Origin of the sequence: Sulfuriflexus mobilis (assembly GCF_003967195.1) — a bacterium.
Lineage (GTDB): Bacteria > Pseudomonadota > Gammaproteobacteria > AKS1 > AKS1 > Sulfuriflexus > Sulfuriflexus mobilis.
The window spans coordinates 1,020,962-1,136,304 of the sequence record NZ_AP018725.1; the positions used below are offsets into that span (position 1 = coordinate 1,020,962).

General features: G+C 52.5%; 108 protein-coding genes, 5 tRNA genes, 1 other RNA gene and 1 pseudogene (1 of these 115 cut by a window edge). 59 read left to right on the forward strand and 56 right to left on the reverse strand.

Annotated features, from left to right (window positions below):
• On the reverse strand, positions 1-173 hold the 5' portion of the coding sequence (locus EL386_RS05240) for a SoxXA-binding protein (RefSeq protein WP_126454120.1). The gene continues 139 nt to the left of window position 1, outside the view; the window shows 173 of its 312 coding nt (coding positions 1-173); its start codon is at positions 171-173; its stop codon lies beyond the left edge, outside the window.
• A gap of 203 nt (positions 174-376) precedes the next feature.
• Here EL386_RS05240 and guaB point away from each other — a divergent pair, with 203 nt between their 5' ends.
• The 4 genes from guaB to EL386_RS05260 are packed head-to-tail and all read left to right on the forward strand — an operon-like array spanning position 377 to position 4,936.
• Positions 377-1,837 carry an IMP dehydrogenase gene (gene guaB, locus EL386_RS05245; protein ID WP_126454122.1) on the forward strand — a complete coding sequence of 487 codons (1,461 nt, stop codon included), beginning with the start codon at positions 377-379 and terminating at the stop codon, positions 1,835-1,837.
• Between the two features lie 59 nt (positions 1,838-1,896).
• On the forward strand, positions 1,897-3,474 hold the full coding sequence (guaA, locus tag EL386_RS05250; RefSeq protein WP_126454124.1) for a glutamine-hydrolyzing GMP synthase: 1,578 nt from the start codon (positions 1,897-1,899) through the stop codon (positions 3,472-3,474).
• A gap of 15 nt (positions 3,475-3,489) precedes the next feature.
• Complete coding sequence (gene tadA, locus EL386_RS05255; RefSeq protein WP_126454126.1) at positions 3,490-3,963, forward strand: tRNA adenosine(34) deaminase TadA; 474 nt, start codon at positions 3,490-3,492, stop codon at positions 3,961-3,963.
• 43 nt (positions 3,964-4,006) lie between these two features.
• Entirely contained in the window at positions 4,007-4,936 is a 930-nt protein-coding gene (locus EL386_RS05260) for an MBL fold metallo-hydrolase (RefSeq protein WP_172597625.1), read from the forward strand.
• Here EL386_RS05260 and mltF read toward each other — a convergent pair.
• Positions 4,933-6,348: a membrane-bound lytic murein transglycosylase MltF gene (gene mltF, locus EL386_RS05265; protein WP_126454130.1), complete on the reverse strand. Its 1,416-nt coding sequence runs from the start codon at positions 6,346-6,348 to the stop codon at positions 4,933-4,935. The two genes, EL386_RS05260 and mltF, sit on opposite strands and share 4 nt — an antisense overlap.
• Positions 6,349-6,573: 225 nt before the next feature.
• On the opposite strand from mltF, the gene EL386_RS05270 reads away from it, so the two are divergent.
• The 3 genes from EL386_RS05270 (at position 6,574) to EL386_RS05280 (ending at position 7,866) form a co-directional block, all read left to right on the forward strand.
• A tRNA-Ser gene (locus tag EL386_RS05270) sits at positions 6,574-6,664 on the forward strand.
• 430 nt (positions 6,665-7,094) lie between these two features.
• Complete coding sequence (locus EL386_RS05275) at positions 7,095-7,409, forward strand: cupin domain-containing protein (protein ID WP_126454132.1); 315 nt, start codon at positions 7,095-7,097, stop codon at positions 7,407-7,409.
• A gap of 100 nt (positions 7,410-7,509) precedes the next feature.
• A complete protein-coding gene (locus tag EL386_RS05280) occupies positions 7,510-7,866 on the forward strand; it encodes a DUF1622 domain-containing protein (RefSeq protein WP_126454134.1) in 357 nt (118 codons plus the stop codon).
• A 47-nt stretch (positions 7,867-7,913) separates the two neighbouring features.
• Here the strand turns inward: EL386_RS05280 and EL386_RS05285 are convergent, their stop codons facing one another.
• The 3 genes and pseudogenes from EL386_RS05285 to motA form a co-directional block, all read right to left on the reverse strand.
• Complete coding sequence (locus tag EL386_RS05285) at positions 7,914-8,855, reverse strand: LysR substrate-binding domain-containing protein (protein WP_126454136.1); 942 nt, start codon at positions 8,853-8,855, stop codon at positions 7,914-7,916.
• Positions 8,856-9,247: 392 nt separating this feature from the next.
• Positions 9,248-10,249: pseudogene (gene motB, locus EL386_RS05290) on the reverse strand (flagellar motor protein MotB); the annotation flags it as partial.
• Positions 10,250-10,264: 15 nt separating this feature from the next.
• Positions 10,265-11,125, reverse strand: coding sequence for a flagellar motor stator protein MotA (gene motA, locus EL386_RS05295; protein ID WP_126454140.1), 861 nt, complete (start codon positions 11,123-11,125; stop codon positions 10,265-10,267).
• 191 nt (positions 11,126-11,316) lie between these two features.
• Here motA and EL386_RS05300 point away from each other — a divergent pair, with 191 nt between their 5' ends.
• Positions 11,317-12,777, forward strand: a complete 1,461-nt coding sequence (locus EL386_RS05300) for an HDOD domain-containing protein (RefSeq protein WP_126454142.1) — start codon at positions 11,317-11,319, stop codon at positions 12,775-12,777.
• Positions 12,778-12,887: 110 nt separating this feature from the next.
• A tRNA-Ser gene (locus EL386_RS05305) sits at positions 12,888-12,978 on the forward strand.
• 388 nt (positions 12,979-13,366) lie between these two features.
• Here the strand turns inward: EL386_RS05305 and EL386_RS05310 are convergent.
• The 3 genes from EL386_RS05310 to EL386_RS05320 are packed head-to-tail and all read right to left on the reverse strand — an operon-like array spanning position 13,367 to position 18,188.
• Positions 13,367-15,979: a PAS domain-containing protein gene (locus EL386_RS05310; protein WP_126454144.1), complete on the reverse strand. Its 2,613-nt coding sequence runs from the start codon at positions 15,977-15,979 to the stop codon at positions 13,367-13,369.
• Positions 15,976-16,971 (reverse strand): phosphate/phosphite/phosphonate ABC transporter substrate-binding protein, encoded by a 996-nt coding sequence (phnD, locus tag EL386_RS05315; RefSeq protein WP_126454146.1) that lies wholly within the window; start codon positions 16,969-16,971, stop codon positions 15,976-15,978. Before phnD ends, EL386_RS05310 begins: the two co-directional genes overlap by 4 nt.
• Before the next feature lie 29 nt (positions 16,972-17,000).
• Positions 17,001-18,188 (reverse strand): GGDEF/EAL domain-containing response regulator, encoded by a 1,188-nt coding sequence (locus EL386_RS05320; protein WP_126454148.1) that lies wholly within the window; start codon positions 18,186-18,188, stop codon positions 17,001-17,003.
• Between the two features lie 336 nt (positions 18,189-18,524).
• Between EL386_RS05320 and ffs the strand changes: the two genes are divergently transcribed.
• From ffs to recR, 4 genes are all read left to right on the forward strand, one after another.
• Positions 18,525-18,621: signal recognition particle sRNA small type (ffs, locus tag EL386_RS05325), an RNA gene on the forward strand.
• A 152-nt stretch (positions 18,622-18,773) separates the two neighbouring features.
• Complete coding sequence (gene dnaX, locus EL386_RS05330; protein ID WP_126454150.1) at positions 18,774-20,423, forward strand: DNA polymerase III subunit gamma/tau; 1,650 nt, start codon at positions 18,774-18,776, stop codon at positions 20,421-20,423.
• Positions 20,424-20,456: 33 nt separating this feature from the next.
• Positions 20,457-20,780 (forward strand): YbaB/EbfC family nucleoid-associated protein, encoded by a 324-nt coding sequence (locus tag EL386_RS05335; RefSeq protein ID WP_126454152.1) that lies wholly within the window; start codon positions 20,457-20,459, stop codon positions 20,778-20,780.
• 12 nt (positions 20,781-20,792) lie between these two features.
• Positions 20,793-21,389 carry a recombination mediator RecR gene (gene recR / locus EL386_RS05340; RefSeq protein ID WP_126454154.1) on the forward strand — a complete coding sequence of 199 codons (597 nt, stop codon included), beginning with the start codon at positions 20,793-20,795 and terminating at the stop codon, positions 21,387-21,389.
• A gap of 305 nt (positions 21,390-21,694) precedes the next feature.
• Here the strand turns inward: recR and rsgA are convergent, their stop codons facing one another.
• Genes rsgA through EL386_RS05355 form a run of 3 tightly spaced genes read right to left on the reverse strand, consistent with a single transcriptional unit; the run spans position 21,695 to position 24,257 of the window.
• Positions 21,695-22,657 (reverse strand): small ribosomal subunit biogenesis GTPase RsgA, encoded by a 963-nt coding sequence (gene rsgA / locus EL386_RS05345; protein WP_126454157.1) that lies wholly within the window; start codon positions 22,655-22,657, stop codon positions 21,695-21,697.
• 17 nt (positions 22,658-22,674) lie between these two features.
• Entirely contained in the window at positions 22,675-23,004 is a 330-nt protein-coding gene (locus EL386_RS05350) for a 4a-hydroxytetrahydrobiopterin dehydratase (RefSeq protein ID WP_126454159.1), read from the reverse strand.
• On the reverse strand, positions 23,004-24,257 hold the full coding sequence (locus tag EL386_RS05355) for a M48 family metallopeptidase (RefSeq protein WP_126454161.1): 1,254 nt from the start codon (positions 24,255-24,257) through the stop codon (positions 23,004-23,006). Before EL386_RS05355 ends, EL386_RS05350 begins: the two co-directional genes overlap by 1 nt.
• A 90-nt stretch (positions 24,258-24,347) precedes the next feature.
• On the opposite strand from EL386_RS05355, the gene orn reads away from it, so the two are divergent.
• Complete coding sequence (gene orn, locus EL386_RS05360) at positions 24,348-24,893, forward strand: oligoribonuclease (RefSeq protein ID WP_126454163.1); 546 nt, start codon at positions 24,348-24,350, stop codon at positions 24,891-24,893.
• 1 nt (position 24,894) lies between these two features.
• Here the strand turns inward: orn and EL386_RS05365 are convergent, their stop codons facing one another.
• A complete protein-coding gene (locus EL386_RS05365; RefSeq protein ID WP_126454165.1) occupies positions 24,895-25,224 on the reverse strand; it encodes a hypothetical protein in 330 nt (109 codons plus the stop codon).
• Positions 25,225-25,227: 3 nt separating this feature from the next.
• A complete protein-coding gene (locus EL386_RS05370; RefSeq protein WP_126454167.1) occupies positions 25,228-25,644 on the reverse strand; it encodes a flagellar basal body-associated FliL family protein in 417 nt (138 codons plus the stop codon).
• Between the two features lie 541 nt (positions 25,645-26,185).
• Between EL386_RS05370 and EL386_RS05375 the strand changes: the two genes are divergently transcribed.
• The 5 genes from EL386_RS05375 to EL386_RS05395 all read left to right on the forward strand — a co-directional run bounded on the left by EL386_RS05375 (position 26,186) and on the right by EL386_RS05395 (position 31,764).
• Positions 26,186-27,355: a PAS domain-containing sensor histidine kinase gene (locus tag EL386_RS05375; RefSeq protein ID WP_126454169.1), complete on the forward strand. Its 1,170-nt coding sequence runs from the start codon at positions 26,186-26,188 to the stop codon at positions 27,353-27,355.
• Between the two features lie 38 nt (positions 27,356-27,393).
• Complete coding sequence (locus EL386_RS05380; RefSeq protein ID WP_172597626.1) at positions 27,394-28,446, forward strand: hybrid sensor histidine kinase/response regulator; 1,053 nt, start codon at positions 27,394-27,396, stop codon at positions 28,444-28,446.
• Positions 28,447-28,542: 96 nt separating this feature from the next.
• Entirely contained in the window at positions 28,543-29,754 is a 1,212-nt protein-coding gene (locus EL386_RS05385; RefSeq protein WP_126454174.1) for a methyl-accepting chemotaxis protein, read from the forward strand.
• 20 nt (positions 29,755-29,774) lie between these two features.
• Positions 29,775-30,080 (forward strand): STAS domain-containing protein, encoded by a 306-nt coding sequence (locus tag EL386_RS05390; RefSeq protein ID WP_126454176.1) that lies wholly within the window; start codon positions 29,775-29,777, stop codon positions 30,078-30,080.
• 10 nt (positions 30,081-30,090) lie between these two features.
• Positions 30,091-31,764 (forward strand): response regulator, encoded by a 1,674-nt coding sequence (locus EL386_RS05395; protein ID WP_126454178.1) that lies wholly within the window; start codon positions 30,091-30,093, stop codon positions 31,762-31,764.
• A gap of 234 nt (positions 31,765-31,998) precedes the next feature.
• Here the strand turns inward: EL386_RS05395 and EL386_RS05400 are convergent, their stop codons facing one another.
• On the reverse strand, positions 31,999-32,268 hold the full coding sequence (locus EL386_RS05400; RefSeq protein ID WP_126454180.1) for a response regulator: 270 nt from the start codon (positions 32,266-32,268) through the stop codon (positions 31,999-32,001).
• A 433-nt stretch (positions 32,269-32,701) separates the two neighbouring features.
• Here EL386_RS05400 and EL386_RS05405 point away from each other — a divergent pair, with 433 nt between their 5' ends.
• Positions 32,702-33,244, forward strand: coding sequence for a PilZ domain-containing protein (locus EL386_RS05405; RefSeq protein ID WP_126454182.1), 543 nt, complete (start codon positions 32,702-32,704; stop codon positions 33,242-33,244).
• On the opposite strand, the gene EL386_RS05410 is transcribed toward EL386_RS05405, so the two are convergent.
• Genes EL386_RS05410 through EL386_RS05435 form a run of 6 tightly spaced genes read right to left on the reverse strand, consistent with a single transcriptional unit; the run spans position 33,234 to position 39,892 of the window.
• Positions 33,234-34,676, reverse strand: a complete 1,443-nt coding sequence (locus tag EL386_RS05410; RefSeq protein WP_126454184.1) for a BatD family protein — start codon at positions 34,674-34,676, stop codon at positions 33,234-33,236. The genes EL386_RS05405 and EL386_RS05410 overlap by 11 nt on opposite strands.
• The gene (locus EL386_RS05415) at positions 34,670-36,481 is read right to left on the reverse strand and encodes a VWA domain-containing protein (protein WP_126454186.1); all 1,812 of its coding nucleotides are present in this window, start codon (positions 36,479-36,481) and stop codon (positions 34,670-34,672) included. Before EL386_RS05415 ends, EL386_RS05410 begins: the two co-directional genes overlap by 7 nt.
• On the reverse strand, positions 36,478-37,509 hold the full coding sequence (locus EL386_RS05420) for a vWA domain-containing protein (RefSeq protein WP_172597627.1): 1,032 nt from the start codon (positions 37,507-37,509) through the stop codon (positions 36,478-36,480). Before EL386_RS05420 ends, EL386_RS05415 begins: the two co-directional genes overlap by 4 nt.
• A complete protein-coding gene (locus tag EL386_RS05425; protein ID WP_126454191.1) occupies positions 37,506-37,946 on the reverse strand; it encodes a DUF4381 family protein in 441 nt (146 codons plus the stop codon). Before EL386_RS05425 ends, EL386_RS05420 begins: the two co-directional genes overlap by 4 nt.
• Positions 37,947-37,950: 4 nt before the next feature.
• Positions 37,951-38,928 carry a DUF58 domain-containing protein gene (locus EL386_RS05430; protein ID WP_126454193.1) on the reverse strand — a complete coding sequence of 326 codons (978 nt, stop codon included), beginning with the start codon at positions 38,926-38,928 and terminating at the stop codon, positions 37,951-37,953.
• A gap of 1 nt (position 38,929) precedes the next feature.
• Positions 38,930-39,892: an AAA family ATPase gene (locus EL386_RS05435; RefSeq protein WP_126454195.1), complete on the reverse strand. Its 963-nt coding sequence runs from the start codon at positions 39,890-39,892 to the stop codon at positions 38,930-38,932.
• A gap of 535 nt (positions 39,893-40,427) precedes the next feature.
• Here EL386_RS05435 and EL386_RS05440 point away from each other — a divergent pair.
• The 6 genes from EL386_RS05440 to EL386_RS05465 all read left to right on the forward strand — a co-directional run bounded on the left by EL386_RS05440 (position 40,428) and on the right by EL386_RS05465 (position 45,996).
• Positions 40,428-40,691 carry a hypothetical protein gene (locus EL386_RS05440; protein ID WP_126454196.1) on the forward strand — a complete coding sequence of 88 codons (264 nt, stop codon included), beginning with the start codon at positions 40,428-40,430 and terminating at the stop codon, positions 40,689-40,691.
• A gap of 118 nt (positions 40,692-40,809) precedes the next feature.
• Entirely contained in the window at positions 40,810-42,225 is a 1,416-nt protein-coding gene (gltX, locus tag EL386_RS05445; RefSeq protein WP_126454198.1) for a glutamate--tRNA ligase, read from the forward strand.
• A gap of 10 nt (positions 42,226-42,235) precedes the next feature.
• Positions 42,236-43,924, forward strand: coding sequence for a glutamine--tRNA ligase/YqeY domain fusion protein (locus EL386_RS05450; RefSeq protein WP_126454200.1), 1,689 nt, complete (start codon positions 42,236-42,238; stop codon positions 43,922-43,924).
• Positions 43,925-44,049: 125 nt separating this feature from the next.
• Positions 44,050-44,125: transfer RNA gene (locus EL386_RS05455), tRNA-Ala, on the forward strand.
• Positions 44,126-44,155: 30 nt separating this feature from the next.
• Positions 44,156-44,231, forward strand: a tRNA-Glu gene (locus tag EL386_RS05460).
• Positions 44,232-44,739: 508 nt separating this feature from the next.
• Entirely contained in the window at positions 44,740-45,996 is a 1,257-nt protein-coding gene (locus EL386_RS05465; protein ID WP_126454202.1) for a methyl-accepting chemotaxis protein, read from the forward strand.
• Between the two features lie 51 nt (positions 45,997-46,047).
• On the opposite strand, the gene EL386_RS15870 is transcribed toward EL386_RS05465, so the two are convergent.
• Together EL386_RS15870 and EL386_RS05470 are read right to left on the reverse strand one after the other, a co-directional pair.
• Complete coding sequence (locus EL386_RS15870) at positions 46,048-46,173, reverse strand: hypothetical protein (protein WP_269471117.1); 126 nt, start codon at positions 46,171-46,173, stop codon at positions 46,048-46,050.
• A gap of 17 nt (positions 46,174-46,190) precedes the next feature.
• Positions 46,191-46,679 (reverse strand): C40 family peptidase, encoded by a 489-nt coding sequence (locus EL386_RS05470; RefSeq protein WP_126454204.1) that lies wholly within the window; start codon positions 46,677-46,679, stop codon positions 46,191-46,193.
• 198 nt (positions 46,680-46,877) lie between these two features.
• Between EL386_RS05470 and mrcB the strand changes: the two genes are divergently transcribed.
• The 6 genes from mrcB to EL386_RS05500 all read left to right on the forward strand — a co-directional run bounded on the left by mrcB (position 46,878) and on the right by EL386_RS05500 (position 53,633).
• On the forward strand, positions 46,878-49,145 hold the full coding sequence (mrcB, locus tag EL386_RS05475) for a penicillin-binding protein 1B (RefSeq protein ID WP_126454206.1): 2,268 nt from the start codon (positions 46,878-46,880) through the stop codon (positions 49,143-49,145).
• A 5-nt stretch (positions 49,146-49,150) separates the two neighbouring features.
• Positions 49,151-49,675, forward strand: coding sequence for a tetratricopeptide repeat protein (locus EL386_RS05480; protein WP_126454208.1), 525 nt, complete (start codon positions 49,151-49,153; stop codon positions 49,673-49,675).
• Between the two features lie 102 nt (positions 49,676-49,777).
• Positions 49,778-50,314, forward strand: coding sequence for a hypothetical protein (locus EL386_RS05485; protein ID WP_126454210.1), 537 nt, complete (start codon positions 49,778-49,780; stop codon positions 50,312-50,314).
• Positions 50,315-50,335: 21 nt separating this feature from the next.
• Complete coding sequence (locus EL386_RS05490) at positions 50,336-52,285, forward strand: DNA repair helicase YoaA (RefSeq protein ID WP_126454212.1); 1,950 nt, start codon at positions 50,336-50,338, stop codon at positions 52,283-52,285.
• 9 nt (positions 52,286-52,294) lie between these two features.
• On the forward strand, positions 52,295-52,981 hold the full coding sequence (gene tsaB, locus EL386_RS05495) for a tRNA (adenosine(37)-N6)-threonylcarbamoyltransferase complex dimerization subunit type 1 TsaB (protein ID WP_126454214.1): 687 nt from the start codon (positions 52,295-52,297) through the stop codon (positions 52,979-52,981).
• A gap of 172 nt (positions 52,982-53,153) precedes the next feature.
• Positions 53,154-53,633, forward strand: a complete 480-nt coding sequence (locus tag EL386_RS05500) for a DUF302 domain-containing protein (protein ID WP_172597628.1) — start codon at positions 53,154-53,156, stop codon at positions 53,631-53,633.
• 42 nt (positions 53,634-53,675) lie between these two features.
• Here the strand turns inward: EL386_RS05500 and EL386_RS05505 are convergent, their stop codons facing one another.
• Complete coding sequence (locus EL386_RS05505) at positions 53,676-54,371, reverse strand: phosphatase PAP2 family protein (protein WP_126454218.1); 696 nt, start codon at positions 54,369-54,371, stop codon at positions 53,676-53,678.
• A gap of 434 nt (positions 54,372-54,805) precedes the next feature.
• Here EL386_RS05505 and EL386_RS05510 point away from each other — a divergent pair, with 434 nt between their 5' ends.
• The 5 genes from EL386_RS05510 (at position 54,806) to EL386_RS05530 (ending at position 57,422) form a co-directional block, all read left to right on the forward strand.
• Entirely contained in the window at positions 54,806-55,255 is a 450-nt protein-coding gene (locus EL386_RS05510; RefSeq protein ID WP_126454220.1) for a hypothetical protein, read from the forward strand.
• A 126-nt stretch (positions 55,256-55,381) separates the two neighbouring features.
• On the forward strand, positions 55,382-55,783 hold the full coding sequence (locus EL386_RS05515) for a VOC family protein (RefSeq protein WP_126454222.1): 402 nt from the start codon (positions 55,382-55,384) through the stop codon (positions 55,781-55,783).
• Positions 55,784-55,824: 41 nt separating this feature from the next.
• On the forward strand, positions 55,825-56,232 hold the full coding sequence (locus tag EL386_RS05520; protein ID WP_126454224.1) for a DCC1-like thiol-disulfide oxidoreductase family protein: 408 nt from the start codon (positions 55,825-55,827) through the stop codon (positions 56,230-56,232).
• A 69-nt stretch (positions 56,233-56,301) separates the two neighbouring features.
• Complete coding sequence (locus EL386_RS05525; RefSeq protein WP_197722154.1) at positions 56,302-56,742, forward strand: hypothetical protein; 441 nt, start codon at positions 56,302-56,304, stop codon at positions 56,740-56,742.
• A complete protein-coding gene (locus EL386_RS05530; RefSeq protein ID WP_126454228.1) occupies positions 56,739-57,422 on the forward strand; it encodes an HTTM domain-containing protein in 684 nt (227 codons plus the stop codon). Before EL386_RS05525 ends, EL386_RS05530 begins: the two co-directional genes overlap by 4 nt.
• Positions 57,423-57,616: 194 nt before the next feature.
• Here EL386_RS05530 and EL386_RS05535 read toward each other — a convergent pair whose 3' ends face one another.
• From EL386_RS05535 to EL386_RS05545, 3 genes are all read right to left on the reverse strand, one after another.
• Positions 57,617-59,341, reverse strand: coding sequence for a bifunctional protein-serine/threonine kinase/phosphatase (locus EL386_RS05535; protein ID WP_126454229.1), 1,725 nt, complete (start codon positions 59,339-59,341; stop codon positions 57,617-57,619).
• 113 nt (positions 59,342-59,454) lie between these two features.
• The gene (gene cynS / locus EL386_RS05540; protein ID WP_126454231.1) at positions 59,455-59,898 is read right to left on the reverse strand and encodes a cyanase; all 444 of its coding nucleotides are present in this window, start codon (positions 59,896-59,898) and stop codon (positions 59,455-59,457) included.
• Positions 59,899-59,989: 91 nt separating this feature from the next.
• Positions 59,990-60,799 carry a formate/nitrite transporter family protein gene (locus EL386_RS05545; protein WP_126454233.1) on the reverse strand — a complete coding sequence of 270 codons (810 nt, stop codon included), beginning with the start codon at positions 60,797-60,799 and terminating at the stop codon, positions 59,990-59,992.
• A 363-nt stretch (positions 60,800-61,162) separates the two neighbouring features.
• Here EL386_RS05545 and EL386_RS05550 point away from each other — a divergent pair, with 363 nt between their 5' ends.
• The gene (locus EL386_RS05550) at positions 61,163-62,392 is read left to right on the forward strand and encodes a hypothetical protein (protein WP_126454235.1); all 1,230 of its coding nucleotides are present in this window, start codon (positions 61,163-61,165) and stop codon (positions 62,390-62,392) included.
• Positions 62,393-62,525: 133 nt separating this feature from the next.
• On the opposite strand, the gene dapE is transcribed toward EL386_RS05550, so the two are convergent.
• From dapE to dapC, 4 genes are all read right to left on the reverse strand, one after another.
• Positions 62,526-63,659 carry a succinyl-diaminopimelate desuccinylase gene (gene dapE, locus EL386_RS05555; RefSeq protein ID WP_126454237.1) on the reverse strand — a complete coding sequence of 378 codons (1,134 nt, stop codon included), beginning with the start codon at positions 63,657-63,659 and terminating at the stop codon, positions 62,526-62,528.
• Entirely contained in the window at positions 63,659-64,003 is a 345-nt protein-coding gene (locus tag EL386_RS05560) for an ArsC family reductase (protein ID WP_126454239.1), read from the reverse strand. The genes dapE and EL386_RS05560 overlap by 1 nt, the downstream gene beginning before the upstream one ends.
• The gene (gene dapD / locus EL386_RS05565) at positions 64,003-64,824 is read right to left on the reverse strand and encodes a 2,3,4,5-tetrahydropyridine-2,6-dicarboxylate N-succinyltransferase (RefSeq protein WP_126454241.1); all 822 of its coding nucleotides are present in this window, start codon (positions 64,822-64,824) and stop codon (positions 64,003-64,005) included. Before dapD ends, EL386_RS05560 begins: the two co-directional genes overlap by 1 nt.
• A 143-nt stretch (positions 64,825-64,967) precedes the next feature.
• On the reverse strand, positions 64,968-66,194 hold the full coding sequence (gene dapC / locus EL386_RS05570) for a succinyldiaminopimelate transaminase (RefSeq protein WP_126454243.1): 1,227 nt from the start codon (positions 66,192-66,194) through the stop codon (positions 64,968-64,970).
• 97 nt (positions 66,195-66,291) lie between these two features.
• Here dapC and EL386_RS05575 point away from each other — a divergent pair, with 97 nt between their 5' ends.
• The 3 genes from EL386_RS05575 (at position 66,292) to EL386_RS05585 (ending at position 69,796) form a co-directional block, all read left to right on the forward strand.
• The gene (locus tag EL386_RS05575) at positions 66,292-67,176 is read left to right on the forward strand and encodes a DMT family transporter (RefSeq protein ID WP_172597629.1); all 885 of its coding nucleotides are present in this window, start codon (positions 66,292-66,294) and stop codon (positions 67,174-67,176) included.
• Positions 67,177-67,195: 19 nt separating this feature from the next.
• Positions 67,196-67,570, forward strand: a complete 375-nt coding sequence (locus EL386_RS05580; protein ID WP_126454246.1) for a VOC family protein — start codon at positions 67,196-67,198, stop codon at positions 67,568-67,570.
• A 120-nt stretch (positions 67,571-67,690) separates the two neighbouring features.
• A complete protein-coding gene (locus EL386_RS05585; protein ID WP_126454248.1) occupies positions 67,691-69,796 on the forward strand; it encodes an EAL domain-containing protein in 2,106 nt (701 codons plus the stop codon).
• 23 nt (positions 69,797-69,819) lie between these two features.
• On the opposite strand, the gene EL386_RS05590 is transcribed toward EL386_RS05585, so the two are convergent.
• The 13 genes from EL386_RS05590 to EL386_RS05650 form a co-directional block, all read right to left on the reverse strand.
• Positions 69,820-69,896 (reverse strand) — tRNA-Arg (locus EL386_RS05590).
• Between the two features lie 66 nt (positions 69,897-69,962).
• Positions 69,963-70,808: an ATP-binding protein gene (locus EL386_RS05595; RefSeq protein WP_172597630.1), complete on the reverse strand. Its 846-nt coding sequence runs from the start codon at positions 70,806-70,808 to the stop codon at positions 69,963-69,965.
• A gap of 136 nt (positions 70,809-70,944) precedes the next feature.
• A complete protein-coding gene (locus tag EL386_RS05600) occupies positions 70,945-71,250 on the reverse strand; it encodes an STAS domain-containing protein (RefSeq protein WP_126454252.1) in 306 nt (101 codons plus the stop codon).
• A 34-nt stretch (positions 71,251-71,284) separates the two neighbouring features.
• Positions 71,285-72,487: a methyl-accepting chemotaxis protein gene (locus EL386_RS05605; RefSeq protein WP_126454254.1), complete on the reverse strand. Its 1,203-nt coding sequence runs from the start codon at positions 72,485-72,487 to the stop codon at positions 71,285-71,287.
• A 99-nt stretch (positions 72,488-72,586) separates the two neighbouring features.
• Complete coding sequence (locus EL386_RS05610; RefSeq protein ID WP_126454256.1) at positions 72,587-73,663, reverse strand: protein-glutamate methylesterase/protein-glutamine glutaminase; 1,077 nt, start codon at positions 73,661-73,663, stop codon at positions 72,587-72,589.
• Positions 73,664-73,693: 30 nt separating this feature from the next.
• Complete coding sequence (cheD, locus tag EL386_RS05615; protein ID WP_126454258.1) at positions 73,694-74,347, reverse strand: chemoreceptor glutamine deamidase CheD; 654 nt, start codon at positions 74,345-74,347, stop codon at positions 73,694-73,696.
• Position 74,348: 1 nt separating this feature from the next.
• A complete protein-coding gene (locus tag EL386_RS05620; protein ID WP_126454260.1) occupies positions 74,349-75,203 on the reverse strand; it encodes a CheR family methyltransferase in 855 nt (284 codons plus the stop codon).
• A gap of 14 nt (positions 75,204-75,217) precedes the next feature.
• The gene (locus EL386_RS05625; RefSeq protein WP_269471118.1) at positions 75,218-78,145 is read right to left on the reverse strand and encodes a methyl-accepting chemotaxis protein; all 2,928 of its coding nucleotides are present in this window, start codon (positions 78,143-78,145) and stop codon (positions 75,218-75,220) included.
• A 194-nt stretch (positions 78,146-78,339) separates the two neighbouring features.
• A complete protein-coding gene (locus EL386_RS05630; protein WP_126454262.1) occupies positions 78,340-79,098 on the reverse strand; it encodes a ParA family protein in 759 nt (252 codons plus the stop codon).
• Positions 79,099-79,119: 21 nt separating this feature from the next.
• Positions 79,120-79,623 (reverse strand): chemotaxis protein CheW, encoded by a 504-nt coding sequence (locus EL386_RS05635; RefSeq protein WP_126457239.1) that lies wholly within the window; start codon positions 79,621-79,623, stop codon positions 79,120-79,122.
• A gap of 30 nt (positions 79,624-79,653) precedes the next feature.
• Positions 79,654-81,735, reverse strand: a complete 2,082-nt coding sequence (locus EL386_RS05640) for a chemotaxis protein CheA (protein ID WP_126454264.1) — start codon at positions 81,733-81,735, stop codon at positions 79,654-79,656.
• Positions 81,736-81,741: 6 nt separating this feature from the next.
• Complete coding sequence (locus EL386_RS05645) at positions 81,742-82,104, reverse strand: response regulator (RefSeq protein ID WP_126454266.1); 363 nt, start codon at positions 82,102-82,104, stop codon at positions 81,742-81,744.
• 64 nt (positions 82,105-82,168) lie between these two features.
• On the reverse strand, positions 82,169-82,468 hold the full coding sequence (locus tag EL386_RS05650; RefSeq protein WP_126454268.1) for an STAS domain-containing protein: 300 nt from the start codon (positions 82,466-82,468) through the stop codon (positions 82,169-82,171).
• Between the two features lie 404 nt (positions 82,469-82,872).
• On the opposite strand from EL386_RS05650, the gene arsS reads away from it, so the two are divergent.
• Positions 82,873-83,838: an arsenosugar biosynthesis radical SAM (seleno)protein ArsS gene (gene arsS, locus EL386_RS05655; RefSeq protein WP_126454270.1), complete on the forward strand. Its 966-nt coding sequence runs from the start codon at positions 82,873-82,875 to the stop codon at positions 83,836-83,838.
• A gap of 24 nt (positions 83,839-83,862) precedes the next feature.
• Entirely contained in the window at positions 83,863-85,179 is a 1,317-nt protein-coding gene (locus EL386_RS15900; protein WP_338057556.1) for a TIGR04283 family arsenosugar biosynthesis glycosyltransferase, read from the forward strand.
• Here the strand turns inward: EL386_RS15900 and EL386_RS05665 are convergent.
• From EL386_RS05665 to ppsA, 6 genes are all read right to left on the reverse strand, one after another.
• Positions 85,152-85,973 (reverse strand): sulfurtransferase, encoded by an 822-nt coding sequence (locus EL386_RS05665; RefSeq protein WP_126454272.1) that lies wholly within the window; start codon positions 85,971-85,973, stop codon positions 85,152-85,154. The genes EL386_RS15900 and EL386_RS05665 overlap by 28 nt on opposite strands.
• A gap of 25 nt (positions 85,974-85,998) precedes the next feature.
• On the reverse strand, positions 85,999-87,213 hold the full coding sequence (gene glcF, locus EL386_RS05670) for a glycolate oxidase subunit GlcF (RefSeq protein ID WP_126454274.1): 1,215 nt from the start codon (positions 87,211-87,213) through the stop codon (positions 85,999-86,001).
• A 1-nt stretch (position 87,214) separates the two neighbouring features.
• Positions 87,215-88,276 (reverse strand): glycolate oxidase subunit GlcE, encoded by a 1,062-nt coding sequence (glcE, locus tag EL386_RS05675; protein ID WP_126454276.1) that lies wholly within the window; start codon positions 88,274-88,276, stop codon positions 87,215-87,217.
• Between the two features lie 108 nt (positions 88,277-88,384).
• The gene (locus EL386_RS05680; protein ID WP_126454278.1) at positions 88,385-89,035 is read right to left on the reverse strand and encodes a hypothetical protein; all 651 of its coding nucleotides are present in this window, start codon (positions 89,033-89,035) and stop codon (positions 88,385-88,387) included.
• Positions 89,035-90,522, reverse strand: a complete 1,488-nt coding sequence (locus EL386_RS05685; protein ID WP_126454280.1) for an FAD-linked oxidase C-terminal domain-containing protein — start codon at positions 90,520-90,522, stop codon at positions 89,035-89,037. The genes EL386_RS05680 and EL386_RS05685 overlap by 1 nt, the downstream gene beginning before the upstream one ends.
• Before the next feature lie 42 nt (positions 90,523-90,564).
• On the reverse strand, positions 90,565-92,943 hold the full coding sequence (gene ppsA, locus EL386_RS05690) for a phosphoenolpyruvate synthase (RefSeq protein WP_126454282.1): 2,379 nt from the start codon (positions 92,941-92,943) through the stop codon (positions 90,565-90,567).
• Between the two features lie 91 nt (positions 92,944-93,034).
• Here ppsA and EL386_RS05695 point away from each other — a divergent pair, with 91 nt between their 5' ends.
• Positions 93,035-94,219, forward strand: a complete 1,185-nt coding sequence (locus tag EL386_RS05695; protein WP_126454284.1) for a pyridoxal-phosphate-dependent aminotransferase family protein — start codon at positions 93,035-93,037, stop codon at positions 94,217-94,219.
• A gap of 195 nt (positions 94,220-94,414) precedes the next feature.
• On the opposite strand, the gene EL386_RS05700 is transcribed toward EL386_RS05695, so the two are convergent.
• Together EL386_RS05700 and EL386_RS15595 are read right to left on the reverse strand one after the other, a co-directional pair.
• Positions 94,415-95,647 carry an HDOD domain-containing protein gene (locus tag EL386_RS05700; protein ID WP_126454286.1) on the reverse strand — a complete coding sequence of 411 codons (1,233 nt, stop codon included), beginning with the start codon at positions 95,645-95,647 and terminating at the stop codon, positions 94,415-94,417.
• 215 nt (positions 95,648-95,862) lie between these two features.
• Positions 95,863-96,024 carry a hypothetical protein gene (locus EL386_RS15595; protein WP_172597633.1) on the reverse strand — a complete coding sequence of 54 codons (162 nt, stop codon included), beginning with the start codon at positions 96,022-96,024 and terminating at the stop codon, positions 95,863-95,865.
• Between the two features lie 54 nt (positions 96,025-96,078).
• Between EL386_RS15595 and htpG the strand changes: the two genes are divergently transcribed.
• The 5 genes from htpG to EL386_RS05725 all read left to right on the forward strand — a co-directional run bounded on the left by htpG (position 96,079) and on the right by EL386_RS05725 (position 101,661).
• Positions 96,079-97,968, forward strand: coding sequence for a molecular chaperone HtpG (gene htpG, locus EL386_RS05705; RefSeq protein ID WP_126454288.1), 1,890 nt, complete (start codon positions 96,079-96,081; stop codon positions 97,966-97,968).
• Positions 97,969-98,049: 81 nt separating this feature from the next.
• The gene (locus tag EL386_RS05710; protein ID WP_126454290.1) at positions 98,050-98,556 is read left to right on the forward strand and encodes a hypothetical protein; all 507 of its coding nucleotides are present in this window, start codon (positions 98,050-98,052) and stop codon (positions 98,554-98,556) included.
• Between the two features lie 162 nt (positions 98,557-98,718).
• A complete protein-coding gene (locus EL386_RS05715; RefSeq protein WP_126454292.1) occupies positions 98,719-99,114 on the forward strand; it encodes an RNA-binding S4 domain-containing protein in 396 nt (131 codons plus the stop codon).
• A 102-nt stretch (positions 99,115-99,216) separates the two neighbouring features.
• Entirely contained in the window at positions 99,217-100,266 is a 1,050-nt protein-coding gene (locus EL386_RS05720) for an AAA family ATPase (protein WP_126454294.1), read from the forward strand.
• A 102-nt stretch (positions 100,267-100,368) separates the two neighbouring features.
• Positions 100,369-101,661, forward strand: coding sequence for a vWA domain-containing protein (locus tag EL386_RS05725; RefSeq protein WP_126454297.1), 1,293 nt, complete (start codon positions 100,369-100,371; stop codon positions 101,659-101,661).
• On the opposite strand, the gene EL386_RS05730 is transcribed toward EL386_RS05725, so the two are convergent.
• Complete coding sequence (locus EL386_RS05730) at positions 101,654-102,283, reverse strand: class II aldolase/adducin family protein (RefSeq protein WP_126454299.1); 630 nt, start codon at positions 102,281-102,283, stop codon at positions 101,654-101,656. The two genes, EL386_RS05725 and EL386_RS05730, sit on opposite strands and share 8 nt — an antisense overlap.
• Positions 102,284-102,369: 86 nt before the next feature.
• Between EL386_RS05730 and EL386_RS05735 the strand changes: the two genes are divergently transcribed.
• Entirely contained in the window at positions 102,370-103,485 is a 1,116-nt protein-coding gene (locus EL386_RS05735; RefSeq protein WP_126454301.1) for a sulfur reduction protein DsrS, read from the forward strand.
• Between the two features lie 286 nt (positions 103,486-103,771).
• A complete protein-coding gene (locus tag EL386_RS05740) occupies positions 103,772-105,199 on the forward strand; it encodes an HDOD domain-containing protein (RefSeq protein WP_126454303.1) in 1,428 nt (475 codons plus the stop codon).
• Positions 105,200-105,217: 18 nt separating this feature from the next.
• On the opposite strand, the gene EL386_RS05745 is transcribed toward EL386_RS05740, so the two are convergent.
• A complete protein-coding gene (locus tag EL386_RS05745; protein ID WP_126454305.1) occupies positions 105,218-105,934 on the reverse strand; it encodes a hypothetical protein in 717 nt (238 codons plus the stop codon).
• On the reverse strand, positions 105,931-106,476 hold the full coding sequence (locus EL386_RS05750) for an RNA polymerase sigma factor (protein WP_126454307.1): 546 nt from the start codon (positions 106,474-106,476) through the stop codon (positions 105,931-105,933). Before EL386_RS05750 ends, EL386_RS05745 begins: the two co-directional genes overlap by 4 nt.
• Positions 106,477-106,631: 155 nt before the next feature.
• On the opposite strand from EL386_RS05750, the gene EL386_RS05755 reads away from it, so the two are divergent.
• The 4 genes from EL386_RS05755 (at position 106,632) to EL386_RS05770 (ending at position 111,060) form a co-directional block, all read left to right on the forward strand.
• Positions 106,632-108,044, forward strand: a complete 1,413-nt coding sequence (locus EL386_RS05755; protein ID WP_126454309.1) for a tetratricopeptide repeat protein — start codon at positions 106,632-106,634, stop codon at positions 108,042-108,044.
• A gap of 113 nt (positions 108,045-108,157) precedes the next feature.
• Positions 108,158-108,811, forward strand: a complete 654-nt coding sequence (gene adk, locus EL386_RS05760) for an adenylate kinase (RefSeq protein ID WP_126454311.1) — start codon at positions 108,158-108,160, stop codon at positions 108,809-108,811.
• Between the two features lie 170 nt (positions 108,812-108,981).
• Positions 108,982-110,064, forward strand: coding sequence for a ferrochelatase (gene hemH, locus EL386_RS05765; RefSeq protein WP_126454313.1), 1,083 nt, complete (start codon positions 108,982-108,984; stop codon positions 110,062-110,064).
• Positions 110,065-110,166: 102 nt separating this feature from the next.
• Positions 110,167-111,060, forward strand: a complete 894-nt coding sequence (locus EL386_RS05770; protein WP_126454315.1) for a phosphoribulokinase — start codon at positions 110,167-110,169, stop codon at positions 111,058-111,060.
• A gap of 279 nt (positions 111,061-111,339) precedes the next feature.
• Here EL386_RS05770 and EL386_RS05775 read toward each other — a convergent pair whose 3' ends face one another.
• Positions 111,340-112,626, reverse strand: a complete 1,287-nt coding sequence (locus tag EL386_RS05775) for an MFS transporter (protein WP_197722155.1) — start codon at positions 112,624-112,626, stop codon at positions 111,340-111,342.
• 115 nt (positions 112,627-112,741) lie between these two features.
• Here EL386_RS05775 and EL386_RS05780 point away from each other — a divergent pair, with 115 nt between their 5' ends.
• The 4 genes from EL386_RS05780 to EL386_RS05795 all read left to right on the forward strand — a co-directional run bounded on the left by EL386_RS05780 (position 112,742) and on the right by EL386_RS05795 (position 114,593).
• Complete coding sequence (locus EL386_RS05780; RefSeq protein WP_126454317.1) at positions 112,742-112,951, forward strand: RNA-binding S4 domain-containing protein; 210 nt, start codon at positions 112,742-112,744, stop codon at positions 112,949-112,951.
• Positions 112,952-112,955: 4 nt separating this feature from the next.
• Positions 112,956-113,321: a DUF6164 family protein gene (locus tag EL386_RS05785; RefSeq protein WP_126454319.1), complete on the forward strand. Its 366-nt coding sequence runs from the start codon at positions 112,956-112,958 to the stop codon at positions 113,319-113,321.
• A 21-nt stretch (positions 113,322-113,342) separates the two neighbouring features.
• Positions 113,343-114,245, forward strand: a complete 903-nt coding sequence (locus EL386_RS05790; protein WP_126454321.1) for a sulfurtransferase — start codon at positions 113,343-113,345, stop codon at positions 114,243-114,245.
• Between the two features lie 111 nt (positions 114,246-114,356).
• Positions 114,357-114,593, forward strand: coding sequence for a hypothetical protein (locus EL386_RS05795; protein WP_197722156.1), 237 nt, complete (start codon positions 114,357-114,359; stop codon positions 114,591-114,593).
• Here the strand turns inward: EL386_RS05795 and EL386_RS05800 are convergent.
• Positions 114,590-115,267 carry a hypothetical protein gene (locus tag EL386_RS05800; protein WP_126454323.1) on the reverse strand — a complete coding sequence of 226 codons (678 nt, stop codon included), beginning with the start codon at positions 115,265-115,267 and terminating at the stop codon, positions 114,590-114,592. The two genes, EL386_RS05795 and EL386_RS05800, sit on opposite strands and share 4 nt — an antisense overlap.
• Between the last annotated feature and the right edge of the window lie 76 nt (positions 115,268-115,343).

Sequence of the window (115,343 nt, forward strand, 5' to 3'; positions counted from 1 at the left end):
CCGAGGATCTTGTAGCTGTCTCGCCATTCACCCCTTACACTCTTGGCAGATTCGATAGAGTTCACGGCATTGCCGATAGCGGTTGCGGCATCTTTTTTGGACGGGCCTTCAGCAAAGGCGCTGGTCCCAGCGAGCATACAGGTAGCGGCTGCAAGAATAGCGATTTTTTTCATTTTTTCGTTCCTCCTCCGGAGAGTGTTATTTAGGGTCTTTTTTTGGTGTTTATTGCTGGTTTTTTATCATTATGGCCAACGCCAGCACGCGTCTATTCGGTCAATAACCCTAGGCTACCGAGTTTACCCAGCCCCCGTCAAACTCTATAATTATCCGCTAATTAATCGGCCACCGTGGCCACCGACCCAAATGGGAAACCCGCATGCGGATAATCGAAGAAGCTCTTACTTTTGATGATGTTATGCTCATCCCGGCGCACTCTACCGTGCTGCCCAAGGAAGTGAGCCTGGCGACACGTCTGACTCGAGACATCACTCTGAACATGCCATTGCTCTCCGCGGCCATGGATACGGTGACGGAGTCCCGTCTCGCCATCGCCATGGCGCAGGAGGGGGGCATCGGTATTATTCACAAGAACCTGACCATTGAACGGCAGGCCGAAGAAGTCCTCCGGGTGAAAAAGTTTGAGAGCGGGGTGGTGAAAGACCCGATCACGGTGCCGCCTTCAACGACGATTGGTGACCTGCTCGCGCTGACGCGTAAGTACAACATCTCGGGTGTGCCGGTGGTCGACAATAACGAGCTGGTCGGTATCGTTACCGGCCGTGACATGCGTTTTGAAACCCGCTTTGGTGCGCCGATTTCTGAAATCATGACACCCAAGGATCGCCTGGTGACCGTGATGGAAGGCGCCGGCCGTGAAGAAGTCGTGGCCCTGCTGCATAAGCACCGCATTGAAAAAGTGCTGGTGGTAAACAAGAACTTTGAACTGCGTGGCCTGATCACCGCAAAGGATATTCAGAAGGCCACCGACAAACCACTGGCCTGTAAGGATGACCTCGGTCACCTGCGTGTCGGGGCGGCGGTCGGTGCAGCGCAGAACGATGACCGCGTCGTCGCACTGGCCGAGGCCGGCGTTGATGTGATCATTGTCGATACCGCACACGGTCATTCGCAAGGTGTGCTCGACAAGGTACGTTGGGTAAAACAAAACTTCCCGGACATCCAGGTCATCGGTGGTAATATTGCCACCGCCGCCGCCGCCCTGGCACTGCGTGATGCCGGTGCGGATGCCGTCAAGGTAGGTATTGGTCCGGGTTCAATCTGTACCACGCGTATCGTCGCAGGTATCGGGGTGCCGCAAATATCTGCCGTTTCGAATGTGGCTAAAGCCCTGGCGAAAGATGGCATCCCGCTGATCGCCGATGGCGGTATTCGCTTCTCCGGTGATGTCGCCAAGGCGCTGGCCGCGGGTGCACATAGCGTCATGATGGGTAGCATGTTCGCAGGTACCGATGAGTCACCGGGTGAAATTGAGTTGTACCAGGGACGTTCCTACAAATCTTACCGTGGCATGGGTTCCATCGGTGCCATGGGTCAGAAGGAAGGTTCCAGTGACCGTTACTTCCAGGAAAGCTCGGACCAGGACAAGCTGGTGCCGGAAGGTATCGAGGGACGCGTCCCATACAAGGGTACCCTGCTGAATATCATTCACCAGATCCTCGGTGGTGTCCGTGCCAGTATGGGTTATACCGGTTGTGCCAATCTTGAGGAAATGCGTACCAAGCCGGAATTTGTGCGTGTGACCAATGCCGGTGTACAGGAAAGTCATGTACATGACGTGCAGATAACCAAAGAAGCGCCGAACTATCGCAGTAACTAATCATGGATGGCGGGCGTAAGCCCGCCATTTTGTTTAACCCCCAGTTTGCAGGCTTATCGATGTCCAATAACATTCACGCCGACCGTATTCTTATTCTCGATTTTGGTTCGCAGTACACACAATTGATTGCACGGCGCGTACGCGAGGCCGGTGTCTATTGTGAACTTTATGCCTGGGACATAAGCGATGAGGATGTCAGAAACTTTAAGCCGTCAGGCATTATTTTGTCGGGTGGCCCGGAAAGCACCATCGGCGCAGGGGCACCGGTCGCGCCACAGGCCGTGTTTGAACTTGGCATCCCGGTGCTGGGGATTTGTTATGGCATGCAGACCATGGCCGCGCAGCTGGGTGGCAAGGTCGAGAATGCAGACCATCATGAATATGGTTTTGCCAAGGTCCGTGCTCGTGGACATACGGCCTTATTAAAAGACATTGAAGATGACGTCAGCGAAGAAGGTTACGGCCTGCTGGACGTCTGGATGAGTCATGGTGACCGGGTTGTTGAAATGCCAGAAGGTTTTACATTAATGGCATCAACGGATTCAGCACCGATTGCGGGTATTGCCAATGAAGAGAAAAATTTCTACGGCCTGCAGTTCCATCCGGAGGTCACCCATACGCAGCAGGGCCAGCGCATAATTGAAAGATTTGTGCACAGCATCTGTGGTTGTGAGGCCCTCTGGAACCCGGGTAATATTGTTAACGATGCGATTACCACCGTACGTAATAACGTTGGCAGTGACGAAGTGGTGCTGGGCCTGTCAGGTGGTGTCGATTCATCTGTGGTTGCGGCCTTGTTGCATAAGGCGATTGGTGATCAGCTGACCTGTGTGTTTGTTGATAATGGCCTGCTGCGTTACAAGGAAGGTGACCAGGTCATGGCCACCTTTGCCAAGAACATGGGTGTTAAAGTCATCCGCATTGATGCCGAGGAGCGTTTTCTGGATGCGCTTAAGGGTGAAAACGATCCGGAGAAGAAGCGCAAGAGCATCGGTAACCTGTTTGTGGATATCTTCGAAGAAGAGTCAAATAAACTGAAGAATGCCAAGTGGCTGGCGCAGGGCACGATATATCCGGATGTGATTGAATCAGCCGGTGCCAAAACCGGCAAGGCGCACCTGATCAAGTCACATCATAATGTTGGTGGTCTGCCAGATTACATGAAGCTGGAACTCTGCGAACCTTTGCGTGAATTGTTTAAAGACGAGGTGCGCAAGCTGGGTGTCGAACTCGGCCTGCCGCATGACATGGTCTATCGTCACCCGTTCCCCGGCCCGGGGCTCGGCGTACGTATTCTGGGCGAGGTTAAAAAAGAATATGCGGATCTGTTGCGCCTGGCAGACCATATTTTTATCGAAGAATTATTCAGGCATGATTTATATCACGGTGTATCACAGGCCTTCACCGTGTTTCTGCCGGTCAAGTCTGTTGGCGTGACCGGTGATGGGCGTCGTTATCAATACGTGGTTGCCTTACGTGCAGTTGAGACGATTGATTTCATGACTGCGCGCTGGGCACACCTGCCGTATGATTTCCTCGATTTGGTCTCGCGTCGTATTGTCAACGAAATTGATGGTATTTCACGCGTGGTGTATGACATCACAGGCAAGCCACCAGGCACTATTGAGTGGGAATAATCAGATTGATGATCGATGAATGCTGATTGCGGATTGAAAAATCAAGACGAGCAATTTATGCAGCATGCGCTGGAGCTGGCGCGGCGTGCAGAGCAAGAGGGTGAGGTACCAGTTGGTGCCGTGCTGGTTAAGGATAACGCGATCGTTGCTGAGGGCTGGAACCGACCGATTTCAGGCTGTGACCCTACGGCGCATGCTGAAATACAGGCCTTGCGCGCTGCCGGGCAGACATTGGGGAATTACCGTCTAGTTGATACCACGCTCTATGTGACACTGGAGCCGTGCATTATGTGTATTGGGGCGATTATGCATGCAAGGGTCCGGCGTCTTGTCTATGCGAGCAGTGATCCACGTGCTGGCGCCATACATAGTGCCTATACCATTCCCGATGATGCTAAGTTGAATCACGCTATAGAGGTAGAGAGTGGGGTGTTGGCGGATGAATGCTCAAGTTTGTTAACAAATTTTTTTCGCGCACGACGATCATAAAGGAACTGTAATGCGAGTTTTTCTAAAAGGATTTTTGTTGTCGATGATAATGCTGTTTACAGGCAATGCTTTTGCCGCCAGCTACGCACCTTCATCGGTAAAGATGGAACTTAAGCAGGTCTCCAGGCATGCCTGGTATGTGCAGGGCGAGGCAGGGGTGGCCACGGATAATGAGGGTTTTATTTCCAATGCGGGCGTAGTGATCACCGATGACGGCGTGGTGGTCTTTGATGCACTTGGCACACCCTCACTGGCATACAAGTTGTTGCAGGAAATCCGCAAACTGACCGACAAGCCGATCAAGCGGGTGATTGTCAGCCATTACCATGCCGATCATATTTATGGACTGCAGGTGTTCAAGGAGGAGGGAGCTGAAATCTATGCACCAAGCGGCGCGAGTGATTATCTGGCCTCGCCGGCAGCCGAGGAACGCATTGAGGAACGTCGGTTTTCCCTGTCACCGTGGGTAAATGAGAAGACGCGTATTGTGCCACCGGATCATTATCTGGATAAGGGCTTTTCCTTTACCATGGGTGGCGTGAAGATGACGGTGTCTGTTGTGGGTGCCGCACACTCCGACGGCGACCTAACCCTGTATGTGGAAGGTGATCGCGTGCTGTTCTCAGGCGACATTATCTTTGAAGGGCGTGTCGCCTTTCTCGGTGATGCCGATACAAAACACTGGCTGAATACCTTGCAACGAATGGAAACCGACGGTCTCGCCGTATTGGTGCCAGGACATGGGCCGGTGGCCGATCAGCCAAACCAGTCGATTACCCAAACCCGTCGTTATCTCTCCTTCCTGCGCGATACCATGAAGGTCGCCGTGGATGAGCTGCAGAGCTTTGATGAGGTCTATGCCGCCACAGACTGGTCCGAGTTTGAAAACCTCCCGGCCTTCAAAGAGGCAAACCGACGCAATGCCTACCAGGTCTTCTTATCTATAGAAAGGGAAGCCCTGGCGAACAATTAAAGTGCCGGTGAAAAGGACAGGTTTAATACCTTGCTGGTTTCTTTCAGGTCAGGATAGGCAATAACGCTGTCATTCTGTTCGCTGAACCAGACAAGAATGTCATAATAACTGCGTATGTTCTCGACATAGTGTACCGGCTCTCGGCCACGCGCATAGCCATGCTTGGTTTTCTGGTACCACTTACGGCGACTTAACAACGGCAGACTTTCCTTAACATCGGACCATAAATCAGGGTTGCCACCACGGATTTCGGTAATGATGCGCGCATCTTCAAGATGCCCCAGACCGACGTTGTAAGCGGCAAGCGCAAACCAGGTGCGATCCGGTTCCTGAATCTGTTCAGGCAGCCGATCAATCAGGTTGGCGATGTAAGTCGAGCCCCCCTGAATACTTTGTGCCGGATCAATACGATTTTTTACGCCCAGATATTCGGCGGTAGGCAGTGTTAACATCATAATGCCGCGCACCCCGGTTGGTGAACGCGCGTTTGGGTCCCAATGTGATTCCTGATAACCGATTGCCGCCAGCAGGCGCCAGTCGAGTTCATGTTTGTCTGCCGCCAGTTCAAACGTTGGCTGATACCTGGGCAAACGCAGCTGTATATGCTTTAGATAGGTACGGGTACCAACATAATTGAATTTTTCAAGATGGCCATAGTAGCGCTCAATCAAGGTATTTAGTTCACCACTGTCTTTCATGCGTCGAACAAAGTCACTGGCGGCCTGGTAAAGGCTGTTATCTTCTGATTTGGGTAAGGCCCAGGCCAATGGCTGGGGCTCACTGATGTCAAAGGCGACACGTAACTCGGGATAGAAACGCTGGTTCAAGGTGACCTCATTTGAATCGGCGATACTGAAATCGATAATTTGTTCCCACACCAGGTTTAATAACTCATCACTGTCGAGCTCAGCATTTTCCATCCATTTCAGATCGGGGTGGGCCGCCTGCAGGTCTTCCAGTTGGTCGACATGACTGCTGTTGGCCACCACCTCAAGGTGTCTGCCCTGCAGGTCTTTGATAGTACGAGGCCGTTTGCTGCCCATGCGATAGACCAGTTGCTGGGTGATCTCCTGGTAAGGCGGGGTGAAGCGGACCCAGTGCTGTCGCGGCTCGGTGATGGTGAGGCCCGCGGCGGCCAGGTGCACCTCATTACGACTGACCATTGATATGATATCGGCGAGATTGGAGGGGGTAATAAATTTAACCTCGACATCCAGTTCATCGGCAAAACTACTGACCAGGTCATATTCGAAACCGGTCTTGCCCTCCGGTCCCTCGTAATAGGTCGTTGCACTGTTACGGGTGGCGACATACAACACACCGTCCTGCTTGATCTGCTCAAGCAGGTTGAGGGGTTCGCCACAGCCGGCTAGTAGCGGGCCGAGGAGGCTGATGTAGAGGCTTCGTAACATGTGCTGTATAGCTCGTGATGACATGGTTTATCTGACAACAAAATGTGGTTTATTTTACCAAGTCTGTAAAAAAAAGTGCTTAAAGCATGCATGGCTATTGTCGAGGCATGTTTTTTAATGCTTATAACTGATTGAAATTTAAAGTTTAAGGGATTAATCTTAGCGTATTCATGATGACATAGAATATTGTCAGGCAAGGGGGATAGTTCCCTAAGTCATTGATTCGGAGAGGTGCCAGAGCTGGCCGAATGGGCTTGACTCGAAATCAAGTGAGCCCTTGCGGGCTCCGAGGGTTCGAATCCCTCCCTCTCCGCCAAATATATCGGCCTGAAACAGGTTTTTAGACGGCTCGGTCGGGGTGAGGAAGCTACGCATGCTAAGGGCTTCCCGTCAGCCAGTTGAGCATAGCTCAACCGGCGTTCGGTTCGCGCAAAGCGGTGCTTTGCATAAAACGCTTACCTCACCCCTCTCCGCCAAATATATCGGCCTGAAACAGGTTTTTAGACGGCTCGGTCGGGGTGAGGAATGCTACGCATGCTAAGGGCTTCCCGTCAGCCAGTTGAGCATAACTTAGCTGTAGTCGCGCAAGACGGTACGTTGCATAGAAGCATCTTGCCCTGAAGAATGGGTTGCCGAGATTCTCCGCCGCGCACGTCCCTGTGTCCGTCGCCGTCTAATAAAAAGCCCTGAAAAGGGGGCGGCATGCGATAGCCTTTAATAAGGTGTTGTTTATCAAGGTGGTTTACATGGCGGGAAAGTATCCAGATAAAATCAAGACGCTACCTATCTATGATGGTCGCTTTGATGCATACAAATTAACAGCGCAAGGCTGTGATGTATTGTTTGCCTCCTATCCGGCAGGAACATGCATTCCTCCTCATACACATGACACGGATAATCATGGTGTCATCACCCGGGGCGAATTAAAACTTACTATGAATGGAGAGGTTACAATCATTCATGTGGGTGAGTGGTATCACGTTCCTGCGAATACTGAGCATGCCGCCGAATTCGACGTTGATACGGACGAGGTGGAATTTTGGTTTCAGGAAGACACATAAGAAACTAATTCAACCCGTACGCCGAAAAAACAAAGCGTTTCTTAGGCCTGGTGTCAGGCAAATAACATAAACTCTATAGTGATATTGGGGGCCAGGAATCATGGACTTTAAAGAACTCATCTCAGTGGCGGGTTACGGAATTGAGACGGTCGGCGTGCTTGTCATCATTGTCGGTTCTGCAGTGTCTTCATTTCGATTCTTATCGCATGTCAGGAAAGAACCAGAAGAGTTTGTATACCGTATATACCGGCGCCAGTTAGGGCGTTCAATCATTCTCGGTTTGGAGTTTCTCATTGCCGGAGACATCATTCGGACAGTGGTTGTCGCAGACACCCTAACCAACATCACAATTTTAGGATTTATAATCCTTATTCGAACATTTCTAAGTTTCACACTTTATCTTGAGGTGGAGGGCCATTGGCCTTGGTCACAAGGCAAAGACGATGAAACGAATTAGGCCTTATACCGGATAATTGACCCGGCCACCGCGAGGGACTAACCGGGTTATTTCTTGCCCTTTCGTGCGGTGGCCTTTAGAGCGGTGACCGTATTCGGCAGCTGCGCCAACAGCACCTCGATAAAGGCCTCCAGTGCCTTTCGACGCGGGTAACTGTGACGAAAGACAAGCGAGACCCGTCGGTAGGCATCCTTGAATTCGAGCTTGCGGGCGACGATACCGCTGCCACTGGTCCAGGAACCACGCATCGCCAAGGCCGGGACGAGGGTTGAACCAAAGCCGGCACCGACCAGTTGCAGCAGGGTTTCCAGGCTGGCCGCGCGCAAGTCGGCCATGACGCCTTGTTCCTGGCGCCCCTTGAGATGGCAGATATCCATGGCCTGTTTGGCCAGGCAGTGGCCTTCCGATAACAGGAGTAACTCGGTGTTTTCGAGGTCCGCGCGGGTGATCGTCTCTTTGTTGTAGAACGCATGGTCACGCGGGTGCGCCAGCCAGAAGGGTTCATCAAACAAGGGGATCGTCTCGAGGTCAGGCTCGTCCACCGCTGTTGCGAGCAGGGCGGCATCTATCTCATGGTTGTGGAGTCTGTCTAGCAGCCTGTCGGTCATTTCTTCTGATAACACGAGCTTGAGCTGCGGGTGCTGTTGTTTTAATGGCAGCAGGATTAATGGCATCAGGTAGGGGCTTAAGGTCGGGATCGCACCGATACGCAGTGGCCCGGCCAGGGGATCCTGGTGGGCGAGGGCCAGCTGTTCGATAACATCGGCCTGTTCCATGATCAGGCGGGCATGTTCGAGAATGGCATTGCCAATAGGTGTGACGGCCACGGAACGATTGGTGCGTTCAAAAATGGCGACGCCGAGCCCTTCCTCGAGTTTCTTGATTTGACCGCTCAGGGTCGGCTGACTGACAAAACATCGCTCGGCGGCCTTGCCGAAGTGCCGGGTCTCGGCGACAGCGATGATGTATTTCAAGTCCCGCAGGTTCATGCCACACCTTTTTACTAATAGAGACAACCAATGGATAAAGTATCAATAAAAGATATTGTTAATCAATTCCGCTGTTCGGCACGGGCTAGATAAAGCAGTAGGGGCCAGCGGCGATGCCAACAGGCCGTGACGGAGGCTGTCGACAAGGGCCTGTTCTAACGACCACGTGGCAGCTGGCTGGGGTCGATAATCGAGGGTAACTGGATCCGGGATGGGGAGGGCGCTACCACGGGTGTCATGGCAGGTGGTGGGGCCTGTTCATTATGCGGCGACGGCGACGGGGTCCCAGCCGGGGCATTCAGGTTTTGCAGATCGCGTAAGGCATCATTTAGATCATTACCGACTTCAGGTGTGGGGCTTGCCGGCATCGGTTGCTCAGAGAACGGGATGGGTTCCAGCATGGGTTGTGGATTAATGGTCTTTGGTTCGCCGTCTTCCTCTGGCAGTGGGGTCTCTGTCTCCACCACCGGGACGGCGTTAAGGCTATCACCACCCTCGCCCTCGAACATGGCCTGCTCGGTCTTCTTGTTCATGACAATAATACTGATACGGCGGTTCACGGGACCTTCCGGGTGCGCCTTGTCGAACAGGGTCGAGGAGGCAAGACCGACGACACGACCGAGTTTATCCTCATCGAGCCCGCCTTCAACCAGGGCGCGGCGTGCGGCATTGGCGCGGTCGGAAGAGAGCTCCCAGTTGCTGTAGTCCTCACGACCGGCAAACGGCAGGGCATCAGTATGACCACTGATACTGATGTGATTCGGTACGCTGTTAATAAAGCCGGCGATCTCGTGCAGGATATCGATCATGTGACCTTTTAGCGTTGCCTTTCCGCTGTCAAACATGGAGCGGTTTTCCTTGTCGAGGATCTGGATGCGCAGGCCTTCCGGGGTAATGTCGAGTTTGAGCTGATCCTTAAAGGGTTTCAGGGCTTGGCTGTCGTTAATGGCTTTTTTCAGATCCTGCATCAGACTGTCGAGTTTTTCCTTCTCGACACGCTCGGCAGCCTCATCCTGTACCTGTTTTTCATCGATCTTGGTCTGCTCTGCCTCACCGGGGACTTCCTGCTGTTGTTGATTGATCTTCTCGCCTTCACCCTTGGTGATGTTTTGCGAGCCACCGAGGTCGATCATGCTGGTGCTGGCGCCACCGGGACCATTCATACCTGGGGCCGCAACGGTGGCGACGCCTTCGGTGAGACTGACGTTCTCAAAGAACTCAGAGACCCCGGCGAGTTTATCCTGAGGCACGGAACCGAGTAACCAGAGCAGCATGAAGAAGGCCATCATCGCCGTGGCAAAATCGGCAAAGGCTACCTTCCATGAGCCACCATGATGGCCGTGGCCGCCCTTATTGATGCGCTTGACGATAATCGGTTGTTTTTTCTCTTCCATCGTCTGGCAGCCAGATTATGCGGCCTTGTTTTCCTTGAGGAATTCTTCAAGTTCCGAAAAGCTGGGGCGTTCTGAGCTAAACAGGCTCTTACGGCCAAATTCAACGGCGATCTGCGGGCTGTAACCATTGAGGGTGGCGAGCATGCAGACCTTGATACATTGCAGGTATTTGGCCTCATCGGCCACCTTGTGCTCAATAGCCGTCGCTGCGGGCCCAACAAACCCATAGGCGAACAGGATACCGAGGAAGGTCCCCACCAGCGCGGCGGCAACATGGGAACCGATGACATCGGGTGGCTGGTCGAGTGAACCCATGGTGATCACAATACCCAGCACCGCAGCGACGATACCGAAACCGGGCAAGGCATCGGAGACGCGGGTAATGGCCTGGGCAGGTTGTTCGGCCTCGTGATGGTGGGTTTCCAACTCCACATCCATGAGGTTTTCCAGCTCAAACGGGTTCATGTTGCCGCCGACGATAATGCGCAAGTAATCACAGATGAAGTCTATCGCGTGGTGGTCTTTGACGATTTTCGGGTATTTGCTAAACAGGGTACTGGCGTGCGTGTCCTCGATATGTTCTTCAATCGACATCATGCCTTCCTTGCGGGCCTTGGCGAAGATGTCGAACATCAGGCCAAGTAGCTCCAGATAGTCTTTTTTGGCGTATTTGGCACCTTTTAGCAGGCCCAGCAGGCTGCCGAAGGCGGCCTTGATGACCTTGCCGGGGTTCGAAATCACAAAGGCGCCAAAGGCGGCACCACAGATGATTAGGACCTCATAAGGTTGCCAAATGGTGGCAAGATTACCGTGCGACAGCACGAATCCACCTGCAACACAGGCGATCACGATAATGGCCCCGATGATAAATAGCATGTGCACTCCTGAGGATGTATGTTGGCCTCGCAGATCGTATCGGCGAGGCGGCGGGTTTCTTTAGTTTAGGGTTTTATTCAAGGGGCTCATGCGTGGTCGGTGCGTGATTTGTCACAGTAAAGCTAAAGTTTTATATAAACCTGTCCGAAAACCATTAAGAATGCCTATTTGTATAGAATGTTTTACAATTTATGACCACAAACACACATCAGCAGAAACATGACAAACCACGTGGTTTAGAGGCGTGGGCGGACCTGCTGATGCTGAAAGGCTTCCCGCTGATGTTGCCGACCGCCTCTGGGATGCAGGAAATCAAAGAGTCAGAGGGAGGCTCGATCGACCGCCTCTGTGACAGCATGTTGCATGACCCCGGGGCCATTCTGAATATCCTGCGTAAGGTGGGGGGTATGGCACGTGGCCGACTATCCTCTGACGTGACCTCATTGGAAAGTGCCGCGATGCTGATCGGCTTTGACGCCGTGAAAAAGATGCCATCATCAATGGCGGTGATTGACCCGGCAGATGCCTCGCTACGTATTCGCGGTTATATGCAGGTGACCAGCCGCGCCTTCCATGCCGCCTACCAGGCCTATGACTGGGCGGTACGCCGTGCCGACATGCTACCGAAAGAGGCCTTTGTAGCCGCCTTTATGCATGAAATCGGCAAAATGGCCATGTGGTTGCATGGTGGCGATGAGATGCAGCAGATCAAGGAACTGCACATTGAAGAAAGGATGCCATTTGACGAGGCACAGTATGTGGTCCTGGGCTTTAGTCTGGAACAGCTGAGCCTGGAACTGGCCAGGCGCTGGAAGCTCTCAGAAATGATTATTGATGCACTGAGTCCGGATATGGCCGCGAATACACGTATCTATGGGGTCATGCTGGCTTGCCAGCTGTCGCGACTGGCCGAGGAAAACTGGTATTCCACCGAAATGGAAGAATGCATTCAGCATGTCGGGGGTTTCCTGAACATGGAGTTTTCAGCGGCCGTACATCTGATACACCAGAACGCCGTTGAAGCGGCGCGTGAAACGGCATTTTATGAGGCTATCCCGGCGGCCAGTTTATTACCGCTGATCCCGGTGCCTGAAACCGAAGACGATGATGAGGCGCCGGTACATTTTTGTCTGACACGACAAGAGGCGGTCTTCAGTGAAGTCGTCGCAGAGATCCAGCAAAATGGTGAGAATATTGATCTGAACGCGCTGATGACACTGGTGATGAGGGGCTTGCATGATGGTCTTGGCCTGAACCGGAGTGTATTCGCGATGCTGGGGCTGGATCGAACCAGTCTCAAGGCGCGATACCTGTCAGGGACAGATAATGACCCGGAGTTCAGTAAGTTCACGCTCTCCCTGGAACCGGCCAACCTGTTTACCCATTTGATGAAAAAGCCACAGAGTGTCTGGATTAATGATGACAACCGGGAAAAATTCTGGAAGCTGTTGCCGGAGAGTTTCCGCAACCTGATCCGCACAGACAGTTTTTACGCCAGTTCGGTTTTTATTGATGAAAAGCCCATTGGCTTATTTTACTCCGACCGACATATTGAAGACTGCTATCTGGATGAGGACAGTTATAAACGTTTTAAGTCACTGATTCATCTGGCGGCCGGGACCATGCAGAAACAGCGGGCTAAAAAGGGATAAAATGCACATACAGGCGCGCGGCAGCTGAAATTTTATTGAACCCGTGTCCCATATGGTTTACTCTTCGCGCCTGATTTCTGGCTATTATTACCGGTAAATCAGCAAAACCTGGAGAAGTGTCCGAGTGGCTGAAGGAGCACGCCTGGAAAGTGTGTATACGTTCATAGCGTATCGAGGGTTCGAATCCCTCCTTCTCCGCCAAACAATAAAGGCCCCCGAATGGGGGCCTTTATTGTTTGGCCCAGTGGGGCTTCGAACCCTCGATATATAAAGTTGGTTCGACAAGCAGCAGCGCCGCGCAGAACGCCGCAGCGATAGCGGAGGCGGCCCGAAGGGCGAGGGCGTTAGCCCGAGTAATCCCTCCTTCTCCGCCAAACAATAAAGGCCGCCCCTTGTGGGCGGCTTTTTTATTTGGTCTAGTCAGGCTTCGAACCCTCGATATATAAAGTTAGTTCACACCTCAGAACCCTTTCAGGTTTCTCCCTGGAATCTCTTCGAGCTTCATTAGGGATTCCTTGCTCTTGCTCCGATAACAAGCGGTAGCGCCTGACTTACAGCCTCTGGAAAGGGGCTGATGAAAATCTAGCCGTCACGTATCCAGTAACTCACGTATCCTGTTTAGCAAAGTTTGTGACTGGAACGGTTTACGGAGGATGTTTTGATGCAAGTCATCATTAACCATTTCTATATTGCGATCATCACTAAAACCGCTCGCCAGTTGAATTTTTATTTTGGGGTATTTTTTTTGTACGATCGCGGTTAGTTCATAACCATTCATCTCCGGCATAATGACATCGGAAAGCAACAGGTCGACGGCTTCAGTCTTAAGGATTTCAAGTGCCTGCCGGGCACTTTCGGCAGAAAGGGTTCGGTAACCTTGCTGGCGGAGTATTTCAGTCATTAGGTTGAGCAGGGCGGGTTCGTCGTCCACCAGCAGAATTGTTTCATGGCCGCCTACATCCAGGTTTAGTTGAACGACAGCAGGTCGTTCTGCCTCGTTAGCATGATGATGACGGGGAAAATACAGCGATAATCTCGTGCCGTGGCCTGGCTCGGAATAAACCTTAATCGTGCCACCACTGCGTTCCACGAAGCCATATACCTGACTCAGGCCGAGCCCGGTGCCTTTGTCCTTTTTGGTGGTAAAGAAAGGGTCAAAGATTCTTTCTACTGTGGCTTTATCCATGCCACAGCCGGTATCGGTGATGTTAAGTGCAACATAATCACCTGGCTCTATATTGAGTAGTTGGGCATTCATGGAATCGATTGATTCGTTGCCTGTCTGGATAGTTAACTGGCCATTGCCTTCTATTGCGTGCATGGCGTTAATGCTGATATTGATAATGGCATCTTCCAGTTCGCCGCTGTCCAGCCAGACGGGCCACAAATCATCCGCCAGGTCGAGCACCAATTTAATGCGTGCAGTCAGGGTTTTTTCAAGCAGATTCTGCACATCCCGTATCAGTGTATTGATATCCAGGCTCGATGTGTCAGCAGGCTTTTTCCGTGAGAAGGCCAATAACTTCAGGGTCAGTTCGGCACCGCGCTCACCGGCATGACGTATCTCATGAGCATAATTTTGCAGTTTGGGCTGGTTACCCAGCATGCCTTCAAGTAATTCGGCATAACCCAGAATGACCCCAAGCATGTTGTTGTAGTCATGTGCAATACCGCCGGTGAGTTTGCCAAGGGCATCCATTTTCTGGCTGTGACGGAGTTGTACTTCCTGTTGTTTACGGTCGGTAATATTGGTAAAGATGCCACAAACAGAATAAGTGTTGCCGCCAGCATCCACCAGGGGGAATTTAATAGCTATATAGGTGTGCCGTCCTGTATCAGCCGGGATGGACACTTCTGATTCCAGTGTGTGGCCGGTTTCCAGCACAAGCTTATCATTGAATTGCAGCTTGTCAGCGAGGTCTTTGGGCAAGACGTCATGTGGTTTCTTGCCGATGACATCGCCACGTTCACAATGGAACATTTCCTCAAAGCGCCGATTAACAAAAGTAAAGACTCCATTGGTGTCTTTAACGTAGACCACTGCTGGTGAGTTATCCATAATGGCTTGCAGGTCACGTTGATTCTTGGCCGCGAGCTCGCGTAATCGATATTGTTCGGTAATATCATTAAAGACCAGCACCACCCCCTGGATATAGCCATCGTTACCACGAATAGGTGCGGCGGAGTCGGCGATCTGGTGTTCCGTACCATCCCTGGCAACCAGTGTAGTATGATTGCTGAGATAGATAATTTCACCCGTGGCAATGACTTTTGAAACCGGATTTTCAATAGACTGGCGACTGGTGGCATTTATGATTGGAAAAATGGTTTTTAATGACTGTCCTTGCGCCTCCTCTAAAGACCAGCCGGTGAGTTGCTCGGCCACGAAGTTCATGCGTGTGACATAACCTTCTGCGTCAGTGGCGATGACGGCATCACCGATGCTATTAAGCGTAATGGCAAGGTCCTGTTCACGTTCTTCTAATATTGTGAGTGCCTGATGACGTTCCTCTGCTGCAGTTTGAAAAGAAAGGGCGAGATGACGAATGTCAGGATCGGGGCTATTCAGCGCAGTGAAATTGACCGTGTCCCCCGAGCCAAAACGCCTGACCTGTTCGGCGAATATTGCCAAAGGCGCGGTTAATTTATGCCCCCAGATGATGGCGATCAGCAGTGCCAAAAATGTTGTTGCAATCGTTATTTGCAGGGAATTTAGGGTGTTGGTGCGCAGCGTTGCTGCAATTTCGGATTGGTTGATGCCTATGTGCAAGGCGGCATCCAGCCCTGGAATCAACTGTTCACTGTATTCATATATAAGACCGCGTTGAGTCTGGAATTTATTCTCCAGGTGAATGCCGGCCTTGTCTGAATGATGGTCATTTCCATGTAAAAGATAACGCGGGAATCCTTGCTGAAAAGAATGCGCAAAGACTTTATGTCGATTATCGGTCACATAAAGGAATTCAATAGGATTGTCGTGCGATTCCAGGCTTTTTAGCAGGTTGCCTACTCGCAGCCTGTTGCCATCGATGACGTCCTGTACCAGGGCGTCGCGCAAAGAGCGAACAACAGTACGGGCGAGAATTTTTTCCGAATCGGTGTGCAGGGCTCGTTGCTGGTATTGAGCCAGCAGAAAATTGGCTGTGCTGCTGATCGAGATAGCAACCAGTATTAATAAAAATATACGCCAGCTTAGTTTCATTGCGCAGGGCCCGGACCGTGATTATCCTGCATAAAACCTAGCCTGATCGACCATTGGCGCAAATCGACATAATCACCCTCCATGGCCTCGACGAAGCCTTTGGGCATCTCTGTTTTATCCCAGTGATAGAGGTTCTGTCGATGTTTGCCCTGTGGATCGAAATCCAGCAGTGCCTGCCTGACCCGTGCTATGACCTCTGCAGGAAGTAAGCCGCTGGCGACGATGCCGCTGGAAGGGTAGTCACGGGAGCGATGAATAATTTTCACATATCCTCCTGCAGCCAGTTCTTCCGCCAGTTTGTCTTGCATGCCACAAATATCAAATCTTCCAGCCACTACGGCCTCCGCACAGTTTTGATGCGAGCCCATATAGGCATAAGAGGATAAATCCTTGAGCGAAATCCCGTTTTCGGTGAGCATGATGCGTGGAATGAGGTGACCCTGGGTAGAATCCCGGCTACCAAAGGCCAGTCCCCGGCCTTTGAAATCGGATATGTCGCGAATACGACTATTCGGCTTAACAACAAAAACAGACTGGTATACTGCCTTGCCCTGATGATTGAGACCGCGCACTAATGAAATCGCGCCATACATGGACTGGGCGTCAAGGAAACTGCTGGCGCCCATGGCCGCAAATTGGGTTTTGTTCTGGCCGAGTTCTTCAACAGTCGTGCTGCTCTTCGGTGTAAAGTGCAGTTTGAATTGGTAGCCGGTAGCGGCCTCAAGGTATTTTAAGAAGGGTAGGTATTGTGCGGCGTCTTCTTGTGGTGACCGGCGTAAATCAAAACCAAAGTAGAAAATCTTGTCCTGGGCCTGTCGTATGTCTTTGTCTTGTTGTGCTTGTTCTTTCTGTAATGCCGTATCAGGCAGTCGTTCCTGACTGTCAACGTGTATGACCGGGAGATTATCAGATGTATCGCAGGATATTAATGCGAGAGAGAGTAGTAGCAGTGCGAGGGGGATATGGCGGATAGTTTTTGGAAGTGAATACATAATTATTAGATAAGATATATTGGCTTACATTAAGAGGCCGTTTTTTCTCGACTTCTCTCCCACTCAATAATCGCTTCTGCCGGCATGGGTCTTGCTATGAAATAACCCTGGGCAATATCGCAACCCAGTTCCCGTAATTTATCCCATACCTCACGGGTTTCAACGCCTTCTGCCACCAGCCTCATGCCCAGCATTTTACCAAGCATAATGCATATTTTTACGATCACCAGGGCGGCTGTATCGTCAACCATACGCATAACAAAACTCTGGTCTATTTTTAGTTCAGTAAAAGGTGCCTGATATAATTGCGACAGCGATGAATAGCCTGTGCCAAAATCATCAATTGATAGTGAGAAACCCTTCATCCTTAAACGATTAAGCACATCCAGCGATGAGGTAAGTTCTCCCATGACAGCACTCTCAGTAATTTCCAGCATGATCTTTTCCGGGTTAATGGCATGTTTATCAGTTTTTGTTATTAACTGTTCCGGTAAACTCAGGCTGGTAATATTTTCTGCCGAGACATTGACTGAAATAACAACATCCAGCCCCGCTGTCTTCCAGTGCCGGCTCTGCTTAATCGCTAATTCAATCACCTCTTCGGTCAATAAACCGATCACCCCATTTTTTTCCGCGAGGTCGATAAACTGATCCGGGAAAATCATGCCCCGTTCCGGGTGTTGCCAGCGTACCAGGGCTTCGACACCCCGCAAGGCCCCTGTTTCAATATCGACTTGTGGCTGATAGTGTAAAACCAGTTGATGTTGCTGTATGGCCTGTTCGAGTTCGGCTACGGATACCGGGTCTTTCGGGTTTATTATTGTTTTATCCACGGCAATGTTGGGTTTGATAAGATCCAGGACCTGGGTAAAATCATCTATACGTACCGGCTTGGTCAGGGTCGCCAGTACCTTTATATTGTGTGCCTCTGCCAATTGTTGTGCCGAGTGTAATACTCGGGCATCGAAGCCGCTGATCAAGATCAGTAACAGGTCGGAGTGTTTTTCTGCCAGGGCGCGGATGACCTCAATACCATCCATTTCCGGCATATTCAGATCCAATATGAGTACGCAGTGTTGTTGTAAGTCATAGGTAAGAAATTTGGCGGGGCTTTGTTCTGATACAGCTAACCAGCCTGCACTTGTCGCAATTTCTACAAGCAGGTTTGCATATTGCGCATCATCATCGAGTACATAGAGTCTTGGTCGTGGAATCATTATATTTATACTATTACCTAATATAATATTTCATATTTGGATATAGGGATTTAACGGGTAACAGGAAAGACTATACCATTTCGATTCTAGTAAGCTTTGTTTGCCAAGTCTATGAAGCCACAGAAGACAAAGGGTTTATCAGTAGCGGCATGGGACGGTCAGACTATGCTGGGCAATTGACTAACATAAGAAATTTTTCACGGTTTTACTGTTTCGTGCGGGGGATGCCGCAGCACGACTGACAGTGGCCCTGAAAGCGTTGATATATAAGGTATGTCCGCTAAAGCACCCAAACGGGGCAATTTCTGGTACTATCTCTCGCCCAATGGTGGCCCGCATCGGTCCCCCCGCAACACTATGCTGTGAACCCGGCCAGGCCTGGAAGGGAGCAACCGCAGCAGCAGACGTGTGTGCCGGGGTGTGGCTGGTGCGGGTCGCCACCCTAAATTCCTTTATATATAAATCAGTTAGCTAGTGCCCGCCCGGCGACCGTGCCGGGGATGCCGAGGGACACTAACTGCGGTATGCTAGCGGCTCACAGTCCGGATATCGGGCAAATGAGTCAAAAATTGTCGGATGGTTTGAATGAGTTATCAGGTGTTGGCGCGCAAGTGGCGCCCCCGCAAATTCGAGGAAATGGTTGGTCAGCAGCATGTGCTGCGGGCACTCATTAATGCCCTCGACAATGATCGTCTGCACCATGCCTACTTGTTTACCGGTACCCGCGGGGTGGGCAAGACCACCATCGCCCGCATCCTCGCCAAGTCCCTGAACTGCGAACAGGGGGTGAGTTCCAGTCCCTGTGGTGAGTGCGCGACCTGCCGTGAGGTCGATGAAGGACGCTTTGTGGACCTGATCGAGGTCGATGCCGCCTCGCGGACCAAGGTCGATGAGACTCGCGAGCTGCTCGATAATGTGCAATACGCGCCGACACGTGGCCGTTACAAGGTCTACCTCATCGATGAGGTACACATGTTCTCCAACCACAGCTTCAACGCCCTGCTGAAGACGCTGGAGGAACCCCCGCCGCACGTAAAGTTTCTGCTCGCCACCACCGACCCGCAAAAGCTGCCGGTGACCATCCTCTCGCGTTGTCTGCAATTCAACCTGAAGAGCCTGGCCCAGGAACCCATCCGTGACCACCTGGCCCATATTATAGGTGAGGAAGGGGTGCCGTTTGAGCCGGCAGCCTTGCAGCAACTGGCCCGTGCCGCACAGGGTAGTATGCGTGATGCCCTGAGCCTGCTCGACCAGGCGATTGCCTATGGCGGTGGTGATCTCAAAGATGATGATGTGTGTACCATGCTCGGCGTGATCGGCCAGCACTATGTCGTCGATCTGCTCGATGCCCTGGCGGTGGACGATGCCACCGCACTGCTGGAGTGTGTGCAGCGGATGTCAGAGCAGACCGTGAACTATGAGGCCGCGCTGGCCGATGTGCTGAGCATGTTACAACGCATGGCCATTGCCCAGGTTGTGCCGGAGGCGGTCGATGACACGATGGGTGATAAGGACACGGTATTACGCCTTGCCGGGCAGTTTAGTGCTGAAGATATACAGCTTTATTACCAGGTTGCTTTACTGGGCCGACGAGACTTGAACTTGTCACCGGATCTGCGTGGTGGTTTTGAGATGCTCATGTTGCGTATGCTGGCCTTCCGGCCGGTTGAGGAAGGTGAGTCAGCACCGGCGAGACAGGCTGAAAAAAAAATTATTAAACCCGTCTTGAAGCGTCCTGCAGCTGCGGCTGCCGCCGTTGAAACAATAGCAACGAGTGAGGCGGTTGTCGATGTTAGCCCACCGGTTTCCCAGGTGAGTGAAGCTGCGGCGAGGCCGGCATACTCAGTGCCTGCCGACACCGGGGATTGGGCAAGTATCGTTGAATCCCTGAACCTGGGTGGCTTTGAACATCAGTTGGCGGTGAATTGTTGTTTGCGCAGTCGTAAGGCGAACTGTTTTAATCTCAGTTTGAGTAGTGAACACGCGCAATTGCACAACGACAAGTTTGAATCACGCATACAAGAGGCGCTGCAGGCAGTGTTTGGCAAGCAAACACGTCTGACTATCGAGGTGGGTGTGCAAGTACAGGATACCCCGGCACAACAACAAGCACGGGCCAGGGATGAACGTCAGCAACAGGCTGAAACGACTATCGCCGGTGACAGTATCGTGCAGTCCCTGCAGGAACGTTTCGGTGCCAGCGTGCAGACAGGCTCGGTAAAACCGATTGATTAAATTAAGCTAAATAAATTTCGAAGAGGTAGTGAGATGAAAGGCGGAATCGGCAATATGATGAAGCAGGCGCAGAAGATGCAGGAAAACATGCAAAAGGCGCAGGCAGAACTGGCGGAGATGGAAGTCACCGGTAAAGCCGGTGGCGGCATGGTTAGTGTGATCATGAACGGTCGTCACGACGTTAAGCGCGTCAGTATTGATGACAGCCTGCTGACTGAAGACAAGGATATGCTTGAAGACCTGGTTGCGGCGGCAGTGAATGATGCCGTACAACAAGTGGAAAAGACCTCACAGGAAAAAATGGCCGGTATGATGGGCGGTATGCAGTTGCCACCGGGTATGAAGTTACCTTTCTAAATACCTGCCATCGTGTCACATAGCCCCCTTATCCAGCAACTAATTGAGGCACTGCGTTGTCTGCCGAGCGTTGGGCCAAAGAGTGCCCAGCGCATGGCTTATCATTTGCTGGAGCGCGACCGTGAGGGGGCTAGGCACTTGGCCGTGTCACTGCAAAGGGCCGCAGAGGAAGTAGGCCATTGCCAGTCCTGTCATACTTTTAGTGAAACAACATTGTGCCGCTTGTGTGCCGATGAACGTCGCGATCATGCCGTTGTCTGTATTGTGGAAAGTCCGGCCGATGCCCACGCCATTGAACAGGTAGCGAGTTACAAGGGGCTGTATTTTGTCTTAATGGGGCACTTGTCACCACTGGACGGAATAGGCCCGGAGGACATTGGTCTGGATGAACTGGCCCTGCGTCTTGATAAGGGTGAGATCAGTGAACTGATTATTGCCACTAACTCCACTGTCGAGGGTGAAGCGACTGCCCACTATATTGCCGATATGGCACAGGCCAGGCATATCGCCGCCAGCCGTATTGCCCATGGTGTGCCACTAGGTGGCGAGCTTGAATATGTCGATGGCCAGACCCTGTTTCATGCCTTCTCAGGCCGTCAACGCATCTAGGCCAGGTTCAGAAAAGACTGTTAACCGCAAAGTTCACGAAGTAACGCTAAGCTTAAGACCTACTCCGTCATTCCGGCGCAGGTCGGAATCCAGACTACCCGGCTTGCTAACATCTCTGGATACTGGCCTTCACTTAGATCATCTTCGATGATCATCAAGTACTTACTGAACGATGTTCTGGTCGCGCCAGTATGACAAGGGGTTTTTACGTATATAAAGGCTTTTGTTTTCCTTAGCGTTACTTCGCGTCCTTTGCGGTAAGAATATTTTTTAAAAACTTGTTAGACGCAAAAGTTACGAATGTACTAACCAGCCAGCGACGCCAGTATACGCCGGTAGCTTTCAAAACGCTGTCTGCTGATTTTCCCCTCGTCGATTGCCTGTTGTATGGCACATCCCGGTTGGCCTTCGTGCTGGCAGTCATTGAACTTGCACCGACCTAGGTAGGGTCGAAACTCGATAAAACCCTCGGCCAGTTCCTCGGGGCTGACTTCCCATAGACCAAACTCCCTCACCCCGGGAGAATCGATGAGATCACCACCATTGGGTAAGTGATAAAGGCGCGAGGCGCTGGTGGTATGCATGCCCTTACCAGTGGACTCTGATATTTCTTTAACTTCGGCATTGACTTCAGGTAGCAGGGCATTAATCAATGATGATTTGCCGACACCGGACTGCCCGACGAGAATACTGGCGTGGTCTTTTAAAGTATCGAGTAACTCGTCAAGCCCATGTTCCTGTCTGGCGCTGGTATAGATAACGGTATAGCCGAGTTGTTCATAGATGCGCATGCGTGCCCGGAGTATCGGCTGCGTCTTGGCATTGGCCAGGTCGATCTTGTTGAGGACAATAATTGGCGTAATGTCGAGCGACTCGGCGGCGACCAGGTAGCGGTCTATCAGGCCTTCATTCAGTTCCGGCTTAATGGCGGTAATGATGAAAATGCGATCGAGGTTGGCGGCAATGGCCTTCTGTCGGCCACGGTTGTCGGGGCGGGCCAGCAGACTTTGCCGGGGTTCGACGGCAACGATGACACTGTTGTCATTATGCTCGCCGGTAAAGCGAATGCGATCACCGGGCACGATCGGGCCAAGGTTTTTACGTTGCTTGCAGCGCCTGTGCTCAGCGGCGTGGGTCTCTATTTCGAGTGTTTGCCCATACTGGCTGATGACTATGCCGGACTGTTCCTGGTTTTTCTCATCCAGTACATCCTGTTGCTTTTTCTGGATACGACGTGCCTGTTGTTGGCTGAGGGTTTTTTTTGCCATACGTAAAGCAATAAAGACTATGTGTTAGCGGACAGCGCATCAATTCTCGCCGCGCAAATAAAATCGTTTTCAGACAAGCCACCAACCGAATGCGTGCTGTAATGGACCTCGCAGTAATTATAACCGAAGCAGATATCCGGGTGATGGTCCTGTGTGTCGGCGATTTTTGCCACGGCCTTCACAAAGGCCAGGGTTTGTTCGTAATTTTTGAATCGGTAGCGGCGATGAATGGATTTGCCAGCGTCGGCCACTTGCCAGTCGTGAACTTGCAGCAGGTAATCTTGCACCTGCTCTGTAGCCAGGAGTGTGGTGGCATGGCTGCAATGCCGTTGCTCAAGTCTGGGCATTAGACGGTCACCTTGCTATTAAGGTGGGCGACACGGATCGGTGCCGGTGGGTGACTGTCATGGAAGGCGGAATACAGCGGGTCAGGGGTCAGGGTGTTGGCATTTTCTTCATAAAGTTTGACCAGTGCCTTGACCAGTTCCTCGGCGCTACTGACCGTGGCGGCGAAGGCATCCGCCTCGAACTCGTGTTTGCGCGATGACCAGGCCATGAGCGGATGCAGGAAGAAGGTGAATACCGGGATCACCATGAGGAACAGGGCCAGCGCACCGTGCAGGCTGGACTGCTGCATGCCGAGTGCGGTGAAGAACCAGGGTTGCTCGATGAGCCAGCCGAGCAGGGCCAGCCCGGCGAGGCTGAACAGGGTCATGGTGACAATGCGCTTGAGGATATGCCTGTGATGGAAATGGCCGAGTTCATGAGCGAGCACGGCCTCGATTTCCGTGGGACTGAGGCTGTCGAGCAGGGTATCAAAGAAGACAATGCGCTTGTTCCGGCCCAGGCCGGTGAAGTAGGCGTTGCCGTGTCCGGAACGGCGTGAACCATCGACGACAAAGATACCATTACTGGTAAAGCCACAACGACGGAGCAGGCTCTGGATACGTTCGCGCAATGCCTCGTTGTCGAGCGGTTTGAATTTGTTAAACAGTGGCGCGATAAAGGCCGGGTAGGCCCACATCATGAGCAGGCCAAAACCGGTCCAGACCGCCCAGACCCACAGCCACCAGTACTGGCCCATGTTTTCCATCAGCCAGAGGACCAGCATGGCCAGTGGCAGACCGATAAGCAATAACAGTAAAAATTGCTTGGCTTGATCAGAAACGAAGGTTGCAGGCGTGGTGCGGTTAAAGCCGAACTTCGCCTCAAGGATGAAAGTACGATACAGGCCCATGGGGATATCGAGTATGGCCATCAGCACAAACAGGCTGATAAGGAAGCCGGTCCCTGTCCATAAGTGCGACAGGCCGAAGGAGGCCCACAACCCATCCAGTGCATTAAGTCCGCCACCGAGTGTCCAGGCCAGTAACAGGACTACTCCAATGACGATTTCGATACGTTCAAGGACAGTCTTGGCGAGGGTGTAATCAGCGGCCTTTTCATGCGCCGACAGTGGGATACGCGCAGCAAAGGCCTCGGGGACCTTGCCGCGGTGTGTAGCCACGAAGCGGCTGTGACGCAGACTCAGCCACCACTGGACGAGGGTCGACAGGCCGAGGACGATGAGGAAGAGGCTAAGAAAGCTGGTTTCATTCATGGATTCTGGTTCCGGAATTTGCGCAAACTGTGCAGGCAGGGTAGCCTTAACGCTTAATTAAAACAAGCCGTTAACTGCCCGGAGTATTGCATGCCGCAAGACGTGAATAACCTTATCTGGATCGACCTGGAAATGACCGGGCTGGATACCTTCAATGACCTCATTATCGAGATCGCCACTATCGTCACCGATAAAGATCTGAATACACTCGCGGAAGGTCCGATTTGCGCCATCCACGTCGATGACACAGTGCTGGCAGGCATGGATGACTGGAATACACGGCAACATGGCCAGTCCGGCCTGACTGAGCGGGTTAAAAACAGCCAGCTGAGCGCGGCTGACGCCGAACGTGAGACGCTGGAATTTATCGGCCAGTATGTGCCGAAAGGGGCGTCACCGATGTGTGGTAATAGCATCTGCCAGGACCGCCGTTTTATGGCACGCCTGATGCCGGAGCTGGAGGCCTATTTTCACTACCGCAATCTCGATGTAAGCTCCCTCAAGGAACTGGCTCGACGCTGGGCACCCGAGGTTTACAAGGGACACTCAAAGACGTCTTCCCACCTGGCGATGGACGATGTTCGGGATTCGATCGCGGAGTTACAGTATTACCGGGAGCACTTCCTGAAGGTTTGACTCAGGCATCCTGTTCGAGGTTATCTTCAAGGAGAATACTGTCATCGGCAGGCAGTAGCAGGTTGGTCGTGCAGCTCATGTCAAAGCCGTAGAATTCCTTTATATAGCGAAATATACGCTTATTGTGATAGTCCATATGCTGCTCGATGTTTTCAATAACATCACGGGCCAGTTGGCAGGCCTCAACCTCATCTCGGCGGATGGTAAAAATTCTGCCATCACAGCGGAATCCAGCCTCCATCATACGTAGTCGAATTTCCTGCCAGAGTGCCTTGCAGCTCTCCTCAGGGTAACTGGCGTAATCCAGGTTAATGACAATGGCGTAGTGCATGGCTTATTGGATAATGAAACTGGTAAAAAAGATATCTTCAATCTGTACGTGATTAGCATGTTCCTTTATGGCTTTTTTTATTTCCTGCAAAGCCGATTTACGCAGCGCTTCTTTTCCGGCTACCGAGTAGAGCTTACTGGCTTCCTGGTCGCTGAGTAACATAATCAGATAGTGCCGCAGTGCATGTTCATGGGCAAGTAATTCTGCACCCTGATTCGGGTCGGCCAGTTTGAGCTGAACAGCCACCTGTAAAAACCGCATACGACCTTTATCTGTGATATTTACAACAAACGGTGCCTGGAATGACAGGTACGGTGACGCCGAGCTTGAAGAGCCGCCGCTTGAGGCATAGAGCGGTGTTGTGAATAGAAATAATAGGAACAGGGCGAGAAGGTTTCTGTACATAATCATTATCATCATTCGGACGTTATCATTGTTATTGTATCGGCAGCCAAAAGGCAAGCCTTAAGGCTTTTCCCGGATAGGTGGCCTAAATGTATCTATCACGAGTAAGGAATAGAGCATGCCACCTTGATAAACATAATAATAGCATGGCAAAACGCTGTTCAGACAGACGGCAAAAATACAGACAATTATTGCATAAATAACAATAAGTTGGGATAAGCCGGGAATGCAAATAATAACAATTTAAGGTATCACAGTGTAAGGACGATATCATCGGTGAACAGTGAGTGTTCAGGGTATTTCATTTCCCCATTATTCTGTGAGAGACACCGAAAATATAACCCGCCCTCAGCCGGGGTTTTTTTACTCCATTCCGCAAAATTACTGAATGTAAACATTCAATAAATATGTATGTATTGCCTTTATCGGGGCAAACAACTGGTCTAGTGTAAAATTGAGACTAAAGAGCAAAAAAATATAATGTGGTGAACATTCATCAGACGGCATGCATGTGTAAGGGGTTTATTAGATTGAGAGTATATGGATAAGGTTTCCTATGGATGATATCGCCCTGATGAAGATCGCACTTGATTATGCAACAGATGGCGTTTTACTGCTATCCAGAAACAGTATGAGAATTGTTAGTGCGAGTAAATCTGCGTATGAGACGCTGGGTTATAGTGAGGCTGAACTCTGTGAGTTAGGCTTATGTGATATACAAAAAAAATTATCAAAGGAGGATGTTAAAAACTACCTGTCATGCAATGCTGAGGATAACAAGCTTGACAAGGTAATTGAGGTGTTAATAAAAAAGAAGGACGGGGAGGTGTTTCTTGCCGAGATATCGATACGTGTTGCTAATGATGAGTATGCAACGGCTGTTATACATAATATTGAAGAAAGAAAGAAAATTGAAATCGAGTTGGAGTCTTACAAAGATCATCTCGAAATGATGATAAGGGTTCAGACAGAAGACCTGGTGACTGCGCGAGATACGGCACTGTCTGCCGAAAAGGCCATGTCCAGCTTTCTGGCCAACATGTCTCATGAGTTAAGGACACCCCTGCATGGGGTGCTGAGTTTTTCGTCTATTGCGCTAAAGAAGATAGATGTCTTGCCACAAGAAAAGATAAAAAGCTTCCTTTCGGAGATCCATGAGAGCGCAGAAACGCTGCTAAAGATATTAAATGACCTACTCGATTTATCAAAGTTGAAATCGGGGAAGATGGCATATTCCTATGGCGAAAAGAACATTGTGGATATTTTGGGACGGGTTATAAGAGAGATGGAGATAATTTGCGGATACAAAAATATTTGTACAAATATACATATTACGGGAAATGAAAAGAAGATATCAATAGATGCGAACAGGATTCTACAGGTTTTCAGGAATATTTATTCAAATGCGATAAAGTTTTCTGGCGAAAATGGAAACGTGGATTTTTATATTGATTATTCCGGGAGAGCAGGAGTTGGAATTGAGATTTGTGATGAGGGTGAAGGTGTTCCAGAAGACGATCTGGTGAGGATATTTGATCCGTTTATTCAGAGTGATGCGAATAGCAAAACACCGGGTGGGACCGGGCTGGGCCTGCCTATCTGCAAGGAAATAATAGAGGTCGGGCATGGCGGAAGACTTGAAATGAATAACCGTGAAGGTGGAGGCGCCTGTGTATGTGTATTTATACCCACGGAGAGATTAAATAAACATGCGCATGTGGAATAGAAATCGTTTTATGGATGGTATTTGAGGCGCTTAATTATATGACAAAAGTATTGATAGTCGATGATGATGAAAGGAATGTCAGGATCCTTAGGGAGATACTTGGGGACGAATTTGATTTGTCCTATGCCATCGATGGCGAGCATGCCTTGTCAGTGGTCGAGGTGTTCAGACCGGATATTATCCTGCTTGACATTATGATGCCGGGGATTAGTGGTATAGAAGTTTGTAAAAAAATTAAATCAAGTTTAGCTAACAAAAATATTAAAGTGATTCTGGTTTCCGGTATGTCAATGATTGAGGACCGTATCATTGGTTATGAGTCTGGTGCTGATGACTATGTTGTCAAGCCGTTTGATGATGGGGAGTTGCTGGCAAAAGTTCGTGTTTATGCAAGGCTAAAGTTTGCTGAAGAAGTTGATGAATTAAAAACAGCCTTTATCTCCTTGATTACACACGAAACAAGGACTCCGTTTAATATCATCATGGGTAATGCGTCGATGCTGGTGAAAATGGAAGAAGATGAAGATAAGCGGTCAGGCTTGCAGGATATCTATATCGCAGCAGATATGCTGCATAAAAAAATTGAGAAAATCCTGTTTTTTTCAGGGCTGGTAACACAGGAGGATATCGACAAGAGACCCTGCAGTATTTTTGAGGCATATGAAACTGCTCTGGCCAGCCTCGGCCTTAATGAAAGCCAACTAAAGAGAGTAACACTTTCAGATGATTGTGATGATGTGATTAAAGCCGACCCTGTGATGTTGCAAAAATTGCTTGAATATCTAATCGATAATGCATTGCGTTATACAGATGCTGAAGTAAGTGTTTGTGTACTACCGGATGAGCAGAATTCAGACTATTGCCTAATACAGGTTAAAGACCAAGGCAAAGGCCTGCCAGAACACGAACTTATTAATTTATTTAGTGCCTTCCACAAGGAAGACCTGTTGAGTCATACGGAGGGACTGGGAATAAGTCTGGCATTATGTAAAAGAATTGTTGAATTGCATGATGGAGCGATCTCGGCAAGGAATCTTGAAGATGGCGGTTTCATCATAAATGTACACTTGCCTGTGGAACATATCCAATAAGACTAATATGCAGGTAAACATGAGGGTAATGTTGCCGGGCAGTGTGTCGATATATCGCAGGATAGAAGGAAAAATCAGCTAAAGACCCTATTTTTTATGAAGACACGTAACGGAAATACATTATTTGAGAAACGCTGGCGGCTGCGAAGGCTAATGCTGGTGTTTTTGCTATTGGTATTAACGTTGCTGTCGGTGTATTTCCTGGAAAAATCGGGGTATTTGCTGTCATCAATTCTGATTATAAGCGTTCTCGTCTTTATCTATGAGAGAGGTCTGACTAAGGCAAAGGTGGAAAATGAGCATCTGACCGGGGAGAGGGCGAATATTGAAGGTATGGTCATACAGGTTAAAGAAGATATGGCACTGCTGTCTGCAACAATAGCATCTGATAGCAATAATATTGATGCTGATATCGCCAGGATGATTATCTTAATTCAGGATGCATCAAATCTCCTTTCAGAAAGTTTCACTGAGCTAAGTAGCCACACTGCACAGCAGCAAACAATCATGAACAGCCTTATGGGCAATGACGATAGCAGTCAATCTCTATCTATGCATGCATTCATAGAAGAGACACAGACTGTGATGAGATATTTTATTGATATTGTGGTTGAAACAGGTAAGGAGAGTATGCGTCTTGTTTACAATCTTGACGATATATGTGAAAGCGTCAGTTCAATTGAAGGCTTGCTTGGGGACCTGAAAAATATTTCTGATCAGACAAATTTACTCGCTTTAAATGCAAGTATTGAGGCCGCACGTGCCGGAGAGGGAGGCCGGGGCTTTGCGGTTGTTGCGGATGAAGTGCGGAATTTATCTAGAACTTCAGAAAAATTTAGCAGCCAGATTAACGATGTGGTAAAAGAAACATCAATAGGTATAAAGTCTGCCAGGGATGCCATTAGTGAAATTTCATCCAGAGACATGAAAAAGGTGCTTGATTCCAAGCGCCGTGTTGAAGGTCTCACTGAAAAGGTGCTTACACTGCAAGCGGCATCAAGTGCGCATATACAGGATGTGTCGAAGATAGCTGGGGACATCGATGTTTCTGTGTCTAATGCAATTAGATCATTGCAGTTTGAGGATATCGTTGTGCAGTTATCACAATTTATCACCGATAGGATTAGGCTTATCAAGTCGGTTTGCGAAGGTTTTGAGGGTGCCTGTTCCGGCGATTTCACTGATCTAGAGCAAATAGCAGAAAGGATAAACAGCGCCAGCTCGGAAGGCATACAGCAAATTAAGCAGGCAAAAGGTCCAGACGTACCTCAGAAAAAAATGACGTCTGGTGATGTTGACTTATTTTAAACACATAGAAAGCTATTAATATGACAATTTCAGTTAATTACAATCAATCCGATGATAAGGCTTCCATAATTATTGGCGGCGATTTTAATTTCGATCAAAGTGCTGAATTCAGAACGATATTGCATGAGCTGTCAAACAAATCCGCTGAAATTATTATTGATATGGCAATGGTGACAAATATAGACAGTTCGGCATTAGGTATGCTCCTGTTACTCAGGGAGAAATGCGGGGCCGGCGGAGCACCAATAAAAATAATTAAGACTACTCCTGAAATATTTGATGTTATGAAAATGGCAAATTTTCACACCCTGTTTGATCTTGAATAAAGATGTATCAATGAAAAGAATCCTGATTGTAGAGGACTCTGATTCATCCAGGCATTTGCTGAAAAAGCTTTTGGTTAGATTTGGGTATGAGGTTATAGAGGCCGAGAATGGCAAGGCCGCTATATTGGCCTACACGGATAGCTCTCCAGACCTGATACTAATGGATATTATGATGCCAGTCATGGATGGTTATACCGCCACGAAGACTATAAAGCAGCTGTGCGGTGATGCATTCACTCCCATTATCATGCTGACCGCAATGACCGATACCGAGTCGCTGGTGAAGGCAATTGAAGCGGGGGCAGATGATTACCTTACCAAACCTTACAATGAGGCAGAAATCAATGCAAAAATATTGGCGCTGGATAGGATACGCATACTGCATGACACCATTAATAATAATAACCGGGAATTATCTTTAAATAAGCAGCGCATTGAAACAGATCTTTCTATAGCAAGGCATATCTATAACAGTGTCCTCAGTCTTGGGGGTGAACAACATGGGTTTGTTAACAGTTATAGTAGTAATGATGCGTCATTTAACGGTGAGGTATTTATGGCGGCTCACACGCCGTCAGGTGGTGTGCATATAGTCATGGCAAGTTTTAATGGCGAAGGATTGTCTGCTGCAATCGGCGCGATCCCAACATCCGAGCTCTTTTGGAGTATGACAAGTAAAGGTTTTTCTGTTGCTGATATTGCTGATGAACTCAATAACAAGCTTAAGACGGTTATTCCGGACGAGATTAATTATAATTTCTGCTTTATCGAAATAGATAAACAAAGATCATCGCTGGGCGTATGGAATTCAGGTATGCCAAGTGTCGTAATGCGATCGCCTGATTCGGAAGGGGTTGTGCCTATTGGTTATTCTGCACCGTTTCTGGGGAAAGAGGAAATGCATCGGCGGCTGGATATCCATCAGATCAGTGGCAAAGAAAAAATATATATTTATAATCCTCCCTTTATTGGTCGTAATGAAGATAATAAAATTAACGAGCGAGTGTTTCATGAGGTAATTGCAGGTATTGAATTTTCAGAACTTGATATAAATAAGATAAAACAGAAGCTTGATGAGGATGGCCGACTCCCCGTCGACAAGAGTTGTTTCTTGATGGTTGAAGTAGACCTGGATAAGGCCAAAGATACGTGGTCTATGGATAGTGGCCAGGTTTTAAAGCCAGGTATTGAGCCGGCCGACTGGCAGTCTTCTGTAACATTGGGTGCCCATTCCCTGCGTTCAGTTAATCCCGTACCGGTCTTACTGAACCTGATTATGGGTATGCAGGCGCCATTGGGCCACAAGGAAAGAATCTTTACCGTAATCAGTGAACTTTTTAATAATGCTCTCGATCATGGACTGTTAAAGATAGATTCGTCCTTGAAGCTGACTCCGGCAGGCTTTGGTGAGTATTATTTGCAGCGCGAACTTCGTCTGAAGTCTCTCGAAGAGGGGAGTATTTATATTGACATAAAGCATTGCAAGACTGCTGATGGCGGCAGATTTGAAGTAAAAATTGAAGATTCTGGCGATGGCTTTGATATTTCATCTGTATCTGAAGATATGGCAAGCAATATGTCACCATCAGGCCGGGGTGTGCCACTACTGAAAAATATGTGCTCAAACCTATTTTATAATGATAAGGGAAATATGGCCACTGCTGTTTATGAGTGGTCATATTAAATAATAAAAATATGGGTAAAAATATTTGTTACAAACATGGCTAATGGGCATAGAGTTCATGTCTATATCCAGATTGATAAAATGCTTCTGCGGAGTTGTTTTCTTGCCGAGTTAAATCAAACCAATCCTCAATAGAGGTTTTTTACTGGAATATGCAGGCTGGTCAGGAAATTACCAGGTGCCTGTAAACAGCCGGGTGGCCAGGGTGATGGGAAGATGTATTCAATCCTGGCTTTATGCTCTATATTTTCCAATCCCAAGCACTTCATTAATGCTGGTCATGAGTAGATTAACATTGATGGGTTTTGTTAAATAGTAGCTAAAACCGGCGTTGATGCCCTTTTCAATATCCGACTCTCTGGCATTTGCGCTGATTGCAATCACCGGAATATTGTTGGTGTCAGGGTTGGCCTGTAGCCTCTGAAGGACCTCAAAGCCGTTAATTCCCGGAAGGTTGATATCCAGTAATACCAGATCAGGTTTATTAGCCTCGATGAGTTGCATGCCAAGAAATAGAGTTCTTCGAGTCGTTGTGGCAGACCAGCATAGAACTTGTCCCGTATATAACGCAGTTTTTTATTGGTTTTGTTTTTATCAACTGTGTTCATAGCTACGTGACGATGTCCCCAGTTCTTGCTAATAACCATTCTCACCGCACAGGATCTAGGTTTCCTAGTTACTGATAGTTGTTAATATTAACTTGGCTTGAGGTTAAATACTGTGAATTATCGAATTAGCAGCATAAATTCTTACAGATTGTGCCAGACTTCATCTAGGCCACTCGAGGCCATGACTTTAATTAACATGCGAGTTGAAAGGTTATTATTGTATGACGAAGCCCCGGTGTGGATATGTGCCCCGATCTGCGGCAACAAGGGTAAGCGAGCGCGCTGACCTGATAGCTTGCCGTTTCAGCAGTTTATATAAAGAGTGCTAGATGGTAGACGAACGACGTAAGGAAATACGCTACCCCAGTATCTTACATAGTAAACTGTTTTCTCCCTGTCTTGGTGGCAAGATGGACATGATTGGAGAACATTATCTGGAGGCAGTATGTAATGATATCAGCCTGTCCGGTATGTCATTTGATGTGACTGAGTCTATTAAACCAGAACAGCGCCTGTATATTATTATCCCTGACGATGAACAGGGTGATGAAAAACTTCAGGCGACGGTGTGTTGGTGCAGGCAGATAGACAAGGGGCATTACCGTATTGGTCTCAGTCTCGACCAGGCACACGGCGTTGAGAAACTCTCAGCTACAGAAAATTTCTCTTCTGTTACACGTGAACCGGCAGTGCCCATGGAGGCAAAAATGATCTGCCCTGCCTGTTGCGAAAACGCGATTTTTATTTACAAGGGCATACAAGCGCACGGGGGGCCGGAGGGGATATTGCCTTTGTATAATTGTACTGCCTGTGGGACGACACGGACCATCCCGAGTCTGCTACGTTTTAATCGAGACTTGATCAGGAAATAGGTTTCTTGCGTCGCAATACCTCGACAAGTGCGTCCCTGGCTTCCATACAGTCCGCTAATGGACGCCTGGCATAGCAGGCCTCTGAGAGCTTATTGATACTAGCCATGCAAGAGGGCTGGTAACGTCGATTCCAGTAGCCTGCCCAGGCAAGCAGACTGCTATTACCAGGCCAACCTTCCACCTCTGCAATGCGTTTCAATGTCTGACGGATCTGTTGGCAATTTTCAGATAACTCGAGTTGCGTGATTGCTTGCTGAAATTGTTGCCTGCGTCGTCTGAATGCGGCGAGCCTGCTGAAACTAAAACTGCCAAGCCGATACAGGGCATACAGGGCAATAGTGAATAACAACACTTGCCAGTACCAGGCCAGTACCCATCGTGCAGGGGGCTGATGTTCAAGCGTATGAATCTTGCCACTTTCCGGGTCAAAGTATTGAATGCGGATGACCGGTAATGGCAGCCGCCCGGATCGTTTCACGCTGAATGGGACCTTGTGCAAGGCCTCGGCATATATTTGGTCGGCGGTCGCGTGATCGCGTCGCTGTGTCTCGACACGATGGAAAGAGACATGCCCGTTTGTCGTGATTTGACGCAACACGGCCGGTAAGGAAGAAGCCCGGAGGACCTGGCTACCCAGATGGATATTCCAGAAATACATACTGTCCGTAGTCAGCAGCAGGTCAGCATCGAGACTCGATTCGATATCGACCTTGCCGACGGGCATCAGCGGCGGGATGTATTCGGGAAGTGGCTTCACGCGCAAGGGGATTTCGGGTAGATAAAAGCGCCGTTTAACGACCCCCTGCGAACGATAAAGGATGGCGGGCAGGTGCAGACGCCGCTCACCGCTGTTCAGTGGGTAGAGCAGCCAACCGGTCTTTAACAGACTGTGGCCGGCTTGTTGTGTCTTGGTCTGGGTAAGGGGAAAGACATCCAGACCGGGTATCCGTATGTCATCGAGTTCAAGCCGGGAGAATTTATCCGGGCTGCGCAGGCTCGCCGTTATCTGCACCTGCTGGCGTTGCCAGGGACTGGGATTCGAAACGTGATACTGAAGTTCAAGGGGCTTGCCCTGAATCATCGCGGGCGTGACCTCAATGCTTGCCGGTGTCGTGGTGAAGGTGGCGAGAGACAAGACAGGTAAGGTGAACTGGCCCACGGCACGCGGATAAAGTTCTAATAATAGTTGCTGCTGACTGTCGCGGTTTTCTTTGTCGTGGGAGTATTCCCTGACGATCACACCGAATTGCTCAGACAGCGGCGACAGGTCCAGCGTAGAGAGGTTTTGCGCAATACCCTTGCCGTGCAGCCTGGCTTCCAGGGCATGACCGAGTTGCACCTGTGTCTTGTCAATAAGGAGTTCCAGCCCCGGTGCAGCCATGCAAACAGTGGGCAGTTGGCAAATGAGAATAAACAGCCAGCGCCTCACCATGCCTGAATCCCCCGTATGCTGACCGGTTGTTGCAGGGGGGCAGGAAAACCCTCCTCGACCTCAAGCAGGCGATTCCATAGTTCGCCCTGTTTGTCCTGAATTGTATCCAGCTGTACTGACTGAATGTCGATGTCGTCATAGTTAGTTGCGCCTTCACTGTCTTCACGCTGACGTTTATCGACCAGTTGCGCATAAGCCAGTCCCCGACGGAGCAGGGTCTCCGGTATTGCCACTTCAGTGAGGTTGAGCATCTGTTCGCCATCGGCCTCGAGGGCATCATTGCTCTCGTCTACAGAGAGGGCCGCGTTATCACCCGTGGCCGTATCGGGCTGTGGCTGCGCCTGTTTCGGTCCGCGCCCCGGGCGTAACAATTTTTCCAGACGGGCCAGCCGTTGCTGCACGCCTTGATGTACCTGCGTGCTGAACTGCAGGTTGGTTTGTGTTGCCGGCGAATCCGGCTTGTATAACAGGGCATCACGGTAACTGTCGATGGCCGTGGCGTAATCGCCTTGCTGGAAATAACTGTTACCGAGGTTATACAGTGCCTGTGCGCGTTGTGCGTCGTTCTTTGCCGCGAGGAAGGCCTGTTTGAAGGACTGGATGGCGCGCAGGCTATCCTGCAGGCGGTAGGCGCTGGCACCTTCACCAAAGCGGCCATGAAAACCCTCTACAGCCTGATAAGCGGACTGGGCCTTGTCGTAGTCGGCATCCTGAAATGCCTGGTAGGCAGAGCGTGTCGTATCGTTGGCCTGTGCCGACGGTGTCTGCAGGGCTACCGGCAGGAGGTTGCCGAGCAGGAAGATGATAGCGAGTTTACCAGCGGGCCGCAGGCGCAGGTTCGCCGTGGACAGAAATAATAACAATATACCCGGGACGAGAAAATACCGGTACCACTCGTGCCAGATCACCTTGTCGTTGGCCAGTAGGGCATGTTCTTTGTTTAATAGCAGGATGCCATTGTTATAGAGACTATCCAGATCGGTATGACTGTTCTGCACCGCAAGGTAATCACCACCACTCTTGTCGGCAATCGTTCGCAGGGCCCGTTCCTCGAGCCGGCTGATCACGGCACGCTCGGCCACTTCGATCCAGCCATCTGCATAGTCGGGTATGGCCTCGCCCTCGATACTGCCCATACCGAGGACGAAGACGGGGGTGTTAGTGTTGAGCGTCTCACTATTGTCGCCATCACTGAGCAACAGGATCGCCTGGGCACGCCCTCCGGCAATGGCTTGTTGGGCTAGTTGTTGTTCGGCCAGTTGCAGCGCCAGCGCCGGGCGACTGCCCTGACTGGGGGGACGCAAGCCATCCACGAGTTGGGCGAAGTGTTGCATGATGGCCTTGTCGCGGGTGAGTGGCATCAGCAGGTGAGGCTGGGCGGCGTAGGCGATCAGGCCGAGGCGGTCGTGCTGCAGGCGGTCGATAAGCGCCTGCAGTTTTTGTCGTGCACGCACCAGTCGACTTGGGGTGATATCCGCGGCCTGCATGGACTGGGAGATATCGACCACGACCATGATATCGACACCGCTGACAAGCGCCTGCTCGGGGAGGGCCTCAATACTCCGGGGACCGGCCGCGGCAATTGCCAGGCACAACCAGGCCAGCAGGTAGAGTGTATTCAGGTTCAGTAGACGTGACGACCCGCGACGTGCGGAGCTGGACACCACCCAGGCATGTAACGAAGCCTTCGCATAACGACCCAGGCTGTGTTTTTCAATGGCACGGCGCAGTAAATAGATGAGCAGGGGTTGCCCGGCCAGCAACAGCCAGAGTGGCTCACGCCAGTAGAGGGCGTCGATACTCATGCCAGTAACCTTTGCCGCAACAATATGCCAAGTTGATAAACACTGAGCAGCAGCAAGGCCAGCAGCAAGGGCCAGTGATAGAGGTCTTCATGAAAATAACGTGCCGGCTGTGGCCGGGTATTTTTTTCAATTTGTTCGATCTCATTGATCGCCGCCTGCAGGGCTGCCTGGTCTCCGGCCTGGTAGCTTTTTGCCCCGGTGATCGCCGCGAGCTCTTTCAGCAATGCCAGGTTGGCCGGGTGATAGATAAGCCCGGTAACGCGTTGTTCCTCGGCATCGTAACTGCCGGCCCCAACCGCCAGGGTATATAGCGGCAGTTTTTCCCGGTGGGCCAGCGCGGCAGCCTGTTGCGGGGTAATACTGCCTGTTGGTAAGGCGGCATCGCTGACCAGGACCAGCACGCGTTTACCTTGTCTGTTATGGGCAGCCTGCTTTACGGCCAGGGCAACGGCCTCGCCGATGGCATTGGTGCGGCCGGCGATCCCGGGTCGAAGCTTGGGCAGCATGTGTCGCAACAGGGCCTGGTCACTGGTGAGGGGCACGAGTACATGGGCGCTATCGGCAAAGGCGATGAGGGATACGCGGTCGCCCTTGAGTTGTTCAATGAAGTTATCGAGCATGGCACGAATCACGCTCATGCGGTCGATACGTTCACCATCTATCTGGTAATCGCGCAGCGTCATACTCACCGAGGTATCGACGATAAAGACAATATCGCGTTGCCGTGGCGGGTCAGGACGTTTCTCGCCAATACGTTGCGGTTCAGCAAGCGCCAGTACCAGGCAGGCCAGCACGGGCCAAAGCAGCAGTTGATGAAGGTAAGGACGTGCCCTGCCTGCTGAGGGCAGTGTCTTGAAAAGTTTCTGCAAGGGGTGTCGGACCCGGGTCTGGTCTGTGGTCAGGCCCTGTTCGAGTCGGTCATTGCCTTGGTCATGGCGATAGGCACGGGAGGCGACATGCAGTGCCAGCAGTAGCGGCAACAGCCATAACCACTGTGGTTGTTGCAGCACAAGATTGTCGATGTTCATGGCCATACCTTCAGCCAGTACTGGGCCTCTGTGGCCAGTGCCGGGAAGTCACTGGCCGACAGGGTGTCGGGCGAATAGCGATAGTGGTCCAGTTGTTCCATAAATGCCTGCCAGCGTAGCTGCTGGTGCCGGAGTTTGTCAGGCAAGGGCTGCTGTGCGTGCAGTTGTTGTCGATGACAAGCCTGTCGCAGTAGCGCCGACAAGCGGTAGACAGCGGCACGGCCATCAAAGACATTATGGCGAACCGCATTATGCAGGGCAGTGAGTTCGCGACGGAGGCGTTGGCGTGGCCGCCTGAACCAGAGATAGGCGACGACGGCGGCGAGCATGACCAGCCCAAGCAGCAGCCAGGAAAGGACATCGACGGCGGCCTCGACGGGTGGCGTCGGTGCGATGATATCGATAATACCGTCAAGTTTTCCGCGTGTGTTATTCATGGTTTCAGTACATAGGCAGATGTTGGGCGATGTCATCATCATCGCTGCCCAGGTCAAGGCAGGGGATATTGGCACCGTTAAACAGCCCTTCCTGACGACGACGATGTTCGGCGTAGGCCTGCCGGTATTCCATTTGCGTACGCGCCTGGCTGGTATCAATGCTCTGCACCGGCTGGTCTTCACCTGTACTGAAATTCAACTGGCCGGCCGCGGGCAATTGTTGTTCTGCGGCATCGGTAATCCGAATGGCACAGACGCGGTGTTGGGTCGCCAGTTGTAACAGGGCCGGTTGTTCTGCCGCGCTGTAGTCATGAAAATCACTAATCAGGTAGACGACCGAGCCCTGCACAAGCATGCCATGCAGGAGACGAATAATATGCGCAGGCCCAGGAGCCGTGCCCGCCTCATCTATAGGCGGGCACGGGGTTATTGCGGCATGAATAAAGGCCCAGGCATCGGCACCGCTACGGCTTTCCTGTATCCAATGCGGGTCCGGGTTGAGAATCACGCCGGAGACGGGGGTATTCTGGTGTTGTGCGCGCAGTGCGATCAAGGTTGCAACGCGGGCGGCCTGGGTCACCTTTAAACGCCATTGGCTGCCAAAACGCATGGAACTGCTGCGATCGAGGAGAATGAAAACAGACGGTTTTCTCTCTTCACGAAAGACCTTCATAAACAGCTCGCCACTGCGGGCCGAGAGACGCCAGTTCATAAAACGCAGGTCATCACCCGCCTGGTAAGGGCGGCTTTCTTCGTAGTCGAGGCCAAAGCCGCGGTAGACCGAACGGGCATCGCCGTATTGGCGGTGCGCCACCTCGTGTTGGTGTTCTTCGGCGGGCGTCGGGCTTTCCGCCAGGTAACTTAGCGCGGTGATGTCCGCCTGTGAAAGCAAGGGCGCATGGGTCGTCTGTTCTGCCGCGTGAAAAACAAGATGACGAAGTATGCGATGGATAACCTGCAGGAGATTCAGTGCAGCCGACATGTCAGGGCACGGGGACTTTTTCGAGCAGGGTCTTGATGATGGTGTCACGGTCTACGTCTGCAGCGCGTGCTGCATAACCGGGGATAAGTCGGTGACGCAACACATCGGGGGCTATATCAATAATGTCATCGGGGATGACATGGTCACGTCCCCGCAGGTAGGCCATGGCACTGGAGGCACGCAATAGTGCAATCGAGGCGCGTGGTGAGGCACCGGCGACGAGATAGTCCTGCCAGTCGGATTGCCAGTCTTCGAGTTTGCGCGTCGCCGCGACCAAACTAACGATGTAACGTTCCAGCATGGTATCGACGTGAATCTCGGCGACCTCGCGTCTCGCCTTGAGTACCGTATCCGGGTGCAGTGGCGAGTTCAGTGCCGACTTGTCTACACCGTAATGTCGGGCGCGGTCACGTTGCAGGATCAGGAGTTCTTCATCGGCCGTAGGGTAATCGAGATTGACCTGTAACAGGAAGCGATCCAGTTGTGCCTCGGGCAGAGGGTAGGTGCCACTTTGCTCGAGCGGGTTTTGTGTGGCCATGACAATAAACAGGTCCGGCAAGGGGCGGGTGACGCCACCGACCGTGACCTGGTGTTCCTGCATGGCCTCGAGCAGTGCCGACTGCACCTTGGGTGGGGCGCGGTTGATCTCATCGGCGAGCACGATCTCATGAAATACGGGGCCGGCGACGAAGCGGAAGGCACTCTCATTCGGGTCAAAGATATCGGTGCCGGTCAGGTCGCCGGGCATCAGGTCGGGGGTGAACTGGATACGCTGAAAGCTGGCGTGGACACCACTGGCGAGTGTATTTACCGCCGTGGTCTTGGCCAGGCCAGGCGGACCTTCCAGCAGGATGTGGCCACCGGTTAACAGGCCAACCATGAGACGATCGAGCAGGGCAGACTGGCCAACGATCACCTGCTCAAGGTGTTGGCGCAGGCTCAGGAATTCGCTTTGAGTACTCATGGGGTTACCTGTTTATTATTATGTTTAGTGACGGTCGATCTCGACGAGTATACGAAAGCCGAGGTCGGCGGGGTTATTGCTACAGTCTTCGCCGGTAAAGATAGCATAGTGCCGCGAGGTTCAACTACCACCCTTGCCCCTACGGATCTTGCCGTGCTCGGTGCCTGTATCGTACACGACCCAATAATAAGCAGGGTTAATGTGGGTATAAAAATTAAAAAGCCCGGCTAAGAGACTGTCATCCTGAGTTAATTATATAAAGTGTGGGAATAGGCAGGATGATGTTCGCTGTTCATATTTTCGCAGTAGGGGTACTGAAAGGGTCAGATTACCGCATGACAAGGCATTTTCTAATGCATGATGGGGATTCCGAAATACAGCAAATTACCTACAAAAATCACCCGAAAGTTTGATGTTACTTATATAAGAGCGAAGGTAGAATGGTAACAAATGGGCTGGGGGCTTGTTATCCGCTCTTGTACCTCTCTATATCACCATGACCACCGTATTAAACAACAATAGAATGGAGGGAACCATGATCAAATCACCACGCAAAAAAATCACCGGCCAGGGTATGACCGAATACATCATCGTTGTTAGCCTCATCGCACTCGCCGCGATCACGGTGTACTCGTTGTCCGGCAAGAATGCGCGTAACCAGGGTGGTGGTGTGGCGCAGGAACTGGTGGGAACCATCAATACCGGTTCGAGCGCCGCCAAGACCTCAGCGGATGCGGCGGTTACAATAGGAAACACAGATACGGGTCTGCAAGGCTATGTGGGTGATCAGAAGAAATAAGCTTGCTGCAAAACATCATTAGCTAATGACATAGTTTGAATAAGTTGGGCTGCTTTGCAGCCAACCCATTGTCGCTGGTAGAATGAGCACCGATTTTGCTTTTTCGGACCCCGAAAATATGACCGTTCGTACCCGTTTTGCCCCCAGCCCCACCGGCTATCTGCACGTAGGTGGTGCCCGCACCGCGCTGTTCTCCTGGTTGTATGCGCGTAAGCACGGCGGCCAGTTCGTGCTGCGTATTGAGGATACCGACCTGGAACGCTCGACCGCCGAGTCGGTTAACGCCATCCTTGAGGGCATGACCTGGCTGGGGCTGGAGTACGACGAGGGGCCGTTCTACCAGACCCACCGTTTTGAGCGCTACAAGGAGGTCATTCAACAGCTGCTTGACTCCGGTCACGCCTACCGTTGTTATTGCAGCAAGGAACGCCTTGATACCTTGCGCGAGGGGCAGATGGCCGCCAAGGTCAAACCGCGTTATGACGGCCACTGCCTCGAGCATGCACCGCAAGACCCGGCGGCACCACATGTGATCCGCTTCAGGAACCCGAAGGAGGGCAGTGTCTTCATCAAGGACCTGGTCCGCGGCAATGTCGAGATCAGTAATAGCGAATTGGATGACCTCATTATCGCTCGCACCGATGGCAGCCCGACGTATAACCTGACTGTGGTGGTCGATGACATGGACATGCAGATCACACACGTCATTCGTGGTGATGACCACCTGAATAACACCCCGCGGCAAATCAATATCCTCAAGGCACTGGGTGCGGAAACGCCGATTTATGCCCACGTGCCGATGATCCTCGGTGACGATGGCGCACGCCTGTCCAAACGTCATGGCGCGGTCAGTGTCATGCAATACCATGATGAAGGCATCCTGCCCGAGGCGCTCTTGAATCACCTGGTTCGACTCGGCTGGTCACACGGTGATGAAGAAATCTTTAGTATCGATAAAATGATCGAATTGTTTGATATTGAAGACGTCAACAAGTCGGCCTCGGCCTTTAATACCGACAAACTAGAGTGGCTGAATCAGCACTATATAAAGAGTGATGACCCGGCCCGTATCGCCCACCTGTTAAGTCCGTTTATGGGCAAGTTAGGCATAGACCCGACCGAGGGACCGAGCCTGAGTGAAGTGGTGCAGGCGCAACAGGAGCGTGCCACCACGCTGATAGAAATGGCTGAGACAAGTGCCTTTTTCTATAAAGACTTTGACGACTATGATGAAAAGTCAGCGAACAAGAATCTCAAGGCCGGTGCCCGTGAGCCGTTGCTCAAGCTTCGCGAACAGTTTGAAGCCCTGAGTGACTGGCAAGCCGAGCACATACATCATATTGTGCAAGAGGTATCGGCTGAACTGGAATTGAATATGGGTAAGGTAGCCATGCCGTTGCGTGTGGCAGTGGTTGGTCGAGCGTCGTCGCCGAGTATTGATATTACCCTGCAGTTGGTCGGTAAAGAGGCCACCTTGCGACGTATCGACAAGGCCATCGCTTATATTGACGCGCGCGTGGCAGCAGCAGAATAAAGAGACGAATATGAGCACAGAAGAAAAAAAGCCGAGTAACTTTATTCGTCACATCATCGACGCCGACAGGGCAGCGAACAAAAACGACGGTCGCGTGGCAACACGCTTTCCACCAGAGCCAAACGGTTATCTGCACATTGGCCATGCCAAGTCGATCTGCCTGAATTTTGGTATCGCTGAAGATTATCACGGCACCTGCAACCTGCGTTTTGATGATACCAACCCGCATAAAGAGAATGTCGAGTTTGTTGAGTCTATCCAGCACGACGTGCGCTGGCTCGGTTACGAATGGGGCGATCGCCGTTACTTCGCTTCGGATTATTTTGAACAACTGCATGACTACGCCGTGGAACTGATTAAGGCCGGCAAGGCCTATATCTGTGATCTCGATGCCGAACAGGTACGTGAGTACCGTGGCAGCCTCACCGAACCGGGCAAAGACAGCCCTGGGCGTTCGCGCAGTGTTGAAGAAAACCTCGACCTGTTTACGCGCATGCGTGCCGGGGAGTTTGCGGACGGTGCCTATGTATTACGTGCCAGGATCGATATGGCCTCGCCGAATATGAATATGCGCGACCCGACCTTATACCGTATTCGTCACGGTGTGGTGCACCATCAAACTGGTGAGGCCTGGTGTATCTATCCGATGTATGACTTCACACACCCGATCTCTGATGCGATTGAAGGCATTACCCATTCTTTGTGCACACTCGAGTTTGAAGACCACCGGCCCCTGTATGACTGGCTGTTGGATAATATCTCCATTGCCTGTCACCCACAGCAGATAGAATTTTCACGTCTCAATCTGCAATACACGGTGATGAGCAAGCGCAAGCTGACCACACTGGTTGAAGAAGGCCTGGTTGAGGGTTGGGATGACCCACGTATGCCGACCATTGCCGGCCTGCGTCGTCGTGGCTTTACGCCGCTGTCGATCCGTACCTTCTGTGACCGAATCGGCATTACCAAGTCGGACAATACCGTCGAGATGGGTGTATTGGAAAGTTGTATCCGTGATGACCTGAACAGCACGGCCGCCCGGCGCATGGCCGTCCTGCACCCGCTGAAGCTTGTCATCGAGAATTACCCGGAGGGGCAGGTTGAAGAAATTGAGGCTGCCAACCATCCGCAGGATGATTCCTTCGGCACAAGAATGATCCCGTTCAGCCGTGAGGTCTATATCGACCGTGATGACTTTATGGAAGTCGCACCGAACAAGAAGTTCAAGCGCCTGGTCGCCGGTGGTGAGGTCCGTCTGCGGAACAGTTATGTGATCCGCTGCGACGAGGTCATCAAGGATGCCAATGGTGAAGTTATTGAGCTGCGCTGCAGCCATGACGCCGCCACCCTCGGTGCCAATCCGGAGGGACGCAAGGTCAAGGGTGTCATCCACTGGGTCTCTGCTGCACATGCCGTAGAGGCCGAGGTGCGTCTCTATGACCGCCTGTTTACCCACCCCAGCCCGGATGCCGACAAGGCGGGCGATTTTCGTGAACACCTCAATCCGGACTCGTTACGCACCCTGACGGGTTGCCGGCTGGAAAGGGCACTCGGCGAGGCCGGGGTTGGTGAGCGCTTCCAGTTTGAGCGTGAAGGCTATTTCTGCAAGGACGGGACGCAAACGGCCGATGCCAGGCCGGTTTTCAACCGTACCGTGACGCTGCGTGATACCTGGGGAAAAATTGGCCAGGAAGCATAACTGTTTGGAGCTTAAAAAAAGCGCAGCAAAGTGGTTTAAGCCCCTGTTTTAGTTAATTTAACGGATATTGCCGGTCGGCCGTTGACACGGCTACGATACTCTATTAAAGTGCGCGCTCTGTTTTCGGGGCTATAGCTCAGCTGGGAGAGCGCTTGCATGGCATGCAAGAGGTCGGCGGTTCGATCCCGCCTAGCTCCACCAGACAGATACTGCAAGACGACGGTTTTACCTGTCCCCTTCGTCTAGAGGCCTAGGACACCGGGTTTTCATCCCGGCAACAGGGGTTCGAAACCCCTAGGGGACGCCATATATTAAAGCCCGCTTCTAGCGGGCTTTTTTATTTCGGCCCTGGGGGTTTCGAACCCTATATATATTAGCGGTCCGACTAATTCGCAGAGCGAATTGTGCCGCTCCTGTTCATCCATAAACGCACGGCATTTGTACATCCTGTGCATCATAGCGGAGCATTGCGACGCCGGCCCGAAGGGTGAGCGGCAGTAAGCCGCGAATAACCCCCTAGGGGATGGCGTATATTAAAGCCCGCTTCTTAGCGGGCTTTTTTATTATTGGGCATTGAGAACCATGATTACGAAAAAAGCCTGTATTATTCAGTGTTTACTTCCATAATATGCTTATCGGGCTGCCGCTCTTCCAAAATACCATTAATATTTTTTATGTTTACAAAGACTTATGTGACATACCAATACGTATTATTTGGGGATATATAATTGAAAAGCAGTAAAGTTCGTCAGGTAAATGCCGATAAAACTAATACGAATGGGAAATTATCGAATTATGCGAAGAGCCGATAGTCTATGAAATTAACAAAACTTCATCTAACAGGAAAATTATTGCTGCTGGCAGTGGTGACGTTGTTATCAATGGTCATTATGTATGCTATGCACCGCTACGCGGTATCACATCTGTTGGCAGTGGCTGCTGGCTCGGGTTCGGCCACACTTGCTGAACTCCAGACGGCGGCGGGGGATACCCGCTTGTTTATGCTGGTGATTAGCGTGGTGTTAACCATCCTTCTTTGCGGTCTGGTTTTTCTTATCTATCGTGGCCTCAAACCGATTGGTGAACTTGCGGCGGTAATGAAGCAGGTCTGTGAACAACGTGATCTTTCCTTACGCGCCGAAGTCAAAGGTGATGATGAAGTGGCAACGATGGCGGCGGTCTTTAACCGCATGACGGGTGAGTTCCATGATATTTTGCAACAAGTGCGTTCTTCCTCTGAACAGCTGGCCAGCGCAGTACAGGAACTTTCCAGCGTAACGGGGGAGACCAGTCAGGCAATGACTTCACAGCAATCGGAGAGTGAGCAAGTGGCCACGGCCATGAATGAAATGGCCGCTACGGTACAGGAGGTGGCACGAAATGCCGATGAGGCTGCCAGCACTGCTGCGGAGGCAAATGTTGCCGCCAAACATAGTGCCGAAATCACCGTTAATGCAATGTGTGGTATGGACAATCTGGTCAGCGAGGTTGAACGTGCTGCGGGCGTGATTGGCCAACTGGAAACCGAGAGCGATAAGATTGGTATGGTTCTCGATGTGATCAAGGGTATTGCCGAACAAACCAATTTATTGGCGCTGAATGCGGCAATCGAGGCCGCCCGTGCGGGTGAGCAGGGTCGGGGTTTTGCAGTGGTGGCCGATGAAGTGCGGGCATTGGCGGGTAAGACACAGCAATCTACTGAAGAAATTCAAAGCATGATCGAGCGTTTGCAGTCAGGTGCCCGTGATGCGGTGAAGGTGATGAGTGCGGCGCGTAAACTGGGCGAAGAAGGTTCTTCACAGTCAGAGGCTGCCGCTGAATCGTTGGCTGAGATCGCCGGGGCCATCGGTGTTATCAATAATATGAATGCACAGATTGCCGATGCCTCCAAACAGCAAACCGCGGTGGCCGAAGAGATTAACCAGAATATTAATAATATCTCGCAGGTAGCAGATGAAACGGCCAACGGGGCCATGCGTACAACGGAGACCAGTGAACGCCTGAACCGCTTGGCAATGGAGTTACAAACTATGCTGGACGGCCTGGGGTCTATTGAGGGTTGTGAGCACTAAAAGATAAAAACGGGCCGTATGAATACTGGAGCCGTGGACTGAAATTCGGGTTCACTGGCGTTCCAGGTATTTAGTAAGCATGGTTTCATCAGCGTAGTCCATCACGGCCACTTCTCCGGAAAAGTTTAAGGGTAATGACACAAAGGGCCAATAAATATTGGCAGTCACTTTGCGCATGCTCGGCGGCCAAGAACTTAAATAAAGCGCCCAGCTCCCAACAGGCGTGATCGCCAGTAAGGATTATTCAGGCGCGTTCGCCTGACCGCCTTGCCCGAGGAAGGGGCATGGATAAAACGGCCCTTGCCGGTATAGATGCCGACATGGCTGGGTTTTTCATCGTCAATGCGGAAGAACAGCAGGTCGCCGGGGCGAATGGCGTGCAGGGGCACGGCACGGCTGCGCCGGAATTGCGCCGTGGTGGTGCGGGGCACGGACAGGCCACTGCGGGCATGGACGTATTGCACCAGGCCACTGCAATCAAAGCCCCTCGTGGGGGAGTTTCCGCCATATCGGTAGGGGGCGCCGAGCTGTTCACGACTCAGGCGTATCAAATCCTGTGCGGCAGACCCCGGATAGTGGCGGTCAGCCGGTTCACGCTCTGGTAGCGGGGCCTGGCCGGCGCAGGCTGTCAGCAGCAGGCAAAGACACAGGCAGAGGAGATTTTTGGGTATCCATGGGGTCATAGCGGGCCTCTGTTCGAGTATAGGTGCTGAACCTGTGGTGGCAAGCCTGGGGCTGCGTCGTGGCACACAAAAATTACCGGGGCAGGGATGCTATAATGCGGGCCTCCTATATATAAAGAGTACGAACTGTCCGTGCCCCGGCAAAAATCCAAATCCCGTCAAAAACGTAAACCAGCAAAACATAAGGGTTTCTTACGAATGAGGGGGCTGCTATGGCGGGCATTCGGCCTGTTGCTGCTGGGGGGACTGGGTTACACCCTGTATCTCGATTTCACCATCCGTCAGCAATTCGAGGGTAAGCGCTGGGAATTACCGGCGCGTGTCTATGCCCGGCCGCTGGAATTGTATAGTGGTCAGTCGCTGAGCAGTAAGGAGCTGGTACGTGAATTAAAGGCGGTGGGTTATCAACCCCGCAGCCGCCCTGAGCACCCGGGTAGTTACCGGCAGACAGACAATACACTCAGCCTGATCACGCGCAGTTTTGATTTCTGGGACGGTAGCGAACCCTCCCGCCGGTTGAGCCTGCGTTTTGAGGGACAGCAACTGGTTAGTCTGCACGAACAAGACAGTGGCGCGGTACTGGATATCGTGCGCCTGGAGCCAGTGTTAATGGGCGGTATTTACCCCCGCCACAACGAAGACCGCCTGTTGGTGCAGCTGGATGAGGTGCCATCGTTATTGATAAAGTCATTGTTGTCTGTCGAGGACCGTGATTTTTACCAGCACCACGGTATCGCCCCACGCGCGATCGCCCGCGCCATGTGGGCCAACCTGCGTGCCGGGCATACCGTGCAGGGCGGCAGTACCCTTACCCAGCAACTGGTGAAAAACTTTTTCCTCAGTCAGGAGCGTAGTCTCAGTCGAAAGCTTAATGAGGCCCTCATGTCCCTGTTAGTGGAGTGGCACTACGACAAGGATGAAATACTCGAGGCCTACCTGAACGAGGTCTATCTCGGCCAGAGTGGTCAGCGCGGCATTCATGGTTTTGGACTGGCGAGTCGTTATTATTTTGGTCGCCATATCAGCGAACTCGATCTGCCGCAAATGGCCTTGTTAGTCGCCATCGTCAAGGGGCCTTCCTATTACGACCCGCGCCGCCACCCGCAGCGAGCCCGCGAACGGCGTAACCTGGTATTGTCGCTGATGCAGGAGCAGGGTTTTATCGATAACACGGCCTATAACAAGGCCGTACGCAGCAAGCTGGTGGTGATCCCCAAACCACGTACCACGACCAATGATTACCCGGCCTACCTGGAGCTGGTCAAGCGACAGTTACGTAGAGACTACCGTGATGAAGACCTGCGTTCAGAGGGGCTGCAAATCTTTACCAGTTTTGACCCGAACGTTCAGTGGCAGGCGGAGCGCGCCCTGACGCGCCGCATCCAGGCACTGGAAGAGCAACGTCGCTTGCCGAAAAGTGCCCTGCAAGGGGCCGCCATCATAACCGCGATCGATAACGGTGAGGTGCTGGCCGTCGTCGGCGACCGTGCGCCACGGGCCAGCGGTTTTAACCGCGCACTTGATGCGGTACGGCCGATAGGCTCATTAATGAAGCCGGCGGTGTACCTGAGTGCGCTTGAACAACATGACAAGTTTACCCTCGCCAGCCTGCTGGATGACTCGTATCTGCTGATGACGGAGCAAAACGGCGAGCAGTGGCAACCGGCCAACTACGATAAGCTCTATCACGGCAAGGTATTGTTACAGGATGCGCTGGTGCATTCTTATAATGTGTCTACGGTGCGATTAGGCCAGGTGGTGGGTCTGGACACCATTGCCGCCAATCTCAAGCGCCTGGGGATATTTCGTGAGGTGCACCGCTATCCGTCACTGCCTCTGGGTACGGTGGCCCTGAGCCCGGTAGAGGTTGCACAGATGTATCAGGTGTTTGCCGCGGGTGGTTTTTATTCGCCGCTGCGGAGTATTCGTGAAGTCCTCGATGCAAAGGGTAAGCCTTTGCAGCGTTACCCACTGACCGTCAAGCAGGCCTTCAAGCCTGCCGATGTCTACCTGCTGAACCATGGTCTGCGTGCCGTGGTCGAAGAGGGCACGGCGGCCGGGTTGATGTCACGCCTGCCGGCCGGGCTGGTCGTGGCCGGCAAGACCGGTACCACGGATGATTTACGCGATAGCTGGTTTGCCGGGTTTAGCGGCGCGCACATGGCCGTGGTCTGGATGGGCATGGATGATAACAAGAGTGCCGGACTGACCGGGGCCAGTGGGGCGATGCTGGCCTGGGCGGATATGATGAAGGGCATCAGGACCCAGGCGTTGTGGCAGGTGGCACCGGAAAGTATCGAGACCCTGTGGATAGACCGGGCCAGCGGCCTGCTGGGTAACGAAGGCTGTGAGCAGACCGTGCGTATTCCTTTTATTAAGGGTACCGCGCCGACGAGTTATGCGGATTGTGCCGGTGGCGGATTCGCCGATACCCTGCGTGGGGTGTTTGGAATTTTTGGAAAATAGTGACTATGTACGAGAATAAATTATTGAAGTTCATCGTGACCCTGTTTGTGCCACTGTGGTTGTCGGCCTGTGGCAGCCTCGACACGCCGCTTGAGGCCCCTGTCGATGTGCCGGTGGAAGAACGTGACCATGGTGCCGTGAGCAGTTATCGCATTGTGCCGCCGCCCGCCGAACCGGGTGAATCGGCCCGGCCGGACAAGGCCCCGCATTCGGCACTGGCGCGTCTGCATGACGACGCCCGCCAACAGTTGCACAGTGGGCAGTACCCGACGGCCGTCTCGACCCTGGAGCGGGCCCTGCGTATCGCACCACGTGATGCGGGATTATGGCAAAGCCTGGCCGAAGTCCGCCTGCAGCAACGCCGTTTTGAGATGGCGAGGAACCTGGCCGCCAAATCGAATAGCCTGGCTACCGGCGACAAACGTCTGCAGGCCCAGAACTGGCGCATCATTGCCCAGAGTCACCAGGCGCAGGGCAACCAGGCGGCGGCGCAACGCGCCTGGCTACGGGTCACGGAACTGAGCCGCTAAAGGCAGACTTTTCAAGTTGTTAGTGTAATAATCTCACGCAGCAGGTAGAAACGCGGTAAAATTGCCGTATTGGTTCCATATATAAGGAAAGGGATAACCACCTTGTCCATTTTCGCGGTCGACAAACTGATTAGCCAGGCGCGCATCCTGGCGGCCGATTATCGCCGCACCATGGGCAAGCCGCTTGCCGGGATCAGTAATGAGATCGCCGAGTTTGATGCCGTGAACCTGTTGGGTCTCGAGCTCTGCAAGCCACGCGTCAGCGGCTATGATGCCATGGGCACGGGTGAACGTGAGGGCAAGCGTGTGCAGATCAAGGCGCGCGTGATCGCCGATGACAAGCGTTCCGGTCACCGCGTCGGCCAGCTCAAAATGGACCAGGACTGGGATATTGTGGTGCTGGTTATCATGGACGAGAACTACGAAGCCACCGAGATACACGAAGTCGATCGCGAGGCCATCAACGAGGCCATGCAGGACAGCAAGCCGGGCAAGCGTGGTGCCATGTCAGTGGCCAAGTTTATCGCCATCGGCCGCCTGGCCTGGACGCGCGAGAATGGTAATGAAACTGATGCACCCTGGGACAACCAGTCCGCCGATCAATCCCCAAGCCCATCCAAAGGCAAGGCCGAAGGCTAAACGCCTAAATTATTACATCGCATGTTAAGCCCAGCCGAACAACTCGGCGCCGATGGCGCACTCGCCCGCCACATCGAAAACTTTGCCCCGCGTGAAGAACAGCAGCAGATGGCCGCTGCCGTTGATGCGGCCATTATGCAGGGCGGCCGTCTGATCACCGAGGCCGGCACCGGCACCGGCAAGACCTTTGCCTACCTGGTGCCGGCACTCATGTCGGGCAAGAAGGTCATTATTTCCACCGGCACCAAGACCCTGCAGGACCAGCTCTTTCATCGTGATATCCCCACCGTGCGCGCTGCCTTGCAGATGCCGGTCGATGTCGCCTTGTTAAAGGGCCGCGCCAACTACCTGTGTCTGTACCGGTTGGAGATCGCCGCGGACAAGACACGTCGCAGACGTGACCTGGCACGACAATGGCAACAGGTCCGTGACTGGCAGGTACAAACTCATAGCGGTGATATCGCCGAGTGCAGCGTGCTGCCCGAGGATGCCGGCATCTGGTCGCACGTTACCGCCAATGCCGAGAACTGCCTGGGCCAGGAATGTCCTGCGTTTAATGACTGTTATATGATCAAGGCACGCCGACGCGCCCAACAGGCCGACGTGCTGGTGGTCAACCACCATCTGTTACTCGCCGACATGGCCCTGCGTGGTGACGGCTTTGGCGAGATCCTGCCCGGTGCGCACGCCTTTATCATTGATGAGGCGCATCAGCTCCCCGAGGCGGCGACACAGTTCTTTGGTCTGCGTCTGAGCAGCCGACAACTCAACGAACTGGCCAGCGACACCATCAGCGAACAACTGAAAGAGGCCGGTGAGGCCAAGGCGATTGCCGCCGCGGCCGAGGCCATGCAAAAGGCCGTTGCCGACCTGCGGCTGGCCTTTGGCGAGGCCCCACAACGTAGTCCCTGGCAGGCCATGCAAGGCCGCGAGGCAATCAGTCAGGCCGTCGCTGAACTGGCGACGACGCTCGGCACACTGGAAGACGTGCTCGAGCCGCATGCCGAGCGGGGCCGTGGTATCGAGAAGTGCCTGCGTCGCACCCAGGCCTTTATTGAATTGTTGCCACAAGTCACCGGCGAGGCCGACGACACCTTCATCCAGTGGTTTGAGACCTTCCGCCGTGGCTTCAGCCTGCACCTGACACCGATGGACGTGGCCGATACCTTCCGCGGTCACATGCAAGAGAGCCACGCCGCCTGGGTGTTCAGTTCCGCGACCCTGGCCGTGGCTAACAGCTTTGATCACTTTGCCCGGCGCATGGGACTGGAAGGGGCCGAGACCAAATGCTGGGACAGCCCGTTTGACTTTCCCAACCAGGCCGAGGTCTATGTGCCGGAGGGCCTGCCTGAGCCGAATAGCCGTGGTTATACCGCCGCGGTGGTCGAGGCCGCCTTACCCGTGCTCAGGGCGAGCCAGGGGCGGGCCTTTATGCTGTTTACCAGTCACCGCGCCCTGCGCGAGGCGGTCGACCTGCTGCAGGCCCGGCTTCAACAAGCCGGGCTGGATTACCCCTTACTCGTACAGGGCACGGTTTCGCGCAGTGACCTGTTGCGCCAGTTTCGCGAACACGGTCATGCCATCCTGCTCGGCACCGGCAGCTTCTGGGAGGGCATCGACGTGCGTGGCGAGGCCCTGACCTGCGTGATCATCGACAAGCTACCGTTTGCCAGTCCGGATGACCCGGTCTTGCAGGCACGTATCACGGCCATGCGTGCCGCCGGGGGTAACCCCTTTATGGATTACCAGTTACCCACCGCGGTGATCGCCCTGAAGCAGGGCGCCGGGCGTTTGATCCGCGATGTTGATGACTATGGTGTGCTCATGCTCTGTGACCCGAGGCTTATCAGCAAACCCTATGGCAAGTTGTTTATCAGGAGCCTGCCAGCGATGAAACGCACACGAAAACTTGCCGAGGTCGAGGCCTTTTATGCACACTATGCCTCAAAGCAGGCCGAGACCGAGAGCTAAGCACCGCCTATGAAGATCCTCGCCATAGATACCGCCACCGAGGCCTGTTCTGCCGCCTTGTATCTTGATGGTGTCTGTACACAGCGCTATGCGCTCGCCCCGCGACAACATGCCGAGTTGATCCTGGGCATGTGTGCAGAGCTATTGGCCGAGGCGGGCGTGGGGCTTAAGGCACTCGATAGCCTCGCCTTTGGCCGTGGCCCGGGGGCCTTTACCGGCCTGCGCATTGCCGCCGGTGTCATCCAGGGCATGGCCTGGGCCAATGCACTGCCCGTGGTCCCCGTTTCCTCGCTCGCCGCGCTTTCTTACGGTGCATGGCGAGAGCATGGCCATGAAAAGCTCATGGCCGCGATCGATGCACGCATCCACGAGGTGTACTGGGGCTGTTATGAATGCAATGAGTCCGGAGTGATGCTAGTGGGTGAGGAGCAGGTTTGTGCCGCAGCGAATACCCTATTGCCTGCAGGGCAAGGCTGGGTAGGTATCGGCAGCGGCTGGGCCGCTTACGAGGCCGAACTCAGTCGGCATAGCGGCGCGCATTGCATCGACTATCGGGGTGATGTCTTCCCGCAGGCGCAGGATATTGCGCGACTGGCGGCAAGCGCCTTTAGCCGTGGTGAGGCCGTAAGTGCCGAACAGGCCCTGCCGGTGTATATACGTGATAACGTCGCGAAGAAGAAAAAAGATCAGAGATAGGGTAGTAGTGAGAGTTGTGAAGTACCGCATCAGCGGTGGAGTGTGAAACACTCCGATGCTGATGCGGGATGTCCTCCACGAACAAGACCAAGAATAGACGAATCTTTATACAGTGCAAGTTTTTTTATAAAAAAATTTAATCCAGGAAATGTCAAAAGGGATGGTGAAGACAATGAAGAAACTTTTTCTCATAGTAATTTTTTCGTTATGGGGCCTGATGGGTGCAAGCCAGGTCTGTCTGGCCGGGTCAGGCAGTGTCTTTACCGCCGAGGTAAAGGCCGATTTCGAAACGACCTATACAAAAGTCTATAAGGCGCTAGAGCAAAACAGGTTTTTCGTCGTCTTTGAGCCCGATATTGGTGCAAATCTCTCTGGTTTTGCCGAACGCTGGGGCAAGGACTACAACCAGAACAAACTCGAACGCATCAAGAGCATGGTGTTCTGTAACGGCTGGTATGCGAACCAGGTCTCAAATGCCGACCCGGACATGCTCGCCCTCTGCCCGCTAAGCCTCACCATGACGCATAAGGACGGGGTGACCAGGGTCTTGTTCATAAGGCCGGACAGGGTGGCACGGGGAACGAAGGCGGAGAAGATCGCAGGGGAACTGACGCGGGGGGTTATTGAGGCGATTAACGAAGGGTTGAAGTGAATTGATGAGGGCGCATCAATCTGCATCATTTATCCCGTTTATCTACACTTTCTTGAGTTTTCCTGAAAAATATCCGGGAAAGAATAGGATTGCCCAGAGCAGTGCGAGGCTCCAGCAAATCACGAACGATAGGAGGTCATGACTGAGGAAGTGTGCGCCGCGGATCTCCTGGTCGAGGGCAAAAATGCCCCCCAGTGCTATCGGCACTAGCAGCCCGTAATATTTATAGCTTTTGTTTTGCATTAACAGGATGAAATACAGGCTTAAATAGGCGAACCCGCCACTGGAGTGGCCACCGGGGAAGCCGTGTCCTACCGGGGCGTTGCGGACCACGCTGTCAAAGAGCCGAACATGCGGTTTGTCTCCGCCGAATATGCTCAGGTCCCATGGCACATAGATATGTGTCGTGTCTTTGAGGAAACCCACGAGGAGGGGGCCGCTCACCGCAGCAATAAATATATACACCAGATATTTCAGGTATGGTCTTAACCGTTCGACAAATAGGGCGGCCACTATCGCTGCAAGATTGAGGAGTGCAAATCCCACCACGAGGTACTTCGCCCAGGTATGCAGGACCACGCGGGTGAAAAATAATGACTTGTAGGGCCAGCTATGTGTCTCAGTGTTGTAAAAGAAATGCTCCAGCCACAGGTCGAATCCCGAATATTGTGCAGCGATCGCGATCAGGAGCACGAAAACGGGAACGAGCAGATACAGGATTAATTCTTTCTGTTTCATTGAAACGGGTATTCGCTACTAAATGCAGATATGGCCGGCTATGGTGTCACTCTGGAGGGGGATCATAGCAGGCGCCACCGGCTGTAACCTTAAGTAAACCTGAAGGAAATAGTCGGGTAATGGGTGAGGGATGCGCGGCACAGGGCCGCATAAGAAAATGCTAATAAGGCAGTAATTCTTTATGGCGCCAGTATAGAAAGTGCTTGATCTTAAGTTGATGCAGCCACATCCTTAACGGGCATTGGGGAGGGAAGGGCTCATGTCTTTCTTTGCGGCAGGGTTGATCATTTGAATTCATAGGCTCGGGCACCGCCATGACACGCATCATATTCTATAGTGCACTCATTCAGGCAATAGAGAAGCTCTATTGCAGGCTTACGCTGAGAAGATTACATCGGCGGATGAATAGCTATCACAAGCAGAGCAGTTATAGCATGAAATCCTATGCAACCGATATCAAGTCGCCATTGCTGGAGTGTGTTAATGGGATCCGTGACAATCCCGCTGGCGACACTGAATCGCCCCATATCCTGGATTATTCAATTTTGAAAAACATGACGGCTAAGCCGCACATAGCCGAAGAACATATGAACGTCGAAGTACATATGATTAATAAAGAGAATGTCGGAGAATTATCCAGGTATTTCAAGGAAAAAAGTAACGTGGCCAGGTTTCCATCTGGTATTGAAGAAAAGCTGCAGCACAGTACCTGGGAAAATATTCATGCGGCGATCAGGTATGCCAAGCAGGGTGACGAGCGCAAGGCGAGAATACATGTCGATATTGCCAGCAGTGCCTGCAAGGAACTGGCGCACTTTATGAATGAGGCGGTTTACACAGCATTCATAATAGATATTGAGAAGCATCTGGATGCGGTAAAATAAAAAAGATTTGCAAAGAATCGATCGCAAGCCAATCCTGCGCCTGCCAGGATTAAGGCAAATCAATATAAAAACCCAAATGCAATAGACAAAAATCCGTCTAAAGCACCGTCATGTCCGAGGATAAATATGACAAAGGCAATGACTAAAGGCACTCACCACATAGGCCTTACCGTATCGAAGCTTGAAGAAAGCGCAGCATTTTTCACCTCACTTCTTGGCTGGAAGGAAGTGAAAAGAAATAATGAATACCCAGCTATATTTGTAAGTGACGGTAGTATCATGGTTACGCTCTGGAAAAACCAAGAACAACCTCCTGCAGCGTTTGATAAGAATAGCAATATTGGCTTGCACCATGTTGCGTTTGCGGTTGAGAGCGAATCTGATCTAAGCAGAGTTTATGACAAGCTGGTGAAGAATGATGTGAAAATAGAGTTTTCTCCCGAATTGATAGGGGAAGGGCCGGCAAAACATATGATCTGCTATGAACCAAGTGGGATTAGGGTGGAATTTACATGGCCTGGTTGTTGATGGGGGAATTGAAAACGGTCATTCTAAGACACTAAAACAGCATGCCGGATAAAGAAATATTATTGGTTTATGATAAAGAGTGCCCTGTATGCAATAATTATTGCCAGCGGCTGCGGATACGTGAGGCCGCAGGTGAATTAAAACTGGTTGATGCCCGGGAGCCGGGTGAAATCATGGATGAAATAACGGCGTATGGATTGGATATTGATCAGGGCATGGTTCTGAAAATGGGCGACGCCCTCTATTACGGTGCAGATGCCATCCACATGTTGTCTCTTATAGGCAGCCCTTCCGGGTTATTTAACCGGCTGAATTATTGGCTGTTTCGTTCCAAGGCCGTATCTAAGACACTTTATCCCGTGCTTAGATTGTTTAGAAATGTATTATTAAAGTTGCTCGGCCGGACAAAGATCAACAATCTGCAAGTGGACGGGGATGATAAATTTTAGTAATACAACGGCTTGCATGTCATTGCGGCCTGGCCACGATTAAGCGCATTATTCTCGGCTATGTTGCACATGCTTAAACTGTTGCTACCTGCCTTATTGCCTTCCTGGCGCTTCTTTGATGTTATCGCGCCCTCACCACGTGTCCAGTTCACGCTGCTGGGTGCGGAAGATGAAACGCCGCGTGAATGGCATGAATTTCGCCCGCGCCCGGCACAGCTATCATTCCTGCACATGCTGGGGCGCATGTTCTGGAATCCGCAATGGAATGAATCACTGTTTATGGTCAGTTGTGCTGAACGCCTCATGGAATACCCAATGCGGCACAGTGAAGATGAAATATTAAACCGTATTATACAAGAGGTCATGGCCAGGGGCGCGCATGACGAGGTGAAGGCGGCAACACATCTGCAATTTCGCCTGTTACGGGTGCGGCGACAAGGCTCACAGTTGCAAGAAGAGGTTGCTTTCCATTCACGTATCCAGCCATTACCGGTACGGGAGGCAGCGTGAGTCTCGATATGGCCATCCGCCTGACGGAAATATTGATGGGCTTTGCCTTTGCCCAGCAGAGTATCGAGCACCTCATGGCACAGGCTGGCGAACGTCGCCTGTTTATCCCGCGTCTGCTGCTGGCCGTATTGCTCATTATCGGCTTCCAGACAGCCTGGGTGGCAGTTTTATTGCTACTGCTGGGTTTAGCGATTCTGCAACGTTTCCAGGGCCCCTATAATGGCGGTGCCGATCGCATGAGCTTGCTGATACTGTGTTGCCTATGCCTGGTGTACGTTGCCCCCACACCACTCTGGCAGGAGATGGCCTTTGGTTATCTCGCCTTACAACTGGTCTTGTCGTATTTTATTTCAGGGTGGGTAAAGGTGGTGAACCCGGAGTGGCGCAGTGGCCGTGCCTTGTGCGATGTCTTCCAATTCTCGGCCTACCCTGTGAGTGAATCCATACGACAGTGGTCAACATCACCACGCTTGCTTTTTTCCATGTCCTGGGGCGTGATGCTGTTTGAATTACTCTTTCCCCTTTCGCTGCTCTCAACAACCAGTCTGGGCATCGCACTAATCCTTGCCAGTGGCTTCCATTTTGCAAACGCCTGCCTGTTTGGCCTGAATCGTTTTTTCTGGATATGGATCGCCGCCTATCCATCAATACTCTGGTTTCAACAACGCATTTTTCAATAAGCTGGAGGCCGGGCAACTAGCATCCTGGAAATCCTGCCTAAGGGCACTTTTGTTTTTCTTGCAGGTTGTATGCAGCAATAAGCAATCATAGAATATCAATCATAGTAACGGGTTAGAGGCTTATTTTCTCCATGTCTGAGTTGTCTCTATTTATTATGACGGTGGGTTAACATCACGACTTACGCTGCATCGTATTACTTATTAATCAACAGTATTGCAATGATGGCTGTCAGGATAAATGAGACGCCTTTCCAGAAAAGCACTGGATTACGTTCCATTAATGGTGGGCGTGTCCTGTTTAGGAATTCTTTATTCGGATGGCGCAGGTCAAACAGGAACTCGGATAGTTCTTCGTAACGTTTGTAGGGATCCGGATGCACGGCCTTTCTCAGTGTCTCGTCGAACCAAGCGGGGATCTCGCGTTCGTCATCGAGTACCGAGTTATAGGCTAATTTTCTTTGTGCGGCCTTTGTTCGCGCTCTTGCTGCGTGAGCGCCATAGGGCAGCCTGCCGGATAACATTTGATAGGCAATCACCGCGAGTGAAAACATATCTGAGCGCGGTGTGCCGGGCTCGCCGAGAAAATATTCCGGGGCGGTATATTGGGCCGTGCCGAGAATGTTGTTTTGTTCGATGGGGCTGGTGATTTCCATCAGGCCGGCGACCCGGGTTGAACCAAAGTCGATGATCTTCACCGTGCCGGTGCTGTCGATCATGATGTTTTCCGGCCTCAGGTCCTGATGCAGCATTTCCATGCGGTGAAAGGCGAACAGGCCTCGGGCAATTTGTTCAATGATTCCACGCGCGGTTTCAACATCGGGTTTCGGATGGTCTATCATCCACTGCGTTAATGTCTGGCCATCAATAAATTCGGTGACGATGTAGAAATAGTTACGTTGTCGGGTCTGTGCACAGGGTTTTAGTACATGCGCACTGTTTATGCGCCGGGCGATCCATTCTTCCATTAAAAAACGTTCGAGATAGGCCGGGTCATCCCGAAGGTCAATGGAGGGGGTTTTTATGATGACCTGGCTGTCTGTTTCCGTATCAACCGCCAGGTAAATATGACTGCGACTGCTGGCATGTACCTCGCGGATAATCTGGTAGCCATCAAAGCTTGATCTTGCTTCTAATATCGGTGGAAAGGGTAGTTCGGTTAATTGCTGAAAAATCTCATTGGCATCCTGCTTGGGCAAATCATCGACTCTAATAATTTGTGTAGTGAGGTTGTCCGTGCTGCCTTTCTCGTAGGCCCCGGCCACGATAACCTTCGCCGCCGCATCCAGATCAGCTTCATTCTCATTGATGGCCTTGATGATGAAGGTCGAATCGGCATATTCATACACCCCATCAGTGACCAGCAAGAATATATCGCCCTTGTCTATCGGCAGTGCCTGATAATCAATCTCAAGTTGCTGATTAATGCCCAGGGCCCGGCTGAGGTAGCTTTTATCCGACGAAATCCAGTGTCGATGGTCTTCGGTTAACGGCTCTAAGATATCACCGCGTAGTCGGTAGACCCGTGAATCACCGATATGAAGAATATGCGCGGTTGTCGATTTGATAACGATGGCGCTCAAGGTACAGACATAGCCCCTGTCTTTATCGTAACGATGCAGGCTCTGCTGGGTTTGTGAATGCAGCCAGGAGTTGGTGGCCATCAGTACACACTGTGCAGACTTCCTGACCGACCAGGTTTCTGAGGTGCTAAAATAATCTTCTAAAAAACCTTTTACAGCGGCTTCGCTGGCAATTTGACTGACATCACTACTACTGATCCCGTCAGCCAGGGCAATGGCAATGCCTTTTGAGGTCAAAAGGGGGTCTTTGGGTATATAAACACCATGAAAATCCTGATTGATTTCCTTGCGACCCTTGTCAGAGTGTTGTCCTACGGATATTTTTAATCGACTGGACATATATTTTATGCCTAAAGCGCCTCAGCCAGCATGACTGGCTGAGGCCCGGTTGGTTTCATACCGTAGTATAAGGCGAAGCGGAGTGTTTTACTTTAATTTGCGAAAAAAATATCTCAGTAACTCTTGTAAGGAAGAAACTTGCCGCTCATCGTGATATTAACGCGGTCGCCATTGGGATCAGCTTCACGCTTAAGATCCATATTGAAATCGATGGCGCTCATAATACCGTCACCGAACTCTTCGTGGATCAGCTCTTTAAAGGTGGTGCCATAGACGTTGACCAGTTCGTAAAAACGGTAAATCAGCGGGTCGGTCGGAATGGCGGTAGGCAGCGAGCCTTTATAAGGAACGACCTGTAGTTGTTCAATCGCTTCGGCGGGTAATTCCAGCATGCCCCCGATGGTCGCCGCCTGTTCGGCGTTAAGTGTCATCTGCCCGAGCAGGGCGGCAGTTGTCCATTCCTTGCTCAGCCCAATGGATTCCGCCAGTTGCGGCCAGGTGAGTTGTTTACGTAATTTTTGCGTGATAACCAGTTCGGTAACTTCGTTGCGAGTCATGGTGAGCTCCTTTATAAATTAATACGAATTGTTAAAAAACCTCAGCCACCAATTAAGTGACTGAAGTTTATTGTTTTAATATTGATTAATTTTATACAGAACGGTTTGGACTTGTTTTTACGTGAGTGTAATACAGCGGAAGTCCTACAAAAAGTAAACCACCCGCCAGGTTGCCCAAAACAGTCGGGATTTCATTCCAGATGAAATAGTCAGAGATCGTAAATCCACCACCCATAATCATAGAGAATGGGAATAAAAACATATTAACAATTGAGTGCTCAAAGCCCATAAAGAAGAACAGCATCACCGGCATCCACATCGCCATTATCTTGCCACTTGCAGAGCTTGAGATCATGGCACCGACAACACCCATAGAAACCATCCAGTTACATAACATGCCGCGGATGAAAATCGTAATCCACCCTTCGAGGCCATGTGATTTATAACCCAGAGTTCTGGATTCACCAATGCTGCCTACTTTTGCGGCAAGCGCTCCGCCATCAGTGTTGTATCCATACGTCAGGATAAACGACATCATGAAGGCGACGGTCAGTGCGCCGGCAAAATTGCCGAGAAAGACGAGTCCCCAGTTTCGAAATACCTGGCTAACGGTGACGCCCGGTCTTTTATCAAAGAGGGCGAGCGGTACCAAGGTAAATACTCCGGTAAGCAGGTCAAATTTCATTAAATACAGCATAATGAACCCAACCGGGAAAAGGATCGCACCCGTTAGAGGCGAGCCGGTTTTAACCGCAACGGTGATAGCAAATACAGCGGCAAGTCCTAACGTCGCACCGGCCATAAAAGCACGAATCAACGTGTCCTTTGTCGACATATAAACTTTGGATTCTCCCGCGTCCACCATCTTGGTGACAAACTCTGTAGGTTCTAAGTAAGACATATTACTTCCTCTCTAATATCAAGATTAATGCGCGTGCATCATTTACGAGCTATTTTTATACGTATTCGTATACTGGTGAGGAGATTGCAATAGTGATGCCACATTAGGTGGCAGTATCTAACTTATTGTTATAATAATGATTTATATTAGTTGTGATGTTTTTTTCAAACTGGAGGCGGGGGTTTGGCACCATGTTAGTGCGGTGTGTTATCAAATTGGTGCAGGGCATATTAAGTAAAAGGTCTGCATAAGAAAATGCTAATGCTGGACTCGAGCTTCCGTAGTAATCATAAGGAAAGTGCTTGATTTTGGGTTGCGGCGGCGACACTCTTGAGCGTAAAGGGCAGAGGGGCGTGTCATTACATGAAGTACATCGTTTTCCAGATGAGCTTGGTTCTTTTCTCTGCGCCAATTCATGCCGAAACATTCCAGTGCCCGGATCAAACCATTCCTAAAGATGGCATGTGCCAGGATATTTGGGGTGCAGAAAATAACCCCCGCATTACTGGTAATGCAGATAAAATCAGCACTGCCAAACGCTATACAGATTATGCAAGCCCGCTGGGCAAAAACCTGCTTAAAAATTCAATGTTTTCTAATAAGCTGGTTGATTGGAAGGTACCTGTTGGAGCTAGCTGGGAGCCTAACCAGGGGGTTCTGCTTGGCGGTGCATTGGTTATTCAGGCCGAGATCCCCCCTGAGGATAAATATATCCACGAAACAACCGTAGAGCAGTGCGTGCTATTAGGGCCGGGTGATAAATTTCAATTAAAGGCACAATTTAAAGTAGAACAGGTTCTTACGGGTAAGCACGCTGAAAAAGCAGGCGTCGCCAATAGGGCAAATGTTATCTGGTATGAATCTACCGATTGCACCACGGGAGGTCAATATGGCTGGTTTATCGCGCCAAAAAATGAATACGGCTGGCAAAGTCTCATTGGACGTAGCTTGACGCCTGCATTCAAGGCCCGGGCGGCAAAGATAACCCTGGTTCAAAATGGACGTTATTCCCGAGGTTATAAAGGTTACTGGGATAATATTTCATTCGCGGCGAGTGAAATACTTGAACAATCTGATAACGAACCCAAGCAGCCGAACCCTGAATATACCCTGGCACTCAATGAAAACTATGTCAGGAATGGCGAGTTTGATAAAGACATGTCTTCCTGGCGTGGCTGGAAGGCAGGTTGGTCACTTGTCGGTAATACATCCCCTGGTTCGGCAAAAGTCAGCTTTGAAACAAAGGAGAGTGGCTTTGGAGCGGGTGCGCTCGATCAATGTGTGAATATTGGTCGCAACATGACGTTTGAGCTTGGCGCGAGTGTCAAAAAAGATGAATTGTCGACCCAGATGGGTGGGGGACGAATCAGGGTAAGCTGGAATGCAAAAGAAAATTGCACGGGCCGTTCAAAAACGGATGGTAAATCGGCGGATATAAATAAAGATGTGGATGGCTGGCAGCATTTGAAGGTGAAAGGCCTGGTTGCCCCCACAGACACCCATAGTGTGCATATTGAGCTAATCCAGTCGATTGCCGGGCCGGGAAGGTTTTCCGTGTATTGGGATGATGTGTATTTTAAAGCGGTTAGATAATAAATTAAAAATAGTTGCCAGGGAGAACTTAGAACCAGCAAGGCATCTCATCAAATATTTCCGGAATGAATCCCCTTCATTCCGGTCGCCTGGTTGTTAATATTGAATCTCGTAAATACGGTCTGATTTTCTATTAACCAAGCAGCTTTTCCAGAATCCGTTCATAACACGCTGACAGCGTATCCAGATCCTCAACACTCACACACTCATTCACTTTATGAATCGTCGCATTGCGCGGACCGAACTCGAGCACTTGTGTACCGGTCGGGGCGATGAAGCGGCCATCGGAGGTGCCGCCGGTGGTGGAGAGTTCCGTGTCGATGCCGATGACTTCCTTGATACTTTCACGCGTGGCATCGACCAGCGCGCCGGCGGCGGTCAAAAACGGGTTGCCAGAGAGTGTCCATTCAATTGTGTAATCCAGTTCATGCTTTTTCAGGATCGCCTCGACGCGTTCGCGTAAGGAGGTCTCGGTCTGCTCGGTGGAGAAGCGGAAGTTGAACACGACCTCGAGGTCACCGGGGATGACATTGGTCACACCGGTACCGGCATGGATGTTCGAGACCTGGAAACTGGTTGGCGGGAAGAACTCGTTACCATCGTCCCAGTGTTCGCTGGTCAGTTCTGCTAATGCGGCGGCGGCAAGGTGTACCGGGTTGGCGGCCAGTTGCGGGTAGGCGACATGCCCCTGGCTGCCGTGCACGGTCAGGGTCGCATTCAATGAGCCACGGCGGCCGTTCTTGATCACATCACCGATCTGGTTCGTCGCGGTCGGTTCACCGACGATGCAGTAATCCATTTTTTCATTTCTAGCTTCAAGCGTTTCTATGACCTTGACGGTGCCGTTGATACTTGGGCCTTCTTCATCACTCGTGATCAAAAAGGCGATCGAGCCCTTGTGATTTGGGTGATTGGCGACAAAGCGTTCACAGGCGGTGACCATGGCGGCGAGGCTGCCCTTCATGTCGGCGGCACCACGGGCAAACAGGTGGCCGTCACGGATCTCCGGTTTGAAGGGGTGGCTGTGCCAGTTGTCGAGCGGGCCGGTCGGTACGACGTCGGTGTGGCCTGCCAGACCGAGCAGCGGGGCGCTGTCGCCACGACGGGCCCAGAAGTTATCGACATCCTCGAAGTGCAGGCGCTCGACCTTGAAGCCGATGGCCTCAAGGCGGGCGATCATGACCTGCTGGCAGCCTTTGTCTTCCGGAGTGACCGAGTCGCGGGAGACCAGGTCAATGGCCAGTTCGAGGGTGTCTGAGTGTGACATCAGCTAAACAGTTCCTTATACATGGCTTCGCTAAAGCCGACATGGCGTTGCTTGCCCGTATCTAATACCGGGCGTTTGATGATGGCCGGTTCGGCGAGCATGATGGCGATGGCCTTTTTTTCATCAATGTTATCTTTTTTGGCATCAGGTAGTTTACGCCAGGTAGTGCCGCGTTTGTTCAGCAACACCTCCCAGCCGAGTTCCTTGACCCAGGCCTTGAGTTGTTTCTGATCCAGGCCATCTTTACGAAAGTCATGGAAGTCGAAGGCGATACCCTGCGCATCGAGCCACTTGCGGGCCTTGCGCACGGTATCGCAATTCGGGATGCCGTAGACGGTTGTCATTAAATGTCGCGCAGCAACTCGTTAATGCCGACCTTGCCGCGGGTCTTTTCATCGACCTGCTTGACGATCACGGCGCAGTACAGGCTGTAGCTGCCGTCTTTAGAAGGCAGGTTACCGGAAACGACCACGGAGCCGGCCGGGATGCGACCGTAGCTGACCTCACCGGTGGCGCGGTTGAAGATCTTGGTGCTCTGGCCGATGTAGACGCCCATCGAGATCACGGAACCCTCTTCGACAATGACACCTTCTACGACCTCGGAGCGGGCGCCGATAAAACAGTTGTCTTCAATGATGGTGGGCGCGGCCTGTACCGGCTCGAGGACGCCACCGATGCCGACACCTCCGGACAGATGCACGTTTTTGCCGATCTGCGCACAGGAACCGACCGTGGCCCAGGTATCGACCATGGTGCCGCTGTCGACGTAGGCGCCGATGTTGACGTAAGAGGGCATGAGCACGGTGCTCGGGGCGATGTAGGAACCGCGACGGGCGGTGGCCGGTGGCACGACACGCACGCCGGACTCGCGGAAGTCGCGTGAGTTGTAGTCGGCGTACTTGGACGGTACCTTGTCGTAATAGTTGGTGAAGCCGCCCTTCATGAAGTCGTTGTCTTCGATGCGGAACGATAACAGCACGGCCTTTTTCAGCCAGTCGTTGACGACCCAGTCGCCGCCTTTCTTTTCCGCGACGCGGGCTTCACCCGAGTCGAGCAGGTGGATGGCCTCCATCACGGCCTCTTTAACGTGCGTCTCGACGCTGCGTGGGGTGATGTCGGCGCGGCGTTCAAAGGCCTCGGTGATGATGTTCTGGATGTCGCTCATGTTCTTCTCCGTCAAAATTTGCGTTGTATTCTAACATGCCCGGCATACGTTGCAGGGCTGTAAATGGGTTCATATCAAGTGCTTTCTTTCGTCATTCCGGCGTGCTCTTGGCCGGAATCCATAAAGTGGTTACTGGATCCCGGTTAAAACCTTGCCGGGATGACGGCTAAGCAGGATTCAATATAGCTGCGGATGCGTTTTGCCGCATCGAGGCACTCATCGAGCGGCGCGACCAGCGCCATGCGCACGTAACCGGCACCGGGGTTGCCTGTCTCCGTATCGCGCGAGAGGAAACTGCCCGGTAGCACGGTGACGTTCTGGGTTTCGAACAGGCCACGGGTAAATTCGGTGTCGCTGTGGCTATCTGGCGTTCTTGCCCAGAGGTAAAAGGCCGCATCGGGCATTGTTACATCGAGCACCGGGCTGAGGATTTCCAGCACCGCGGCAAACTTCTCGCGATACAGTGCACGGTTGTGTTTGACGTGGGCCTCATCATCCCAGGCCGCGATGCTGGCGGCCTGGGTGGCTGGTGGCATGGCGCAGCCGTGGTAGGTGCGATACTTGAGAAACTGCTGGATGATCTGTTCATCCCCGGCGACAAATCCGCTGCGCAGGCCCGGCGCGTTGGAGCGCTTCGACAGGCTATGAAACACGATGCAGCGCGAGAAGTCTGCGCGGCCAAGTTGCGCAGCGACCTGCAGCAGGCCGAGCGGTGGCTGCGCCTCATCAAAATAGATCTCGGCGTAACACTCGTCCGAGGCGATGATGAAGTCGTGCTTGTCGGCGAGCTCAAGCAGCCTGGCGAGTGTCGCGACATCGGCGACGGCGCCGGTCGGGTTGCCGGGGCTGCATAAATACAGCAGCTGGCAGTCATCCCAGTCTGCCTCGCTGACGGCATCAAAGTCGGGCAGGAAGTTTGTCTCGACCGTGGTGTTCAAAAAATACGGGGTCGCCCCGGCGAGCAGGGCCGCGCCTTCATAGATCTGATAAAAGGGGTTCGGCATCATCACGCGCACAGACTCGCCAGGTGTCACCACGGCCTGGGCAAAGGCAAACAGGGCCTCGCGGGTGCCATTGACGGGCAGCACGTGGCGGGCGGCATCGAGCAGACCATCGGCCAGTTCGAAGCGACGATTCAACCAGCCAACGATGGCCTCACGAAGTTCATCGCTGCCGCGCGTCAGCGGGTAGTTCGCGAGCGTGTGCAGGTGGCTGATAATGGCCTCGCTAATGAACGACGGTGTCGAGTGTTTCGGCTCACCGATCGATAGCGCAATGTGCGCCTTATCGGTGGCAGGCGTGACCCCTGCCTTCAATGTGGCAAGCTTTTCGAACGGGTAGGGCTGGAGTCGGTCGAGATTCGGGTTCATGCAGGGAAAGCCTGATATGACAGTCGTCGTGATTATAGGGTATGGTAAGGCAGTTTATGTTATTGAATTTACGGCGTGTAGTATAAGTCATTGGCCTATGGCATCCAACTCACAAACCCACTCGCTGGCGGTCGTCGCCCTGTTGATCTCCTCCACCCTATGGGGAGTTATCTGGTATCCGTTGCGCCTGCTCGAGGGGCAGGGCCTGGATGGGCTGACAACGAGCCTGGTCATGTTCCTGGCCGCATCGTTGATAGGGCTGCCGTGGCTGAAAGGGCTGGGTCGGGCCTGGGCTGAGCAGCGCCTGACCTTGTTGCTGATCATGGTCTTTAGTGGCTGGACCAATATCGCCTTTATCCTCGCCGTGCTCGATGGCCATGTGGTGCGTGTGTTGCTGTTGTTTTTCCTCTCGCCATTGTGGGCGGTATTGCTGGGGCGCTGGTTTCTGTGTGAACGCATCGGCCTGAATGGCGCTGTGACGCTTGTTGTCGCCATGAGCGGAGCCCTTTTCATGCTCTGGCAACCCGAGACAGGCAGCCTGTGGCCACAATCGGCGGCAGACTGGTATGCCCTGACGGCGGGTATGAGCTTCGCAGCCCTGAATGTCGCGGTGCGTCATGGTCAGGCCATCCCGCCGGGCTGCAAGGCCAACGTCTCCTGGTGGGGCGTGGTCGTGCTCGCCGGGGTCTGGTTGTGGTTGGGCGAGACAGACCTGGCTGCTGTGAGTAACGAGGTATACCTGTGGGGAGGCCTGCTGGGGCTTGGCGGTATTGTGGTCATGACCCTGACGGTGCAATACGGGGTCACGCACCTGCCGATCCAGCGTTCCGCAGTGATTCTATTGTTTGAACTCGTGGCCGGGGCCGTCTCGGCACAACTTTTGGCGGATGAACCGGTCTTATTGCATGAATGGCTGGGGGGCGGGCTGATTGTACTGGCGGGTTACCTGGCGGCGCGGCGTGCCGAAAGCTGTGAAATATGACTCATTATGCCTGTGAAATATGACATATAATATTAAAATACAGCATGTTAGCTTTATTGTCGCCGATACGGGGCAGTCTCTGAGGTTTTACTGTGACGTGCTGGGGCTGGAGGTGTGTCCGCATCGCCCGGAGTTGGGTTATCCCGGTGCCTGGTTGCAGCTCGACGAAGGCCAGCAGATACACCTGCTTGAATTGGCAAACCCCGATCCGGTGACGGGGCGACCACAGCACGGCGGCAGGGATCGGCATATTGCTTTTAATATCAGTGACTTGTCAAGCATCAGGAATGCCCTGACAGAGGCCGGTTTAGTCTTTACCCTGAGTCGGTCAGGGCGTAAGGCCTTGTTTTGTCGTGATCCGGATGGTAATACCCTTGAATTTATCCAGATATAGGCAATGATATGGATGTTGCTATGGAATTCCCTAGACTAATGCTAAGGTTTTTAGCCAGAAGTCCGATACAGCTTCTGGTGGCCAGAAAACTTAATAAGAACAAGATCAAGAGGCGTCTCAGTGCCTAAAGCGATAAAAATCCTCATTGTTGAAGATTCCGACAATGATACCGAGTTGTTATTGCGTGAGCTGCGTAAGGGCGGCTTTGAACCGGTGTACAAGCGGGTTGAAACGGCCGTGGATATGGAGGCGGCCCTGTGTAACGAGAGCTGGGACATCATTATCTCGGACTACAGCATGCCGCATTTTGATGGCATTGCCGCCCTCAAACTGGTTAAGGGCCTCGGTATAGACCTGCCGTTTATTATTTCTTCTGCCAATATCGGTGAAGAGATTGCGGTGATGGCCATGAAGGCCGGGGCCCATGATTACATCATGAAGGGCAATCTAGCCCGCCTGGTGCCGGCTATTGAACGTGAAATCAAGGAGGCCCGGCTGCGTAGCCAGCATCGGGATGCCGAGCAGCAAATGCACAAGCTTTCCAGTGCGGTTGAGCAAACGGCTGATGCTGTGATGATCACTGACCCGAATGGCATTATTGAGTATGTTAATGCAGCATTCACCCGGATTACCGGTTTTAGTAAAGAAGAGGCTATTGGGCGTTCAACGAATATGCTCAAATCCGGTCGCCATGATGAGGTCTTTTATGCACAGCTTTGGCAAACGCTGACGCAGGGGAATACGTTTCAGGACGTTTTTATCAACAGGCGTAAAGACGGCAGTCTTTATTATGAAGAAAAGTCTATAACCCCGCTGAAAGATAAAGACGGGGTGGTCGGACATTTTATTTCGACCGGTAAGGATATTACTGAACAAATGCAGACACGTGAGCGTCTGCACCATTTATCGCATCACGATACGCTAACGGGTTTGCCGAACCGGGCGCTGTTCATGGACCGGCTTCGCCAGGCGATATTGCGGGCGCGCTGGAATGGCAGGGTCGTTGCCGTCTTATTTATCGACCTGGATCGCTTCAAGAATATTAACGAAACCCTGGGGCTTGACTGTGGTGATCGTGTATTACAAACGGTTGCAAAAAGACTCAATGAGGGTGTCCGTGATGGTGATACCGTTGCCCGCCTGGGTGATGATGAATTTGCAGTGATTCTGGAAGATATTCATCAGAAAGAAGATATTCCTGTAGTAGTAGACAAGATCATCAAGCCCTTATCACAGGCCCATGTTTTTGATGCGCATGAATTGTTTATTACCACCAGTATAGGCATCAGTCTGTATCCCAACGATGGCAATGATGCACAAACCCTGATTCAGAATGCTGATGTTGCTATCCATCACGCCAAGGAAAATGGCAATAATAATTACAGCTTCTATGAGAGTGAAATGAATGCACAATCACTCTATCGTCTCAATATGGAATCCTCCCTGCGCAAGGCCCTTGAGCGCGAAGAATTTATTTTGCATTACCAACCACAGGTCGATGTGGCAACCGGAAAAATCATCTGTTTTGAGGCGCTGATACGCTGGCAGCATCCGGAGTTGGGTATGGTCTCTCCGGTTGAATTTATTCCACTCCTCGAAGAGACCGGCATGATTAATCAGGTTGGACGTTGGGTGCTGCATACGGCCTGCCATACCTGTCGTGCCTGGCATGATAGGGGTTTCACTGATATAAAGATTGCCGTCAATATATCGCCAGTACAATTCAATGACGGTGATATCAGTAGCATTGTTGCAGAGGCACTTGCAGAAACTGGCCTCGATGCACGATTCCTTGAAGTAGAACTGACCGAGAGCACGATTATGCGCAGCCCTGAGAAGACCGTTAGTATTTTCTCAGAGTTGAAGAATATGGGCGTCGGACTGGCCATTGATGATTTTGGTACAGGTTACTCTTCACTGAGTTATCTGCAGAAGTTCTCCATTGATATATTGAAAATTGATCGTTCCTTTGTCAAAGACGTGTCAAAGAATAATGGCGATGCGAGCATTGTCAGCGCGATTGTCTCTATGGCACATAGCCTTAAGTTGAAAGTGGTGGCGGAGGGTGTGGAAGATACTCAGCAGCTGGAATTCCTGGAGGCAAAGGGCTGTGAGATGATCCAGGGCTTCTTGTTTAGTAAAGCCGTTCCGGCTGAACAGGCTGGAGCCCTGCTGTATACCGGTGTTATTAAGCCGGAGGCCCTGCGGGTAGTCGGTAGTAGCTAGTCGGTTTTTTTAACGGCAATGAGTGGTGCCCCGGAGAGGATTCGAACCTCTGACCTTCCCCTTAGGAGGGGGACGCTCTATCCAGCTGAGCTACCGGGGCAGGAGGCGGTAATATAATGTATTCACAGGCTGATGAGAAGCCTGCTGTTGTGTGTGACGAATACGCTTAATTCAGCGGCCATTCGTATATCGCCTCGACCTCATTCCCCGAACCCTTGTAGTTCAGTGATTTGCAAAGTCCACGAACGATGATCAGACCTCGTCCGAATGGGTTGCCCGTTGCCGTTTCCTGATTGATGCTATTGAAGTCAAAGCCCATGCCACTGTCTTTAATAGCGATGGTGATACGGGCAAAGCCGCTCTCGATTTTCTCGGTTACAGATAATTGGATACTGCCGGTATTCTTTTCGCAAAGCTTGACCAGGCGCATTTCATAAAAGCGCACAAATCCGTCAGGCCCCTGTTTTACTACAGAAGGAAGTGCCAGAACTCCGTGATCGAGGGCGTTGTTATAGAGTTCGGTGACGATGATGTTCAGGTTTCTGCTGTGTTCGGCGGGGATGTGCAGATTCTGCATGGCGCGGGTGATGCGTTCAAGGATATCGTGATTGCGAAGGGCCCGTATGTCAGCATGACAAGAGAACATCCAGGAAAATATACTATGTTTTATATTGTATGAGGGCAGGCTGATTTCATTACTGATATCTTGTGTGAGGGGCTTATTGCTATACTCTGCAGTATCACGCAGGTGAATCAACCTGGAAATAAGGGGTAGCGGGGAGGCCTTGTGGGTATGGATTGTATCAAATACATTATCATGGTTTTCAATGTCGGTCTCTGTGGTATCGCTTAGCTCTGCCGAGATAAACACCCGAGCGGAACCGTTGTTGATGGCCTTTAATGAGTACATAAGACGGCGGCAACCATCCCCGGTACTTTGTGTATCGATGTAGATAATAGTTACCGGCGTTTGCCGCAGGAATTCCATGGCCTGATCAACAGTGTTCGCCATGAGGCAATCAAATCCATTTGCCTCAAGCGCCTCCTGATGGGCAGCAAGAAATGCATTGGATTGGCTATATACCAGGGTGGTCATTGGATCTTAGTCAGGCTCATTCGCCAATGGGGCGACATGAGTGTTCTGACAATTATTCCAAATCAAAGAGTTTCTGGAAGCTGGAAATTTCCATGATGTTTTTAATTTCATTGTTGCAATTAACAATTTTAATCCGGCCGCGATCATTGCCGACATGCTCCCGCAATAGCAACAGCATACCCAGTGCTGAGCTGTCCATATAGTCTGTGTTGCGCATATCGATAACGAAAGAAACATTGGCGTTACTTTCATCGTCATAGGCTTCACGAAAATCCGTATGTGAGCTGTAATCAAATTTTTCACTGGTCTTGATGGTGACGGTATTGCCATCACTGGACTTTGAGCTGGTTACGGGCATGTCGTATTCCTCGTAGGTTTAACTGTCGATTGATTCAGAACAGGTCTATTTCACCTTCATCCATGCTGGCCTGGCTCACCGCCTTATGCAATGGCGTAAGATGTATTTCCTGTAGCGCATGGATGCGGCCGCGATAGTGTTCAATTGAATCATCTGTGTTCATGGCGTCACTGGATTGTAGCTGTAGCAATTCATTACTGGCATCGTTAAGAAAATGATTCAGGGCATCGAGCATGTTGTTGGAATGTTCTGATAACTGCCTGACCATATCCTCAAACTGCAGTGAACGAATGGCGGTGGCAACGCTGTTATTGATACCTGATGACATATTCGATACTTCACCGAGGTTGTTATGCAGGAACTCGTTCAGCAACCTGGCCTCTTCGACCATTATTGATATGCGCTGCTTGGATTCCAGGGCAACACTCATATCTTTAGAAGCCATCTCACCTATATCTTTTTTGGCAATACTGATGTTCGCCAGAGAACTCTTCATTACCTCGCGAATGCGATCACTGAATTCGTTTGAGTTTTGTGACAGTTTTCGCACCTCATCGGCGACGACGGCAAAACCCCGGCCACTTTCCCCGGCGCGTGCCGCCTCGATCGCCGCATTCAGTGCCAGCAGGTTGGTCTGATCGGCGATAGCTTTTACGTCATCGAGCATGCCCTCAACCTTGACCATATCCTTGGCGATATCTTCAATGCTATGCACGAGGTTCATACTGTCGCGACTGGTAGAAAGGATGTGCTCAATAAAAGCATGCAGGGCCTTGTTGGTCTCATCGGCAAAGCCGTTGATCATGAGGCTTTGTTCACTGCCACCATCATCGTTTTCGATAGTCTTAGTCATGTTGGTGACCAGACCACTAACCAGTTCCTCCTGTGAACGCGACATGTCATTGAGGCCATTGAAACTGCTGGTGAGGTTTTCAATGGCATCATTGACGAGGGTGCCAATCTGCAGCAGTTCGTCCTGTACCTTGGCTGTTTCGCCCTCAATGATGACCCTTATCTCGTTGTAGAGGGGGGCAATGTCGATAGTTGAGGTATGGGTCCTGTCGTCGGCAGTGGGCCTCGCGGCTGTGGATAGTCCCCTGATGGCGAGCAGCCAGATACCGCTACAGACCAACAGGACGAGGGCGGCTGGCCAGCCACTCTCGATGACAAACATCAGACCGATGCCTATGACCGTGCCGAGCCATGCAAAGGGGAACATTTTTAGTAATTTCAGCATATTGTAGGTGATTCCCGGATTTCCATAGCCGTACTAATTTTATCGGTAAGTCGGCAGTAAACTTGAGTAAACACAGCAAAGTTATTCTATGTTTGATCTTTATTTATACAGTCCAATCAATTTATTCGGTATTTCCTGCAGGGCCAGGATGACGTCTACGCCACCCTGTTTGACGGCTTCGCCGGGCATGCCCCAGACCACACTGGTCTTTTCATCCTGGGCGATGGTGGGCGCGCCGGCCTCTTGCATCTCTTTCATACCGATGGCGCCATCATCACCCATACCGGTGAGGATGACACCAATGGCATTCGGGCCGACATTTTGTGCCACGGAACGGAACATGACGTCTACGGCCGGACGGTGACGGTTGACGGGCGGACCATCACTGAGTTTGCAGATATAGCGTGCACCACTGCGCTCAACCAGCATGTGGTGACTGCCGGGGGCGATATAGACATGTCCGGGCAGAATTTGCTGGCCATCAGTGGCCTCGTACACGGTCATGGCACAGTTGTCGTCCATACGCTTGGCAAAGGGGCCGCTGAAGGCCTCCGGGATGTGCTGGGTAATGACAATACCGGGGGCATCGGCGGGCATATGCATGAGGACTTCCTTGATGGCCTCCGTGCCACCGGTTGAAGCGCCGATGGCAATGATCCTGTCAGTGGTTTTGAAGTTTTTAACCTCGCGTTTGTTAAGCACGGCATCGGCTGTATGGCGTTCCTGGGTTTCGAGTGTCGGGCCACTGTCCCAACTGTAGTTTTGCAGTTTTGCCCCGGAAGCCGCCTTGACCTTTCCGCAGAGCTCCTCGGCATAGTCCTTGAGTCCATGCGCGACATCGAGTTTAGGTTTGGAAACAAAATCAACGGCACCCATTTCGAGTGCCCGCAAGGTAATGTCGGCACCTTTTTCCGTCAGTGATGAGACCATTACTACGGGCATGGGTCGTAGACGCATGAGATTACTAAGGAAGGTCAGTCCATCCATGCGTGGCATTTCTACATCAAGTGTCAGGACATCCGGGTTTAGCTGTTTGATCTTGTTACGTGCAATAATCGGGTCGGAGGCTGTGCCGATCACTTCAAGGTTTGGGTCGGCATTAAGGATCTCGGTGAGGACTTCGCGCACCAGCGCGGAGTCGTCAATGATTAATACCTTGATTTTATCTTTGGCCATAAAAGTTCACTACTCTGGCTTGTTATCCGCCTAAAACAAGTCGATTTCGCTCTCGACCGGTTCGTCTTCCAGTTGGTGCATGTATTTAGTTTCACGTTCGATAATCGTATTATTATGTAGTGAGCGTAGTTTTTTCATTTTTACTTTCCCGGTCAGGGGATTGTACATAACTTTTCTGGGGTAAATGTCCCCCAGGTCTTCAGCTGTCACATCAAGATTTTCAACCTCGACATATTCTCGCACAAAGGCGATATTACGACTGCCAACATCGGTCATCTGCGCAAGGACCTTGCCGCCGCCAAACAGTTTTACCTCCAGGTTCTTGCGCGCACCACCATGACTGAGAATATCGTTAATCAAATGCTCCATGGCATAGTTGCCATAACGCGTGGCAGCGCTGATATTGATATTCTTCCAGGCATCGGAGCTGTTTGGGGTAGTCATGGGCAGCATGAAGTGGTTCATGCCACCAATGCCAAATATTCGGTCACGTATGCACGCCGATACGCATGATCCGAGTACAGTCACAATCTCTTCATTTTGCGTAGTGACATAATATTCACCCGGTAAGATCTTCGCTGCATGGGCATGATGCATTCTGTCCCAGTAACGATTGATGTGTTCAAAACCTGGCAATACCGGCTTCAGATCAGGAGTTTGTGAACGGCCGGCAGACGTTGTCATGTTACTTGAGCTTCTGGTAAATAGTGTTGCCGATAAGTTTGAAACGGTCACAGACCTTAAACATGGTTTCAGAATGTCCCAGGAACAGACGGGCATCATCAACAAGCAGGTCGGCGTAACGATCAAACAGGACGCTTTGCGTGGGCTTGTCAAAATAAATCACCACGTTACGACAGAACATGAAGTCAAAGGGCCCCTTGATAGGCCATTCATTCATCAGGTTGAGTCGTTTAAAGGAAATCATCTCCTGTAAAGCGGGATGGACGCGTACCAGATTCTGTTTATCACCTTTACCACGCAGGAACCAGTTTCTGGCGCGTTGCTTGGACAAGCCGGCAATACGTTCTGCATCGTAGATTCCAGACTGTCCCTTGGCGAGCACATTCGAATCCAGATCAGTGGCGAGGATCTTGATATCCCAGTCACTGTTTTCAGGAATGACCTCGCGAATGGCCAGGGCTATGCTATAGGGCTCTTCACCCGTGGAACAACCTGCCGACCAGATACGTAGTCGTCTCGTCTGCGCATTGGTCTTCATCAACTCCGGCAGTAAGGTCTTTTGCAGGTACTCAAAGTGATGCGGTTCCCGGAAAAATGACGTCAGGTTGGTGGTGATCGCATTGGTGAAATTCAGCAGTTCATCTTCACCCTTGGGACTGTCGATGAGTGAGCAATAACTACCGAAATCCTGCAGGTCCACCTCGCGCAGACGCCTGGCCAGTCGGCTGTACACCATATCCCGTTTAGCCTCGGATAAGGATATACCAGTATGCTGACTGACCAGTTGTCGTATGCGATTAAAGTCCCTGTCGGAGAACTGAAATTCACGCTCGCGCTTATTCGCGCTGCTTGGCATTGATTTCGCTCCGCTTAGAACTCTTCCCATTCACTGTCATCTACCGGTGCCGATGAGGCGGCGGCAGGGCGGCGAGCGGCGGCTGCGGGGCGTGCTGCAGGCCGACGCGCTGCCGGTGCGGCAGGGGCTGTGCGCGGGGCACGGCGTTCTACCGACTCGTTCTCATCCACGCGGAAGAAGGTCATCAACTGGTCAAGACCACGGGCCTGTTCATCAAGGGATTCACTGGCGGCGGCGGCTTCTTCAACGAGGGCGGCGTTCTGCTGGGTCACCTCGTCCATTTGCATAATGGCCTTGTTAACCTGTTCGATACCACTCGACTGTTCCTGACTGGCGGCGGCGATCTCGGCAATGATGTCACTGACCTTCTTCACGGCCTCGACGATCTCGCCGAGGGTCTGGCCAGATTCATTGACCAGGCGACTACCATCATCGACCTTCTCAACACTGTCGTTAATCAGGGCCTTGATTTCTTTCGCTGCACCGGCACTGCGTTGGGCGAGGTTACGCACCTCACTGGCGACTACGGCGAAGCCACGACCCTGTTCACCAGCACGTGCCGCTTCCACGGCAGCGTTGAGGGCGAGCAGGTTGGTCTGAAAGGCGATTTCATCAATGACGCCGATGATGTCAGCAATCTTCTTACTCGCCGAGTTGATTTCACTCATGGCGGAGATGGCATCGCCGACCACGGAACCGCCTTTCTCGGCCTGGTCGCGGGCACCGGCGGCCAGTTGATTGGCCTGGCGGGCGTTATCCGCATTTTGTTTTACGGTACTGGTGAGCTCTTCCATGCTGGAGGCGGTTTCTTCCAGGCTGGAGGCCTGCTCCTCGGTACGCTGGCTCAAGTCTGAGTTACCCTGGGCGATCTCGGTACTGGCACCGGCGATGTTGGTACCGGATTCACGGATCTTGCCGACGATATCGACCAGGTTATCTACAGTACTGTTGACTGAGTCACGTAGCGAGGCAAAGTCACCCTGGAAGTCACCTTCCATCTTCTGGGTCAGGTCACCCCTGGAGAGGGTTTCCATTACGGCCATACCACCTTGCAGCGGTTCTACGACGGAATCCATAAGAGAGTTAATCCCTTCACCCAGATTCTTCATAAAGCCACTGTATTCACTGTGCTCGATGCGGTTGTCCAATATCCCATTGCTGGCGCTATCGATCAGGTCCTGAATCTGGCGTTCGGCATCCTTCTGCTCGGTGATGTCATTCCACTGCACCATGTTACCCATGTATTCACCGTTGGGGCCGGTGATCATGGTGGCGTTGACACGGAACTCCAGGTCACCGACCTTGATCTCGGCGGTGGCCGGCAGGCGACTGGCATCAGAGAGCAGGGCACGCTGATGCGCCGGGTTCTTGTGGAAACCGTCAATACAGGTGCCAATAAGATTATCAACATTCAGGCCCGGCCAGATTTGACGCAGTTCCGTTTGACGATTGCGTAGCATTTGTACCACGGCCGGGTTGGCGAAGGTAATGTTCAGGTCCTCATCACACAGCATCAGGTTGGCCTCGGCACCATCGACTGCAGACTGCAGGCGGGCAACTTCGAGTTCCTTCTTGCGTGTTTCGGTAACGTCTGACCATTCCAGGGCATTACCGACGTAGCTACCATTTTGATCCATGATGGCCGTGGCATTGATATTGAAAGTCAGCGGGCCGACCTGAATATCTGTGCTGAACGGCAGGTTGCTCGGGTCAGACAGCAGGCCACGCTGATGTGCCGGGTTTTTGTGGAACATGTCAATGCATGAGCCTACCAGTCCATTCACGCTGAAGCCGGGGTACAGGCCTTTTAGTTCTGTTTCATATTTACGCAGCAGTTTCAGGGTGGCATCGTTGGCGTAGGTGACGACCAGGTCACGGTCGATCATCATGATGGCAGTCATGGCACCATCGACAGTGCCCTGCAGGCGTGCAACCTCGGTTTCGCGTGCGCGCAAGTCGGTGACATCGGCCCACTCCAGTGAGTTACCAATGTATTCACCATTGCTACTGATCTGGGCAGTCACATTCAGGGAGAAAACCAGTGGACCAACCTGAATATCTGTCTGGAAGGGCAGGTTGTTCGGATCAGACAGCAATTGACGCTGGTGAGCCGGATTCTTATGGAAACCATCAATACAGGCCCCCATGATCTTGTCAGCAGAGAAACCGGGATAGACGCGACGCAGCTCTTCCTCATTTTTCTTCAGCAGATTGATGGTCGCCTGGTTGGCATAGGTAATAACCAGGTCACGGTCTACCATCATAATCGCGGTCATGGCACCATCAATGGCCGACTGCATTCGGGTTAATTGTTGCTGATCATTTGTTACTGCGGCACTTGTGCTAGCCATTTCTGTATCCTCCGGGGTTCCGTATGCATTTAGCATGGTGGTGGCAACCGTAGTTAATGCGGTATGCCATGCGTTTTTTACTTCAGTGGTCCAAAGCTCACCAGCGAACTCTGCCATAACATCCAGCAGGGTATCGGCGACGGCCGTGTAGTGATCGGGTTCGGCACCATAGCCTTCATGGCGCGCGCCCATTTGTTGTAAAACGGGCACCAGTTCATCCGGCTTGCGCAGGTTGTTAACCAGCAATGCCAGTGCGGCAACCAGCTTCTTGCGCTGCTTGGCCGGCGTGGTGTTTTTGAACAGCGGCTTGACGGCCGGGTAGCGCTCGAATAATTCTTCGTAAAAGCGCTTTACCAGGTCATCCGCCTGTGGGGCCAGTGCCGCAAAAGAGCTTTCCAGCGTTTCGACATCCAGCCCAAGTGGTGAGACATAGGGTTTGACTTTTTCTGCCTTGGCAGGGGTTTTTTTTGCCGGCTTCTTTGCCGCCTTTGTTTTTTCAGCAGCAATGGGCGTGGACGATTCTCCCTCTTCCTCTTCCTGCATCCAGGCGAGGGGGTCGTAGCCCATCTTGCTTTGTTTCTTGGTGGCCATTTTAAAGCTCCTGTGTAATGGCTATCCGTTCCAGGCGAGGCCGGAAAGGATTTGGGTCAGAATTAAACTATTCATGCTGGAAGAACGTGTACTGTCATCGGCCAGATGGAGTTCATTGCTGCGCGCACGGCTGATAACACGATTTGCATGTTTGTCGTGTCGACGAGGTGTTGCACTCGTGGATTTCCGGTCATTCATTTGATGAAAGTCCTCCCCTTGAGCAGGTCGTCCGCCAACTCCAGATAATCCTTGGCGCCATTGCTGGATTTCTGGTATTCAAAAATCGTCTGGCCAAAGCTGGGACTTTCAGCGAGGGCAACGGTTTCACGAATCGGGGTGGCAAGCACCTGGCCTGGAAAATAGTCCATCAATTTGCCGCGCACTTCATTGGCTAGCTTGCGTCGACCGTGAAAGCGTGTAACAACCATCCATTTTTTGGTGGCATGTTTCAGTCGTGTTTCAATATGCTTGAGGATATTTAATAGTCGTGACAGGCCGTGCAGCGAGAGGTAATCGCCGGCAACCGGGATCAGCATCTCTTTGGCGGCAAGCATGGCATTCATGGTCAGCATACCGGATGAGGGCGGGCAGTCGATGAGGACAAAGTCCTGCCCGGGCAATCCCTTCACGGCATCACTGAGCAACCAGCCCCGACGTGCGCCACCCGTGGCGACCTGTTCCAGTTCACCCAGGCGGGTGCCGGCGGGGATAAGCTGAAGTTTGTCACGAACCTTTACACGTACATCATTAATATCAGATTCACCCAAGAGCACTTCATCAATACCGGATTGCATTTTCATCTCAGCACCAAAACTGGCGGTTAAATGCGCCTGCGGGTCCATGTCGATGACGGTGACAGACTTGCCAGCCAGCGCCAGGGCGTGCGCGAGGTTCAGCGTAGTGGTGGTTTTTCCCACGCCGCCTTTTTGATTCATCACTGCAATCATGCGCATACCCTCATTAAGGTCCGTAAATTATCCAGCCAGCCCGTCAGTGGCGGCGAGTTCATCACCGGACAGAAGGTGGTCGATATCCAGAATAATAAGCATTTTCTCGGAAACGGTGGCGAGGCCTTTAACAAATTCGACGTTGACGACATTGCCAAAGTCTGGCGCAGGCTTCATTTCTTCGCCGCTGACGTCGTATACATCTGATACGGCATCAACAACAATACCCATTATGCGATCGCGGTCATTGCTCTCGATCTTGAGCACGATGACAACAGTCATCGGGCCGTATTCGACTTTGTCCATCGAAAATCGTTGGCGCAGGTCAATAATCGGCACAATCGTACCGCGCAGGTTAATGACACCTTTTATATAGCCTGGTGTGTTCGGGATAGGGGTTACTGAGTCCCAGCCCTTGATCTCCTGAACGCGCAGGATATCCACACCATATTCTTCATCAGCGAGAATAAAGGTGAGGTATTGTTCGGCATCCGGATCGGCGTCGGCACCGATGAGGATTTCATTTTCAATTGCTTGTTGTGTACTCACAGAGAACTCTCCTTACGCAGCTTCGCTGTTGACAGCGCTGACATCGGGTTTTTTAGGACTCGGGGGGGGTGAATCATAGTTTCCCTCACGAAACATACTAATCAGGCCAGCAATATCGAGGATCAGGGCCACCGTGCCATCACCGAGGATGGTGGCACCGGAAAGTCCCTCGATACGACGGTAATTGGTTTCAAGACTCTTGATGACGACTTGTTGCTGGGCCAGTAGGTCATCAACGATGACACCGGCGCGGTGCCCATCACCTTCAACCACTACCATCAGCCGTCCTGCCAGGTCCTTGTTTTCTTCCGGCATGCCGAAGACCCGGTGCGCACGAATAATGGGGATATATTCATTACGCAACTTGTACAACTCTGCCTTACCCGCCACGGCATTGACTTGCTCTGTCTTGACCTGAATGGACTCGATAATCGATATCAGCGGGAAGACATAAGTATCATCGCCGACACGGACCAACTGGCCATCCAGGATCGCCAGGGTTAACGGTAGGCGAATCGTGAATTGGCTACCGATGCCTTCTTCCGATTTGACTTCGACATTGCCACCGAGGGCCTTGATGTTTTTGCGGACCACATCCATGCCAACACCTCGGCCGGAGACATCACTGACCTGATCGGCCGTAGAAAAGCCGGGGTGGAAAATCATATCCTGGATCATTTCATCGCTGAGATGGTCATCCGGACCGATAACGCCACGTTCAATGGCTTTAGTTTGAATCTTCTTACGGTTCAGGCCTGCACCATCGTCAGATATTTCAATAACGATATTGCCACCCTGGTGATAGGCGTTGAGATTGACTGTACCGGTTTCCGGTTTGCCGGCGGCTACACGCTGTTCTGGGCTCTCAAGGCCGTGGTCGAGTGCATTGCGTACCAGATGCACCATCGGGTCACCGATTTTTTCCATCACGGTCTTGTCGAGTTCGGTTTGTTCACCCGAGATCACCAGGTCGACCTTCTTGTCGAGCTTGCTGGATAAGTCATGAATCAGGCGTGGCATGCGGCTAAAGACGAAGCTGATGGGCAGCATACGAATACGCATGACACTTTCCTGGAGTTCACGCGTATTGCGTTCAAGTTGGCCCAGGCCTTCACGGAGCTTTTCCAGTTTGTTGGTGTCTATGACCTGGGTTTCTTCAAAATCACTACCCATTTGACCGAGCATGGATTGGGTGATCACCAGTTCGCCAACCAGATTAATAATCTCATCAACCTTGTCAATGTCGACGCGAATCGAGGTGGTTTCGCCGGCCTTTGCCGTTTTAGCGGAACGTGTGGCGGGCGCCTTATCTGTGCCTGCCGGTTCGGCTGTGTGTTCTGTATTGCTTGCAGGGCTTTCTGTCGACACGGCCTTGGCCTCGGCGGCCAATGCCGTGATGTCCAGATCGCACTCGTCATCAACCCATTCGAACACTTCACGCACGTCCGCCTCACTGATCTCGCCACTCAGGGTCAGATCCCAGGAGAGGAAAGAGTCTTCAGGGTTTAGTTCACTAAAGCCGGGCAGTTTGGAGATATCAGCCTTGACATCAAGTTCACCCAGCTCTGCCAGTGCACGTAACATACGTACCGGGTCATTACCCGTTCGCAGCATCTCTGCATGTGGAGTGAATTTTATTTTCCAGCCGGATGATGTCGCCGCTGCGCCAGCTGTCTCATTGCTGCTATGGTCTGTTTCTATGGAATCGCTACCGAGCAGGGCATCGAGTTCGGCCTTGACCTCGGCAACCTGGGCAGCATCCATTTCACCGTCGTCACGTAGCGCTGTGAGCATGCCGCGAATAATATCTACAGACTTGAGCAGGATGGACACGGCATTTTGTGTAACCGCGCGGGTGCCATCACGCATTTCATCCAGTAATGTCTCTGCTACATGGGTGAATTCGGCAACATTATTAAAGCCAAATGTGCCACTGCCACCCTTGATGGAGTGGGCGGCGCGAAAGATGGTGTTTATGACATCAATATCGGTCGCACCCACATCAAGGTTTAGCAGTTCTGTTTCCATGATATCCAGACCCTCGAAGCTTTCTTCGAAGAAAGTCTGGTGGAATTGCCGCATATCAATGCTCATAGGTTCTTATCCTAAAACTTTTTTTACAGTTGCCAGGAGTTGATCAGGATTAAATGGTTTGACGATCCAGCCGGTCGCGCCGGCCTGTTTGCCTGCCATTTTTTTCTCGCTAGAGGATTCCGTGGTCAGAGTAAGAATCGGTATAAACTTGTAGGCTGGCAGTGTCCTGAGTTCTTTTGTCAGGGTGATGCCATCCATGTTAGGCATGTTGACGTCAGTAATAACAAGATTGAATTTATTGGACTTGGCGATATTCAGAGCTTCCTGTCCATCCTTTGCCTCAGTGACATCATAGCCAGCGCCCTTCAGGGTGAAGCTCACCATTTGACGCATGGATGCAGAATCATCCACTGCAAGAATGCTTGCCATTACACGTTCTCCTCAAATCTCATATAGATATATAGTGTGTACATAATCTGTCGGCTACTTGCCCTCAATGCAGGCTCGCCTCATCCAGGCCGATGTGTTCGGCCAGACCAAGTTGCAGGGCAGCACTTTTCAGGGCATCACTAGGGCCTTGCCATTCGACGGTGATGCCGGCGGCGCGGGCATCAAGGAAAAAGGCACAGAGTAATTGCAGGGCAGCGGTATCGGCGCGTTCAACCTTTGCAGCCTGTATCTCTACAGGCTGGCCGATCTCAAGGGCCTTGTTTAGCTCGATACTGAAATCTGTGACCATGGATATGTCCAGGGAATCCTGGCATTCGATCGGGTGTTTATCCTGTCCGCTCATGTTTCGCCCTTATGGCCGGTGTTATGACGTAAAATTTTTCTATATGAGCAAGCTATCGACACAGCCAAGTGAAGCTTTAGCCTTGCCGAGTAACTTTTTCGAATTCAAATAAAGCAAGTAATGTGCCAGCTTAGATTGACGTTCTAATTACTCTGTTTTCAATGAAAAAATCATTCTACAAATAGTTGCTTGCCGCTTTCAGACAGTTCGTGTTTGCCGTATGGCAAATGATCGTCCTGATATAACTAACTGTATCGCGGTGTTTTTGTTCCAAAGAGAATGTAGCAGGCATTTAGTCGTGCAATAGAGTGGGCCGTGTGAATTCACATTCGTTTACACACATTGATCCGTCAGACGAATAACTATAAGGTCGCCATTGTTCAGGTTATCTGATAGAAAGAGTCATGCTTTCGACATATTCCGCATTAAAATTAATTGATTTCCCGTCAATCTATCGCGATAAATTGACGACCCTGCAGGTTAACCTGGGATACCGCTGTAACCAGCAGTGCCAACACTGCCATGTCAACGCCGGGCCCAATCGAACCGAGCAAATGGATGCAACAACCATTGAGACAGTGCTGGAATTTTTACGCCAGCAACAGGTGGCAATACTCGACCTGACGGGTGGTGCCCCGGAGCTGAATCCACACTTTCGTAAACTGGTCGACGCCGCCCGTGCCCTGGGTGTGCATGTGATCGATCGCTGCAACCTGACGATCCTCTCCGAACCCGGTCAGACAGACCTGGCAGATTTCCTCGCGGCCAGGCAGGTTGAGGTGGTTGCCTCCATGCCTTGTTATTTAAAGGAAAATGTTGACTCTCAACGCGGCAAGGGGGTGTTCGAAGCTAGTCTGGCAGGTCTGCAACGGCTTAATGCGCTGGGTTACGGCGACCCGGGCAGCGGCCTGTTTCTGAACCTGGTCTATAACCCGCAGGGGCCAAGCCTGCCTCCTGCCCAATGTGCCCTGGAGCAGGATTATCGTCAGCAACTGGGAGAGGAATACGGAGTTCGCTTCAATACCTTATATACGTTGGCGAACATGCCGATCCAACGCTTCGGCAGTCTGCTGCTGTCACGGGGGGAATTTGACGGTTACATGGACCTGCTGCGTGAGGCTCACCAGGCGTCAAATCTTGGCGGCGTCATGTGCCGGACCCTGCTTAGCATCGACTGGCAGGGGTATGCTTATGATTGCGACTTTAACCAGATGCTCGATATACCCCTGAGCATGGGTGGGGCGCCACGTCGGCATCTGCGGGAATTACTCGATACGGACCTGAACGGCCTGCCGATCCAGGTGGCCGGTCATTGCTATGGTTGTACCGCCGGACAGGGCAGTAGCTGTGGCGGCGCCTTGCTGGACTAGCGGTATGGTGCGGTCATTGTTGTGATGCGCTGTTCGATCATCGTGCCGGTATTAAACGAGGCCGGGACGCTGCCGGCCTGGCTGAGCCACCTGCAAACATTTCGACAGGCCGGTCATGAGTTGATCCTCGTCGATGGCGGCAGTCATGATGCGAGCATTACGCTGGCCAGACCGTGGGTGGATAAAATTATTACGACGTCAGCCGGTCGTGGCCGACAGATGAATGCGGGCGCGGCACAGGCCCGTCACGAGATACTCGTATTCCTGCATGCCGATACCTTTTTGCCGGAAGATGCCATGCAGGTGATCACACAGGCACTTGCTGATCGACGACAGGCCTGGGGTCGATTCAATGTGCGCCTGTCCGGCCGACACCCCTTGCTGCGCCTGATTGCCCTGATGATGAATATTCGTTCCTGTATCACGGGCATCGCCACCGGGGACCAGGCCATGTTTGTCCGCCGCGAGGTCTTCGAGGCACAAAAGGGTTTTTCGACGATCCCCCTGATGGAAGACATAGAACTGAGCAAACGCCTGCGTCAACAGACTCGCCCGGCTTGTGTACGTGAAACCGTCACCACCTCCAGTCGCCGCTGGGAGGAACATGGCATCCTGCGCACAATGTGGTTAATGTGGCGCTTGCGCCTGGCCTACTGGCGCGGGGCCAGCCCGGAACGGCTGCTTCAGCGTTATGATAAAAAGTCCTCATGCTGTGTCTGTGTGTTTGCCCGTGCACCCGTGGTGGGTAAGGTAAAGACCCGCCTGTTTGCCTGTATGGAGGCAGATGTGGCCTGTCGGGTGCACGAGCAACTGATCAGGGATTGCTTGGTGCGCGTACAGGGGCCGCTTTGGTCGATACAGTTATGGACCACGGATACGCAACATGCCTTTTTCTTGCCACTAAAAAAATCTCTGTCACTGCACCTGCGGTCACAACAAGGCAGTGACCTTGGGCAACGCATGGCACATGCTGCAAAACAGCTGCTGACAGATCACGCCTACGTGATCCTGATCGGCACGGATTGCCCGGGGTTGGATACGGCCTATATCAATGCGGTGTTACAACACTTGCGGGACGGTGCCGATTGCGTGCTGGGTCCTGCCGAGGACGGCGGTTATGTCATGCTGGCCCTGTCGGCTTTTGATATGCACCTGTTCGAGGACATGACCTGGGGTCATGCACAGGTATTGACCGAGACACGACAAAGGATCCGCAACCTCGACTGGCGTTGTGTGGAAATGCCGGTGTTGTGGGATGTGGATCGGCCAGCAGACTTTAAGCGTCTGCAGGCAACGGACAGTCGTTACCTGGCCTACGTCTCAACAGGTGTATCAGTATGATTTCCCCAGTCTGACCATGAGCCGGGATAGCCACGCAGATTTTTATAGCCGAGTGATTTGAGTGCAATAAAACTCAGTGCCGAACGATGGTGCGTCTGGCAGTAACAGATCACCTGCTTATCAGCGGTGATGCCTTTTTCTTCAAAGCTGCTACGCAGTTGTTCCTTATCAAGCAGACGGCCATGACGACTGTTGTCCATGAGTTGCAACCAGTCATAGTGAAGGGCACCGGGGATGTGACCACCGCGCGCGGCGAAGGACTTGGTACCGGTATACTCGACGGTGCTGCGGGCATCGAGCAGGCACACAGCATCATTACCGAGTTGCTGCTGGATACCATCACGTTCAGCGATCACGGCCTCGTTGCGTTGCGTGACAGAAAAATTCCCCGCCGCTCTGGGTTGATCCGTATTGCTGACAGGATAGCCTTCATTGACCCAGGCCATGAGGCCACCGTTTAACAGCGAGTAGTGTTGAAAACCAAAGGCCTCCAGTGTCCATAACAGGCGCGCGGCCTTGCCACCGCCCTCGTCATCACAGGCGACGATGTGGGTATCATTGTTTACGCCAAGTGCGGCCAGTGTTGTGGAAAAGCTTTCTGCATCGGGCAACAGGCCCATCACGGGTTTCTCAATGCGCACAATGTTGCCGTAGTTCAGGTGCGCTGCACCGGGGATGTGTGCCTGTCGCCAGACCTCGGGCTTGCTCAGGTCAATGACAAGGATGGCCTTATCGTCGAGGTGTGGCAACAGTTCATCGCATTCAATAATTAAAGGTAAGGTATTCGTGTGCATAGATTATTTCGGCAAAATGTTATTGTCAGATATTTTCGTTATTGAGTAATTGCAGCCAATGTACCACGGGAACCGTGCTGGCACTGCGCATGTGTAACAGGCAGCCGATATTGGCCGTGGCGATCAATTCAGGCGAATCCCCTGAGAGGGCGTCGAGTTTATTGTGCAACAGGCGTTGTGAGAGCTTGCGCTGCAGGATCGAATAGGTACCGGCCGAGCCGCAACACAGATGTGGGTCGACGGTGTGGGTCAGCAGGTAACCACGTTGTTGCAGCAGCGATTCGATGACACCCGTAATCCCCTGGCCGTGTTGCAGGGTACAGGGGCTATGCACGGCGATACGTCGATTGTTATACCGTGGTAATGCAGAGAGGTCTTGTTGCTGCAGGTATTCACTGACATCCCTGCACAGTTCGGCGACCCGTATCGCCTTATCGGCATAGGCCGGGTCATCGGCGAGCATCTTTCCATAGTCTTTGATTTGCAGGCCGCAGGCACTGGCGGTACTGAGGATGGCCTCGGCACCGTTTTCAATATGTGGCCACCAGGCATCGATATTCTGTCTGATAAAGTCGCGGGCCTCATCTTCGGCAGAGAGGTGGGCACTGACTGCACCGCAGCAGGTGTCTGGTGTCGTGCTGATGGCGGTGATGCCAAGTTTGTCGAGCAAGGCCTGACAATCGTGATTGATATCAGCGGCCAGCGCATCCTGTGCACAGCCAGCGGGCAGGATCACCTGTCGTGTATGCTGCGTATCAGTCTGATAGGCAGCGATCTCAGCTTCAGGGATTTGTCGCCGGTATTGTCGGGGCATCAGCGGCCGCAGGTATATCGCCAGTCTGATCAGGGCCCGCATGCGCCGGCGGTGTGGCAGTATCTGGCGCAGTAGTTTGCGTAACAGGCGCGAGGCGGGGTTGCGCGGTGCATGTTGTTCACTAATGCGCCGGCCAATCTCGAGCAGGCTGTGATATTCAACTCCCGAGGGGCAGGTGGTTTCACAATTCCGACAGGTCAGGCAGTGATCAAGGTGCTGCCGTGTGTGTGTGCCGCTATGAGCCGTCTCGAGTAATTGTTTAATGAGATAGATGCGGCCGCGTGGACCCTCAAGTTCGTCACCGAGTAACTGGTAGGTGGGGCAGGTAGCATTACAAAAGCCACAGTGCACACAGCTACGCAATATTTGATCGGCGCGCTGGCCATCCGGGGTATCTTTAATACTTTTATGTAGCGTCGTTTGCATATTACCACTCCGCTACCATGCGCTGGGGATTGAAGATGCCATGTGGGTCAAAGGATTGTTTGAGCTGGTGGTGGATGGCGGCAAGTCCCGGGCTGAGTGGGTGAAATACCTCAGAGACATGTCCGTCATGGCGGAACAGGGTGGCGTGGCCTTCATGCGCCTCGCATAAGCTGCGGATGACATCGGCGCTGGCATCTGTCTTTAGCCAACGCTGTGCACCGCCCCAGTCGATAAAGGCCTCGCCATCAAGTTTCAGACAGGGGGTAGCGGGCGCCAGTGACAAGCGCCAGAGCGGCGAGGCATCGACAAAAAACGCATGTGTGTGATCGCGCAGCGAGGACCAGAAGCTATCGGCCTGCACCAGTTCATCACCGGCGATCTCGGCGCTGCCACTGAGAACCGCTGACTCGGCACCCGACAGGCGCAGATAAAGCCGGCGGTCATAATGTGCCGCGGCAGACACCGGGATATCACGGGCCGAGAAGTGGTCGATGAGTTTAAGCGCCTCTTCCTGGTTGCATTCGCGACTCAGGCTGATTTCATGTTCGGGTTTGGGTAAGACCTTCAGCGAGATATCCAGTAATACGCCGAGTGTCCCGAGGGCACCACACATCAGGCGTGAGACATCGTAGCCGGCAACGTTTTTCATTACCTGACCACCAAAGCTCAGGACCTCGCCCTTACCATTGATGCACTTGATGCCGAGGACGAAGTCGCGCAATGAACCGCTATACGGACGGCGTGGACCGGACAGGCCGGTGGCCACAGCACCGCCGAGGGTGCCGCTGTTCGTAAACAAGGGCGGTTCGAAGGCGAGCATCTGTTTGTGTTCATCCAGTAAGGCGATAATCTCAGACAGTGGTGTGCCGCTCCTGGCGGTAATGACCAGTTCGCTGGGTTCATAACTGATAATGCCGCAGTGCTCGCGTGTGCTGAGGCTCTCCCCATGTGCGTGCCGACCATAGAACTGCTTGCTGCCCAGGCCGCTGATGGCAACTGGGCTGGAGCGTTCAATGGCGATGCGGATACGTTCCTGCAGTGGTGTGGTTTGATCGTTATTCATAAGGTTGTTATCAGCGTCTGAACTCGCGGGGCCTGATTATGCCACACTGCCTGAGATGAGACGATAAACTGAAAAATGGCATGCATGACCTATTCTGTGGGTAACTATTCATGGTGTCTCGAGGCGAAGCGAACTAAAGAGTTGCCGGGCCTTCATGGCGGGCGCATAACTGGCATCTATGATTGCCTCTTCGATCTCCAGGTCTTCCCGGGGCAGACTGATGTGGGTCCATAAAAAACTGACTCTGTCACCCTGATCGGCGAGATAAAAAATATGGTAGCGCGGGCCACTGCCGGTATCGGCAAATTGTTTGTAAATGGCGTAGCCCACCGGTTGTCCGGCCTGGCTGAACTCCTGACGGAGGATCTCGCTGATGGGTGCCTGCCAGGCGCGGTTGATCAGGCGGCGATACCAGTCAAAGGCCTTGTCCGTGGCCTGGGTAAAGGCGGTATGTTTGTCATCTGCGGGTGGCACCCGGGATACCTCAAGCCGGTAATAGGTGGCGTCCGTGGCGGAGTGGATAGTAACGACCTGTTTGTCGGGGAAGAGGGCATCATCAATGGCCGCCTTGATATTTTGTTTGTCACCCTCAATGGGCAGGGTAAAACTGAAACTGCGGTCACGGGCGATATAGTGGTTATCTTCGATACTGCCGACCAGACCCTTTTCCTCGGCGGCCTGCAGGCACAGGGCTGGCAACAGACCAAGGCTAATGACAATAACAAGGCGGAGAACCTGTTTACTGATCGCGAGGGACATCAGAAGCGTTCAAGTTCCGGGAAGGCAAGTTTGCCATCATGGACGTGCATGGCACCAAACTCGGCACAGCGATGCAAGGTCGGCACGGCCTTGCCGGGGTTGAGCAAACCCGCTGGGTCGAAGGCCCGTTTTATGGCATGCAATTGTTCGAGTTCGGCCGCCGAGAACTGTGTACACATTTGATCGAGTTTTTCGATGCCAACACCGTGTTCACCGGTAATCGTGCCACCGACGGCGACACACAGCTCGAGAATCTTGCCACCAAATTCCTCGGTGCGTTCGAGCTCGCCAGGTTTGTTGGCATCATAGAGGATTAGGGGGTGCAGGTTGCCGTCACCGGCATGGAAGACATTCGCTACACGCAGGTCATATTCACGCGACATATCGGCAATGCTTTTCAAAACCTCGGGCAGACGTTTGCGTGGAATGGTGCCATCCATACAGTAGTAATCGGGTGATATCCTGCCGACGGCAGGGAAGGCGACCTTGCGGCCCTTCCAGAGCGCGGCGCGTTCCTGTTCATCTTTTGCGGTGCGGACCTCAGTAGCGCCGCTCTGTTTGAGGATCTTGCGCACGATCAGCACATGCTCGGAGACCTCTTCGTCGGTGCCGTCCAGTTCACACAACAGAATGGCCACGGCATCTACCGGGTAACCGGCGTGGACAAAATCCTCGGCGGCCTGGATGGCGAGTTTGTCCATCATCTCAAGCCCGGCCGGGATGATACCTGCGGCAATGATGTCGGCGACGGCGGCACCGGCCTTTTCAATATCATCATAGGCGGCAAGCATGACCTGTACACGCTGTGGCCGGGGTAGCAACTTGACGGTGACCTCGATGATGACACCGAGCAGACCTTCGGAACCATGTATTAGCGCCAGCAGGTCAAAGCCGGGTCCATCCAGTGCCTTGCTACCTACGGTGTGCAGTTCGCCATCCATGGTCAGGAACTTGATTTGCAGGACGTTGTGGACAGTCAGACCATATTTCAGGCAGTGCACGCCACCCGAGTTTTCCGCAACGTTACCGCCAATCGTGCAGGCGATTTGTGACGAGGGGTCGGGGGCATAATAAAGGCCAAAATTATCCACGGCCTCACTAATGGCAAGATTGCGTACGCCGGGCTCCACGCGGGCACAACGATTGTGCGGGTCAATGTCGAGGATACGGTTGAACTTGGCGAGGCTGAGCAGAACGCCGCGTTCATGCGGCAGGGCACCACCGGACAGACCGGTGCCGGCACCCCGCACGACGACCGGCGTGTCGAGACGCTGACAAATGCGCAGCACATGTTGCACCTCGTCGACAGTCTCCGGCAAGACCACGACAAAAGGTGTGGCGCGATAGGCGGAAAGCCCGTCACACTCGTAGGGTTTCAGGTCTTCCTCTGCACTGAGGATGGAGCCCGCTGGCAGGGTGGCGGCGAGCGCACTGACCAGCGCCTGTCGTTCGCCGCGGTAGGCCTTGTCATTTGTGGTCATTTGCATGGGCTCAAGAATAAAACAAACTGCGCAAGTCTACCAATACCATTAGTCGTCCTGCCGCTCTGCATCACGAACAATATCAAACATGGGTGCCAGGCTGTCGGGGTTAAATGAGATGGAACTGATGCCTTTCCCCACTAACCAGTGTGTGATCTCCGGGTAGTCAGACGGGGCCTGGCCGCAAATACCGATATATTTATCGGCGCGTTTACAGGCCGTGATCGCCATCTCCATGAGCTTGAGGACAGCCGGGTTTCGCTCGTCAAAGTCCTTGACCAGCGAGGAGTCACGGTCAACGCCGAGGGTCAGCTGGGTCAGGTCGTTTGAACCGATGGAAAAGCCATCGAAGAGTTCAAGAAATTCATCGGCGAGCAGGGCGTTGGCAGGCAGTTCACACATCAGATAGACGCGCAGCCCCTGGTCACCGCGTTTAAGGCCGAATTCTTCCATGATCGTCAGCACCTCGCGGGCTTCATCGATGGTGCGCACAAACGGTATCATCACGGCCACGTTGTCCAGGCCCATGGTCTGGCGGACATAGACAAGTGCCTCGCACTCCATTCGAAAACATTCGGTAAAGTCCTGTGAGGGATAACGCGAGGCACCACGAAAACCGAGCATGGGGTTTTCTTCCAGTGGCTCAAAATACTGGCCGCCAACCAGGGCGGCATATTCATTCGATTTAAAGTCACTCAGGCGCACAATCACCGGGCGGGGTGAAAAGGCGGCAGCAATGCTGCCGATGCCTTCGGCGAGGCGCTGGATATAAAACTCCCGTGGTGAGGCAAAGGCGCGACAACGTTGCTCGACATCGCGGCGCACCCCGGCATCCAGCATATCCATTTCCAGCAGGGCGCGCGGGTGGACACCGATATAATGGTTAATAATAAATTCCAGCCGGGCCAGGCCGACACCGTCGCTGGGTAATTGCGACAGGCTATAGGCCTGTTGCGGGTCACCGACATTGAGCATAAGTTTGGTTCGTGGCCGTTCGCCGGTGAAGGGTTCTATCGTCGTTGTGTGCCAGGCGAGTTTACTGGCAAAGATGAAACCTTCATCCCCTTCACTACAGGCAACCGTTACAGCCTGGCCACTATATAAGGTAGTCGTTGCGTTACCGCAGCCGACCACGGCAGGTATGCCAAGCTCCCGAGCAATGATTGCCGCATGGCAGGTGCGTCCGCCGCGATTGGTAACGATCGCCGAGGCGATTTTCATAATGGGTTCCCAGTCGGGGTCGGTGATATCGGTAACCAGGATCTCGCCTTGCTGCAGACTGCGCATCTCACTGGCATTCTGGATGACTCGCACCTTGCCGCTGGCAATACGGCGGCCGACACTCTTGCCCGTACACAGAATTTCAGCACGTTCATCGAGCACAAACTGTTCGTAATGCCCTGGCTCACTGATGGCATGAATGGTCTCCGGGCGTGCCTGCAGTATATAGAGTAGACCGTCCTTGCCATCACGCGCCCATTCTATATCCATAGGCCGGGCTTCACTGGCCTTGTTCGAATAGTGTTGTTCGATAATGACCGCCTGGCGGGCGAGGCTGAGTATTTCATCGTCACTGAGTACAAAACGGTTTTGTTCTGCCTCAGGGACCGCCTCGTTACGTGTGCCGCTTTTGTCATACACCATGCGTAAGGCCTTGTCTCCGAGGTCGCGCTTGAGGATGGGGCGATGCACATTATCGAGGTTGGGTTTGAAAACATGATACTCATCGGGGTTGACGGTACCTTGGACAACATTTTCACCCAGCCCGTAGGCCGCGTTGATTAAGACCACATCACGAAAACCACTTTCCGTATCCAGAGTAAACATGACGCCGGAGGCACCGAGGTCGGCACGGACCATCTTTTGCACGCCGATCGAGAGGGCGACCTTCATATGCTCAAAGCCCTTATCTACCCGGTAGGCAATCGCCCGGTCATTAAACAGCGAGGCAAAGACCTGCAGGCAGGTTTTTAATACGGTCTGCTCGCCGACGATGTTCAGGTAGGTATTCTGTTGCCCGGCAAAGGAGGCGCCAGGCAGGTCTTCGGCCGTAGCGGATGAACGCATGGCCACATCCGGACTGGCACCATAGACACCGGCAAGGTCGGCATAGGCCTGACGCATTTCACTGGCGAGGTCGGCGGGTAACTCCGCCCCCAGGATCCAGTCACGAATCTGCTTGCCGGTTTTTGCCAGTGCCGTGACGTTACGCACATCGAGCTCAGCGAGGGCATTAGTGATTGGCTGGCGTAACTGATTGTGATCGAGAAAATACCAGTAGGCCTCGGCCGTGGTGGCAAAACCATCAGGCACCCGTAAACCCAATGCGGCGAGTTCGCTGATCATCTCGCCAAGGGAGGCATTTTTGCCGCCGACCAGCTCAATATCATGGATACCGAGAGTATTAAATGTCCGCACGTACTGCATGGCTATAGACCTTTTTATGCTTATGCTGGAAATTCGTTGGTGTATGCGACAAACTACGCCGCAATTTATCTACATGCTAAGAGGCAATCATATGGGTAGCAAGTCTTTTCATCCACCTGTGCGTACCTTGATGGGTCCGGGCCCGTCTGATGTGAATCCGCGCATCCTTGAGGCGATGTCTCGCCCCACCATCGGTCATCTGGACCCGGCCTTTGTGGCCATGATGGATGAAATGAAAGGTCTGTTGCAGTATGCCTTTCAGACCAAGAATGCATTGACCATGCCGGTATCGGCACCGGGTTCTGCCGGCATGGAAACCTGTTTCGTTAATCTGGTAGAACCGGGTGATAAGGTTGTGATTTGTCGTAATGGCGTGTTTGGCATGCGTATGACCGAAAATGTCGAACGCTGCGGCGGGGTAGCCGTATTTGTTGATGATGAGTGGGGCCAGCCGGTTGACCCGGTGAAACTCGAGGCCACCCTGCAGGCCAACCCGGATGCGAAGATTGTCGCCTTCGTACACGCTGAGACCTCGACCGGCGCCCAGTCTGATGCTAAGACCCTGGTCGAGATCGCCCACAAACATGCCTGCCTGACCATTGTGGATGCCGTGACCTCACTCGGTGGTACACCGCTGAAGGTCGATGAGTGGGGCATTGATGCGATTTACTCCGGCACACAAAAATGCCTGTCCTGCACACCCGGCCTGTCGCCGATCAGTTTCAATGAAGCCGCCCTGGAGAAGGTCAAGAATCGCAAGACCAAGGTACAAAGCTGGTTCCTCGACCTGAATCTGGTTATGGGTTACTGGGGTAGCGGGGCCAAACGTGCCTATCACCATACCGCACCGATCAATGCCCTCTATGGCCTGCATGAAGCACTCGTGATCCTGGAAGAAGAGGGCCTGGAAAACTCCTGGGCGCGTCATGCCCGGCATCATGCTGCACTGCGTGCCGGCTTTGAGGCCATGGGACTGCAGTTTATTGTAGATGAGGCACACCGCCTGCCACAGCTGAATTCGGTAACCATCCCGGAGGGTATCGATGAGGCCAGCGTACGCAGTCGCCTGCTGAATGAATATAACCTGGAGATCGGTGCCGGACTGGGTGCCCTGGCCGGTAAGGTCTGGCGTGTTGGCCTGATGGGTTTTGCCGCCAACCAGACCAACGTGTTGTTCTGCCTGCAGTCACTCGACGCGGTGTTGACGGATATGGGCGCAGCGATTAACAGCGGTGCCGGCGTCAAGGCCGCGCAACAGGCCTACAGCAAGTCTTAATTATTTTTACACTATAGTATATTGTGGCAGTGGTCGGCTGGCTCTTCTGAACCGGCCGACGCGGTTGGTCTGTCAGCCTTTTTAAAGTGACGCCATTTGTATAATGATCGCGCGAGCTGACGCGTGTGAGATGATCAGATTGTTAGGATAGCCTGCTGGTCTGGTTTTACAGGCGTGAGTCCAATTATTCTACAGTTAGCATAATAACTTTCTTAGTTCCTGTATTTCGTCACTGGCCTCGTCGAGAATTGTACGGATCTCTTCAAGTTCCATGTATTCCATGCCTATCTTCCTGAATGCCGGTATTTCTTCCCTTGCGGGTGAGGGCTCATCCTCCTGTCGGGTTAAATCGTCACACCAGTGAGCAATTGTAACGACATCGCAATAATCGAGTGGGGTGTCGCTGAAACGTGTCCATTGCTCGGCTTCCTCGGCCACTTCAATCAGGTCATTGTCAAACCCCCATTTCGACAGGATCAAACCACCAATAATGCCACGAAGTTTATTCACTATCTCATCGACTTCTTCCTTATTGATGGGGTAGTCGAGTTTTTCTAAGTGCGCGAGAATAGGGATGGTGCCGATATCATGCACAATTCCGGCCAGCAAGGCATAGTTTGGGTCAAGACCTGTTCTGGTTTTGGCGAGGTAATAACTTGTCATGGCGATATGGAGACTATGGTCGTAGAGTTTCTTGAGTTCTTTGTGAATGGTTGAGCCCGTATTGGAGAAGATATTTGCAACAGCATGCGTAGTGGCCAGTTGCTGTGTGGCGGAAAATCCCAGTCTACTTATGGCATCAAAAACTGAGCGTACAGGTGCGGAGTCGAAAAAACATGCGCTGTTTGCCATATTGATCATTTTTGCGGTAAGGGCCAGATCAGTTTCAATGATGCGAGCCACTTCGGTAATCGATACCTCGTCGGCTGTAATAGCCTGCCGTACCTTGATAGCGATCTCAGGCAGTCCAGGAAGAGTAATATTGTTATTTTTATATTCCTCAAGAATCTGGTTGAACAAGCCCTGCTCAGTCTGGGAAACATCAATGTTATCTACATCATAGCCAACTCCTTCATCTTCTTTTTTCAATAGTTCATACAAACTGCAGTCAAAACGTATAATCAGACTATCGTCCATGGCACTGGCCGTAACAGCAAGATTCTCCTTAAATAACGGGCAGTCGCGAGACACCTTGCGTGGCGACATATTAGTCTTGAGATTGGTCTCGATCATCATGCCTTGTAAGGTGTATATCAGCCAGTGTTGCTCATTTACCCCGGCCAGGCGGTCCCCCCGCTTGAGACGCTGGAAACGTGCCTTTTTGAACAGGCGTGCGCGTGCTTTCTGGCTAAGCTGGTTAACCGGGAATAAATCATCCATAAAACTCATGTCGAGATGATGTTCCCAGGCGGTACGGTTGGATGACATGTTAATGCTCCTGTTCCACTGCCAATCTTAAATATGGCAAGGTGGATTGTGGTAATCGGACAGGTTAGTGCTAATGTCCCATGATTGATTACCCATTATGCTGTGGTACTCGCACAGGTTATGACCCGGGTTTTCATGACACTGTATTTCTCTAAGAGTAAGGAGACAGAGGGCTTATCGGCAGCTTGGTGCAGAACTTGAAAAACCTTGTTTTATTAGAGGTTTTTTTGCCCGATGATGCCCGTCGCGGCGGTGTGCCCGCTGCGGGCCTGGATCACTGCCAATACATCTGTCAGTCTGGTCAATTCAGCCAGTGCATGCGGGATGTCCTCTGCCATCTGTAGCGCCTCGTTACTCAGGGCTTGAAAGCGCCTCATGCTGTCCCCATGTCATTGCCAGCCATTATGTGAAAAACAGGAGCCTGACAACAGATGACCGTTGAGACCCACAAAGAAACCCTTGAATTCCAGACAGAAGTGCAGCAACTGCTGCGCCTTATGATCCACTCGCTGTACTCGAATAAAGAGATATTCCTGCGTGAACTGATTTCGAATGCCTCGGATGCCTGCGACAAGCTGCGTTTTGAGGCCCTCGCCGATGATGCCCTGTTTGAAGGCGATAGTGCGCTGGGTGTGAGCGTTTCCTTTGATAAGGAGGCGAAGACCCTGACCATCGCCGATAACGGCATCGGTATGTCGCGCGAGGAGGTTATCGATAATATCGGTACCATCGCCAAGTCTGGCACCAAGCAGTTTTTTGAATCCCTGACCGGTGACCAGGCCAGTGACGCTAATCTCATTGGCCAGTTCGGTGTCGGTTTCTATTCGGCCTTTATCGTTGCCGACAAGGTCACACTCGAAACCCGTCGTGCCGGTACCGGTAGTGAGCACGGGGTACGCTGGGAGTCGGCCGGTGAGGGCGATTTCTCGCTGGAGACGATTGAGCGTGACAAGCACGGCACCACGGTCATCCTGCACCTGCGCGATGATGAAGATGAATTCCTCGATGGCTTCCGCCTGCGCAATATCATTCGTAAATACTCCGATCATATCAGTCTGCCGATCAGCATGCCGGCGGAGGGAGAAGACAAGGCCGGTGAACTGGAGACAGTGAACAGCGCCTCGGCACTCTGGGCGCGTAGTAAATCCGAGATCAGCGACGAGGAATATAACGAGTTTTACAAACACGTTGCCCATGACTTCCAGGACCCGTTGTGCCATTTGCATAACCGTGTCGAGGGCAAACTCGAATACACCTCACTCTTGTATGTCCCCTCGAAGGCGCCGTTTGACCTATGGGATCGCGACAGCCGTCACGGCATCAAGCTGTATGTGCGCCGCGTCTTTATCATGGACGATGCCGAGCAGCTTATGCCACAGTACCTGCGTTTTGTGCGTGGAGTGATCGACTCCGCGGACCTGCCGCTGAACGTCTCGCGTGAAATCCTGCAGCACAACAAGACCATTGACAGCATGCGCGCCGGTTCGGTGAAAAAGGTCCTTGGCATGCTGGAAGCCATGGCCAAAAATGATGCAGAAAAATACGCCGGTTTCTGGGGCGAGTTTGGCCGTGTCATGAAGGAAGGCCCGGGCGAAGACTTTGCCAACCGCGAACAGATTGCCAAGTTGTTGCGCTTTGCCTCGACTCACAGCAATACCGAAACCCAGGATGTCTCACTGGATGACTACATTGCCCGTATGCAGGAAGGGCAGGACAAGATCTACTACATTACCGCCGACAGTTTCAATGCGGCAAAGAACAGCCCGCACCTCGAAATCTTCCGTAAGAAGGGTATTGAAGTCCTGCTCCTCGCCGAGCGCGTAGATGAATGGCTGGTCTCTTCACTGACCGAGTACGATGGCAAGATGCTGCAATCTGTGGCTAAGGGTGACCTTGACCTCGGTGCGCTCGAAGACCAGGAAGAGAAGGCCCAGCAGGAAAGCATCGAAAAGGAAAATGCCGACTTTATCGCGCGCATCAAGGCTAGCCTCGGCGAGGAGGTGAAAGACGTACGCGTTACCCATCGCCTCACGGATTCGCCGGCCTGTCTGGTCTCGGATGCGAATGACATAAGCGGTAATCTTGAGCGTATCCTTAAGTCGGCCGGCCAGGATGTGCCGGACCTGAAACCCATCCTCGAGGTGAACCCGGGGCATGCCCTGATCAGTATGTTAAAGGAACAGACCGACGAGGCCCGTTTCAACGACTGGGTGCAGATCCTCTTCGATCAGGCCCTGCTCACCGAGGGTGGCCAGCTCGAAGACCCGGCCGCTTTCGTCCAGCGCCTGAACGCCATGTTACTGACCCTGGCCGAGAAATAAACCTCACGACCGGCCCGGCTAAAGTCGGGCCGGCCTCTGCCGATACCTTTCATATATAAGGTTATGTTGAGGGTATGCGGCATGTCTATTCATCCCATTTCTGCTGTCTGGCTGGTAGTGTTTGGCCTGTTGTCGCTGCCGGTGGCTGCCATGGAGTCAGATGTGGTTGAGGATAATGAGCCACAGGCCGAGAGGATTAATCTTGAGGAATTCCCGCCGTATGTGCTTACGCAGAAATTCTTTGACAGCCTCTATCGCAAGGCCGAGGCTGCCCAGCCTGGCCCGGATGACTATGAAAAGGACTGCATGGTGCTGGATGACGAAGTCAGCATGCTCATGCCATTGACCTATCGCTATGTGCCGGGTTTTTACAGTGATCCTAAAAATGCCTTTGCCATCTGGATGGGGACGCTCGGTGTGCTGTCGGTGACCGATGTCGAGGTACTGGATGTGCCACTTTGGTATGGCTATCTAGGTTTCTCCGGTTATAAACGCCACGCCGAAGAAGTGCGTATTCGTAAGGCGAATCTGCGTATTGGGGCCCTGCGCCGGGTCAAGGCACGTAAGCGTTGTTTTGAGTCATTTTAAGACGCAGAGGATGCAGAGGTCATTACGGAAATTGATCGTTATATTTATTGATTTTCTCCGCATTCATTGCGCCCGCGCGTCTCTGCGCCGGGCTTATATTCATTAATCTATTTCCTCTCTATTCAGGTTTTAAGTCACTTCCGCCTCGGGCATACTGCCTGTATGTCGACTAATCCAGACAGCATGCGCCTTGATAAGTGGTTATGGGCGGCGCGCTTTTATAAAACCCGCCCCAATGCCACCGAGGCGGTGAATGGTGGCAAGGTACATTTCAATGGCCAACGCACCAAGCCCTCGCGTGCCGTGCAGTGCGGTGATGAATTGTCTATCCAGCGTGGCCCCTATCAATATACGGTGATCGTACATGCCCTGTGTAAACAACGTGGCCCGGCCACGCTCGCGCAAAGCCTCTATGAAGAGACCGCCGAGAGCCTCGCCGCCCGGGAAAAACTCGCCGCACAGCGCCAGGCCCAGGCGGTGCAGACCGCGGCCCCGCATACGCGCCCGGACAAGCGCTCACGGCGCCATATCATCCGCTTTACCCGCCGTGAAAAATAGTTAATCCCTCATGCTTTATGCGGTCTAGTCAAAGCTGACTGCGGGATCCCTGATTAATCTGGTAAACTTCCGCTTTTGCTAATACAAGCATGCGGAGGTTTCATGCGCCCGGCCCAGCTTTTAGCCGTACTGGACAGAGAATTCACAAGTACCCGCGAGGGGCACCACACACCCGTCATGCTGTGGGGTCCGCCCGGGGTAGGGAAATCGCAGATGATCGCGCAGATCGCCGCGCAGCGGCAGGTGCCGGTCATTGATATTCGTCTCTCGCAGATGGAGCCGACCGACCTGCGCGGCATCCCGTTCCGCAGCGGTGATACGGTGGAGTGGGCGATCCCGGCCTTGTTGCCGGATGCCGCGCGACATGGTGAAAGTGGCATCCTCTTCCTTGATGAGATCACCTCGGCGGCACCGACGGTCTCGGCGGCCGCCTACCAGCTGATCCTTGACCGACGCCTTGGCGAATACAAGGTGCCGGATGGCTGGGCGATCTTTGCCGCCGGTAACCGCCAGGGTGACCGTGGCGTCACCTATACCATGCCGGCACCGCTGGCGAACCGCTTTTCGCACTTCGAAGTCGATACCCACCTCGATGACTGGGTCGCCTGGGCCTATGCGAATGGTATCGATGAACGCGTCATAGCCTTTTTGCGTTTCCGCCCCGAGCTGCTGTTTGATTTTGACCCGGCGCATAACCCGGTCGCCTTCCCGTCGCCGCGTTCCTGGGAGTTTGCCCATCGCGGTCTGCAAAAGTTCGGTGACAACCCGGAACTGTTACTCGGTGCCTTGCAGGCCTGTGTCGGTCCGGCCGCGGGTATCGAATTAAAGGCCTTTGTCGATAACCTCGACAACATGCCCGACATCGATGCGATCATGCGCGGTGAAGACGTTAACGTACCGAAGGAGATCGACCTGCAATATGCCGTGGCCGCCGCGCTCGTCGGTCGTGCCATCCGCGCCAAGGGCGAGGGCAATAGCCAGGAGGTCTGGGGACATATTCTCGATTATGCACGCAACTTCCCGCAACGCGAGATGGGCGTCATGCTGGTCTCTGACATGCATCGAGCCGTCGGTGAAGAGATGTTCAGCGTGCCACAGTTTGCCGACTGGGCGAAGGCCATCGCCGATGTCATGCTCTACAATAGCAACTAGAATATTATGTCTTACCGCCAAGTACGCAAAGTTACGCGAAGTTAATGAGAAGATATGGCATTCCTTTGCGTTACTTAGCGACCTTCGCGGTTAAATATCATTATGTCTAATGATGTCGAAACAAAACTTGCCGCTGCACGCACTCGGTTAATCCTTGATAAACCGTTTCTTGGCGCGCTGGTGTTGCGTCTGCCGATGGAGCAGGCCTCGGCCGAGTGGTGCAAGACCACCGCCACCGATGCAAAAACGTTTTACTTCAATCACGATTACATCGATGCACTTTCACTGGACCAAACCCAGTTTGTATTGGCGCATGAAGCGCTGCATTGCGCACTGTCACACTTTGCACGCCGTCAGCATCGCCTCAAGCATCGTTGGGACCTGGCCTGTGACCTGGCCGTCAATCCTTTACTGGTTAACGATGGTCTGAAACCCTGCCCCGATACACTCTATGACCCGCAATACGAAAACATGACCGCCGAGGAGATCTATCCCTCGATTGACGACCTTGATGACCGCGAGACCCATGACCAGCACATCTACGATGAAGATGAGCAACAGCAAGACGATTCAGGCCAGCAGGATCAAAAGGGCCAGGGCGGTGCCGGCGGTGATAAAAAAGACCAGGACCCGCAGCAGGACAGCAGCAGTGGTGGAGGTGACAAGCCACGTGATGAACAAAGTAACAGCCAGGGTAATGCCAACCAGGCCGAGCTTGATGAGAACCTTGGCGGTGCACCGCAGCCGCCACCGTTGAATGAGTCTGAGAAGGAAGCCTTGAGTGTACAGTGGCAGCAACGCCTTGCCGGCGCCGCACAACAGGCCATGCAGTCCGGCAAGATGGGCGAGGCGATGATGCGTCTGGTTGACCACTTGTTACAACCACAACTGCCCTGGCGTATGTTACTGGCGCGTTATATGACGGCCGTTGCCCGGGATGATTACAGTTTCCAGCGGCCGTCACGGCGTGAGGGTGCGGCGATCTTGCCGAGCCTGCGCAGTGCACAACTCGACCTGACCGTGGTCGTGGATACCAGTGGTTCGATTAGTGATACTGAGATCTCGGAGTTTGTTTCCGAGATCGATGCCATTAAAGGCCAGATGCAGGCGCGCATTACCCTGCTGGCCTGTGATGACAAATTAAGCGACAACGCCCCATGGACCTGTGAGGCATGGGAAAGCTTTGAGGTCCCCGATGATATGCAGGGTGGTGGCGCGACGGATTTTCGTCCGGCCTTTGAGTTTGCCCACCAGCAGTCCAAGCAACCGGACCTGTTGATATACTTTACCGATGCCGAGGGCGAGTTCCCTGAACAGGAGGCGGGCTTCCCGGTGATCTGGCTGGTGAAGGGACGTGGCAAGGTGCCCTGGGGGCAGCGTATCCAGCTTAACTAACGAAGGACCTTGCCTGTTCGTAGCGTGCCAACAGGTACTGCCCGGCGGAATCCATGTTGTCGGCAAAACAGATAATGCCATCTTCATGGCCGAGCATAGTGATACAACCACGATCAGGATGTTGAAGGCCCTGGATTGATGCGGCAATGGCCAGGGCCATTGCCGGTGTGCCGTAACCGACCTCGGCGGGGGTACAGGCAAGCCCGAGCCTCTCGTGTTGTTGCCAGATGTCAGGGCTATGCACATGGATAACGGCCATCGTAGCGGGGCTGGCGCTATACACGGCTGCGTGGCTCATGCACTCTGATGAAGGTTTTATCGGACCGTGTGATGAAACCCGGTTGTTAGCGATATCACAGTGTTCGATATGCGCATAGTCTTCGGCCGTAAGCCGGGCGAGCCCACCGGTTTGTGTGCCGCTGATGAGGAACGTGTTATCAGCCAGGCGGTGACTCATGTTGCCGTAGGCAAGACCGCCATAACGTGCGCCGTCCTGGCCGATAAGCCCGTGGGCATGCATGCGCTGATGCCAGGACATGAGGCTGAGCAGCTCAGGGTAATCCACCGCCTGGCTAAAGCGGTGTGATAAATTATATTGAATAACGCCTTCTTGCTCATTCATGGTCATAGGGTATTAGCAACGGATAGAGTCAGTGTAACGTAATGATATAACGTTATGCTGTATGAAATAATAGAAAAGGTGTAAGTGTGCCACTTTCAACAGAAGATAATTTGCGACTCAACGTAATGCTGGCCAGCCAGGTCGATGCTATACGCATCGACGAGGGGCGCATGATCGTTTATGGCCTGTCTGCAACCAACGAGGCAGAGATCAGACTAAACCCGAACTGCAAGGATGAGCAATACATCAGGCAAGTGCGTGAACTGTTGTCCGCACATGTATTGGGCTCGCCAGGTGGTTATCCTGTTTATCTGAAACGCTGGACACGCATGGGACAAATGAAGGATGAAAGCCTGGCGGACCTCCTCAAATTGGGGGAACCCGAGGCCGTTATGGCGGTAGTCTGTGCGCCGGGTTTGACGGATGAACAGGCACGACTGGCCTGGTGGGCTTCGCCCGAGGCCGAGCATGCACGACGTATGCTGGAAAACGAACTCATTGTGAAAGGTTCCATGGGTAAGGAACTGGCAGATTTTCTGGTAGAGTTTTTGCCGTTTGAAGAAGACCCCTATGCAATTGTCCGCAGTGTGCGACTGGTTTTGCAGGCGGACCTGATCGATGACAAGACCCGTAAGTCCTTGTGGGAACGCGGCAGGAAGAAAAATGTTTTCCGCATCGGTTTTCTTGAGGCCTGTGCCGATGATCTTCCGGAAAGTATCCCGGCGCGCAGCGATGCCGAAGGCCTCGCCGAGGCCTTACAGTCGCTTGTGGATGAAGGCAACAGCCTGGCAGAAAGATTGTTGCGTGTTTTATCTTCAGAAGGACAAAGTTTCCTGGATACTGCTGAGACGATCCTGCGCAAGCCTTCTAATCAGGAAGTCGTGTGTGCATTGATGAATGCGCTGGGTAATTACTTCAGTGGGCAACAGCTGCATGGGCAGGGTGAACAGGATATCGAGCGGCTGCTTGCAGAGGCTGAATCGGCCTGTGCAGAGGGGGAGGCCGCCGCGATCATTTCTGCGTTGCCGGCATTACAGGCCGAGGTGGCGGCCATGCAGGTCCTGGCAAGGATTACCGATGAAGTCTGTACACCGGTTTTTGCCCGTACCGATGCCATCGGTACCGTGATGCGAAAGAAACTCGAGCCGGTGACGACGCCCATCTTCCAGCAATTTACGACACTACGCGGTTCAGCTCCCTGAGCCAAGCCTCTGTATCGGCCCACCGGGGGGTTTTTCAAGTCCTCGCTGCAGTTATTTACATATTTCCCCGTTCAAATCATAAGCAGCTGATATTTATATATAAATAAATCAGGTTTGTGTCGTGTGTTCTGTGAACTGCGCACGCCACCGCTACAGAATATGGACTATATTTATTTACACGGACTGGGTGGGCCATAGCGGCTTACCGATACCAGGGAGGTGTCTGCACCAATAGTCATAACAAGGGTAGTCATAACAATGGCGGTGTACGAAGGGATGGGGAGTAATGAACGTGCCCCCGGGCAAGGAAGGGATGATGATCTCAACAACAGTCAGTCAGTTTATAGACCAACAGGGCGTCAAGTACGTGGTACTGCCGCATGCCGAGACCCGGACCCTGGAGGAATGTGCGGAAGCGGTAGGTGCATCCTTTGCAAAGATGTTGCGTGCAGTGGTCATCACCAATGGTATTGGCCACTACATGGTCGTGTTGCCAATTACCCACGTACTCGATTTCAAGGCCCTGCAGCGACAACTGGGTAAGGATTTCAGGGTCGCCCCTTATCGTAACTTTTCGGATTGTTTTGGTTGTTGCGCGCGGGGTTCTGTGCCGCCCTTGGGAACAGCATTTGGTATGCCGATGCTGATTGATATCAGTGTCCGCGATCTCGAAGAGGTATTTTTTGAGCCGGGCAGTCATACCGAGGCCATCAAGATGCGTGGCAGGGATTTTCTTGGTCTCATAGAAGGGGCGGAGTATGGGGCCTTTGCCTACGCGTTAACGCAACTGGCTGAGATGGATGTCAGCACCATTCGCTACGCTTCGCCGAATGATATTAAACGTCGCATTGAAGAGATCTATGAACTCCCGGTGATCCCGGCGATTGCTCACAGGATCCTGCAGCTCAATAGTCAGGCCGATGCCAGTGCCAATGACCTGGCAGAGATTGTACAGATGGACCCGAGCCTGTCAGCACAGACCCTGCGTTATGCCAATTCCCCTGTCTTTGGTTATAAGGGCAGGATTGATACGCTGCAGGAGGCCATTGCCCGCGTTTTGGGTTATGACATGGTTATCAATATGGCACTGGGCATAGCCATTGGTCGAGCCTTCCGTGCGCCGGAGGATGGTCCTCTGGGTATGAATGCCTTTTGGCGACATAGCGTGGCCTGTGCCACCCTGGCACAACGTCTGGCCAGGATGATGCCTGCTGACAAACGTCCGAAGCCGGGTATGGCCTACCTGTGTGGCTTGTTACATAACTTTGGTTTTCTTTTATTGGGCCACCTCTTCCAGCCCGAGTTTTATCTGTTAAACAAACTCGCCGCGGCCAATCCCAAAACTCCGATCAGCGAGCTGGAACGGCGCGTGCTCGGCATGGGGCGTGCGAAGGATGTGATTGAAATGGGTCATGCACAAATGGGTGCGTGGCTGATGGAGGCCTGGAATATGCCGGCTGAGGTTGTTGCTGCAGTGCGCGAACATCATCACGATGATTATAAGGGTGAACATGCGGTGTTCGTCAGGCTGGTTAAACTGGCCAACCACCTGCTCAAACGCATTGACATCGGTGATGAGACGAATAGCCATATCCCTGACAAGCTGCTCACCGAACTGGGTCTGGATGAGGACACAGTGATTGATGACTTCGAAATGCTTGTCGAAGATAAAATGGAAGAAGTTACCGCGATGGCCAAACAAATGGCCGCCTAGCCTGGCCTGTGTCTGCCATCAGGCGCGGATATAGGCCCAGCCCAGTTTCAGGCGCTTGATGATTTGCTCCAGGGCGGCATTGACCCGTTGGGCCTCCGGAATAAGCTCTATCTCTTTGCCTTCTTTCAGGTGTGCATTTTCCATCGCGTGGCCACAGGCATAAAAGGCGACGTTCTGGTGCTCCGTGACAATAGAGCGGATCCGCCCCTGGTAAGGAGAACCCTCGCGTAACATGGCAATGCCTTCAGCATTGGCGACAATCTCAAGGTTAATCGGGCGATGGTGACTTTCCCTCTCCGTCAGTAATTGCTCTGCTGTATTCAGTACCTTTTCAATACTCTCCTCATCTTTGCTGCTGATGTGCAGGAGGATATTTTCATTGTTATCCTTGGTGGGATTGAATTGCGCCAGCGAGCCAAAGCTTGGCGTGTTAGCCGAATCGGATAACTGGGTGTGACCGATCCAGCCGGCGCTAACACTCAATACAAACAGAACGGACGCGGCAATGCCGGCCGAAAACCAGTTTACCCTGGAGGTTTGAGGTGCCGTCTGCTGAATAAGCCTGGGTGGTTCAGCATAGGCCAGTCGCATCATGTCTTTGGTCTGCTGCAGGCAGTTAATGCGTTCGGTCAGTTCGCGATCTTCCTGCATGAGTTTTAAAATACGCGCGAGGGTATTGTTATCCAATTGCCCATCGATAAAGGCATTTAACTGTTCATTTGTAAAAATACTCATTTTACCCTCCGCACATAGTTACACCGTGTGGTCTTGCTCTGCTGGAATTCCTGAAGGTGCTCACGCAATTGTGTACGGGCACGGCTCAGACGACTCATCACTGTGCCAAGTGGAATATCCAGAATATTGGCAACCTCCTGGTAACTGAATGCTGCCAGGTCAACCAGGCTGACTATTTCACGCTGTTCGGGTTTGAGTTTTTCAATGGCGGCGTGGACCTTTTGGGTAATCTGCCGGCGATAAACATCGTCTTCGCCGTCTTCCTCATAAACCAGGTGATGTTCTTGCAACTCGCTGAACTCGCGGCGTCGCCGACACATGTCACACCAGCAATTATGCATGATGCTGAATAGCCAGCTTTTCATGGCACCGTCCTGTTTCAGGCTGTGTGCATTGCGCATGGCCTTTAACGAGGTCTCTTGTGCCAGATCACTGGCCAGTTGTGGGTCATGGCACCAGGAATAGGCGACCCGATAGAGGTCATCCCAATATCCCGCCAGTCTGGTACGAAACTGTGTCGATCGTCCCTGTAAAATACGCATGGTATGCTGCCTGTCTTGGGGCTTGTTATTGTCTATATGACGTGCCTAAATTACAAAGTATTCCATATTTTTTGCTTTATTATCCTGTAGAGGGAAATAAAACCGCACCTGCTGCGTCTAATGTATATAGGGAAGTAAACCGGAGGGTGATAAAAATGAAAAAAGTGCTTGTATATCTGGCGGTTAGCATGCTGCTCTGGCAGGGCGCGGCCATCCAGGCCAAGGAGCGTCTGAGCTCAGTAAAGGAAGACGCCAGGCATATCAAAGAGTGGAACCGTTTTTCCGACTCGCTGTATACGTTACACAAATGGTTGATTTCCAATCACAATATTCGTACCGAGGAATCCAGCGGCGGTTATCGTAAAGGCTATCTGGGCGGACCGGATTTTTACCGTGAGGTAAAGTACTTCGATGCCGACAGCGGGCGCCTGCTTAGCCAGATTCAATGGGAAAAGGAAAACCCTGATTTCATTCATAATATCGAGGTTTATATTTACGACGAAGAGGGCAATATCAAGCTCGATTACCTGGCCGCCTATCTGCCAGCCTTTCGTAACGCGCCGGTGCAGACCCTGATCAACCTGCACGCCTATAACGATAATCTGCATGCCTTCCGGCAATTTGATGCCTCGGGTGAGCGTATCTACGAGCAATGTTCGGGCGATCACCTCTCCGGTGAAGTGGATATTTCGCTCGAGGATTATGAGATGCTTTCACCCTCGAACGCCAATGCCCAACTGTTGGCCAGTGAGACCTATACGGCCTGTTTCGGCACCCTGGCTTCCTCAGTGGGTAGCTACCTTGACCCCTTAAGCAATCTTCCTGATTCGGCAAGCTCAGCCAAGGCGGTGGATGACAATACTTTCGAGTTTGTTGCCGCGCAGGTACTGGCCCTGACCAGGCAGATAGAGGCGCAACCGAAGCAATCAAAACTCTATCTCGAACGCGGCAAGTTAAATGTGCGTATGCTGGAATTTGCCGATGCCGTGGCAGACACCAGCAAGGCCCTGGAACTGGACGCGTCACAGATAGAGGCCTATTTCTGGCGTGGCATGGCGTTGGGCAGGCAACGGCAACTCGACGCGGCGATCAAGGACCTGAGTCTTTATCTGGAGCACCGGCCGAAAGATTCACGCGCCTTTACCAAACGTGGTGTGCGCTATATCTGGAAGGGCGATCTGCAGAGCGCAGAAAAGGATCTCCGTCGGGCCATTGAGCTGGATGCCAATAACGCCGAGGCCCATGATGACCTCGGGGTCATTGTCGCACAGCGGGGCGAGTTGGCCGAGGCGGCACGCCATTTTTCCACCACTGTGAGTGTTGACCCCAGCTATGCCAAGGGACACCAGAACCTGGCCATGACCTATTTCCTGCAAGCGGAGTACATGACGGCCCTGCAGTCGGTCAACCGTAGTCTCGCCCTGGAAACCGATAATCGCAGTTCGTTATTACTGAAAAGCGAGATCCTCGATGCACTCGGCCGTGGTGAAGAGGCCGCAGACTTTAAGGCCCAGGCCGAATATTTGCCCGAGGCCGGCTGGTCGGAGCGCTTCCACGCCGGGCCATAAATCCCTCGCATTGGCCGATTGATTCTCTTGACTGGCATCCTGTTGTGGGCTGTGGGCATAATCATGGGCTCATAAAAACACAACAAACAGATGTCAGTTTAGGGAGGCAAGGCATGCGCATTATTCTTCTGGGTGGCCCCGGCGCCGGTAAGGGCACACAGGCCAACTATATTAAAGACAAGTTCAATATCCCGCAGATTTCAACCGGCGACATGCTGCGTGCCGCCGTCAAGGCGGGCACACCACTCGGGATCGAGGCAAAGAAGGTTATGGATGCCGGTGGTCTGGTATCAGATGAAATCATCCTTGGTCTGGTCAAGGAACGTATCGCCGAGGCAGATTGCAAAAACGGCTTTCTGTTTGATGGCTTTCCGCGCACCATCCCGCAGGCAGACTCCCTGAAAGAAAAGGGCGTGGCTGTCGATGCCGTGGTCGAGATCGATGTCGATGATAGTGAGATCGTCAAACGCATGAGTGGTCGTCGTGCCCACCTTGCATCGGGCCGTACTTATCACGTTATATATAACCCGCCGAAGGTGGAGGGTAAGGATGATCTTACCGGTGAAGCCCTGGTGCAGCGTGATGATGACAAAGAAGAGACCGTGCGCAAGCGCCTCGAGGTGTATCACGAACAAACCGAGCCGCTGATCGCATACTATTCCGGCTGGGCGAACAGTGGCGAAGCCGGTGCGCCAAAGTACGTGAAGGTCAACGGCGTTGGCTCGGTAGAGGAGATTCGCGAAGCGATCTTTGCTGGCCTGGCCTGAATCCACTCGCCAGGCATCGAATAGAAGAAATGGCCGGTTACACCGGCCATTTCTGTTTTCCCACTCCCTCCTGCAAAGGAAACCGACACGCTTCCCTAACTAAGTATAGACCGTCCCAGCACCTGTGCAGGGTGATGTATACTAGGCGGCCAGAAAAAACAGGAACCCGCATGAGTCGATATACCGGAACCGAAGACTTCTCACACGAAATGCCTGATCGCACAGGTATTTTATTGTGTAATTTGGGTACCCCGGAGGCGCCGACACCCTCGGCAGTACGTCGCTATCTGGCGGAATTTCTCAGCGACCCGCGTGTTGTCGAGATACCGCGGTTGCTGTGGAAATTGATCCTGCATACCGTGATCCTCCGGACCCGTCCGCGTCATGTCGCCAAGGCCTATGCCAAGGTCTGGACCGATGCCGGCTCACCCTTGCTGGCCATCAGCCGTCGCCAGCAGGCGGCACTGCAAAAACACCTGGGAGGGCAAGTCACTGTCGCCCTGGGCATGTGTTATGGCAAACCCTCCATAGCCGAGGCACTGAATGAATTACGCCGGGCCGGGGTCAGGCGTCTGCTGATTCTGCCGCTCTATCCGCAGTATTCTGCCACCACCACGGGCGCAGTGTTCGATGCCGTCGTACGTGAACTGGGTCGGTGGCGCTGGTTACCCGAGTTACGCATGATCAATCATTATCATGATGAGCCGGCCTATATCGAGGCCCTGGCCGCGAGCGTACAGGACTACTGGGCCGAACAGGGTCGTAGCAGTCAACGGCTGATGATGTCTTTTCATGGCTTGCCCAAGGCCTCGCTCGAAGCCGGCGACCCGTATTATTGCGAGTGTCAGAAAACCGCGCGCTTGTTAGCGGAAAAACTGGGCCTGGCGGAGACAGAGTGGAAACTGACCTTCCAGTCCCGTTTTGGACCGGCCGAGTGGTTGCAACCCTATACCGATGAAACCCTGCAGACCTGGGCGCAGACCGGTGTCGATTCGGTGGATACGGTTTGTCCCGGCTTTGCCGCGGACTGCCTGGAGACACTGGAGGAAATGGCCATCCAGAATCGTGACTTGTTTCTGCAACATGGCGGCAGGGAATACCGCTATATCCCGGCACTGAATGACTCGGTAGCACACATCGAGGCCCTGGCCGGGCTACTGCAGCGCCACCTGCAGGGTTGGGGCGTGTCGGCCGATGCGACACAACGCCAGAGACGGCAGCAGCGGGCAAGGTCGCTGGGTGCGCAAAAGTAGGCTAAGTTGCTGAAATACTATAACAATATTTATGGGGCGTGATTACAGGTATTATTCTGCTATTATGTGCGCCGCAGTTTTGACCGATTTAAAGGGATCACTATGTCCAAGAAACACCCGATTGTTGCCGTAACCGGTTCATCCGGTGCGGGTACCACCACCGTAAAGCGTGCCTTTGAGCATATTTTCCACCGTGAGGAGATCAACCCGCTGGTGATCGAGGGTGATAGCTATCACCGCTTCGACCGTGCGGCCATGAAAGAACAGATGGCCAAGGAAGATGCGCGGGGTAACAAGTTCTTCAGCCACTTCGGTGAAAATGCCAATCATTTCGACAAGCTGGCCGAGACCTTTGAGTCCTATTCGAAGAGTGGTAAATGCCAGCGTCGTTATTACCTGCATAGTAGTGAAGAGGCTGCTGAGCACAATGCCCGCCTCGGCACAGACCTGAACCCGGGTCAGTTCACCCCCTGGGAAGACATGAAGGGCAAGACCGACCTGTTGTTCTATGAAGGTCTGCATGGTCTGGCGAAGACAGAAAATAACAATGTTGCCCAGCACGTTGACCTGGGTGTCGGTGTGGTGCCGATTGTAAACCTCGAGTGGATCCAGAAGATCTTCCGTGACAACGCCGAGCGTGGTTACGATGCCGAAGTGATCGTCGATACCATCCTGCGTCGTATGCCGGATTACGTTAACTACATTACCCCACAGTTCTCGCTGACGGATGTTAACTTCCAGCGTGTATCAACCGTTGATACGTCTAATCCTTTCATCGCCCGTGACATCCCGACACCGGATGAAAGTTTTATTGTGATCCGTTTCCGCAAGCCTAAGGAATTCGGCGTCGACTTCCCGCACCTGCTGAACATGATCAATGGTTCATTCATGTCACGCCCGAATACGATTGTTGTGCCGGGTGGCAAGATGGGTTTTGCCATGGAGTTAATCCTTGAGCCGAAGATCCAGCGTATGCTGGAGGCCAAGAAGGGCTAATAAGCACTTCGAACCGCAGTATTGTAAAAAAGGCAGCCTACGTGGCTGCCTTTTTTATTACCTGCATAGGCAGAATACTGGCTTCTTATAAATCCTGTCTATTCATATTCTTCGCGCTCTTCGCGAGCTTGCGGTAAATATTATTTAATGCATCAATCCGCAATCATCATTAATTAATGGTGTTCTTAGTGCGTGTTTTGAAAGTTTCTCAAGGCGTGTCTGAGCAGGCACAAAGAACAGGGTAACCGCAGCGGTATCCGGGCACGCCGCCGGTCTGAATCAACGCTCTGTGGCAGCGGCCTGGATACCACGCGATTCATCGATAAGCCGTATGACGAGGATGCCGGCAACAAAAAACACCAGCGTGATCAAAAGGCTTTGTCGATGATTGCCATGGTTGAGCCAGTTCAGCAGGCCATAACTGAGTGGTCCAATGATGGCAGAGAATTTTACACAAAGTCCCCAGAGGCCAAAAAATTCTCCATAGCGACTGACCGGGCTGAACAAACCTATCAGGGCGCGGCTCGCCGATTGCGAGGCACCGAGTGCCAGGCCGATCAGGTTGGCGGCCAGCCAGAACCAGAGCGGGTCATGGCTGAGCCAGGCCTGGATTATCGCCACACACCAGATAAGCAGGGTGATAATCAGTGTTCGCACTGAACCCAGCCGATCTTGAAAATGGCCGAAGGCAAAGGCACCAACTGCGGCGGTGATGTTTACGATGCCAATGAGGAGAATATTTTCCTGGGTCGTAAACTGCATTACCTGTTTGGCATAAACCGCGGCGAGAATAATGACAATATAGATGCCGGCATGAAACAGAACCAGGGCGATCATGAAAAGCCGCAGGTCCGGGTAATGGTGCAAATGTCTGAATGTGTTGCGAAGGTGGGTTATGGTGGTTTGCAATACCCGTTCTTTGCCCTGATGTGACGGTGGTCGCTCAGACAGGTAGTAAAAGGTCGGCAGAGAGGCCAGGGCGAAGACCAGCGCGACGATATACATGCTGTGGGGAATGATCTGTGCCTCGGTCTGTCCCAGTGACTGGGCGTAATGGATGTAGGCCAGACACAGGCCGAGTGTCAGCAGTCCGCCAAAGAAACCCAGCGCCCAGCCATAGCCGGACAAGCGACCAATGTCTTCCTTGGTACTGAGTTCTGGCAGGAAGGCGGCAATCAGGTTTTCACCGCATGCAAACATTACGTAAGAGAGCACGACCAACAGCATGGCCATTTCGACATCACCGGGGCCGGGCAGGGCGAGCAGGCTGGTGAAGAGGATGCAGCCGAAGGTGCTGGCTGCCAACAGGCGTTTGCGAACGCCGTAGAGGTCGGCGATCGCCCCAAGCAGTGGCGCACTGAGCAGGATAATCGCATTGCCAATGGCAATGGTGACAGTCCAGAGCAGGGTGGCCTCGCCACTGCTAAAGCCCCCCTGCATGGCGATGACAGAGACAAACCAGGCATTGTAGATCGTCGTCAGTACCACGGTGGCATAACCAGAGTTGGCAAAGTCATACATTGACCAGGCAATTTTTTCGCGGCGTGTGCTGGGTGAGTGAGTCATTTGTGCGTATGATACCGTCCCTGACGAGGGCGCTTTGGTTTTTATGATGATTGATGGGTATTATGCCGGTTCTCCGGCAGATTGCCATCTTGTTAAATGAAGGTGTGGTACGCGTATGCAGGATTTCGACCTGGAAGGCAGAGACTATATTCAGCTAAACGATCTGCTGAAAATCACGGGGCTGTGTAACAGTGGCGGCCAGGCCAAGCTGCTTATTGATCAGGGACTGGTCAAAGTGGATGCTCAGGTCGAGACACGCAAACGCTGCAAGATACGCAGTGGCCAGGTGGTGGAATTCGCCGGTAAAAAAGTCGAAGTGAAATAGCGCAATGGCAGTCATTATTTTCAAACTCAATGGCGTACCGGATGAAGAGGCTGATGAGGTGCGGGCCTTGTTGACGGAAAAGGGTTTTGAGTTTTATGAGACCTCGGCCGGGCGTTGGGGGATTTCGGTAGCTGCCTTATGGCTTAAAAATAATGCTGACCAGCCTGCGGCACGGGCCTTGATTGAAACCTTTCAGCAGCATCGGCAGACACAAATAAAGGCAGAACATGAGCAACTGCGTGAGCAGGGAAAACTTGAGAACGCCCTGAGCAGGTTGCTGCATAATCCGTTGCAGGTTATTTTTTATATTCTTTTTATATTATTGATTATTTATCTTTCATTAAGTCCGTTTGTTTTTATCGGCAAATGAAGGCGACGGGTGAGGTTTGCTATGTGGCGACGTGTACTGGGTTCAATATTGTTGTGTTGTTTGGCCCTGACCGGTGCAGGCTCAGTCATGGCTGGTGTGAAATCAGTTTATGTTGAGCAGGACTGGTTGGCGAAGAATCTGGGGAATAAGGAAATTGTTGTCGTTGATATGACATCGGAAGATGTCCAGTATCTGCGCTATCACATTCCTGGCGCCGTGCGTCTCTCCTATCAGGATATTGTCACCCGCCGCAAAGACAAGGTCTCGGTAAGGCTGCCGGATACACAACTGGTCAAGGTGCTGGGTGCGATCGGCATACGGCCGGATCAGCATGTGGTGATTTATGATGACATGGCCGGCCTGAATGCCGGCCGCCTGTTCTGGGAACTGGAGCGTATCGGACATCAAAAGGTCTCGGTCCTGCGTGGTGGGCTCGTGCAGTGGGTGCTGGCGGGACGTAAGGTCGATAACCTGCCGGTAAAACCCACTGCTGTTCAGTACCCGCTCGCGGCGGGAGGACGCAATAACGAGGCATCACTGGCGGCGGTGACGGCGGCGAGCGCAGGGGGGCAAGCTGTGTTGCTGGATGTCCGTTCGCAGGAAGAGTACGCCGGTCATCCAAAATATCCGCGCAGTGGCCATGTCCCGGGTGCGAAGTGGGCCTCATGGGAGGATAACGTGGACTTTGGCAACGGTTTTGTACCAAAGCGTTCGGATCTGCTGATGAACAAGCTGCACGCACTCGGTGTGAAGGACAAGGACGCGTCGGTGATCGTCTATTGCCGTTCCGGCCACCGCGCCAGCCAGAGCTATCTGACCTTGCGAGACCTGGGTTTCTCCGCAGTACAGCTCTACGATGGTTCCATGGCCGAATATGCCCGTCAGCCGGGCCTGCCGCTGGTCAAGGGTATGGCCGAGAAATAATGGCTGCCAGTATTCAAGGCTTTTCGGGATTGGACGATACAGTAAGTAGCGGACGGGAGGGTAAAGGTTCCCGTTTGGGGTAATTAGGCTCTTCAAGGGTGATAGATAGCCGTGGATATTAAACCGACAGCATTGGCCTCAGGCATTCAGGGCATCCAGCGTGGCCTGGCGGGGGCGCGTGAAAATGCGCATAGCATCGCCACGGCCCAGCAGGGCAGTGTGGCCGGGCTGGCCGAGCCGCTCATTGGCCTGAAGCAAAACCTGGTCCAGGTCCAGGCCTCGGTCGAGGTCGTCAAAACGGTGGACGAGACCCTTGCCAGCCTGCTGGAAGACTTCTCGCCGCGTTAAATCGGCAGGAACACGGCCGTTGCCAGCCGCTGGATCATGTTCTTAATGTTACGCTGGCTGCTTTCGGCGATGATCACGGCCATGGTGTCCTGCAACGAGATCAATTTCCCAAATAACCTTTCATAACTGAGGTTTTTAACCTCCCCCTCCAGTTCATTACTGACCAGATAGAGTTGTCCATCAGGCTGTTGATAATGGCTGAGCCGCCAGACCGTGATCTCGATATTGCGGGCGGAATTGTAGAGTTTCTGCGGGTCCAGCTCATCGGTGATAAAAAACTCGCGTTTCTCCCCATAAGCGGCCCTGAGCATGGTACGCAGGCCGAACATAAGGGCCAGTACGCGGTCACCCTCATAGTCCTCATCGAAGGCCAGCTGGATACTCGCCGTACCACGTTTGCCGGCCAGATCGGGCTTGGGGGCCTCATCATCAAACACACGGTGGACACAGGTCCTGATGGCCGGTGTACCGCCCTGGCACTGTCCCGGGTTCCGTCGGTAGAGTTTCTCGGTCAAGCGTCTTAGCAGGGCCTCCATGCGCTGTACGTGGATATCGCTGATCGTGTCGATGTCGGTCTTGGCCAGGTAATCCAGATCCTTGCCGGGCTGGCCTGGCGTGGTCTGGCAAGCCGCCTGGCTCAGCAGCAAGAATAAAATACTTAACAAATATTTCATAACATATTGTTTTAAAGTTCTTTTCTTTGACGTCAGCGGAACATCTTAAGACATGACTTGAAGTCTAGTTTAACGT

Bases quoted from the DNA above. Each gene is read 5' to 3' on its own strand.
- guaB (WP_126454122.1), top strand. From the start codon at position 377: ATGCGGATAATCGAAGAAGCTCTTACTTTTGATGATGTTATGCTCATC.
- guaA (WP_126454124.1), top strand. From the start codon at position 1,897: ATGTCCAATAACATTCACGCCGACCGTATTCTTATTCTCGATTTTGGT.
- tadA (WP_126454126.1), top strand. From the start codon at position 3,490: ATGAATGCTGATTGCGGATTGAAAAATCAAGACGAGCAATTTATGCAG.
- EL386_RS05260 (WP_172597625.1), top strand. From the start codon at position 4,007: ATGATAATGCTGTTTACAGGCAATGCTTTTGCCGCCAGCTACGCACCT.
- mltF (WP_126454130.1), bottom strand. From the start codon at position 6,348: ATGTTACGAAGCCTCTACATCAGCCTCCTCGGCCCGCTACTAGCCGGC.
- EL386_RS05275 (WP_126454132.1), top strand. From the start codon at position 7,095: ATGGCGGGAAAGTATCCAGATAAAATCAAGACGCTACCTATCTATGAT.
- EL386_RS05280 (WP_126454134.1), top strand. From the start codon at position 7,510: ATGGACTTTAAAGAACTCATCTCAGTGGCGGGTTACGGAATTGAGACG.
- EL386_RS05285 (WP_126454136.1), bottom strand. From the start codon at position 8,855: ATGAACCTGCGGGACTTGAAATACATCATCGCTGTCGCCGAGACCCGG.
- motA (WP_126454140.1), bottom strand. From the start codon at position 11,125: ATGCTATTTATCATCGGGGCCATTATCGTGATCGCCTGTGTTGCAGGT.
- EL386_RS05300 (WP_126454142.1), top strand. From the start codon at position 11,317: ATGACCACAAACACACATCAGCAGAAACATGACAAACCACGTGGTTTA.
- EL386_RS05310 (WP_126454144.1), bottom strand. From the start codon at position 15,979: ATGAAACTAAGCTGGCGTATATTTTTATTAATACTGGTTGCTATCTCG.
- phnD (WP_126454146.1), bottom strand. From the start codon at position 16,971: ATGTATTCACTTCCAAAAACTATCCGCCATATCCCCCTCGCACTGCTA.
- EL386_RS05320 (WP_126454148.1), bottom strand. From the start codon at position 18,188: ATGATTCCACGACCAAGACTCTATGTACTCGATGATGATGCGCAATAT.
- dnaX (WP_126454150.1), top strand. From the start codon at position 18,774: ATGAGTTATCAGGTGTTGGCGCGCAAGTGGCGCCCCCGCAAATTCGAG.
- EL386_RS05335 (WP_126454152.1), top strand. From the start codon at position 20,457: ATGAAAGGCGGAATCGGCAATATGATGAAGCAGGCGCAGAAGATGCAG.
- rsgA (WP_126454157.1), bottom strand. From the start codon at position 22,657: ATGGCAAAAAAAACCCTCAGCCAACAACAGGCACGTCGTATCCAGAAA.
- EL386_RS05350 (WP_126454159.1), bottom strand. From the start codon at position 23,004: ATGCCCAGACTTGAGCAACGGCATTGCAGCCATGCCACCACACTCCTG.
- EL386_RS05355 (WP_126454161.1), bottom strand. From the start codon at position 24,257: ATGAATGAAACCAGCTTTCTTAGCCTCTTCCTCATCGTCCTCGGCCTG.
- orn (WP_126454163.1), top strand. From the start codon at position 24,348: ATGCCGCAAGACGTGAATAACCTTATCTGGATCGACCTGGAAATGACC.
- EL386_RS05365 (WP_126454165.1), bottom strand. From the start codon at position 25,224: ATGCACTACGCCATTGTCATTAACCTGGATTACGCCAGTTACCCTGAG.
- EL386_RS05370 (WP_126454167.1), bottom strand. From the start codon at position 25,644: ATGATGATAATGATTATGTACAGAAACCTTCTCGCCCTGTTCCTATTA.
- EL386_RS05375 (WP_126454169.1), top strand. From the start codon at position 26,186: ATGGATGATATCGCCCTGATGAAGATCGCACTTGATTATGCAACAGAT.
- EL386_RS05380 (WP_172597626.1), top strand. From the start codon at position 27,394: ATGACAAAAGTATTGATAGTCGATGATGATGAAAGGAATGTCAGGATC.
- EL386_RS05385 (WP_126454174.1), top strand. From the start codon at position 28,543: ATGAAGACACGTAACGGAAATACATTATTTGAGAAACGCTGGCGGCTG.
- EL386_RS05390 (WP_126454176.1), top strand. From the start codon at position 29,775: ATGACAATTTCAGTTAATTACAATCAATCCGATGATAAGGCTTCCATA.
- EL386_RS05395 (WP_126454178.1), top strand. From the start codon at position 30,091: ATGAAAAGAATCCTGATTGTAGAGGACTCTGATTCATCCAGGCATTTG.
- EL386_RS05400 (WP_126454180.1), bottom strand. From the start codon at position 32,268: ATGCAACTCATCGAGGCTAATAAACCTGATCTGGTATTACTGGATATC.
- EL386_RS05405 (WP_126454182.1), top strand. From the start codon at position 32,702: ATGGTAGACGAACGACGTAAGGAAATACGCTACCCCAGTATCTTACAT.
- EL386_RS05410 (WP_126454184.1), bottom strand. From the start codon at position 34,676: ATGGTGAGGCGCTGGCTGTTTATTCTCATTTGCCAACTGCCCACTGTT.
- EL386_RS05415 (WP_126454186.1), bottom strand. From the start codon at position 36,481: ATGAGTATCGACGCCCTCTACTGGCGTGAGCCACTCTGGCTGTTGCTG.
- EL386_RS05420 (WP_172597627.1), bottom strand. From the start codon at position 37,509: ATGAACATCGACAATCTTGTGCTGCAACAACCACAGTGGTTATGGCTG.
- EL386_RS05425 (WP_126454191.1), bottom strand. From the start codon at position 37,946: ATGAATAACACACGCGGAAAACTTGACGGTATTATCGATATCATCGCA.
- EL386_RS05430 (WP_126454193.1), bottom strand. From the start codon at position 38,928: ATGTCGGCTGCACTGAATCTCCTGCAGGTTATCCATCGCATACTTCGT.
- EL386_RS05435 (WP_126454195.1), bottom strand. From the start codon at position 39,892: ATGAGTACTCAAAGCGAATTCCTGAGCCTGCGCCAACACCTTGAGCAG.
- EL386_RS05440 (WP_126454196.1), top strand. From the start codon at position 40,428: ATGATCAAATCACCACGCAAAAAAATCACCGGCCAGGGTATGACCGAA.
- gltX (WP_126454198.1), top strand. From the start codon at position 40,810: ATGACCGTTCGTACCCGTTTTGCCCCCAGCCCCACCGGCTATCTGCAC.
- EL386_RS05450 (WP_126454200.1), top strand. From the start codon at position 42,236: ATGAGCACAGAAGAAAAAAAGCCGAGTAACTTTATTCGTCACATCATC.
- EL386_RS05465 (WP_126454202.1), top strand. From the start codon at position 44,740: ATGAAATTAACAAAACTTCATCTAACAGGAAAATTATTGCTGCTGGCA.
- EL386_RS15870 (WP_269471117.1), bottom strand. From the start codon at position 46,173: ATGCGCAAAGTGACTGCCAATATTTATTGGCCCTTTGTGTCATTACCC.
- EL386_RS05470 (WP_126454204.1), bottom strand. From the start codon at position 46,679: ATGACCCCATGGATACCCAAAAATCTCCTCTGCCTGTGTCTTTGCCTG.
- mrcB (WP_126454206.1), top strand. From the start codon at position 46,878: ATGAGGGGGCTGCTATGGCGGGCATTCGGCCTGTTGCTGCTGGGGGGA.
- EL386_RS05480 (WP_126454208.1), top strand. From the start codon at position 49,151: ATGTACGAGAATAAATTATTGAAGTTCATCGTGACCCTGTTTGTGCCA.
- EL386_RS05490 (WP_126454212.1), top strand. From the start codon at position 50,336: ATGTTAAGCCCAGCCGAACAACTCGGCGCCGATGGCGCACTCGCCCGC.
- tsaB (WP_126454214.1), top strand. From the start codon at position 52,295: ATGAAGATCCTCGCCATAGATACCGCCACCGAGGCCTGTTCTGCCGCC.
- EL386_RS05500 (WP_172597628.1), top strand. From the start codon at position 53,154: ATGAAGAAACTTTTTCTCATAGTAATTTTTTCGTTATGGGGCCTGATG.
- EL386_RS05505 (WP_126454218.1), bottom strand. From the start codon at position 54,371: ATGAAACAGAAAGAATTAATCCTGTATCTGCTCGTTCCCGTTTTCGTG.
- EL386_RS05510 (WP_126454220.1), top strand. From the start codon at position 54,806: ATGAAATCCTATGCAACCGATATCAAGTCGCCATTGCTGGAGTGTGTT.
- EL386_RS05515 (WP_126454222.1), top strand. From the start codon at position 55,382: ATGACAAAGGCAATGACTAAAGGCACTCACCACATAGGCCTTACCGTA.
- EL386_RS05520 (WP_126454224.1), top strand. From the start codon at position 55,825: ATGCCGGATAAAGAAATATTATTGGTTTATGATAAAGAGTGCCCTGTA.
- EL386_RS05525 (WP_197722154.1), top strand. From the start codon at position 56,302: ATGCTTAAACTGTTGCTACCTGCCTTATTGCCTTCCTGGCGCTTCTTT.
- EL386_RS05535 (WP_126454229.1), bottom strand. From the start codon at position 59,341: ATGTCCAGTCGATTAAAAATATCCGTAGGACAACACTCTGACAAGGGT.
- cynS (WP_126454231.1), bottom strand. From the start codon at position 59,898: ATGACTCGCAACGAAGTTACCGAACTGGTTATCACGCAAAAATTACGT.
- EL386_RS05545 (WP_126454233.1), bottom strand. From the start codon at position 60,799: ATGTCTTACTTAGAACCTACAGAGTTTGTCACCAAGATGGTGGACGCG.
- EL386_RS05550 (WP_126454235.1), top strand. From the start codon at position 61,163: ATGAAGTACATCGTTTTCCAGATGAGCTTGGTTCTTTTCTCTGCGCCA.
- dapE (WP_126454237.1), bottom strand. From the start codon at position 63,659: ATGTCACACTCAGACACCCTCGAACTGGCCATTGACCTGGTCTCCCGC.
- EL386_RS05560 (WP_126454239.1), bottom strand. From the start codon at position 64,003: ATGACAACCGTCTACGGCATCCCGAATTGCGATACCGTGCGCAAGGCC.
- dapD (WP_126454241.1), bottom strand. From the start codon at position 64,824: ATGAGCGACATCCAGAACATCATCACCGAGGCCTTTGAACGCCGCGCC.
- dapC (WP_126454243.1), bottom strand. From the start codon at position 66,194: ATGAACCCGAATCTCGACCGACTCCAGCCCTACCCGTTCGAAAAGCTT.
- EL386_RS05575 (WP_172597629.1), top strand. From the start codon at position 66,292: ATGGCATCCAACTCACAAACCCACTCGCTGGCGGTCGTCGCCCTGTTG.
- EL386_RS05580 (WP_126454246.1), top strand. From the start codon at position 67,196: ATGACATATAATATTAAAATACAGCATGTTAGCTTTATTGTCGCCGAT.
- EL386_RS05595 (WP_172597630.1), bottom strand. From the start codon at position 70,808: ATGGCGAACACTGTTGATCAGGCCATGGAATTCCTGCGGCAAACGCCG.
- EL386_RS05600 (WP_126454252.1), bottom strand. From the start codon at position 71,250: ATGCCCGTAACCAGCTCAAAGTCCAGTGATGGCAATACCGTCACCATC.
- EL386_RS05605 (WP_126454254.1), bottom strand. From the start codon at position 72,487: ATGCTGAAATTACTAAAAATGTTCCCCTTTGCATGGCTCGGCACGGTC.
- EL386_RS05610 (WP_126454256.1), bottom strand. From the start codon at position 73,663: ATGGCCAAAGATAAAATCAAGGTATTAATCATTGACGACTCCGCGCTG.
- cheD (WP_126454258.1), bottom strand. From the start codon at position 74,347: ATGACAACGTCTGCCGGCCGTTCACAAACTCCTGATCTGAAGCCGGTA.
- EL386_RS05620 (WP_126454260.1), bottom strand. From the start codon at position 75,203: ATGCCAAGCAGCGCGAATAAGCGCGAGCGTGAATTTCAGTTCTCCGAC.
- EL386_RS05625 (WP_269471118.1), bottom strand. From the start codon at position 78,145: ATGGCCACCAAGAAACAAAGCAAGATGGGCTACGACCCCCTCGCCTGG.
- EL386_RS05630 (WP_126454262.1), bottom strand. From the start codon at position 79,098: ATGCGCATGATTGCAGTGATGAATCAAAAAGGCGGCGTGGGAAAAACC.
- EL386_RS05640 (WP_126454264.1), bottom strand. From the start codon at position 81,735: ATGAGCATTGATATGCGGCAATTCCACCAGACTTTCTTCGAAGAAAGC.
- EL386_RS05645 (WP_126454266.1), bottom strand. From the start codon at position 82,104: ATGGCAAGCATTCTTGCAGTGGATGATTCTGCATCCATGCGTCAAATG.
- EL386_RS05650 (WP_126454268.1), bottom strand. From the start codon at position 82,468: ATGAGCGGACAGGATAAACACCCGATCGAATGCCAGGATTCCCTGGAC.
- arsS (WP_126454270.1), top strand. From the start codon at position 82,873: ATGCTTTCGACATATTCCGCATTAAAATTAATTGATTTCCCGTCAATC.
- EL386_RS15900 (WP_338057556.1), top strand. From the start codon at position 83,863: ATGCGCTGTTCGATCATCGTGCCGGTATTAAACGAGGCCGGGACGCTG.
- EL386_RS05665 (WP_126454272.1), bottom strand. From the start codon at position 85,973: ATGCACACGAATACCTTACCTTTAATTATTGAATGCGATGAACTGTTG.
- glcF (WP_126454274.1), bottom strand. From the start codon at position 87,213: ATGCAAACGACGCTACATAAAAGTATTAAAGATACCCCGGATGGCCAG.
- glcE (WP_126454276.1), bottom strand. From the start codon at position 88,276: ATGAATAACGATCAAACCACACCACTGCAGGAACGTATCCGCATCGCC.
- EL386_RS05680 (WP_126454278.1), bottom strand. From the start codon at position 89,035: ATGTCCCTCGCGATCAGTAAACAGGTTCTCCGCCTTGTTATTGTCATT.
- EL386_RS05685 (WP_126454280.1), bottom strand. From the start codon at position 90,522: ATGCAAATGACCACAAATGACAAGGCCTACCGCGGCGAACGACAGGCG.
- ppsA (WP_126454282.1), bottom strand. From the start codon at position 92,943: ATGCAGTACGTGCGGACATTTAATACTCTCGGTATCCATGATATTGAG.
- EL386_RS05695 (WP_126454284.1), top strand. From the start codon at position 93,035: ATGGGTAGCAAGTCTTTTCATCCACCTGTGCGTACCTTGATGGGTCCG.
- EL386_RS05700 (WP_126454286.1), bottom strand. From the start codon at position 95,647: ATGTCATCCAACCGTACCGCCTGGGAACATCATCTCGACATGAGTTTT.
- EL386_RS15595 (WP_172597633.1), bottom strand. From the start codon at position 96,024: ATGAGGCGCTTTCAAGCCCTGAGTAACGAGGCGCTACAGATGGCAGAG.
- htpG (WP_126454288.1), top strand. From the start codon at position 96,079: ATGACCGTTGAGACCCACAAAGAAACCCTTGAATTCCAGACAGAAGTG.
- EL386_RS05710 (WP_126454290.1), top strand. From the start codon at position 98,050: ATGTCTATTCATCCCATTTCTGCTGTCTGGCTGGTAGTGTTTGGCCTG.
- EL386_RS05715 (WP_126454292.1), top strand. From the start codon at position 98,719: ATGTCGACTAATCCAGACAGCATGCGCCTTGATAAGTGGTTATGGGCG.
- EL386_RS05720 (WP_126454294.1), top strand. From the start codon at position 99,217: ATGCGCCCGGCCCAGCTTTTAGCCGTACTGGACAGAGAATTCACAAGT.
- EL386_RS05725 (WP_126454297.1), top strand. From the start codon at position 100,369: ATGTCTAATGATGTCGAAACAAAACTTGCCGCTGCACGCACTCGGTTA.
- EL386_RS05730 (WP_126454299.1), bottom strand. From the start codon at position 102,283: ATGAATGAGCAAGAAGGCGTTATTCAATATAATTTATCACACCGCTTT.
- EL386_RS05740 (WP_126454303.1), top strand. From the start codon at position 103,772: ATGAACGTGCCCCCGGGCAAGGAAGGGATGATGATCTCAACAACAGTC.
- EL386_RS05745 (WP_126454305.1), bottom strand. From the start codon at position 105,934: ATGAGTATTTTTACAAATGAACAGTTAAATGCCTTTATCGATGGGCAA.
- EL386_RS05750 (WP_126454307.1), bottom strand. From the start codon at position 106,476: ATGCGTATTTTACAGGGACGATCGACACAGTTTCGTACCAGACTGGCG.
- EL386_RS05755 (WP_126454309.1), top strand. From the start codon at position 106,632: ATGAAAAAAGTGCTTGTATATCTGGCGGTTAGCATGCTGCTCTGGCAG.
- adk (WP_126454311.1), top strand. From the start codon at position 108,158: ATGCGCATTATTCTTCTGGGTGGCCCCGGCGCCGGTAAGGGCACACAG.
- hemH (WP_126454313.1), top strand. From the start codon at position 108,982: ATGAGTCGATATACCGGAACCGAAGACTTCTCACACGAAATGCCTGAT.
- EL386_RS05770 (WP_126454315.1), top strand. From the start codon at position 110,167: ATGTCCAAGAAACACCCGATTGTTGCCGTAACCGGTTCATCCGGTGCG.
- EL386_RS05775 (WP_197722155.1), bottom strand. From the start codon at position 112,626: ATGACTCACTCACCCAGCACACGCCGCGAAAAAATTGCCTGGTCAATG.
- EL386_RS05780 (WP_126454317.1), top strand. From the start codon at position 112,742: ATGCAGGATTTCGACCTGGAAGGCAGAGACTATATTCAGCTAAACGAT.
- EL386_RS05785 (WP_126454319.1), top strand. From the start codon at position 112,956: ATGGCAGTCATTATTTTCAAACTCAATGGCGTACCGGATGAAGAGGCT.
- EL386_RS05790 (WP_126454321.1), top strand. From the start codon at position 113,343: ATGTGGCGACGTGTACTGGGTTCAATATTGTTGTGTTGTTTGGCCCTG.
- EL386_RS05800 (WP_126454323.1), bottom strand. From the start codon at position 115,267: ATGAAATATTTGTTAAGTATTTTATTCTTGCTGCTGAGCCAGGCGGCT.